At 69.3% G+C, this 113957-nt stretch carries 110 protein-coding genes, 1 tRNA gene and 2 pseudogenes (2 of these 113 only partly in view); 84 read left to right on the top strand and 29 right to left on the bottom strand.

Going from position 1 to position 113957, the window contains the following annotated elements:
- The 3 genes from smc to ftsY form a co-directional block, all read left to right on the top strand.
- On the top strand, positions 1-28 hold the end of the coding sequence (gene smc / locus FNH13_RS13150; protein ID WP_143783835.1) for a chromosome segregation protein SMC. 3548 nt of this gene lie to the left of the window's left edge; 28 of the gene's 3576 nt are visible here — the last part of the coding sequence; the start codon falls outside the window, past its left edge; it ends in the stop codon at positions 26-28.
- Between the two features lie 92 nt (positions 29-120).
- The gene (locus FNH13_RS13145) at positions 121-330 is read left to right on the top strand and encodes a hypothetical protein (RefSeq protein WP_143783834.1); all 210 of its coding nucleotides are present in this window, start codon (positions 121-123) and stop codon (positions 328-330) included.
- Positions 331-429: 99 nt separating this feature from the next.
- Positions 430-1629, top strand: coding sequence for a signal recognition particle-docking protein FtsY (ftsY, locus tag FNH13_RS13140; RefSeq protein ID WP_143783833.1), 1200 nt, complete (start codon positions 430-432; stop codon positions 1627-1629).
- Between the two features lie 134 nt (positions 1630-1763).
- Here ftsY and FNH13_RS13135 read toward each other — a convergent pair whose 3' ends face one another.
- The gene (locus FNH13_RS13135) at positions 1764-2669 is read right to left on the bottom strand and encodes an oxygenase MpaB family protein (protein ID WP_143783832.1); all 906 of its coding nucleotides are present in this window, start codon (positions 2667-2669) and stop codon (positions 1764-1766) included.
- A 140-nt stretch (positions 2670-2809) separates the two neighbouring features.
- Here FNH13_RS13135 and ffh point away from each other — a divergent pair, with 140 nt between their 5' ends.
- Positions 2810-4429, top strand: coding sequence for a signal recognition particle protein (ffh, locus tag FNH13_RS13130; RefSeq protein WP_143783831.1), 1620 nt, complete (start codon positions 2810-2812; stop codon positions 4427-4429).
- Between the two features lie 3 nt (positions 4430-4432).
- On the opposite strand, the gene FNH13_RS13125 is transcribed toward ffh, so the two are convergent.
- The 3 genes from FNH13_RS13125 to FNH13_RS13115 all read right to left on the bottom strand — a co-directional run bounded on the left by FNH13_RS13125 (position 4433) and on the right by FNH13_RS13115 (position 7301).
- Positions 4433-4987 (bottom strand): Uma2 family endonuclease, encoded by a 555-nt coding sequence (locus tag FNH13_RS13125; protein WP_228266395.1) that lies wholly within the window; start codon positions 4985-4987, stop codon positions 4433-4435.
- Positions 4988-5073: 86 nt separating this feature from the next.
- Positions 5074-6585 (bottom strand): phytoene desaturase family protein, encoded by a 1512-nt coding sequence (locus FNH13_RS13120; protein ID WP_143783829.1) that lies wholly within the window; start codon positions 6583-6585, stop codon positions 5074-5076.
- A gap of 35 nt (positions 6586-6620) precedes the next feature.
- On the bottom strand, positions 6621-7301 hold the full coding sequence (locus tag FNH13_RS13115) for a hypothetical protein (protein WP_143783828.1): 681 nt from the start codon (positions 7299-7301) through the stop codon (positions 6621-6623).
- A gap of 224 nt (positions 7302-7525) precedes the next feature.
- On the opposite strand from FNH13_RS13115, the gene istA reads away from it, so the two are divergent.
- From istA to FNH13_RS13055, 13 genes and pseudogenes are all read left to right on the top strand, one after another.
- The gene (gene istA / locus FNH13_RS13110; RefSeq protein WP_202878778.1) at positions 7526-9091 is read left to right on the top strand and encodes an IS21 family transposase; all 1566 of its coding nucleotides are present in this window, start codon (positions 7526-7528) and stop codon (positions 9089-9091) included.
- Complete coding sequence (istB, locus tag FNH13_RS13105) at positions 9088-9903, top strand: IS21-like element helper ATPase IstB (RefSeq protein WP_143783826.1); 816 nt, start codon at positions 9088-9090, stop codon at positions 9901-9903. Before istA ends, istB begins: the two co-directional genes overlap by 4 nt.
- A 222-nt stretch (positions 9904-10125) precedes the next feature.
- Positions 10126-11238: an amidohydrolase family protein gene (locus tag FNH13_RS13100; protein WP_143783825.1), complete on the top strand. Its 1113-nt coding sequence runs from the start codon at positions 10126-10128 to the stop codon at positions 11236-11238.
- 601 nt (positions 11239-11839) lie between these two features.
- Positions 11840-12370 (top strand): DUF559 domain-containing protein, encoded by a 531-nt coding sequence (locus tag FNH13_RS19105; protein WP_165700108.1) that lies wholly within the window; start codon positions 11840-11842, stop codon positions 12368-12370.
- A gap of 456 nt (positions 12371-12826) precedes the next feature.
- Positions 12827-13318, top strand: a pseudogene (gene rpsP, locus FNH13_RS19310) (30S ribosomal protein S16); the annotation flags it as partial.
- 144 nt (positions 13319-13462) lie between these two features.
- Complete coding sequence (locus FNH13_RS20060) at positions 13463-13723, top strand: sunset domain-containing protein (RefSeq protein WP_456093889.1); 261 nt, start codon at positions 13463-13465, stop codon at positions 13721-13723.
- Positions 13724-13728: 5 nt separating this feature from the next.
- The gene (locus FNH13_RS13085) at positions 13729-13971 is read left to right on the top strand and encodes an RNA-binding protein (protein WP_143783823.1); all 243 of its coding nucleotides are present in this window, start codon (positions 13729-13731) and stop codon (positions 13969-13971) included.
- Positions 13972-14127: 156 nt separating this feature from the next.
- Entirely contained in the window at positions 14128-14634 is a 507-nt protein-coding gene (gene rimM / locus FNH13_RS13080; RefSeq protein ID WP_143783822.1) for a ribosome maturation factor RimM, read from the top strand.
- Between the two features lies 1 nt (position 14635).
- Positions 14636-15337 (top strand): annotated as a pseudogene (gene trmD, locus FNH13_RS13075) (tRNA (guanosine(37)-N1)-methyltransferase TrmD); the annotation flags it as partial.
- A gap of 274 nt (positions 15338-15611) precedes the next feature.
- Positions 15612-15971, top strand: a complete 360-nt coding sequence (gene rplS, locus FNH13_RS13070) for a 50S ribosomal protein L19 (protein ID WP_143783820.1) — start codon at positions 15612-15614, stop codon at positions 15969-15971.
- Between the two features lie 221 nt (positions 15972-16192).
- Positions 16193-17023 (top strand): signal peptidase I, encoded by an 831-nt coding sequence (lepB, locus tag FNH13_RS13065; protein ID WP_228266394.1) that lies wholly within the window; start codon positions 16193-16195, stop codon positions 17021-17023.
- Entirely contained in the window at positions 17016-17792 is a 777-nt protein-coding gene (locus FNH13_RS13060; protein ID WP_143783818.1) for a ribonuclease HII, read from the top strand. Before lepB ends, FNH13_RS13060 begins: the two co-directional genes overlap by 8 nt.
- Positions 17793-17799: 7 nt before the next feature.
- The gene (locus tag FNH13_RS13055; RefSeq protein ID WP_143783817.1) at positions 17800-18120 is read left to right on the top strand and encodes a DUF2469 domain-containing protein; all 321 of its coding nucleotides are present in this window, start codon (positions 17800-17802) and stop codon (positions 18118-18120) included.
- 62 nt (positions 18121-18182) lie between these two features.
- Here the strand turns inward: FNH13_RS13055 and FNH13_RS13050 are convergent, their stop codons facing one another.
- Both FNH13_RS13050 and FNH13_RS13045 read right to left on the bottom strand, forming a co-directional pair.
- Positions 18183-18818, bottom strand: a complete 636-nt coding sequence (locus FNH13_RS13050; protein ID WP_143783816.1) for a hypothetical protein — start codon at positions 18816-18818, stop codon at positions 18183-18185.
- 165 nt (positions 18819-18983) lie between these two features.
- A complete protein-coding gene (locus FNH13_RS13045) occupies positions 18984-20498 on the bottom strand; it encodes a hypothetical protein (protein WP_143783815.1) in 1515 nt (504 codons plus the stop codon).
- A gap of 443 nt (positions 20499-20941) precedes the next feature.
- Between FNH13_RS13045 and FNH13_RS13040 the strand changes: the two genes are divergently transcribed.
- From FNH13_RS13040 to FNH13_RS13010, 7 genes are all read left to right on the top strand, one after another.
- The gene (locus FNH13_RS13040) at positions 20942-21310 is read left to right on the top strand and encodes a YraN family protein (RefSeq protein ID WP_202878777.1); all 369 of its coding nucleotides are present in this window, start codon (positions 20942-20944) and stop codon (positions 21308-21310) included.
- Positions 21310-22845 carry a YifB family Mg chelatase-like AAA ATPase gene (locus tag FNH13_RS13035; RefSeq protein ID WP_143783814.1) on the top strand — a complete coding sequence of 512 codons (1536 nt, stop codon included), beginning with the start codon at positions 21310-21312 and terminating at the stop codon, positions 22843-22845. The genes FNH13_RS13040 and FNH13_RS13035 overlap by 1 nt, the downstream gene beginning before the upstream one ends.
- 34 nt (positions 22846-22879) lie before the next feature.
- Positions 22880-23995, top strand: coding sequence for a DNA-processing protein DprA (gene dprA / locus FNH13_RS13030; protein ID WP_143783813.1), 1116 nt, complete (start codon positions 22880-22882; stop codon positions 23993-23995).
- Positions 23992-24669 carry a murein hydrolase activator EnvC family protein gene (locus FNH13_RS13025; RefSeq protein ID WP_143783812.1) on the top strand — a complete coding sequence of 226 codons (678 nt, stop codon included), beginning with the start codon at positions 23992-23994 and terminating at the stop codon, positions 24667-24669. Before dprA ends, FNH13_RS13025 begins: the two co-directional genes overlap by 4 nt.
- A gap of 50 nt (positions 24670-24719) precedes the next feature.
- Positions 24720-25691 (top strand): tyrosine recombinase XerC, encoded by a 972-nt coding sequence (locus FNH13_RS13020; RefSeq protein ID WP_407669897.1) that lies wholly within the window; start codon positions 24720-24722, stop codon positions 25689-25691.
- A 214-nt stretch (positions 25692-25905) separates the two neighbouring features.
- On the top strand, positions 25906-28146 hold the full coding sequence (locus FNH13_RS13015) for a carbon starvation CstA family protein (RefSeq protein WP_143783811.1): 2241 nt from the start codon (positions 25906-25908) through the stop codon (positions 28144-28146).
- Between the two features lie 11 nt (positions 28147-28157).
- Complete coding sequence (locus FNH13_RS13010; protein ID WP_228266393.1) at positions 28158-28454, top strand: YbdD/YjiX family protein; 297 nt, start codon at positions 28158-28160, stop codon at positions 28452-28454.
- A 73-nt stretch (positions 28455-28527) separates the two neighbouring features.
- On the opposite strand, the gene FNH13_RS13005 is transcribed toward FNH13_RS13010, so the two are convergent.
- A complete protein-coding gene (locus FNH13_RS13005) occupies positions 28528-29691 on the bottom strand; it encodes a pyridoxal phosphate-dependent aminotransferase (RefSeq protein WP_143783809.1) in 1164 nt (387 codons plus the stop codon).
- Between the two features lie 228 nt (positions 29692-29919).
- On the opposite strand from FNH13_RS13005, the gene rpsB reads away from it, so the two are divergent.
- The 9 genes from rpsB to rlmN all read left to right on the top strand — a co-directional run bounded on the left by rpsB (position 29920) and on the right by rlmN (position 37734).
- Entirely contained in the window at positions 29920-30867 is a 948-nt protein-coding gene (rpsB, locus tag FNH13_RS13000) for a 30S ribosomal protein S2 (RefSeq protein WP_143783808.1), read from the top strand.
- Between the two features lie 59 nt (positions 30868-30926).
- Entirely contained in the window at positions 30927-31754 is an 828-nt protein-coding gene (gene tsf, locus FNH13_RS12995) for a translation elongation factor Ts (RefSeq protein ID WP_143783807.1), read from the top strand.
- Positions 31747-31881, top strand: coding sequence for a hypothetical protein (locus FNH13_RS19755; RefSeq protein ID WP_267873001.1), 135 nt, complete (start codon positions 31747-31749; stop codon positions 31879-31881). Before tsf ends, FNH13_RS19755 begins: the two co-directional genes overlap by 8 nt.
- A complete protein-coding gene (locus FNH13_RS12990; protein ID WP_143783806.1) occupies positions 31874-32608 on the top strand; it encodes a CPBP family glutamic-type intramembrane protease in 735 nt (244 codons plus the stop codon). Before FNH13_RS19755 ends, FNH13_RS12990 begins: the two co-directional genes overlap by 8 nt.
- Positions 32609-32762: 154 nt before the next feature.
- On the top strand, positions 32763-33500 hold the full coding sequence (gene pyrH / locus FNH13_RS12985; protein WP_143785127.1) for a UMP kinase: 738 nt from the start codon (positions 32763-32765) through the stop codon (positions 33498-33500).
- Between the two features lie 146 nt (positions 33501-33646).
- Positions 33647-34213, top strand: coding sequence for a ribosome recycling factor (gene frr, locus FNH13_RS12980; protein WP_143783805.1), 567 nt, complete (start codon positions 33647-33649; stop codon positions 34211-34213).
- 28 nt (positions 34214-34241) lie between these two features.
- Entirely contained in the window at positions 34242-35120 is an 879-nt protein-coding gene (locus tag FNH13_RS12975; protein WP_143783804.1) for a phosphatidate cytidylyltransferase, read from the top strand.
- Between the two features lie 17 nt (positions 35121-35137).
- On the top strand, positions 35138-36493 hold the full coding sequence (locus tag FNH13_RS12970; protein ID WP_143783803.1) for an MFS transporter: 1356 nt from the start codon (positions 35138-35140) through the stop codon (positions 36491-36493).
- A gap of 74 nt (positions 36494-36567) precedes the next feature.
- Positions 36568-37734: a 23S rRNA (adenine(2503)-C(2))-methyltransferase RlmN gene (gene rlmN / locus FNH13_RS12965; RefSeq protein ID WP_143783802.1), complete on the top strand. Its 1167-nt coding sequence runs from the start codon at positions 36568-36570 to the stop codon at positions 37732-37734.
- Between the two features lie 54 nt (positions 37735-37788).
- On the opposite strand, the gene FNH13_RS12960 is transcribed toward rlmN, so the two are convergent.
- Complete coding sequence (locus FNH13_RS12960) at positions 37789-38952, bottom strand: LOG family protein (protein ID WP_143783801.1); 1164 nt, start codon at positions 38950-38952, stop codon at positions 37789-37791.
- 94 nt (positions 38953-39046) lie between these two features.
- On the opposite strand from FNH13_RS12960, the gene FNH13_RS12955 reads away from it, so the two are divergent.
- From FNH13_RS12955 to FNH13_RS12920, 8 genes are all read left to right on the top strand, one after another.
- On the top strand, positions 39047-40141 hold the full coding sequence (locus tag FNH13_RS12955) for an ATP-grasp fold amidoligase family protein (RefSeq protein WP_143783800.1): 1095 nt from the start codon (positions 39047-39049) through the stop codon (positions 40139-40141).
- 210 nt (positions 40142-40351) lie between these two features.
- Positions 40352-40657 carry a hypothetical protein gene (locus FNH13_RS12950; RefSeq protein ID WP_143783799.1) on the top strand — a complete coding sequence of 102 codons (306 nt, stop codon included), beginning with the start codon at positions 40352-40354 and terminating at the stop codon, positions 40655-40657.
- Positions 40654-41925: a hypothetical protein gene (locus tag FNH13_RS12945; RefSeq protein ID WP_143783798.1), complete on the top strand. Its 1272-nt coding sequence runs from the start codon at positions 40654-40656 to the stop codon at positions 41923-41925. The genes FNH13_RS12950 and FNH13_RS12945 overlap by 4 nt, the downstream gene beginning before the upstream one ends.
- Entirely contained in the window at positions 41925-42740 is an 816-nt protein-coding gene (locus FNH13_RS12940) for a hypothetical protein (RefSeq protein WP_143783797.1), read from the top strand. The genes FNH13_RS12945 and FNH13_RS12940 overlap by 1 nt, the downstream gene beginning before the upstream one ends.
- 97 nt (positions 42741-42837) lie before the next feature.
- Complete coding sequence (gene dxr, locus FNH13_RS12935) at positions 42838-44118, top strand: 1-deoxy-D-xylulose-5-phosphate reductoisomerase (protein ID WP_228266392.1); 1281 nt, start codon at positions 42838-42840, stop codon at positions 44116-44118.
- Positions 44115-45440: a M50 family metallopeptidase gene (locus tag FNH13_RS12930; protein ID WP_143783795.1), complete on the top strand. Its 1326-nt coding sequence runs from the start codon at positions 44115-44117 to the stop codon at positions 45438-45440. The genes dxr and FNH13_RS12930 overlap by 4 nt, the downstream gene beginning before the upstream one ends.
- A 35-nt stretch (positions 45441-45475) precedes the next feature.
- Complete coding sequence (gene ispG / locus FNH13_RS12925; protein ID WP_143783794.1) at positions 45476-46645, top strand: flavodoxin-dependent (E)-4-hydroxy-3-methylbut-2-enyl-diphosphate synthase; 1170 nt, start codon at positions 45476-45478, stop codon at positions 46643-46645.
- A 34-nt stretch (positions 46646-46679) separates the two neighbouring features.
- The gene (locus FNH13_RS12920) at positions 46680-47384 is read left to right on the top strand and encodes a nucleoside/nucleotide kinase family protein (protein WP_143783793.1); all 705 of its coding nucleotides are present in this window, start codon (positions 46680-46682) and stop codon (positions 47382-47384) included.
- Positions 47385-47517: 133 nt separating this feature from the next.
- Here the strand turns inward: FNH13_RS12920 and glpK are convergent, their stop codons facing one another.
- The 3 genes from glpK to FNH13_RS12905 all read right to left on the bottom strand — a co-directional run bounded on the left by glpK (position 47518) and on the right by FNH13_RS12905 (position 51775).
- Positions 47518-49068: a glycerol kinase GlpK gene (glpK, locus tag FNH13_RS12915; protein WP_143783792.1), complete on the bottom strand. Its 1551-nt coding sequence runs from the start codon at positions 49066-49068 to the stop codon at positions 47518-47520.
- Positions 49069-49199: 131 nt separating this feature from the next.
- Positions 49200-49931, bottom strand: coding sequence for an MIP/aquaporin family protein (locus FNH13_RS12910; RefSeq protein WP_143783791.1), 732 nt, complete (start codon positions 49929-49931; stop codon positions 49200-49202).
- An 89-nt stretch (positions 49932-50020) separates the two neighbouring features.
- A complete protein-coding gene (locus tag FNH13_RS12905) occupies positions 50021-51775 on the bottom strand; it encodes a glycerol-3-phosphate dehydrogenase/oxidase (RefSeq protein WP_143783790.1) in 1755 nt (584 codons plus the stop codon).
- 134 nt (positions 51776-51909) lie between these two features.
- Here FNH13_RS12905 and FNH13_RS12900 point away from each other — a divergent pair, with 134 nt between their 5' ends.
- The 6 genes from FNH13_RS12900 to FNH13_RS12875 all read left to right on the top strand — a co-directional run bounded on the left by FNH13_RS12900 (position 51910) and on the right by FNH13_RS12875 (position 58694).
- On the top strand, positions 51910-52752 hold the full coding sequence (locus FNH13_RS12900; protein WP_143783789.1) for a GNAT family N-acetyltransferase: 843 nt from the start codon (positions 51910-51912) through the stop codon (positions 52750-52752).
- A 134-nt stretch (positions 52753-52886) separates the two neighbouring features.
- Entirely contained in the window at positions 52887-54167 is a 1281-nt protein-coding gene (locus FNH13_RS12895; RefSeq protein WP_143783788.1) for an alpha-hydroxy acid oxidase, read from the top strand.
- A 25-nt stretch (positions 54168-54192) separates the two neighbouring features.
- Positions 54193-55368, top strand: coding sequence for an ABC transporter substrate-binding protein (locus tag FNH13_RS12890; RefSeq protein WP_143783787.1), 1176 nt, complete (start codon positions 54193-54195; stop codon positions 55366-55368).
- 54 nt (positions 55369-55422) lie between these two features.
- Positions 55423-56298, top strand: coding sequence for a branched-chain amino acid ABC transporter permease (locus tag FNH13_RS12885; RefSeq protein WP_143783786.1), 876 nt, complete (start codon positions 55423-55425; stop codon positions 56296-56298).
- Complete coding sequence (locus FNH13_RS12880) at positions 56299-57987, top strand: branched-chain amino acid ABC transporter ATP-binding protein/permease (RefSeq protein WP_143783785.1); 1689 nt, start codon at positions 56299-56301, stop codon at positions 57985-57987. It abuts the gene before it with no gap.
- A complete protein-coding gene (locus FNH13_RS12875; protein ID WP_143783784.1) occupies positions 57984-58694 on the top strand; it encodes an ABC transporter ATP-binding protein in 711 nt (236 codons plus the stop codon). The genes FNH13_RS12880 and FNH13_RS12875 overlap by 4 nt, the downstream gene beginning before the upstream one ends.
- A 57-nt stretch (positions 58695-58751) precedes the next feature.
- Here the strand turns inward: FNH13_RS12875 and FNH13_RS12870 are convergent, their stop codons facing one another.
- Positions 58752-59690 carry an alpha/beta hydrolase gene (locus FNH13_RS12870; RefSeq protein ID WP_143783783.1) on the bottom strand — a complete coding sequence of 313 codons (939 nt, stop codon included), beginning with the start codon at positions 59688-59690 and terminating at the stop codon, positions 58752-58754.
- Between the two features lie 127 nt (positions 59691-59817).
- Between FNH13_RS12870 and FNH13_RS12865 the strand changes: the two genes are divergently transcribed.
- The 3 genes from FNH13_RS12865 to FNH13_RS12855 all read left to right on the top strand — a co-directional run bounded on the left by FNH13_RS12865 (position 59818) and on the right by FNH13_RS12855 (position 63172).
- A complete protein-coding gene (locus tag FNH13_RS12865; RefSeq protein WP_202878776.1) occupies positions 59818-61596 on the top strand; it encodes a proline--tRNA ligase in 1779 nt (592 codons plus the stop codon).
- Positions 61597-61665: 69 nt separating this feature from the next.
- Entirely contained in the window at positions 61666-62394 is a 729-nt protein-coding gene (locus FNH13_RS12860; protein ID WP_143783782.1) for an HAD family hydrolase, read from the top strand.
- A gap of 25 nt (positions 62395-62419) precedes the next feature.
- Positions 62420-63172, top strand: coding sequence for a TSUP family transporter (locus FNH13_RS12855; protein ID WP_143785125.1), 753 nt, complete (start codon positions 62420-62422; stop codon positions 63170-63172).
- Positions 63173-63258: 86 nt separating this feature from the next.
- Here the strand turns inward: FNH13_RS12855 and FNH13_RS12850 are convergent, their stop codons facing one another.
- Both FNH13_RS12850 and FNH13_RS12845 read right to left on the bottom strand, forming a co-directional pair.
- On the bottom strand, positions 63259-64548 hold the full coding sequence (locus FNH13_RS12850; protein WP_143783781.1) for a CapA family protein: 1290 nt from the start codon (positions 64546-64548) through the stop codon (positions 63259-63261).
- A 60-nt stretch (positions 64549-64608) separates the two neighbouring features.
- Entirely contained in the window at positions 64609-66630 is a 2022-nt protein-coding gene (locus FNH13_RS12845) for a thioredoxin domain-containing protein (RefSeq protein WP_143783780.1), read from the bottom strand.
- Positions 66631-66710: 80 nt separating this feature from the next.
- Between FNH13_RS12845 and FNH13_RS12840 the strand changes: the two genes are divergently transcribed.
- Positions 66711-67532 carry a DUF1206 domain-containing protein gene (locus tag FNH13_RS12840; protein ID WP_143783779.1) on the top strand — a complete coding sequence of 274 codons (822 nt, stop codon included), beginning with the start codon at positions 66711-66713 and terminating at the stop codon, positions 67530-67532.
- Here FNH13_RS12840 and FNH13_RS12835 read toward each other — a convergent pair.
- Positions 67529-68497 carry an aminoglycoside phosphotransferase family protein gene (locus FNH13_RS12835; protein ID WP_143783778.1) on the bottom strand — a complete coding sequence of 323 codons (969 nt, stop codon included), beginning with the start codon at positions 68495-68497 and terminating at the stop codon, positions 67529-67531. The two genes, FNH13_RS12840 and FNH13_RS12835, sit on opposite strands and share 4 nt — an antisense overlap.
- The gene (locus FNH13_RS12830; protein ID WP_143783777.1) at positions 68490-69596 is read right to left on the bottom strand and encodes a DUF4439 domain-containing protein; all 1107 of its coding nucleotides are present in this window, start codon (positions 69594-69596) and stop codon (positions 68490-68492) included. Before FNH13_RS12830 ends, FNH13_RS12835 begins: the two co-directional genes overlap by 8 nt.
- Before the next feature lie 105 nt (positions 69597-69701).
- Between FNH13_RS12830 and FNH13_RS12825 the strand changes: the two genes are divergently transcribed.
- The 9 genes from FNH13_RS12825 to FNH13_RS12785 all read left to right on the top strand — a co-directional run bounded on the left by FNH13_RS12825 (position 69702) and on the right by FNH13_RS12785 (position 80394).
- Entirely contained in the window at positions 69702-70265 is a 564-nt protein-coding gene (locus tag FNH13_RS12825; protein WP_143783776.1) for a ribosome maturation factor RimP, read from the top strand.
- Entirely contained in the window at positions 70265-71299 is a 1035-nt protein-coding gene (nusA, locus tag FNH13_RS12820; RefSeq protein ID WP_143783775.1) for a transcription termination factor NusA, read from the top strand. The genes FNH13_RS12825 and nusA overlap by 1 nt, the downstream gene beginning before the upstream one ends.
- Positions 71300-71308: 9 nt before the next feature.
- Positions 71309-71620 carry a YlxR family protein gene (locus FNH13_RS12815; RefSeq protein WP_143783774.1) on the top strand — a complete coding sequence of 104 codons (312 nt, stop codon included), beginning with the start codon at positions 71309-71311 and terminating at the stop codon, positions 71618-71620.
- A gap of 227 nt (positions 71621-71847) precedes the next feature.
- Positions 71848-74802 carry a translation initiation factor IF-2 gene (gene infB / locus FNH13_RS12810; RefSeq protein WP_143783773.1) on the top strand — a complete coding sequence of 985 codons (2955 nt, stop codon included), beginning with the start codon at positions 71848-71850 and terminating at the stop codon, positions 74800-74802.
- A gap of 114 nt (positions 74803-74916) precedes the next feature.
- On the top strand, positions 74917-75387 hold the full coding sequence (rbfA, locus tag FNH13_RS12805) for a 30S ribosome-binding factor RbfA (protein ID WP_143783772.1): 471 nt from the start codon (positions 74917-74919) through the stop codon (positions 75385-75387).
- Positions 75368-76339 carry a tRNA pseudouridine(55) synthase TruB gene (gene truB / locus FNH13_RS12800; protein WP_143783771.1) on the top strand — a complete coding sequence of 324 codons (972 nt, stop codon included), beginning with the start codon at positions 75368-75370 and terminating at the stop codon, positions 76337-76339. Before rbfA ends, truB begins: the two co-directional genes overlap by 20 nt.
- A 10-nt stretch (positions 76340-76349) precedes the next feature.
- Positions 76350-77312, top strand: coding sequence for a bifunctional riboflavin kinase/FAD synthetase (locus tag FNH13_RS12795; RefSeq protein ID WP_143783770.1), 963 nt, complete (start codon positions 76350-76352; stop codon positions 77310-77312).
- Positions 77313-77314: 2 nt separating this feature from the next.
- Complete coding sequence (gene rodA / locus FNH13_RS12790; RefSeq protein WP_321169195.1) at positions 77315-78448, top strand: rod shape-determining protein RodA; 1134 nt, start codon at positions 77315-77317, stop codon at positions 78446-78448.
- 101 nt (positions 78449-78549) lie between these two features.
- On the top strand, positions 78550-80394 hold the full coding sequence (locus tag FNH13_RS12785; RefSeq protein WP_143783769.1) for an AMP-dependent synthetase/ligase: 1845 nt from the start codon (positions 78550-78552) through the stop codon (positions 80392-80394).
- Positions 80395-80459: 65 nt separating this feature from the next.
- Here the strand turns inward: FNH13_RS12785 and FNH13_RS12780 are convergent, their stop codons facing one another.
- Positions 80460-81131 (bottom strand): Pr6Pr family membrane protein, encoded by a 672-nt coding sequence (locus FNH13_RS12780; protein WP_143783768.1) that lies wholly within the window; start codon positions 81129-81131, stop codon positions 80460-80462.
- A 230-nt stretch (positions 81132-81361) separates the two neighbouring features.
- On the opposite strand from FNH13_RS12780, the gene FNH13_RS12775 reads away from it, so the two are divergent.
- The 5 genes from FNH13_RS12775 (at position 81362) to FNH13_RS12755 (ending at position 87379) form a co-directional block, all read left to right on the top strand.
- Entirely contained in the window at positions 81362-81973 is a 612-nt protein-coding gene (locus tag FNH13_RS12775; RefSeq protein WP_143783767.1) for a hypothetical protein, read from the top strand.
- Entirely contained in the window at positions 81970-82314 is a 345-nt protein-coding gene (locus FNH13_RS12770) for a hypothetical protein (RefSeq protein WP_228266390.1), read from the top strand. Before FNH13_RS12775 ends, FNH13_RS12770 begins: the two co-directional genes overlap by 4 nt.
- A gap of 25 nt (positions 82315-82339) precedes the next feature.
- A complete protein-coding gene (locus FNH13_RS12765) occupies positions 82340-84319 on the top strand; it encodes a TIGR03960 family B12-binding radical SAM protein (protein WP_143783765.1) in 1980 nt (659 codons plus the stop codon).
- Between the two features lie 2 nt (positions 84320-84321).
- Entirely contained in the window at positions 84322-86361 is a 2040-nt protein-coding gene (locus FNH13_RS12760; protein ID WP_165700105.1) for an acyltransferase family protein, read from the top strand.
- A 466-nt stretch (positions 86362-86827) separates the two neighbouring features.
- Entirely contained in the window at positions 86828-87379 is a 552-nt protein-coding gene (locus tag FNH13_RS12755; RefSeq protein ID WP_143783763.1) for a hypothetical protein, read from the top strand.
- 459 nt (positions 87380-87838) lie between these two features.
- Here FNH13_RS12755 and FNH13_RS12745 read toward each other — a convergent pair whose 3' ends face one another.
- Together FNH13_RS12745 and serC are read right to left on the bottom strand one after the other, a co-directional pair.
- Entirely contained in the window at positions 87839-89032 is a 1194-nt protein-coding gene (locus FNH13_RS12745; protein WP_143783762.1) for a phosphoglycerate dehydrogenase, read from the bottom strand.
- Positions 89025-90104, bottom strand: coding sequence for a 3-phosphoserine/phosphohydroxythreonine transaminase (gene serC / locus FNH13_RS12740; RefSeq protein WP_143783761.1), 1080 nt, complete (start codon positions 90102-90104; stop codon positions 89025-89027). Before serC ends, FNH13_RS12745 begins: the two co-directional genes overlap by 8 nt.
- Positions 90105-90318: 214 nt before the next feature.
- Between serC and FNH13_RS12735 the strand changes: the two genes are divergently transcribed.
- Complete coding sequence (locus FNH13_RS12735) at positions 90319-91038, top strand: TIGR03936 family radical SAM-associated protein (RefSeq protein WP_143783760.1); 720 nt, start codon at positions 90319-90321, stop codon at positions 91036-91038.
- 429 nt (positions 91039-91467) lie between these two features.
- Here the strand turns inward: FNH13_RS12735 and FNH13_RS19605 are convergent, their stop codons facing one another.
- Positions 91468-91779 (bottom strand): hypothetical protein, encoded by a 312-nt coding sequence (locus FNH13_RS19605; protein ID WP_228266389.1) that lies wholly within the window; start codon positions 91777-91779, stop codon positions 91468-91470.
- Here FNH13_RS19605 and FNH13_RS12730 point away from each other — a divergent pair.
- The 10 genes from FNH13_RS12730 (at position 91760) to FNH13_RS12685 (ending at position 103342) form a co-directional block, all read left to right on the top strand.
- Positions 91760-94957, top strand: coding sequence for an Rne/Rng family ribonuclease (locus tag FNH13_RS12730; protein WP_321169194.1), 3198 nt, complete (start codon positions 91760-91762; stop codon positions 94955-94957). The genes FNH13_RS19605 and FNH13_RS12730 overlap by 20 nt on opposite strands.
- A gap of 136 nt (positions 94958-95093) precedes the next feature.
- A complete protein-coding gene (gene rplU / locus FNH13_RS12725; protein WP_143783759.1) occupies positions 95094-95402 on the top strand; it encodes a 50S ribosomal protein L21 in 309 nt (102 codons plus the stop codon).
- A 36-nt stretch (positions 95403-95438) separates the two neighbouring features.
- Positions 95439-95711 carry a 50S ribosomal protein L27 gene (gene rpmA, locus FNH13_RS12720; protein WP_143783758.1) on the top strand — a complete coding sequence of 91 codons (273 nt, stop codon included), beginning with the start codon at positions 95439-95441 and terminating at the stop codon, positions 95709-95711.
- 124 nt (positions 95712-95835) lie between these two features.
- A complete protein-coding gene (gene obgE / locus FNH13_RS12715) occupies positions 95836-97347 on the top strand; it encodes a GTPase ObgE (RefSeq protein WP_143783757.1) in 1512 nt (503 codons plus the stop codon).
- Between the two features lie 55 nt (positions 97348-97402).
- Positions 97403-98533 carry a glutamate 5-kinase gene (gene proB / locus FNH13_RS12710; RefSeq protein WP_143783756.1) on the top strand — a complete coding sequence of 377 codons (1131 nt, stop codon included), beginning with the start codon at positions 97403-97405 and terminating at the stop codon, positions 98531-98533.
- A gap of 73 nt (positions 98534-98606) precedes the next feature.
- Complete coding sequence (locus tag FNH13_RS12705; RefSeq protein ID WP_143783755.1) at positions 98607-99887, top strand: glutamate-5-semialdehyde dehydrogenase; 1281 nt, start codon at positions 98607-98609, stop codon at positions 99885-99887.
- 153 nt (positions 99888-100040) lie between these two features.
- Complete coding sequence (locus tag FNH13_RS12700) at positions 100041-100574, top strand: hypothetical protein (RefSeq protein WP_143783754.1); 534 nt, start codon at positions 100041-100043, stop codon at positions 100572-100574.
- 84 nt (positions 100575-100658) lie between these two features.
- Entirely contained in the window at positions 100659-101753 is a 1095-nt protein-coding gene (locus FNH13_RS12695) for an SGNH/GDSL hydrolase family protein (protein ID WP_165700103.1), read from the top strand.
- Between the two features lie 25 nt (positions 101754-101778).
- Positions 101779-102690, top strand: a complete 912-nt coding sequence (locus FNH13_RS12690) for a DUF3626 domain-containing protein (protein ID WP_143783752.1) — start codon at positions 101779-101781, stop codon at positions 102688-102690.
- Positions 102647-103342, top strand: a complete 696-nt coding sequence (locus tag FNH13_RS12685; protein ID WP_143783751.1) for a class I SAM-dependent methyltransferase — start codon at positions 102647-102649, stop codon at positions 103340-103342. Before FNH13_RS12690 ends, FNH13_RS12685 begins: the two co-directional genes overlap by 44 nt.
- Here the strand turns inward: FNH13_RS12685 and FNH13_RS12680 are convergent.
- Complete coding sequence (locus FNH13_RS12680) at positions 103290-104303, bottom strand: glycosyltransferase family 2 protein (RefSeq protein WP_143783750.1); 1014 nt, start codon at positions 104301-104303, stop codon at positions 103290-103292. The genes FNH13_RS12685 and FNH13_RS12680 overlap by 53 nt on opposite strands.
- Before the next feature lie 35 nt (positions 104304-104338).
- Between FNH13_RS12680 and FNH13_RS12675 the strand changes: the two genes are divergently transcribed.
- The 5 genes from FNH13_RS12675 (at position 104339) to FNH13_RS12655 (ending at position 106426) form a co-directional block, all read left to right on the top strand.
- A complete protein-coding gene (locus tag FNH13_RS12675) occupies positions 104339-104572 on the top strand; it encodes a hypothetical protein (protein ID WP_143783749.1) in 234 nt (77 codons plus the stop codon).
- Complete coding sequence (gene nadD, locus FNH13_RS12670; RefSeq protein ID WP_267873000.1) at positions 104572-105153, top strand: nicotinate-nucleotide adenylyltransferase; 582 nt, start codon at positions 104572-104574, stop codon at positions 105151-105153. The genes FNH13_RS12675 and nadD overlap by 1 nt, the downstream gene beginning before the upstream one ends.
- Complete coding sequence (gene rsfS / locus FNH13_RS12665; RefSeq protein ID WP_143783748.1) at positions 105154-105513, top strand: ribosome silencing factor; 360 nt, start codon at positions 105154-105156, stop codon at positions 105511-105513.
- A gap of 4 nt (positions 105514-105517) precedes the next feature.
- Positions 105518-106168, top strand: a complete 651-nt coding sequence (locus FNH13_RS12660; protein ID WP_228266388.1) for a histidine phosphatase family protein — start codon at positions 105518-105520, stop codon at positions 106166-106168.
- Positions 106169-106353: 185 nt separating this feature from the next.
- Positions 106354-106426 (top strand) — tRNA-Ala (locus FNH13_RS12655).
- 131 nt (positions 106427-106557) lie between these two features.
- On the opposite strand, the gene mgtE is transcribed toward FNH13_RS12655, so the two are convergent.
- The 7 genes from mgtE to FNH13_RS12620 form a co-directional block, all read right to left on the bottom strand.
- Positions 106558-107898: a magnesium transporter gene (mgtE, locus tag FNH13_RS12650; RefSeq protein WP_143783746.1), complete on the bottom strand. Its 1341-nt coding sequence runs from the start codon at positions 107896-107898 to the stop codon at positions 106558-106560.
- Positions 107899-107992: 94 nt separating this feature from the next.
- Positions 107993-108595, bottom strand: a complete 603-nt coding sequence (locus FNH13_RS12645; RefSeq protein ID WP_143785121.1) for a DNA-3-methyladenine glycosylase I — start codon at positions 108593-108595, stop codon at positions 107993-107995.
- Between the two features lie 136 nt (positions 108596-108731).
- Positions 108732-109379, bottom strand: coding sequence for a methylated-DNA--[protein]-cysteine S-methyltransferase (locus FNH13_RS12640; RefSeq protein ID WP_143783745.1), 648 nt, complete (start codon positions 109377-109379; stop codon positions 108732-108734).
- A complete protein-coding gene (locus tag FNH13_RS12635) occupies positions 109376-109861 on the bottom strand; it encodes an RNA polymerase sigma factor (RefSeq protein WP_202878775.1) in 486 nt (161 codons plus the stop codon). The genes FNH13_RS12640 and FNH13_RS12635 overlap by 4 nt, the downstream gene beginning before the upstream one ends.
- A gap of 55 nt (positions 109862-109916) precedes the next feature.
- On the bottom strand, positions 109917-110336 hold the full coding sequence (locus tag FNH13_RS12630; protein WP_143783743.1) for a type II toxin-antitoxin system VapC family toxin: 420 nt from the start codon (positions 110334-110336) through the stop codon (positions 109917-109919).
- Entirely contained in the window at positions 110333-110596 is a 264-nt protein-coding gene (locus FNH13_RS12625; RefSeq protein ID WP_143783742.1) for a type II toxin-antitoxin system Phd/YefM family antitoxin, read from the bottom strand. The genes FNH13_RS12630 and FNH13_RS12625 overlap by 4 nt, the downstream gene beginning before the upstream one ends.
- Before the next feature lie 40 nt (positions 110597-110636).
- On the bottom strand, positions 110637-110837 hold the full coding sequence (locus FNH13_RS12620; RefSeq protein WP_143783741.1) for a hypothetical protein: 201 nt from the start codon (positions 110835-110837) through the stop codon (positions 110637-110639).
- Between the two features lie 37 nt (positions 110838-110874).
- Between FNH13_RS12620 and FNH13_RS12615 the strand changes: the two genes are divergently transcribed.
- Both FNH13_RS12615 and FNH13_RS12610 read left to right on the top strand, forming a co-directional pair.
- The gene (locus FNH13_RS12615) at positions 110875-112068 is read left to right on the top strand and encodes an MFS transporter (RefSeq protein WP_228266387.1); all 1194 of its coding nucleotides are present in this window, start codon (positions 110875-110877) and stop codon (positions 112066-112068) included.
- A 6-nt stretch (positions 112069-112074) separates the two neighbouring features.
- Positions 112075-112629: a hypothetical protein gene (locus FNH13_RS12610; protein ID WP_143783739.1), complete on the top strand. Its 555-nt coding sequence runs from the start codon at positions 112075-112077 to the stop codon at positions 112627-112629.
- Positions 112630-112652: 23 nt separating this feature from the next.
- Here FNH13_RS12610 and FNH13_RS12605 read toward each other — a convergent pair whose 3' ends face one another.
- Positions 112653-113207: a type II toxin-antitoxin system PemK/MazF family toxin gene (locus tag FNH13_RS12605; protein WP_143783738.1), complete on the bottom strand. Its 555-nt coding sequence runs from the start codon at positions 113205-113207 to the stop codon at positions 112653-112655.
- Positions 113208-113307: 100 nt separating this feature from the next.
- Between FNH13_RS12605 and lepA the strand changes: the two genes are divergently transcribed.
- On the top strand, positions 113308-113957 hold the start of the coding sequence (lepA, locus tag FNH13_RS12600) for a translation elongation factor 4 (protein ID WP_143783737.1). The gene runs 1207 nt beyond the window's last position; only the first 650 of its 1857 coding nucleotides appear in the window; its start codon is at positions 113308-113310; its stop codon lies off the right edge, out of view.

Raw genomic sequence — 113957 nt, 5'->3', positions numbered from 1 at the left:
CCGGGACGTGCAGCCCCAGACCGCCTGACGACGTGAGAGTCGTCACTTCTGTCACACCAGTTGCTCCGTCGACGGCGCGGTGATTTTGCAGCCGTTGAAAATCGTTGCAGCATTGTGACCATGATCGCGATTGTGTTGGCCATGCTTGTGTGCGTGGCACTGGGGGGACTCGTCGTCGGATACGTGGCTGTGGAGGCCCGACGAGACGGTCGTGAACTGTTCACCCCCGAAGGTGAGGAGATGCTGGCGAGCGCACGACGCCGCCAGCAGGAGCTCAGGGGACGTGGCGAGCGCCTGGCCCGCAAGACCGTGCACTCTGTCCGCAAGTAGCAGCACGTGCACTCTGTCCGCAGGTAGCAGCACTGGTGGTCTAGCGCGACAGTCGCTGAGGGCCACCGCCGGTCGGCGCCGTCACCGGAGTCTGTGACAATGTCCGGCGTGGACAGTCTGTGGGAGATCCTGGTCGTAGCGACCGTTGTCGCACTGGCAGGGCTGGCGGTGATCGTCGGCCTGGTGCGCGGGGGCGGCAAGCGTGGTGGCAAGAGCGACACCACGACCATCGAGCGACCCCCGACCACGCCGGTCGAGGTCGAGCCGGACGGTGACCGGCCGCAGCCACCCCCAGGTGAGGGGGTCGAGGACATCGGCGGGGGCGTGGCCGTCGAGGTCGAGCCCGAGCCGACCACTCCCACCCTGGAGCGGCCTGCCTCGGCACGTGGGCGCCTGGCTCGGCTGCGTGCCCGGCTGGCGCGCTCCAACAACGCCATCGGCAACGCCCTGCTGGCGCTGCTGTCCAGCGGCGGTCTGGACGAGCAGTCCTGGGAAGACGTCGAGGACACTCTGCTGCAGGCCGACCTCGGCGTGGAGGCCACCGACGAGCTGGTGGGCAAGCTGCGCACCCGGGTGCAGGTCGACGGTGCCACCGACCCGGAGGTCGTCAAGGGCTGGCTGCGCGAGGAGCTGCTGGCCCTGGTCGACCCGAGCATGGACCGTCGTGTGGCGGCCAGCCGGGTCGGGGACCGTCCCGCGGTGATCCTCGTCGTCGGTGTCAACGGCACCGGCAAGACCACTACCGTCGGCAAGCTCGCGCGCGTGCTCGTGGCCGAGGACAAGGATGTCGTCCTCGGCGCTGCGGACACCTTCCGCGCCGCCGCGGCCGACCAGCTGCAGACCTGGGGCGAGCGTGTCGGGGTGCCGACGGTGCGCTCAGACCGCGAGGGGGCCGACCCTGCCTCGGTCGCCTTCGACGCGGTGAAGTCCGCGACGGAGTACGAAGCAGACGTCGTCATCGTCGACACCGCCGGCCGGCTGCACAACAAGGCTGGCCTCATGGACGAGCTGTCCAAGGTCAAGCGGGTCATCGAGAAGCAGAGCCCGATCGACGAGGTGCTGCTCGTCCTGGATGCCACCACCGGTCAGAACGGCATGCGGCAGGCCGAAGTTTTCGGCGAGGCGGTCAACATCACCGGCATCGTGCTGAGCAAGCTGGACGGCACGGCCAAGGGCGGCATCGTCGTCAACGTGCAGCGCCGTCTCGGCGTCCCGGTCAAGCTGGTCGGCCTCGGCGAGGGGCCGGACGACCTTGCGCCCTTCGACCCAGAAGCGTTCGTCGACGCGATCATCGGCTGACAGGCCTGCGAGGACACGAGCTTGCGAGGCCCGGAGCAGGTCGCGGAAGCCGATGCAGGGGGTCTATCGGCTGACAGGCCCGCGAGGAGACGAGTTCGCAGGGCCCGGGGCGGGTCGCGGAAGCCGACTCGACATCATGGGCTGGCTTCCTCATTGGCGACGGCGGAGCTCTCCGGCGAGTTGCGCGGATCGTTCGGCTCCGACAGGGCCCAGCCGACCGCGGCGGTGCCGACCCGACCCGCTGGTCGCAGCAGCAGCCGCTCGGCCACCGGGTCGAGCCGCTTGCCCACACGCAGGCCGAGCATGTCCCGCGCATAGTCCGGCAGCATCGAGACCGCCCCGGCAGTCAACATCCAGTAGCCCGGACGGGCTGCCCACGGCAGCGGTGGTTCGCGCAACAGAAAGGCCGCGGCGTCCCGCGCGCCATCGGTGACCTGCAGCTCCGGACGGTATGCCGCCAGCTGGCTCTGCAGGTCGGCCACCGTCTGGGGCGGGTCGGTCACGCCGAGCTCGCTGGCCGCCCAGCCAGTCTGAGCCACATAGGTGTCTGCGTCGGACGGCGTGAGTGGCGTGCGCGAGTAGCGCTGGTAGGACGTGAGGAACGAGTCGATCTCCCCGATGTGGACCCAGCTCAGCAGGTGTGGGTCGCGGGCGTCGTAGGGACGCCCGTCCGGTGCCGTCCCCGAGACGGTGTCGTGCACCCGGTTGATGTGGTCGACCATGCGCTGCGCCCCGTCGACCGGACCGAACGTGGTCATCGCGATGAACTCGCTGGTGCGTTGCAGCCGTCCCCACGGGTCGCCCCGATAGCCGGAGTGCTCGCCGACGCCCGCCATGGCCAGCGGGTGCAGTGACTGGAGGAGCAGGGCCCGCAACCCACCGGCATACATCGCGGCGTGGTTGTGCACCCGGCAGATCGGGTCGGTCGGGGCAAAACGGCGCTCGCCGGGAGACAGCCAGATCGCGGCGGCTCTGCGATCGGCGTCGGGCCCGGCGACCCGGTGGCGGAGGGAGGCGGACAGTCGGCGACGGATCGGCATACACACCATCTTGGTCCCTGGGCACGGTTGTCGCACCGGTGCGACGGATATAGGTGTCTCACCGGACGATGAGCCGTGCCCAGACTCGGGGACGAGACGGCGAGGACGGTCTGACTGGCGCCAACAGCTAACCTGTGGGGGTGTTCAACAGCCTCTCCGACCGTCTGACAGAGACCTTCCGCAACCTCAAGCGCAAGGGTGCCCTGTCTGAGACCGACGTCAACAAGACCGTCCGTGACATCCGGATGGCGCTGCTCGACGCCGATGTCGCGCTGCCGGTAGTGAAGCAGTTCACCGGGCAGGTGCGGGACCGGGCGCTCGGGGCAGAGGTGTCCAAGGCCCTCAACCCGGGGCAGCAGGTCGTCAAGATCGTCAACGAGGAGCTCGTCAGCATCCTCGGCGGTCAGACGCGGCGCCTCAACCTGGCCAAGAACCCGCCGACCGTGATCATGCTCGCGGGTCTGCAGGGCTCGGGCAAGACGACCCTGGCGGGCAAGCTCGGCTTCTGGCTCAAGGAGCAGGGTCACACCCCGCTCCTGGTCGCCGCCGACCTGCAGCGACCCAACGCTGTCACCCAGCTCGAGGTCGTCGGTGAGCGTGCCGGGGTGCCGGTCTTCGCACCGGAGCGTGGCAACGTGTTCGGCCACGATGCCGCCCTGGAGTCGGGGGAGGGGACCCGCTCCTTCGGCGACCCGATCGACGTCGCGGTCGACGGTGTCGCGCACGCCCGGGACAAGAACCACGACGTGGTCATCATCGACACCGCCGGCCGCCTGGCCGTCGACGTGGACCTGATGCGCCAGGCGCACGACATCCGGATGGAGACCCACGCCGACGAGGTCCTCTTCGTCATCGACGCGATGATCGGTCAGGCCGCGGTGGACACCGCCAAGGCCTTCGCCGATGGCGTCGGGATCACCGGCACGGTGCTGACCAAGCTGGACGGTGACGCCCGTGGTGGTGCGGCGCTGTCGGTGGCCACGGTGACGGGCGAGCCGATCCTGTTTGCCTCCACCGGCGAGGGCGTGAAGGACTTCGAGATCTTCCACCCCGACCGGATGGCCGGGCGGATCCTCGACATGGGTGACGTGCTAACCCTGATCGAGCAGGCCGAGAAGGCCTTTGACCAGGCGCAGCAGCGCGAGATGGCGCGCAAGTTCATGGCCGAGGAGGACTTCACCTTCGTCGACTTCCTCGAGCAGATGCAGGCCATCAAGAAGATGGGCTCGCTGAAGCAGATGCTCGGCATGATGCCGGGCATGCAGCAGATGCGGGCCCAGCTGGACTCGCTGGACGACAAGGAGTTCGACCGGGTCGAGGCGATGGTGCGCTCGATGACCCCGTTCGAGCGGATGCACCCCAAGCAGATCAATGGCTCGCGGCGGGCCCGCATCGCCAAGGGTTCGGGTGTCTCGCCGTCCGAGGTCAACCAGTTGCTCGAGCGGTTCGGTCAGGCGCAGAAGATGATGCGCCAGATGCGCAAGGGCGGCGGCATGCCCGGGATGCCGGGGATGCCCGGCATGGGCGGCGGCGCGGCCAAGGGCAAGGCGAAGGGGCCGCAGAGCAAGAAGGGCAAGAGCGGCAACCCCGCAAAGCGCGCCGAGCAGGAGCGGCTGGCCGCGCAGAAGGCGGAGGAGTCGCGCGGCAACGCCATGGGCAGCGCCTTCGGTCTGCCGGGCGGTGGCGAGGATGCCGCGGAGCAGGACCTGTCCAGCCTCAAACTGCCTGCCGGGTTCGACAAGTTCCTCAAGGACCAGTAGCGCTCAGCGCAGGTCGTCCACCAGGTGGCTGGGGGCGATCTCGATGGGCCACGGCAGGGAGAGCCTCGCGACCTCGTCGCCGGTGACGTGGGCAACTTCGACGTAGACGTCGTCGCGCAGTTCCCAGACGCGCAGCGAGGGCTCATCCGGATCGATGACCCAGTAGGCCGGTGTGCCGGCCCGCTGATAACGCAGCAGTTTGGCGCCCAGATCGAAGGTGCGGGTGCTGGGAGAGAGCACCTCGACCGCCAGCAGTGGGTCGCCCTCGATGCGCCGCCCACCAACTGCGGACCTGGGCACCACCAGCACGTCAGGCTGTAGGACCGTGTCGCCTGCAAACCTGATGTCCAGTGGCGCGACGAAGACCCGTATGTCAGCTGGTTTTGTGTCGTGCAGTCGCAAGAACAGCTCCTGCACCGCGTTCTGGTGTGCGGGCACGGGTGACGGTGTCACGACGAGCGTCCCGTCGATGAGTTCGTAACGGTGCCCGTCGTCGACGTCACGGATCGCCTCGAAGTCCTCGAGGGTCAGTGGGCCGCTCCGCGGCAGCGTCGGCATAAGTCCCATGATGCCCCTCTCTTTCATGTGGTCCAGCGACACATGGTCGGGGGACTGGCTCAGAACTTGTCCACAGGCCGGCGCGATCAGCGGCTGAGCTCGTCCTCACCCAGGGCGGCAGCCACCGCGGCACGGCCGGGGATCCCGCTGACGCCGCCACCGCGCCGCGCCCCGGCCCCGCACAGGAAGACGTTGGCGTGCCGGGTCTCGGTGCCCCACCGGCCCACGTCGTCCGCCGACTCGGCGAAGGGCCACTGCAGGTCGCCGTGGAAGATGTGGCCTCCGGGCATCGCGACCGAGGCCTCGACGTCGAGCGGGCTGCGCACTTCGATCGTGTCAGGAGCGAGCAGACAGTCCTCGATCGGCTCAGCGAGGACCGAGTTGATCGACGCCATCGTCAGCTCCGCGGCACGCTCCCGGGCACCGACCGGGTCCTCGCGGAACAATCGGGCCGGCATGTGCAACCCGAAGAGTGTCAGAGTGTGAGCGCCGGACGCGACCAGGTCGGGCCCGAGGATCGAGTCGTCGGACAGGCTGTGGCAGTAGACCTCGCACGGCGGCACGTCCGGGATCTGCCCGGCCGCGGCCTGCGCATAGGCGGTCGCGATCTGGTCGTAGCCCTCGTTGATGTGCAACGTCCCGGCGAAGGCCTGCTCCGGCGTCGTGCGCTCGTCCTTGAGAGCAGGCAGGCGGGAGAGCAGCATGTTGATCTTGAGCTGGGCACCCTCTGGCTCCGGCCGACTCGGCGTCTCACCCAGCAGTCGGTCCAGCACGTTCGGAGCGCAGTTGGCGAAGACCTGTCCCGCGCGCACCTCCAGCCCGTCTGCAGTGGTGACCACCGCCTCGCGCCCGTTCGTGGAGACCGAGGTAACGGTGGTGGAGGTCCGCAGCTGCGCGCCATACTCCTGGGCAGTGCGCAGCAGGCCGTCGGTGACCGCACCCATGCCGCCGACCGGCACATCCCAGTCCCCGGTGCCGCGGCCGATCACGTGATAGAGGAAGCACCGGTTGATCAGGCGCTCGGCGTCGCCCGGCTGGCCGAAGGTGCCGATCAGCCCATCGGTGAGCACGATGCCGCGCACGATGTCGGACGTGAAGCGGGTCTCGATCGCCTCGCCCAGCGGCCGCTCGAAGATGTCCCGCCACGCCTCGTCGCCCACGAGTGAGCGGACGTCGTCCCGCGACCGCAGCGGCTCGGTGACCGTGGGGAAGAGCCGCTGGGCGAGCTCGCCCGTCATGCCGTAGAAGTCGTCCCAGGCCTGCGCGTCGGGCCCGAGGTCGCGTGCGGTGCGGACCGCGTCGCCGTTGTCGACCAGAATGCCGCCGTCGCCGACCGGTGTGTAGGAACTGATCCGGCGGCGGACCAACTGCAGGTCCAGGCCGAGTTCGTCGATGATCTGGTCAGGCAGCAGGCTGACCAGATAGGAGTATGCCGACAGGCGGGCATCGTGGGCGGGAAACACTTGGTCAGAGCGCGCGGCCCCGCCGGCGTGCTCGGAGCGCTCCAGGATCAGGACTGAACGGCCGGCCTTGGCCAGGTAGGCGGCGGCGGTCAGGCCGTTGTGGCCGGCTCCGATGACGACGGCGTCAACTCTCATGGAGTCACGGTATCGGTCGGGCAGCGCCGTCACCGCTATTCCCCGTAGAGCACCTCCTGCGGCGGTAGCCGCGGGCACACCAACTCCAGTGCTTCCTGCTCCTCGAACGTGATGGGGTCCATCCCGTCCTTCGGCAGCCACCAGGTCTGGGTTGTGCGGTAGTGCTCCAGGAAGGACTCGAGGGTGGGCATGCCGCTCACGTGGTGACCCTGCTCGGCATAACAGGGGATGGTCTCCTCCGCGACCCAGTTGTAGATGAGGGTCATCTGCTCATCGGTGTAGGGCTGTGAGTAGGCGAGGAGCCGCGGGTACTGCGCCGCACAACGGTAGTCCGCAAGGGTAAAGGCCTCTGACTGTGCCGCCGGGACCTCCCAGGTGTAGGAGTCGCCACTGACCTCAGGTGGGAACCCGACGGCGGTGAGGCACTCCGCCTGGACCGGCATGTACTCCGTATCGGAGACCTCGCGGATGAGGTCAACCTGCTCGGGCGGCCCCTCCAGCCCTCGCTCGTCCCACCAGATCTGCAGCATGTCCTGGCGGGTGACCTCCGGCAGCGACTGGTCCTGTCCTGGTGGGTTTGCCGCTTCGGTAGTGGGCGCATCCTGACCGGGTGGGCCGCTCGTCGAGTCCTCGGGGCCAACTGGCGTGTCGGAGCACGCGGTCACGGCGGCGAGCACGAGAAGGAGCACTCCTGCGCGCACACGCATGCCCGACATGGATCTCCTCCGGTCTCGTTCGCATCCTGCGAGGAACCAGAGTGTACGGCGTGCTAGCGGACATGCCAACCTCCCTGTAGGCGGACACGGACTTCCCTGTTGACGGACAGCTGATCTCCCTGCCCGTGGCTGTGGGACCGGGCCGTGTCGGTCCCGACGAAAGCGTCCCTCCGGGGATGTGCTCGTGGTCTTCGACCACCAACGAGCACCCCACGGAGGGACGTATGAAGAAGTCTGACAGGGAGATCATGCAAATTTTGGAAGCGTTTGATACGACAGAGTGTGCGCACTCGGCCGGTGAGCTGGCTGGGGTGGACCCCAAGACGGTGCGGCGGTACGTCGCGGCCCGCGACAGCGGGGCACCGGTGACCGGTCCTGGTAGGCGGCCAAGGATCATCGATGAGCACCTTCCCAAGGTCGAGGAGTGGGTCGACCGCTCGGAAGGTAAGGCCCGCGCGGACGTGATCCACGCCCGCCTCGTGGGCCTGGGATTCAGCGGGACCGAGCGGACCACCCGCCGCGCGGTCGCCGACGCCAAAGCGGCTTGGCGGGCGGGGAACCGGCGCACCTACCGGCCCTGGATCAGCGAGCCCGGGTTGTGGTTGCAGTTCGACTGGGGCGCCGGCCCGCAGGTGCCCGGCCCGGACGGGGTGCTGCGTCCTACGTTGTTGTTCTGTGCCTGGGTTGCCTGGTCGCGGTTCCGGGTCGTCATCCCGACGTGGGACCAGACGTTGCCGACGTTGGTGGCGTGCCTGGATGCCACGTTGCGCACGATCGGCGGGGTCCCGGCGTACGTGCTGACCGACAACGCCAAGACCGTCACGATCGATCACGTCGCCGGTGTCCCGGTGCGCCACCCTGAGCTGGTCAAGGTCGCCCGGCGCTACGGCACGACCGTGCACACCTGTGTCCCGTTCGACCCCGAGTCCAAGGGCGGTACCGAGGCCACCGTCAAGATCGCCAAGGCCGACCTGGTCCCCACGCAGGCCAACCTGCTCGAAGCGTACGCCTCCTTCGCCGCGCTGGAAGCACCCTGCGCGGCGTTCATGGCCAAGGTCAACGGGCGCACGCACCGCGAGTCCGCCCGCATCCCGGCCGACGCGCTGGCCCTGGAGCGGGCCAGGCTGCACACCCTGCCCTCGGGCCCGCACACGATGGCCCTCGGCCTGGCACGCACGGTCAGCACCGACCAAACCATCCGGTACAACTCGGTGCGCTACTCCACCCCACCCGGGCTGCTCGGAACCCAGGTATGGGCCCGGGTCGCCGGCACTGAGCTCGTCATCGTCGCCGACCTGGACGCGTTACCGGTCGAACCGTCGTGGGCGCATGGGCGGGCCGGGCTGGTCGAGGTCGCCCGGCACGCCACGTCCACCCCGGGCAACCCGCGGATCGAACCAGCTCACTACCCCGACCACCCCCAGGAACCCGACGGGGCACCGCGGGTGCCCAAGCCGAAGGCGCGTACCGATGCCGAGGCGGCGTTCCTGGACCTCGGGGACGGAGCCAGCACCTGGCTGGTGGAGGCCTCCGCGGCCGGGACGGTGCGGATCCGGGCGAAGATGGCCGACGCGCTCCAGCTCGCTGCGCTGATCGGTACCGAACGGGTCGACGCCGCCCTCGGGGTGGCCGCGGCCGCCGGCCGGTTCGGGCAGACTGACCTGGCCAGTATCGCCGACCACCTCGCCGCTGGGACCAGCACCGCCGGCCTCGTCGTCGCCGACGAGGACGCCACGACCCAACCGGGCACCACCGGCTGGGCCGGGTTCGCCACCGGGAGCACCCGATGAGCCCTGCGAACACGCCCAAGGCGACCACCAGGACGAGTGGGCCGGGGGCCTCCCCGCCGCTGCCGGCCGATCTTGAGCAGCTCTTGCGTCGGATGCGGCTGCCCTACCTGCGCGAGGCAGCACCCGGGGTGCTGGCCACCGCCAAGGCCCAACGGTGGGACCCCGGCGAGGTCCTGAAGGTCCTGCTCGATGAGGAGGTCCGCGGCCGCGACGAGGCCACCAAGGCGATGCGCCGCAAAGCCGCAGGGCTGCCGGCCGGGAAGACGCTGGACTCCTGGCGCGAGGCCGACTCTTCCATCCCGGTGCCGACCCAGTCGGGGCTGGCCACCCTGGAATGGGTCGGGCGAGGCGAGAACCTTGCGATTAGTGGCCCCTCGGGTACCGGCAAGACCCACTTCGTCGAGGCCCTGGCCCACAAGGTCATCGACGAAGGCATGCGCGTGTCCTGGTTCACCCTGGAATCGTTGACGAACACCATCGGACGCGCCGCGGTCGACGGGTCGATCAGCAAGGTCCTGGCCCGCATCACCCGAGCCGAGCTCGTCGTCGTCGATGACATCGGGATGCTGCCCTCCGGGCAAGCAGCAGCCGAAGCGTTCTACCGCCTCGTCGATGCCACCTACGAACGTCGATCACTGGCGGTCACGAGCAACATCCACCCCTCCGGATACGACACGATCATGCCCAAGACACTGGCCACCGCCGCTGTCGACCGGCTCCTGCACCACGCCCACGTCATCATCACCGAGGGCACCTCACTACGCCTGAGCGAGGCCACCACGGGACGCGGGGTGATCCCCTTGACGACCTAACAACCCGGGAGATCAGCTGACCGCAGACAGGGAGATAACCTGTCCGCCCACCAGGAGATCTACTGTCCGCCTACAGGGAAGTCCCACTGTCCCTTAACACGGCGAGACCGGGACCTGGGAAGGGCCTCAGGTGCACGTGCTGGCGAGCGTCGACGTACCCAGCAGCAGACGTCTGAGACCGCTAGCCTGCGGTGACTGGAACCTGCGAGGAGGCCGGAGTCGATGAGTCAGCCCGTGTTGCACGTGCGAGGTCAGGTGCTGGTGGGCCCTGAGGAGACGCGTGATGAGATCTGGGTGGTGGATGGTCGGATCAGTCTGACGGCACCCACGGGGCACGCCGGAGACGTTGAGACGGTCGAGGGCTGGGCGTTGCCGGGACTGGTGGATGCCCACTGCCACGTGGGGCTGGAGGCGACGGGTGCAGTCCCTCCCGAGCGCGCTGAGGAACACGCGTTGGCTAACCGGGACGCCGGAGCGCTGTTGTTGCGGGATGCGGGGAGCCCGGCGGACACCTCGTGGGTCCAGGACCGGGAGGATCTGCCTCGGTTGATCCGCGCGGGCCGGCACATTGCCAGGACCCGACGTTATATCCGCAACTTCGCTCACGAGATCGAGCCGGAGGATCTGGTCGAGTTCGTCCGCCAGGAAGCGCGACGTGGTGACGGTTGGGTCAAGCTCGTGGGGGACTGGATCGACCGGGAAACAGGGGACCTGAACACCTGCTGGCCGGTCGAGGCCCTGACCGCAGCGATCGCCGCAGCTCACGAGGAGGGTGCCAGGGTCACGGCGCACTGCTTCGGTGAGCAATCGCTGCGTGACTTCGCGGCGGCTGGCACCGACTGCATCGAGCACGCGACCGGGTTGCTCGACGACACGATCGACGCCTTCGCCGAGCAGCAGATCGCGATCGTGCCGACGCTGGTCAACATCGACAACTTCCCGAAGTTCGCCGAAGCGGGACGTGGGAAGTTTCCGACCTATGCCGATCACATGATGGATCTGTATGAGCGGCGCTACGAGACGGTCGCCAAGTCGCGGGAGGCTGGGGTGCCGGTCTATGTCGGCACCGACGCCGGAGGGCAGCTGCCGCACGGGCTGGTCGCGCGCGAGATCGAGGCGCTGACGATGACCGGCATGAGCAACGTCGAGGCGATCGGCGCCGCCACGTGGGCTGCGCGGGAGTGGCTGGGCCGGCCCGGCATCGCCGAGGGGGAGTCTGCGGACCTGGTGGTCTACCGCGACGACCCCCGTGAGGACTTGAGGACGATGGCTGACCCGCACCGCGTCATACTCCGAGGTCATGCCCACGAGTCTCAGGGCCGCCACCACCACTGAGCCGGCACTGACCTGGGCACGCGGACGGGCCCTCGGGTCGCACTACCCCTGAGCTCGGCACCGACCTGGGCACGCGAAGAAGGTCTGTGTCACGGATATAGCCGTGACACAGACGCCGCAAGCGTGCCCAGGTGTGTAGCAGGAGTGGGCCTGTGGACTATTTCCTGCAGCCGCGCGCCAACTTGGGCACGGTGGGGCTATGGATGCTGAGATCAGCGCATGGCTGGCAGTGCACGACGGGGTGGCATCAGCGGGACGGATGGCAAGGGCCGGGATCTCCGCCGCTGCGACAGCTCAGGCTGTGCGCTCGGGTCACCTGATCCGGCTGCGGCGTGACGTCCTGGTCGATGCGGTGCGGTGGGCAGCTGCACCAGTCTGGGAGCGGCACCGACTACGCGCGCGAGCAATCATGCACGGTCGGGAGGATGACACGGGTTTGGCACTGAGCCATCACAGCGCCCTGTCGGTCCTTGGTGTCCCACTCTATGGTGTCGACGACCGGGTGCACGCCGTCCGCATCGACGGGCGGCGAGGGCACAGCGGCAGTCTGCTGCGGGTCCACGCACCTCTTGATGCGCGGTGGGTGACGGAGCAGCACGGCGTGAGGGTCGTAAAGCCTGCGCGAGCAGCCCTCCAGGTGGCGGCAGCCTTCGGGGTCCAGGCAGGTCTGGTCAGCGCAGACGGATGCCTGCGAATGAACCTGTGCACGCGTGAGGACCTTGCCGCGGCCCTGTCGGCCGGGGGCTACGGGCACGGCCTAGAACGCGCTCGGAGGGTGACCGAACACGCCCGGGATAACTCGGAGTCCGCGGGGGAGTCGCGCTGTCGCTGGATCTTCCACCTGATGGGCCTGCCGGAACCCGAGCTCCAGGCGGGCATCACCGACAGCGGCCAGTTCGTCGGCAGGGTGGACTTCCTCTTCCGTGAGCAGCGGACCGTCGTGGAGTTCGACGGCCTCGGCAAGTACGACGCCCGTGAGGACCTGATAAAGGAGAAGAAGCGTGAGGACTGGCTGCGCTCTCTCGGCTACACCGTCGTGCGGCTCACCTGGGCGGATCTGGCGCACCCGGAGCGCGTGCGTGCCAAGGTGCTCGCCGGGTTCGCGCTCGCTCAGCGGCAACCCGCGAGCTGATCCCGTCGCCTGGGCACGGTTGTGGGGTCGGTGTCACGGTTATAGCCGTGTCCCAGCCGGGCTAAGCGTGCCCAGGTGGGTTGGCGGGAGGCTGGGCACGGTTGTGGGGTCGGTGTCACGGTTATAGCCGTGTCCCAGCCGGGCTAAGCGTGCCCAGGTTGGTTGGGGTGAGGCTGGGCACGCTTGTTTGGTCGGTGTCACGGTTATAGCCGTGTCCCAGCCGGGATAAGCGTGCCCAGGTTGGAGATGGGGCGGCTGGGCGCGGGGTGCACGCTGCGGTGGAGTGGCGGCGGTTCGTCGGGGGTCGCGTGATCTGGCACAATGATCCGGTACCCGTCTGCGGTCCGGCCCCTCTCTCCGGCCCCAGCGTGTTCCCGAGCATCCGCCCCGCGCGTGTTTCCCCACGTGGGCAAGCGGGCGTTCACCCTGACCAAGAATGAGGAGACACCCGAACTCGTGGCTGTCAAGATTCGTCTGAAGCGCATGGGCAAGATCCGTGCACCGTTCTACCGCGTCGTCGTCATGGACGGCCGCAAGAAGCGCGATGGTCGTGCGATCGAGGAAATCGGTCGCTACGTCCCCTCCGAGGAGCCCTCGCTCATCGAGGTCGACTCCGAGCGTGCGCAGTACTGGCTCTCCGTCGGCGCTCAGCCGACCGAGCAGGTCGCCGCACTGCTAAAGGTCACCGGCGACTGGCAGAAGTTCAAGGGCGAGGAGGGCGCCGAGGGCACCCTCAAGGTCGCCGAGCCGCGCCCGGACAAGAAGGCGCTCTACGAGGCCGCTCTCGCTGCCGCCGAGGGCAAGGAGGCCAGCACGGCCGACACGCCGCGCAAGGCCAAGAAGGACGAGGCCAAGGCCGACGACACCAAGGCTGAGCCGAAGGCCAAGAAGGACGAGGCCAAGGCCGACGACACCAAGGCTGAGCCGAAGGCCAAGAAGGACGAGGCCAAGAAGGACGAGGCCAAGAAGGACGACGCTCCCAAGGTCGAGAAGGCCGACGAGGCTGCTGCGACCGAGGCTCCGGCCGAGGAGGCCAAGGCTGACGACGCGAAGGCCGAGGAGACCGCTCCCGAGGCGACCGCTCCGGCCGCGCTGGTTGACGGTGGCTTCGGCGCCGACTCCGCCGCCGCGACCGAGGACGGCTCGGCCCCCGAGGGCTTCACCGTCAAGGGCAACAAGGACTCGATGAAGTATCACGTCGAGGGCTCGCAGTGGTATGACGCCACCGCCGCCGAGGTGTGGTTCCGCTCCGCTGAGGCCGCCAAGGCTGCTGGCTTCGAGCCGGCCGGTGGCGCTGCCAAGCAGTCCGCCGACGCCGGTGCCGAGATCGGCACCGACAAGGCCGAGGGCTGAGTCCGATGCTCGAAGAGGCCCTGGAGCACCTCGTCAAAGGGATCGTCGACCACGACGGCGACGTGACCGTGCGCACCAAGAACGTTCGCCACGGCGACGTCCTTGAGGTGCGCGTGCACCCCGAGGACCTCGGCCGGGTGATCGGCCGTCGCGGCCGGACCGCCAGCGCGCTGCGCACCGTCATGGGTGCGCTCGCCGGTGGCGACAAGGTCCGCGTCGACATCGTCGACACCGACCGGGCTCGCTGAGCCCGACCACGCAACACCCGGGAGGGGTATGACGAGGCCACAGCCCGTCATACCCCTCCCGTGCGTGTGGCACCAGCCAGTCGGGAACGCCACGGTCACCCCAGGTGCACAGCTGCGTCCCATCCCTGAGTCCCCACCGTCAGAACAGGAGCCCGCGTGTTCGTCGTCGCCCGTATCGGCAAGGCCCATGGCCTCAAGGGTGAAGTGACCGTCCAGGTCCACACCGATGCACCGGAGCAGCGGTTCACCCCCGGCACCGAGTTCAGCACCGAGCCAGACCGCGGCCCGCTGACCCTGCGCTCCGTGCGACTGCACCAGCAGACCTATCTGCTCGGCTTCGAGGGCGTCACCGACCGCACCGGGGCTGAGGCCCTGCGCAACACCCGGATCCTGCTCGAGGACGAGGACGAGGCAACCGAGGAGGACGACGCCTGGCGTGAGGACGACCTGCTCGGTCTCATTGTCGTGCTGACCGACGGGACGGTCGTGGGGGAGGTGAGCGCACTGCATACGCGCGAGGTCCAGGACCTGCTCGAGGTGCGCCGCACCGATGGAGGTGAGCTGCTCGTGCCCTTCGTCGAGGAGCTCGTGCCCGAGGTTGACGAGGAGGCCGGACGCGTCGTCATCGACCCGCCCGAGGGGTTGTTGGAGCTGGGGGACTGACGTGCGCCTCGACGTCATCACGATCTTCCCGGACTACCTCGCGCCGCTGGACCTGAGCCTGATCGGGAAAGCCCGCCGCGAGGGGCTGATCGACCTGCGTGTCCACGACCTGCGCGAGCACGCGCACGACCGGCACCGCACCGTCGACGACACCCCGTATGGCGGGGGCGCCGGCATGGTGATGAAGCCCGAACCGTGGGGGGAGGCCTTGGACGAGTTGGTCGGGGGTCACCACGAGGAGGGTGCCGAGACCGGCGCGGTCCCGCACCTGATCATCCCCGGACCCGGTGGCATCCCGTTCACCCAGCAGACCGCACGCGACCTGGCGACCGAGCCGTGGCTCGCGTTCGCATGCGGACGCTATGAGGGCATCGACGAACGGGTCTACGAGGAGGCCGCCGAGCGCATGCCGGTCTCGGTGATCTCCCTCGGCGACTACGTGCTCAACGGGGGAGAGGTCGCCGTGCTGTCGATGGTCGAGGCGATCGCCCGGCTCATCCCCGGCGTCATCGGCAACGAGCAGTCCCTCGTCGAGGAGTCGCACGAGGACGGGCTGCTGGAGTATCCGGTCTACACCAAGCCGGCCTCCTGGCGCGGCCGCGAGGTCCCCGAGATCCTCCTGTCCGGCAACCACGGGGCGATCGCGGACTGGCGCCATGAGCAGCGTCTCCGACGCACCGCAGCGCGCCGTCCGGACCTGCTCTCTGACTGACCTGCCCACGACGGCCGGGCACCTGCGACCCGCTGCTGAGCGGGCCGGCCACGCAGGGCGTTCCAGACGGAACCGCGGATTGGCTCCAGCGGCCCTGCATGTGGCAAACTTGTCCCTTGCGTCCGCCCGGACGACGACACCGCGCCCCTGCCACAGGGGGAAGAGTGCGGTCAGGACGGGCAGACACACCCCTTGACCACCACCGTCCACTGCGACGGCACACCGCCGTGGGTGACCTGTGGCACCGACGAGAAAGCGACACACCATGCACAAGCTCGACGACCTGGACGCAGCCAGCCTGCGCACCGACATCCCGGCCTTCCGCGCCGGCGACAACATCAAGGTCCACGTGAAGGTCATCGAGGGCAGCCGCTCCCGTGTCCAGATCTTCCAGGGCGTGGTCATCCGCCGTCACGGCGGCGGCATCGGCGAGACCTACACGGTCCGCAAGATGAGCTTCGGCGTCGGTGTCGAGCGCACCTTCCCGCTGCACTCCCCGAACGTCGACAAGATCGAGGTCGTCAGCCGTGGTGACGTGCGTCGCGCCAAGCTCTACTACCTGCGCGAACTGCGCGGCAAGGCCGCCAAGATCCGCGAGAAGCGCGAGAACGCCCCCTCCAACTGAGGCGCGTCACGGCATACTCCTAGAACCGCCCCGAGGCCCAAGGCACGGGGCGGTTCTGCTGTCCGCACTTCCTTGCCGACAGCTGACTGCCGGGCCATCGGCGGGCACCGAATCGCCGACCTGCGCGTACTAGGGTTCGGCATGACCGCATACTGAGAGCAATGACTTCGGCAGACAGGACACACCCCGTGACGCACGACCCACGACCAGAGCAGGAGAGCGTGGGCACAGGTGTGAGCGACCCGGCCAGCCAGGCGGTCGAGGGGGAGCGCACTGCTGCCCGGCGGGCGGCCCTTGGGGAGACGGTAGGCACCCCGGTTGGCGGTGGCGCGACGGCGCTCGCCCGCTCGCGTCCGACGCGCCATCCGGTGCTGCACTTCGTCCGCGAGGTGCTGATCATCGGAGTCACGGCCCTGCTGATCTCCTTCCTCATCAAGACCTTCCTCGTCCAAGCCTTCTGGATCCCATCGGGCTCCATGGAGTCCACCCTCGTCTATGGCGACCGGGTGCTGGTGAGCAAGATCCAGGCGGGCCCGATGGCGGTCGACCGTGGAGACATCATCGTCTTTGAGGACCCCGGCGGCTGGCTGCCCCAGGCACCGCCCAGTGACCGCGGACCGGTGATGGAGGTCCTGCACGACGTGGCGAAGTTTGTCGGCGTGGCACCCGAGGGCGAGAGCAACCACCTGATCAAACGGGTCATCGGCGTCGGCGGGGACCACGTGGTGTGCTGCGACGACAACCTGCGCATCACCGTCAACGGTGCGCCTCTGGACGAGACCTACCTCTATGCCGGCGACGAGGCGAGCCTGGAGAACTTCGACATCGTCGTGCCGCCGGACCACTACTGGATGATGGGCGACCACCGATCTTTCTCCCGGGACTCCCGGGCGCACGACGACGGCTCCGGCACCGCTGGCTCGGTCCCTGCGGACAACGTCGTCGGACAGGCCTTTGCCCTGGTGTGGCCGCTGGACCGGTTCCATGCCTTCACCAACCCTGGCGACGTGTTCGGCGAAGTGCCCGACCAGGAGTCACCGTCCGATGACTGAGCACGCCGTGACGGTGGTCCGTCGGCGGACCCCGCCGCGGACCACCCGACCGAGCCTGCGGCTGGAGCGTGCCCTGATGCGCGAGGGTCACTCCGTGCTGGTCGGCATGGACGAGGTCGGCCGCGGCGCCCTCGCCGGACCGGTGTCGGTCGGCGTGGTCGCCATCGACGAGACTTGCCGCAGCGCGCCGCAGGGCGTCAAGGACTCCAAGTTGCTCACCGCGCAGGCACGCGAGCGTCTGGTCCCCCGGATCCAGCAATGGGCACGTGCGTGGGGAGTCGGCCACGCCTGGCCCGAGGAGATCGACGCCATCGGGATCATGGCTGCACTGCGCCTTGCAGGCGAGCGGGCGCTGGCCCAGCTCGAGGTGACTCCCGACCTCATCGTGCTGGACGGCAACCACGACTGGCTCACCGACCCGAGCCGTGAGGGACTGCTCGCGCTGGCCGACCCGACCGGACCACCACAGGTGCCGGTGCGGACCATGATCAAGGCGGACCTGAAGTGCTCCTCGGTCGCTGCCGCCAGTGTCCTGGCCAAGGTGACCCGCGACGACCACATGGTGCAGCTCGCCCCCGAGCACCCGGCATACTCCTGGGAACTGAACAAGGGTTATGCCGCTCCGGAGCACCAAGCCGCCCTGCGCACCCTGGGGCCGTGCGCGCACCACCGCCGGTCGTGGAATATCACCGGCAGGAATATCACCGGCATGAACATCACCGGCAACACGCTGCGGGACGACGCGTCCCGCCCGAGGCGAGGGAGATGAACCAAGCATGAGCGCTGAGGATCTTGAGAAGTACGAGACCGACATGGAGCTGCAGCTCTACCGCGAGTACCGCGATGTCGTGAGCCTGTTCAGCCATGTTGTGGAGACCGAGCGGCGGTTCTACCTGGCCAACGAGGTGGACGTGCAGGTGCGCACCGGCGGCGGGGAGACCTGGTTCGAGGTGACGATGACCGACGCCTGGGTGTGGGACGTCTATCGCCCGGCGCGCTTCGTCAAGAAGGTGCGTGTCATCACCTTCAAGGACGTCAACGTCGAGGAGCTGGCCAAGTCCGACCTCGATCAAACACTGTTCAAAGACCAGCGCTGAGCCTCAAACGCGCCTCGGCAGCGCCGGGCTGGCGCCGTTCCCCATCGCGCGGCGTCTAGGCCTCAAGGTATTGGGATGGGGCACTGCTCGGTTGCGGCGACTGACTGGATGTCGTCGTAGGGGTTCCACGGTAGGTCCATGGCCCGGTTGTCTCCCGGCTTTGCCTCCTGGAGTGCGTCCTGCACCAGCAGAGCGGACGCGATCCAGGTCTCACGTGATGGTGGATCGCTGACGGGATGTCCGGCGGTCACCAGGCAGTCGCGCACCCCCAAGAGTGCGTCGTACTGCTCGCCCAGCTCCTCTTCGGTCAAGACCGCTGCAGCGGGGTCAGGACCAAGTTGAGCGTCGACGTGCTGAGTGCACTGCTGGCTCGCCTCCATGAATGCTTCGTCCTGATCCTCAGCAACCTCAGTCATCACCCCGTCTGGGCCCGCGACCGAGGTGAAACCCTTATCTGTGAGACAGGCTGCCTGCGCCTCGAATCGCTGTTGCCGGTCCATCGCAGCGTCGCGCGGGGTCTCCCCAACGGCAGTCGTGCCTTGAGCCGTGGCGTTGAGCGAGGACTCGGTGGCAACTGGGTCCGCAGTCGACTGGTCCTCAGCCTCGAGTCCACCACAGCCTGCCAGCACAAAGACCAGCCCACAGCCCACGGCGAGGGCGGGTGTACGCCGCCTTGCTCTCCCTATGCGCCGTCGCATGTCCAGACAGTACACTGCACGTACGGGAGTATCTCCCCGCAAGTAGATACATCAAGCGGGGCCACGTTCGAAGTCGACTGCAGCGCCAAGTCCGACCTCGATCTGACCAAGCTGGACCGCGGCTGACGGCCCGCTCAACGGCATCCGCCAACGGGTGGTGTGGCCCTATGGTCGATACGGTGCGGTGAACTTTGTCGGTAGCACGTTGCGGATCTCGAACTTGCGCATGGGGTGCCCGGACTTCGTCAGCGGAGTCGTTACTGTCACTCCATCGGAGTAAGTGGCCGAACACTCGATGCCGCCGGGGATGACCGCGTTTTCCGCTTCCCAGAGCGTCGCGTTGTCGAGGAGCAGGGAAGCGGCAGCTGACGGTGATTTCAGATGCCCAGTTCCGATTGCCGCCAGAAGGTGTTTGCCGATGCCGTCCAGTGATGCATCCGCGGTCTCAATCGCATCACGGACTTCACCCGTCGTGAGGGAACTGTTCGCTGGTAGTTTCGCGGCGGCGTCGAACGCGTGGGCGTACTTCCGCACGAGCTGCGTGTTCGTGACCCGGGTTGCATCGGGATCGGGTGCTAGAGAATCAACGCGATATTTCAGAGTCTCTTTGATCTGGGTCTTCCCCGTCAAGAGTTTCTTGATCGGCTCTTCGATTTGCTTGTTGTGTTCCCCGTTCGCGTCGTTGCTGCCCGTCTTGTTCTTGGCGCCACGTTGCTTGTCGGCCGTGAGCGGCACGAGGTTGTGGGCCAGCCCGCCTCCGCCGAGGTGATCGTTGAGCAAGTGACCCTTGATGTAGAGCGCCGAGCCGCTGCTTCCTTTGCGAGCGCTCAGTGTGGGCTCACCCCAGTACAAGTCGTGGGTACCACTCCTGTTCGAGCCCACCATAAGATTCTTCGCACCAGGTTGCAGCGCTGCGCGCATGCTCCGACGCGTGAATCCTGTCGGCGCCTTGTGCTGGAACCAGCGCACCCGTTCCTTGGTGACGTTCATGCGGTCCAGGTACTTGTACATCTTGGTCGCGTGGACCAAGATGTTCCAGGTCGGGTGGACCGCCCCCGTTTTCTTCGCGGTGTACGCCTGGTACATTAATTGCGATGCGGAGCGGTTCTTGTCGAGTTTCCGTGCGTACGCTTTCGCCTTGCGCCGAGCTTTCCTGAAATCGGCGTACTCGGCGCCGCCGATCACCAGTTTACTCTTCTCCAGTTTCGCCGACAGTTTCCTTGTGCGCTTGAAGTAGTTTCTGTCATGCTTTGTGGTCTTGACCCGCTGAATTGATGGCGTGGCCGTCTGTGCCCCGAGGGGATTCCACTGAGCAGAAGCCCCGACGTGCCTTGTGTGAGCGGGTGAGGTGCCGGTGAAATGGGTTGGCGCGGCGACCAGTTGCTGCACGTCGGCCGCGATGCGCGCATACTGCGCGTCAACCTCCGCCAGCAATCCCGGCAACTGCGCGACGGTCTCTTCGGACGCGAGCTCAGGTGCGGCTTCATCCTCATCGGTCTGACCCACCGTCCGCTCGACCTTCTCTTCCAGCATCGCTACGGCGGCACCATGCTGGTCGACGATCGCGTCAGCCGCCACGGGCTCGGGGGGCGGGGCCTGGGGTGTGTCACGTGATTCGTGTTGGACGGGTCGCTCCAGCATGTCGGTCACGGCGCGATTGCCCGCCAGCCGCTGCAGCACGCCGGCCGGCGGCAGCGCCGTGCCACTGCCTGGTGCGGGACCGGCGACACGCGGAGCGCACGTGGCGGTCTGTGGAGTCCTGGCTCGCGGGGTGGGCGAGTTCGGTCGTCTGGAGCGCTCGCTGGACCGGGGTGTGGCGTGCTGGCCTGTGCTCGTCATCGTCACCCTCACTGCCGCGATCGTATGACCGACGCTAGGTACCTGGAGGCCGCGCAGCAAGGGTCCATCGGGATCGGCATCGTGCACGAAAAGGCAGGACCGTTGACGCGGGACCGGACAGGCGGAGCTCTCCCGCGGGGTGACCGGAAGACCCAGATCCGGGACACTGCGGCCGAAGATCGTTCTCCACAGCCACTTTTGGGAGCCGCCGTCACCCACAGATTGTGATCGCCACCCCCACGCTCCGTCCGCCGAGTCGGACAGTGGGGGCGGAGGTGGTGGAGATGGGAATGTCCCACCGGGTCGCGAGCGCGATCGGGGAGTATGGCGAACGGCTGGCAGGCGAGTACCTCACCGGGCTGGGGTATGAGTTGCTCGATCGCAACTGGCGTTGTGCCCAGGGGGAGCTGGATATCGTGGCGCGGGACGGCGCGTGCCTGGTGTTCTGCGAGGTCAAGACACGACGATCGACGGCCTTTGGGTCACCGGTGGAGGCCGTGACACCGGCCAAAGCAGCGCGGTTGCGGCGCCTGGCCATCAGCTGGCTGCGCGCGCACGACACACACGCACCCGAGCTGCGGGTCGACGTCATCGGTGTCCTGCGACCGGCCCGTGGCCCGGCCCAGGTCGAGCACCTCAAGGGTGTGGCCTGATGGGCCTGGGACGCACCCACGCCGTGGCGCTGAGCGGCGTGGAGGGCCAGCTGGTGCAGGTGGAGGCTCACATGGCCCAGGGCCTGCCGGCCATGGCCATGAGCGGGCTGCCCGACGCGGCCTGCTCCCGGGCGCCAAACCGGGTCAGGGCAGCGGCAGAGGGCTGTGGTCTGTCCATCCCGCAACGGCGCTGGACGATCAACCTGACCCCTGCCTGGCTGCCCAAGACCGGCAGCGGCTTTGACCTGGGCATCGCGGTCGCCCAGCTGGTCGCCAGCGACCTGCTTCCACCGCGGGTGGCCGAGGGAGTGGTCCACATCGGCGAGCTCGGGCTGGACGGCGCGGTGCGTCCCGTCGCCGGCGTCCTGCCGATGGTTGCCGCAGCGGCCGCCGGAGGCCGCACGGCCATCATCGTCCCGGCGGCCAACGCCGCCGAGGCGGCGCTCGTGCCGGGCGTCACGGTCTATGGCGTGGCCAGCCTGCGTGAGGCGATCGACCTGCACCTGTCAGTCCACGCGGGCGCGCGCCCGCGGGCGGTGCCTGTCCCTGAGCCCCAGGACAGTGGAGGCGGTGCACCAGACCTGTGCGATGTTGTGGGCCAGCCGGAGGCACGTGCGGCCCTGGAGGTCGCGGCTGCCGGCCGACATCACATGCTCATGGTCGGCACCCCCGGTGCGGGCAAGACGATGCTGGCCGAGCGGCTTCCCGGACTGCTCCCCGCGCTGGACCGGTCCGAGGCACTGGAGGTCACCGCGGTGCACTCCGTGCTCGGGGCGCTGGAGGACCGGCACTCACTGGTGGTCCGCGCCCCGTTCGTCGCTCCGCACCACAGCGCGTCGATGGCCGCCGTGATCGGTGGCGGCAGCGCGCGGGTGCGGCCCGGGGCCGTGTCGCAGGCCCATCGCGGGGTGCTCTTTTTGGACGAGACCCCGGAGTTTCGCCGTGACGTGCTCGATGGACTCCGGCAACCGTTGGAGAGCGGCGAGGTCGTCATCGCCCGCGCCGACCGGCAGACCCGGTTGCCAGCGCGCTTCCAGCTGGTGGCCGCTGCCAACCCCTGCCCATGCGGTCGCGCGGTCGGCAAGGGGGAGCGGTGTGAGTGCACCTCACTGGCCCGGCGGACCTACTTCAACAAACTCAGCGGGCCTCTGCTCGACCGCATCGACGTGCGGGTGAGCCTGCTGCCGGTGACGCTAGCCGCGCTCGGTGGACCACCGGGTGAGCCGACGTCGGTGGTGGCCCGCCGGGTTCTGGTTGCGAGGCAAGCCCAGCGGCAGCGCTGGGCGGACACGGGGTGGACCGTCAACGCCGATGTGCCCGGCAGCCTGCTCCGCGACAGCGTGTGGCGCCTGCCTCGGTCGGTCACCACGCCCCTGGACCGAGCGATGGATCGTGGGGAGTTGACCCTGCGCGGCTATGACCGCTGTCTGCGGGTTGCCTGGACGGTCGCGGACCTGGCGGGTGCCGACCGGCCGGGTCGGGAGCACCTCGGTCAGGCCTTGGCGCTGCGCACCAGCTCGGAGGTGGCGGCATGAGAGCGCCGAACAGGGCGGCCGTGGAGGTGGCGGCATGAGGACTCTGCCCGGTGTGACGGATGAGCGCACGGCCCGACTGGCCTGGGCCCGTCTCGCCGAGCCCCTCGACTCGGTGGCCACGGCGCTGATCGACAGCTTCGGCTTCCTGGGTGCCCTTGACATCGTCCGGCGCGGAGGCGTCGGCCCCTCCGGCAAGGTGGTGGACCGGTTCACTGCTCGCCTCGACACACTGAGCATCGAGCGTGACGCCGAGATCCTGGACCGCCTCGGAGCCCGCGTGCTGGTGCCGGGTGAACCCGAGTGGCCGACAGCCCTGGACGACCTCGAGGTGCCGCCGTGGGCGCTGTGGGTGCGGGGCCCTCTCGAGGTGACCGACCTGGCCGACCGCAGCGTGGCCATCGTCGGAGCCCGGGCCAGCACGGCCTACGGCAATCACGTGTCCGCTGAGATCGCGGCAGGGACGGCCGCTCGTGGGTTCACCGTCGTCTCGGGGGCGGCGTTCGGCATCGATGCAGCGGCGCACCGCGCGGCCCTGGCTGTCGAGGCGTCCACGGTCGCGGTGCTGGCTGGAGGGGTGGACCGGCCCTATCCGAGCGCGCACTCGGAGCTGCTGCGCGAGATTGCCCGAGCCGGTGCCGTCATCAGCGAGGTGCCCCCAGGGTCGGCCCCCACGCGCAGCAGGTTCCTGGCACGCAACAGGCTCATCGCCGCGCTCGCGACCGGCACCGTGGTGATCGAGGCCGGACTGCGCTCCGGTGCCCGCCACACGCTCAACGCGGCTGTTCGTCTGGGACGTCCCGTGGCGGCCGTCCCCGGACCTGTGACCTCCATGGTCTCGGCCGGCTGCCACCAGGCGATCCGGGAGCAGCTGGCGGTCCTGGTGACCGATGCCGCCGAGGTGATCGACCTGCTTGGTCAGATCGGGACCGAGGACCTCGCCCCGGCCAAGAGGGGACCGACGCGCGTGGAGGACGATCTCGATCCGGTGACGCGGCAGGTCTGGGGCACGCTCGCCCCGTTCCGGTCCAAGTCCGTGGAAGAAGTCACCGTGCAGGCGGGACTGTCGGCGGGTGAGGTCCTCGGGGCCCTCGGCGAGCTCCAAGGGCGCGGTCTGGCTGAGTTGCGGCTCGACGGGTGGGGGCGGGCATGAGTGGCCAGCTGCAGGGTGTGCTCGCGGGAGCCGTGGCCGCCGTGATCGCCCTCAGCGGTGCCGTGTCGCCGGGGATTTCTCACCCTGGTGAGCGGGAGGTGCAGGAGCAGGACCCTGGCGTCGAGGACGTCGAGGACGTCGAGGAGATCGCGGACATCGTGGTCACCGTCGCCAACGTGGGCGGAGCGCTGGGTGTCACCGCCTCGGCAGGTCTTGCCACGGCATACGACACAGCCGTTGCGGACGTGCGACCCCGGGGGAGTTGGCAGTGGCCGCTGCCGGGCCAGCCGGAGGTCGTCAAGGCCTTCGACCCACCGGACCGGCCTTGGCTGCCTGGCCACCGAGGCATCGATCTGGTCGGCACCCAGGCTGCGCCGGTGCTGGCCGTGGACGACGGGACAGTGAGCTATAGCGGGCGCATTGCCGGCATCGGCATCGTGTCGGTCACGCACCCGAACGGGATCCGCAGCACCTACCAGCCGGTGACCGACCGGATCGCCGAGGGACGGGACGTGCGCGCCGGTGATCAGATCGGCCACCTGGGTGACATCGGCAGCCACTGCCTCGTGAGGCTGTGCCTGCACCTGGGAGCGGTCCGGGGTGAGCGGACCTACCTGGATCCGCTGCAGTTTATCCAACCACGTGAGCTGACCCTGCTCCCGCACGGTGACTGATGCGCGCGTCGCGGACCCACCGACGGACCGAGTCGTGACACCGTGGAGGCGTGCCGACCTCGCCTCGCCCCGCCTCGGGACAGCGCCAGCAGGAGTCCACAGCGACCGCCGCCCCGGTGGTCCCTGAGGATGTGCTGGCTGACTTCCGGCGGCACCTGGAGGCAGAACGCAATCGCTCAGAGCACACCGTCCGCGCCTATCTCGGTGACATCACCGCGATGTCTGAGGCACTTGCCGCGGCGGGAGTCACCGGCCTGCCCGACACCACCCTTGCCGACCTGCGTTCCTGGCTCGGTGACCAGGCTGAGGGCGGGGCGTCGGCCTCGACCATCGCCCGCCGGTCCGCGGCGGCTCGCACCTTCTTCCGGTGGGCCAAGCGCACTGGCCTGGTGGAGACCGACCCCGCCCTGCGACTGGGAGCACCGCGCAAGGGCCGGACGCTGCCCGGTGTCCTGAAGCAGAGTGAGGCCAGCGACCTGATGGAGATCGCTGCCGTCGCAGCAGACGATGACGACCCCATCCACCTGCGCAACCGGGCCATCCTTGAGCTCCTCTATGCCAGCGGCGTCCGAGTCGGTGAGCTCACCGGGCTAGACGTCGATGACGTCGACCTTGCCGGTCAGGTGGCCCGCGTGCTGGGCAAGGGCAACAAGGAACGCACCGTGCCGTTCGGTGCCCCGGCCGGCGAGGCCCTGCGCACCTGGCTGGACCGAGGCAGGACCGCCCTGGTGACCGGCGAGTCCGGCCCGGCGCTGTTTCTCGGACGGCGCGGCCGCCGCGTCGACCAACGACAGGTGCGCACCGTGGTCCATGACCTGCTGACCCACGTCCCCGACGCTGCGGACCTTGGTCCGCACGGGCTGCGGCACAGCGCGGCGACCCACCTGCTCGAGGGCGGCGCGGACCTGCGCACCGTCCAGGAACTGCTGGGGCACTCGAGCCTGGCGACCACCCAGATCTACACGCACGTGTCGGTCGACCGGCTTCGAGCGGCCTACCGTCAGGCCCACCCGCGCGCCTGACCGTCGACCGGCTCGGGCGGCCGCCGTCACGCACATCCGCGCGCCCGACGACCCACCTTCCTCCGCACCTGGTCTGGCTCCGGTCATGGCCTGGTCAAAGACCCTGCCCTCGTCGCCCCGGCCCACCCTGCTGGCGGTAGTCTCACGCGCGGGCGCGGGTGCCGCGCCCAGCAACTGCCCACCGTGGTGGGCTCGAGTCGGCAAGGAGTAGCACATGAGTGTGGACTCGACGGAAATGCCCCCCGTCAGCCTCACCGACGAGCAGGTGGAGGCCGAACAGCGGCGCTGGACTCCGATGCGCATCGCGGTCTGGGCCGCGATCGCCGTCCTGGGAGGCGTTGCCTGGGTCATGCTCGCGGTGGTGCGCGGCGAGACCATCAACGCGATCTGGTTCGTCTTCGCGGCGGTCTGTACCTACCTGATCGCCTATCGGTTCTACGCGACCTACATCGAGAAGAAGATCACCCAACCCGACGACAACCGGGCCACACCGGCGGAGTACAAGGAGAACGGGCAGGACTACATGCCCACCGACCGCCGGGTGCTCTACGGGCACCACTTCGCGGCGATCGCCGGTGCAGGTCCGCTCGTCGGCCCCGTGCTGGCTGCGCAGCTCGGATATCTGCCCGGCACCATCTGGATCATCCTCGGTGTCGTGCTCGCGGGGGCCGTGCAGGACTACCTCGTCCTGTTCTTCTCGATGCGACGTGGTGGTCGCTCCCTGGGCCAGATGGCCCGCGACGAGCTCGGCCGGGTCGGCGGCACCGCTGCCCTGCTGGCAACGCTCATGATCATGATCATCATCGTGGCCATCCTGGCCCTGGTGGTCGTCAACGCCCTCGGCGAGAGCCCCTGGGGTGTCTTCTCTGTCGGTATGACGATCCCGATCGCCCTGTTCATGGGCGTCTACCTGCGCTACCTGCGTCCGGGCAAGGTCTCTGAGGTCTCGATCATCGGGTTTGTGCTGCTCATCCTGGTCATCGTCGCCGGCGGATGGGTGGCCGACACCAGCTGGGGTGTCGACTGGTTCACCCTGGACCGCACCACCATCTCGTGGGGCATCATCATCTACGGTTTCATCGCCGCGGTACTACCGGTGTGGCTGTTGCTCGCGCCGCGCGACTACCTGTCGACCTTCATGAAGGTCGGCACCATCGTGATGCTCGCCGTCGCCATCATCCTGGTGCGCCCCGAGATCACCGTGCCCGCGCTCAGTGAGTTCGCCGGTCGCTCCGATGCGCCCGTGGTCGCCGGGCCGTTGTTCCCGTTCCTGTTCGTGACCATCGCCTGTGGTGCACTCTCAGGTTTCCACGCGCTGATCGCCTCGGGCACCACGCCGAAACTGATCGAGAAGGAGCGCCAGACCAAGTTCATCGGCTACGGCGGCATGCTCATGGAGTCCTTCGTGGCGATCATGGCGCTCGTCGCGGCGATCTCGATCGACCGCGGCATCTACTTCGCGATGAACGTCTCGGCCGCTGCCACGCAGGGCACGGTCGAGGGCGCCGTCGCCTATGTCAACGGCCTCGGGCTCACCGGCGTGAACCTGACCGCCGAGATGTTGGAGACCGCAGCGGCCAACGTGGGCGAGGAGAGCATCGTCTCGCGCACGGGCGGTGCTCCGACGCTGGCCCTGGGGCTGTCGCACATCATGCAGCAGCTCATCGGCGGCACCAGCATGATGAGCTTTTGGTATCACTTCGCAATCATGTTTGAAGCGCTGTTCATCCTCACCGCAGTCGACGCCGGCACCCGGGTGGCGCGGTTCATGCTGCAGGACAGCCTCGGCAACTTCTGGCCCCGCTTCAAGGACACCTCATGGCGCACCGGAGCCTGGGTCTGCACAGCGGTGATGGTGGCCGGGTGGGGAGCGATCCTCATCATGGGAGTGACAGATCCCCTCGGAGGGATCAATACGTTGTTCCCGTTGTTTGGCATCGCCAACCAGTTGCTCGCTGCACTGGCACTGTCGATCTGTCTCGCCATCGCGGCCCGGCAGAACCGCAAGGCACTGTGGATCATCGCCCTGCCGCTGGCCTTCGCCACCGTGGTGACCACCGTGGCCTCGCTGCACAAGATCTTCAGCTCTGTGCCCGCGGTGGGCTACTGGGCCCAGCACCAGGCTTTCAAGGACGCGCTGGACCGAGGCGAGACCAGCTTTGGCACCGCCGGATCCGTCGAGGCCATGGAGGCGGTGGTCCGCAACACCTTCATCCAGGGCACGCTGTCAATCGTGTTCGTCGTGCTGACACTCATCGTCATCGCGGCGGCGCTCATCGCCACCGTCAAGTCCGTCCGCAGTGGAGGTGCCCCCACCACCGAGGATGAGTTCACCCAGTCCAGGATCTACGCCCCGGCCGGCTTCCTGGCCACCGAGGCGGAGAAGGATCTGGAGGCACAGTGGGCCACCTTCCTCTCGGAGCACCCGGTCGAGCGCGTGCGGGGGCACCACTAATGTCCCCGTCGGTGCCCAGTCCCGCCGTGGAGAGCAAGGTCCAGGCAGCCGGAGACGGTCAGGCACCGGCGCCGCTCGAGACAGCAACACCGCGCCGCTCGGCGAGGCTCTCGGTCGGACCGTCCGGCGACAGCTGGTGGGCCCGTGCCCGCTGGCTGGTGAAGGGCGTGCTGGGCGAGAACGCCTACCAGGCCTACCTCGCACACCACGAGCGCTCCGGGTGTGCCGCCCCCGCCCTGTCCGAGCGTGACTACTGGCGCTCGCGGACTGACTGGCAGGAACGCAATCCTCAGGGGCGATGCTGCTAGGCCCGATCTGATCACTGGCGGTGGTCTGTCCCAGACCGGGACCGACCACCGCCGGTGTCAGGTCCGGCTCCCGTCAGGGCGTGTGCAGGCGGGACAGCCGTGCCGCGCCCTCGCGCAGCACCTCTTCGCGCTTGCAGAATGCAAACCGGACCAGGGTGCGGACCGGCTCGGTGTCGTCGCAGAAGGCCGACACCGGCACCCCGACGACACCGACCTCCTGCGGCATCCGCCGGCAGAAGTCGACCGCATCGGTGACGCCGAGCGGCGCCGTGTCAGCGATCACGAAATAGGTGCCCTGGCAGGGCATCACGGGTAGCCCCACGCCGGTCAGGGCCTCCACCAGGATGTCTCGCTTGCCCTGCAGCTCGGCAGCGAACCCCGTGAAGAACTCCCTGGGCATCCCGAGCCCGTGGGCGATCGCCGGCTGGAACGGACCCGAGCCGACAAAGGTGAGGAACTGTTTCACGGCCCGGACCGCGTCGACCAGTTCTGCCGGCCCGTGCACCCAACCGACCTTCCAACCGGTCAGTGAGAAGGTCTTCCCGCCCGAGCTGATCGTCAGGGTCCGCTCCGCCATGCCCGGCAGCGTCGCGATCGGGATGTGGGTGAGTCCGTCAAAGGTCAGGTGCTCATAGACCTCGTCGGAGATCACCACCACGTCGTGCTCCCGGGCCAGGGCGGCCACCAGCTCGAGCTCGGCGCGGGTGAACACCTTGCCCGTCGGGTTGTGCGGCGTATTGAGCAGCACCGCCCGGGTCTTCGGACCGAAAGCGGCACGCAGCGCGGCCTCGTCGACGGCGAGGTCAGGAAAGCGCAGGGGCACGGTCCGGCGCACCCCACCGGCCAGGGCGATCGAGGCGGCATACGAGTCATAGAACGGCTCGAAGGTGACGACCTCCTCTCCGGGCTCGACGAGGGCGAGGATGGCGGCCGCGATGGCCTCGGTCGCGCCGACGGTGACCAGCACCTCGGTCTCGGGATCAACCGTCAGGTCGTAGAACCGTCCCTGGTGCGCGGCGATGGCCTCACGCAGCACCGGCATACCGATCCCGGGGGAGTACTGGTTGAGCCCGGACGCGATCGACTCCTGGGCGATCTGCAGCAACTCGCCCGGTCCGTCCGTGTCCGGGAAGCCCTGCCCGAGGTTCACGGCGTCATAGCGCAGGGCCGCCTGGGTCATCTCGGCGAAGATCGTGGTGCCGAAGCCGGTCATCCGCGTGACGAGTGGATTTCGCATGTCCTGCACGGTAGCCGTAAGATGAGCCCCACGTGTGGTGTGCCCGCAGATGGGTGCGCCGGACGAATTCGCGCACGAGCTCACCGGCATGTCACCGCGACCTCTCGGTCGCGGACCAGGTATGCCGGGACGCGCCTCCGCGGTCCCGCCCCCGAAGTTGGGGTCGGGTGGAGGTCGTCGCCCGTGCCAGGAGACAACTGCACCCCTACCAGAAAGCGAGACCTCGGCATGGCCGTCGTCACCATGCGCCAGCTCCTCGAGAGCGGCGTTCACTTCGGGCACCAGACCCGTCGTTGGAACCCCAAGATGAAGCGCTTCATCATGACCGAGCGCAATGGCATCTACATCATTGACCTGCAGCAGTCGCTGACCTACCTCAACGAGGCCTACGACTTCGTCAAGCAGACGGTTGCCCACGGCGGCACCATCCTGTTCGTCGGCACCAAGAAGCAGGCCCAGGAGGCCATCGCCGAGCAGGCCACCCGCGTGGGCATGCCCTACGTGAACCACCGCTGGCTGGGCGGCATGCTCACCAACTTCCAGACCGTCTCCAAGCGGCTGAGCCGCCTCAAGGAGCTCGAGGAGATCGACTTCGACGCTGTGGCCGGATCCGGGCACACCAAGAAGGAACTCCTCATGATGCGCCGCGAGCACCAGAAGCTCGACCGCACCCTGGGCGGCATCCGCGACATGGGCAAGGTCCCCTCGGCCATCTGGGTCGTCGACACCAAGAAGGAGCACCTGGCCGTCACCGAGGCCCGCAAGCTCGGCGTGCCGGTCATCGCGATCCTGGACACCAACTGCGACCCGGACGAGGTCGACTACAAGGTGCCCGGCAACGACGACGCCATCCGCTCGGTCGCGCTGCTGACCCGGGTCATGGCTGACGCGGTTGCTGACGGACTCATGTCCCGCGCCGGTGGTGGCTCCTCCGAGGAGGGCGCCCCCGCCGCAGAGCCGATGGCCGAGTGGGAGCGCGAGCTCCTCGCCGGGTCCGAGGAGACCCCGGCTGCTGAGGCTGCTACCGCTGAGTCCACCGAGGCTCCTGCCGCTGACGCCACCGAGGCCGCCGCGACCGAGGCTCCTGCCGCTGAGGCCACCGAGGCCCCCGCGACCGAGGCTCCCGCTGAGGCCCCCGCGACCGAGGTAGAGGCCGCGCCGGCCGACCAGGCCTGAGCCCACGGCATACGCACCGCAATCCACGAAGTTCCACCAAGAAGGAGCGAACCCGATCCATGGCGAACTACACCGCCGCTGACATCAAGGCCCTGCGCGAGGCAACTGGCGCCGGCATGATGGACGTCAAGAAGGCCCTCGACGAGTCCGACGGCGACACTGCCAAGGCCACCGAGATCCTTCGGGTCAAGGGCCTGAAGGGCGTCACCAAGCGCGAGGGCCGCTCGGCCTCCAACGGCATGGTTGTCGCGCACGTCGACGGCACCACCGGCACCCTCGTCGAGATCAACTGCGAGACGGACTTCGTCGCCAAGGGCGAGAAGTTCGGCGAGCTGGCCGACAAGGTGCTGGCCCAGGCCGTCGCCACCGGCGCGACCGACGCCGAGACGCTGCTGGCCAGCGAGCTCGACGGCCAGACCGTGCAGGACGTGCTCAACGACGCCAACGCGACCATCGGCGAGAAGATCGAGATCCGTCGCGTCGCGCGTATCGAGGGTGACCAGGTCGCGTCCTACCTGCACAAGACCAGCCCCGACCTGCCCGCGCAGATCGGTGTCCTCGTGGCCACCACGGGCGGCGACGCCCAGCTGGGTCGCGACGTCGCGATGCACGTCGCGGCGTTCAGCCCGACCGTGCTGACCCGTGACGAGGTCGCCGAGGAGACCGTCGCTGCAGAGCGCCGGATCGCCGAGGAGACCGCTCGTGAGGAGGGCAAGCCCGAGCAGGCGCTGCCCAAGATCGTCGAGGGTCGCGTCAACGGCTACTTCAAGGAGAACGTCCTGCTCGACCAGGCGTTCGCCAAGGACCCCAAGAAGTCGGTCGCCCAGATCGTCAAGGAGGGCGGCGGGGAGGTCACCTCCTTCGCGCGCTTCAAGGTCGGTGTCTGAGTCGCACCCGCTGAGTGCTGTATGCCGTGAGGCCGGGTTCCCGTTCTGGGGACCCGGCCTCACGGCATACCTGCTCGTGGTGCCGCTCCGGCAGGCCGGTGCGCGTAGTCTGCACCCTGATGAGTGATGTGAGCGCCGTGCCTGCTGCCCGCCAGCGGTTTGCTCCGGCTGCCACGATCACGGTGGTGCTCAGCCTGCTGGGTCTGAACCTCGGCAACCACCTCCTCGGCTGGAACTCCTTGTGGCTCGGACCGGTGGGGGCGGTGGGTCTCATCGTCTTCGCTCGAGCCTCCGGACTGACTTGGCATCAGCTGGGTCTGGCCAGGAGCACCCACGCCGCAGGGTTGCGCTGGGGCGGGATGTTCATCGGGGCCGTCGCCGCGGTCTATCTGGTGGGGGTCCTGCTGCCGGTCACCCGCACGGCCTTCCTCGATGTGCGCTACCACTTGCCACCAGCAAGCATCCTGTTCACCGCCTTCGTGCTGATCCCGTTGGGGACGGTCCTGCTCGAGGAGGTCGCCTTCCGTTCGGTGCTGTGGGGCATGCTGGCCCGGCACGCCCGGATGTGGCAGGTGCTGCTGGGGTCCTCGCTGCTGTTCGGGTTGTGGCACGTGATCCCGGCCACGGCTTCAGCGGATGGCAATGCGGCGATCGGATCGGTCTTCGGGGCCCTCGGCGGTTATGCCACGCTTGCTCTGATCGTCGGCACGGTGCTGTTCACGGCGGTGGGTGGGCTGGTGGCGGGCGAGTTGCGGCGCCGCAGCGGCAGCCTGCTCGCCAGCGTCGGGATGCACTGGGCCACCAACGGCCTGGGCGTGCTCTTCGGCTCCCTGGCTTGGCGCCTGGCCTTCTGAGCACCCCTTCGGCCCCCACTTGCCGAAGTGGGGCCCACCGGCTCCGGTGTGGCAGTATCGAGCGACCCCTCACCGCAGCAGCACATCAGGAGGCTTCGTGTCCGAGCGCCTATCCACCACCCACGAAGTGTTCGCCGCCACCGCTCCTGACCCGTTGGGCGACGACGCGCCAGAGGGGGCCGAGCCCGGGCGCCGAGTGCTGTTGAAGCTCTCTGGCGAGGCCTTCGGTGGTGGCAGTGTCGGGCTCGACCCGGACGTCGTGCGTGGCATTGCCCGGCAGATCGCCCGGGCTGCGCGCGAGGGCGTGCAGATCGCAGTGGTGATGGGCGGTGGCAACTTCTTCCGCGGTGCCCAGCTGCAGCAGCGCGGGATGGACCGTGCCCGGGCGGACTACATGGGCATGCTCGGCACCGTGATGAACTGCCTGGCGCTGCAGGACTACCTGGAGAAGGAGGGTGTGCCCACCCGCGTCCAGACAGCGATCACCATGGGGCAGGTCGCCGAGCCCTACATCCCGCGCCGGGCGATCCGACACATGGAGAAGGGGCGGGTCGTCATCTTCGGAGCGGGGGCGGGCATGCCCTACTTCTCCACCGACACCGTCTCGGCGCAGCGCGCCCTGGAGATCCACTGTGATGTGGTGCTCATGAGCAAGCACGGCGTGGATGGTGTCTACACCGCTGACCCGCGCACCCACCCCGACGCGGTCAAACTGGAGACGCTCACCTACTCTGATGCCCTGACGAGCAACCTGAAGGTCGTGGACGCTGCCGCGTTCAGCCTGTGCATGGAGAATGGCCTGGACATGCTGGTCTTCGGCATGGGCGGCGAGGACAGCATCACTCGCGCCCTGCGTGGTGAGAAGATCGGCACACTAGTCACGGCCGGGTGAGTCCGACGGTGACCACCGCAATTCGATAGGCAGCGCAGTTCGATGAGCACCGCAGTTCGATAGCACCGCAGTTCGATAAGCACCGCAGCCGAGCAGACCGACGCACACCGCGCCACCGGGCGCACCGACACAAGGAGCAAGAGCTGATGTCCGAAGCGATCGAGATGGCCATCATGGAGGCCGAGGACAAGATGGGCAAGGCCCTGGAGGTCGCCCGCGAGGACATGGCTTCGATCCGCACCGGCCGTGCGCACCCGGCCATGTTCAGCAAGTTGCTGGTCGACTACTACGGCGCCGCGACCCCGATGCAGCAGCTCGCTTCGTTCCAGGTGCACGATGCACGCACCGTGCTCATCACGCCGTTCGACAAGGGCGCGATGAGCGGCATCGAGAAGGCGCTTCGCGAGAGCGACCTCGGACTGAACCCGAGCAACGATGGCCACGCCATCCGCATCGTGATGCCTCAATTGACCGAGGACCGCCGCAAGGAGTACATCAAGCTGGCGCGCACCAAGGGCGAAGACGCCAAGGTGTCGGTGCGCAACGTGCGGCGCGCGACCATGGACACGATCTCCAAGGCGGTCAAGGACGGCGACATCGGTGAGGATGAGGGCACCCGCTCCGAGAAGGAGATCGAGGCGCTGACCAAGAAGTTCGTGGATCAGGTCGACGAGGTGCTCAAGCTCAAGGAAGCCGAACTGCTGGAGGTCTGAGCGACCCACACAGCTGAGGAGGAGGGCCATGGAGGCCTTGTCGCGGCGCGCGTATCGAGCCCGGCAGCGCACTGCTGAGCCCGTGGCTCCGGCTCGGTCATCACGCGCCGGTCGCAACCTTCCGGCCGCGATCGGGGTCGGAGTGTTCCTGGGTGGGCTGGTCATTGCCACGGCGCTGCTGTGGGCACCCTCGTTCGTGGTGCTGGTCACGGTCGCGATCCTGCTCGCCCTGATCGAGATGGTGTCCGCGCTGCGCGCCGGGCGGCTGCACCCGCCCCTGGTGCCCGTGGTGGCCGGGGCCGCGCTCATCCCGATCGCCTATGTGGGGGGCGTGCCCGCGCTGATGCTCGGGTATGGGCTGGTCTGCCTGGCGATCCTGCTGTGGCGCGCGGTGGGAGAGCCTGCCGGTGCGATCCGAGACATCGCCGGCGGCGTGTTCATCGTTACCTATGTGGCGCTGATGGCCGGGTTCGCTGCGCTGATGATCGCCGAGCCCGACGGCGGGCAGCGGATCATCGTCTTTGCCCTGGTGACGGTCATGAGTGACATCGGCGGCTACACGCTCGGCGTGCTCAAGGGCAAGCATCCGATGGCCCCGTCGATCAGTCCCAAGAAATCCTGGGAGGGGTTCGCCGGCTCGGTCCTGGCCAGCGTCCTGGCCGGTGCGATCAGCGTCCCGCTGCTCCTCGGCGGTGACTGGTGGGCCGGCCTCCTGCTCGGACTGGTCGCGGCCTGCTTCGCCACGATCGGTGATCTGTCCGAGTCCACCATCAAGCGTGACCTGGGCATCAAGGACATGGGCAGCCTGTTGCCCGGGCACGGCGGGGTCATGGACCGCCTCGACTCGCTCCTGGTCACCGCACCGCTGTCCTGGCTTCTCCTCGGGGTGTTCGTTCCCGTGGCATAGTTTGCTAGCATTCCGGCATGTCTCCTGGCCTGACGACAAGCGCGAGCAGCCAGGTCCGTCGCCGGTCCGCCGCGATCCTTGCGGTGGCGCTGCTGCTGGTCGAGCTGGTCGCGGCCTGCCAGTCCTATCTGACGTCGACCATCACGCCGTTGATGGCCAGCGACCTGGACGCCAAGGATGGCTACGGCGTCCTCATGGCCGCGACCCAGGCTGCGATGTTCCTGACCATGCCACTTGGCGCAGGCCTGCTGTCCCGGTGGCCGGCGGCGCGGATGCTGGCCTGGCTCACCCCCGTGGTCGTCCTCGGCGGCGTGGTGAGTGCGCTCGCCCCAACCTTCACCGTCTTCCTGGCGGGGCGGGTCCTGGCTTCGCTGGCAGCCGGTGCCCTGATGACGGTCTCCCTCTCCGCGCTGGCCACAGCCCTGCCGCCGCACTGGCGGCGGATGACCCTGGCCGGCTACGCCCTCGTCTGGCTGGTCGCCTCCCTGGTGGGACCGGTGTATGCCGGGTGGGCCAGCGCCGTGATCGGGTGGCGGTGGGCGCTGGTCGTGTACCTCCCGCTCTTCCTGGTGGCGCGGGCCGTGGTGATCGTGCGCCTTCGTGAGCTGGACCAGGCGGAGCAGACGAGCCCGCAGCGGCTTGCCCTGGCGCCCGCGACGGTGTTGGCCGCCGGCATCACCCTGGTGTCCCTGGCCGGCAGTTCCTGGGGGCGCAACCTGCTGGCCGTGGCAGGGGCGGTCGCGGTGCTGGCTGCGGCCGCACGGATCCTGCCCACTGGCACGCAGGGACGTCGTGCTCTGGTTCTCATCATCGGGGTCCTGTCTGGCGCCTACTTTGGGGCGCACGCCATCGTGGCCATCACGGCCCACGACCTGCTGGGGCGCGACGCCGGCTCGCTCGCCGTGCTCCTGGGCGCCGGTGGGGTCGGCTGGGCCGTGCTCGGGATGATCTGCGGCCGGTGGCCGGCTCGGAGCAGGCGCGCCTACGTCCGACGGGTCACCGGGGGAGCGCTGCTGTTGGCGGTGGGAGCCGCCACCATGGGCACGGCCACCCTGCCAGGTTTTCCGGGAGCCTGGCCGCTGCTCGTCCTGGGATGGACGGTCAGCGGCGTGGGGATGGGGCTGTGTTATGTGGACACCCTCAACCGCGGTCTGGACACCCCACAGGTGCCCGACGGGATCGACACCCACCAGGCGGCCCAGGCGCTGGTGATGTCAGAGGTGATCGCCACCGCCCTGGCGGGGACCCTGACCGCCTCGGCCCTCGCCTGGATCATGGGCGCTCCGGCAGACCGGGCCGGCTACGCCATGGTGGTCTACGGCATCCTCGCCCTGCTGTCGCTGACGCTGGTGCCCCTGTCCCGCCGAGGATGAGGGAGTGGCTCCGACACCGGGGCCGCATCCACGGAAGTGGGCTTTCGGGCCCAGGGCTGGGAGACTGGGTGGCGATGACCACCGAACTGCCGATCCCCAGCACGCGCCCCGCCCCCGGGACGCTGACCTTCAGCGCCCCCCGACGGGGCAAGGCGCTCCAGCACCTCGCCGACCTCGACATGGCCGGGCGGCGTGCCTGGCTGACCGAGCTCGGACACAAACCCTTCCGGGCCGACCAGATCTCCCGTCACTACTTTGAGCGGCTGATCACCGACCCGGAGCAGATGACCGACCTGCCCAAGGAGGGCCGGGAGGAGTTGGTCACCGGCGTCCTGCCCCAGCTGTTCACGCCGGTCCGCACCCTGTCCACCGACGACGGCGCCACCGTCAAGCAGGTGCACCGCCTGCACGACGGAGCGATGGTCGAGTCGGTGCTCATGCGCTATCCGGGCCGGGTCACGATGTGCATCTCGAGCCAGGCCGGCTGCGGCATGAACTGTCCGTTCTGCGCGACCGGTCAGGCTGGCCTGACCCGCAACCTGTCGACCGCCGAGATCGTCGAGCAGGTCGTGGCAGCTGCGCGTTATCTGCGGCACGGCGACCTGGCCGGCGGCGACGCCGGTGCCGGGTCCACCGAGGAGGCCCTGCGGGTCAGCAACGTGGTCTTCATGGGGATGGGGGAGGCGCTGGCCAACTACCGCAAGGCCGTGGACGCGATCCGACGCCTCGTGGACCCCTCGCCCGAGGGGTTGGGCATGTCTGCCCGCGGCATCACGATGTCGACGGTCGGGCTGGTCCCGGCGATCGACAAGCTGGGCCGGGAGGGCATCCCGGTCACCCTCGCCCTGTCGCTGCACGCCCCTGACGACGAGCTGCGTGACGAACTGGTGCCGATCAACACGCGGTGGAAGGTGGATGAAGCGCTGGATGCTGCCTACCGCTACTACGAGACGACCGGTCGCCGGGTCAGCATCGAGTATGCGTTGATCAAGGACATCAACGATCACGCCTGGCGTGCCGACCTGCTGGGGGAGAAGCTCAACGCGCGCGGTCGCGGCTGGGTGCACGTCAACCCGATCCCGTTGAACCCGACGCCGGGCTCGAAGTGGACCGCCTCCCGTCCGGGTGTGGAGCAGCAGTTCGTCGAGCGACTACGCGCCCACGGCATCCCGACCACCGTGCGCGACACGCGCGGCTCGGAGATCGACGGCGCCTGCGGCCAGCTGGCTGCCACCGTCTGAGAGGGCGCCTGCGGCCAGTTTGCCGCCACCGTCTGACCTGACCGGGCGTGCGACTCAGCCGAGGAGCGCAGCGGCCTCCTCGACGGTGTCGACCAGGTGCACCTGGGCAGCCATCGGTCGATCGCGCCCCAGTGCCTGCAGCAGCGGGTGGACTGGCAGGTGTGCGGTCCAGTGCTCCCGCCCGACCAGCACCACCGAGGGCACCCGGCCGTCGACCTCGTAGTACTGCCGGGTCGCCATCTGGAAGATCTCCTGGACCGTCCCGGCAGCGCCGGGCAGCACGACCAGCCCGGCGGTGCTGTGGTGCAGCAGCAGGTCCTCACGCAGCGCATTGCTGAAGAATTTGGCGATCAGGTCACCGAAGACGTTGGGCGGCTCGTGGCCGTAGTGCCACGTCGGGATGCCGAGGCTGCGCAGCGGCCCGGCCGGCGGCTGACCACCGGTGGCATCCTCCACGATGTCCAGGGCGACCTGCGCCCACGGACCGATTCCCTCGACAAAGTGCGGGACGGCCGAGAGCCGCTCCAGCGCGGGCGCGAGCTGTCCCTCCTCACGGCACCACGCGCCGAGGTTCGCCGCCTCCATGGCGCCAGGACCGCCCCCTGTTGCCACGACATACCCGGCCTCCGCCAGGGTATGACCAAGGTGCGCCGCCTCGGCGAACCCGGCGCTCCCGCGTGCCAGGGCGTGGCCTCCCATCACCCCGACGACCCGACGCTCGGAGACCACGTCCACCAAGGCATCAGCTATCGCATCGTCGTGGATCGCCCGCAGCACCGTGACATAGGCGTCGTGCCGGATGGCGGCGTCCTGCAACCAGGCGTAGGCACGCGCGTCGGTCGTGCGCCCATAGCCGTGCTGGGCCAGTCCGTCATACAACTCGGCGGCGGTGTAAAGCGAGCCACGGTAGGGCCGGACGGGCGCGCTGGGGTCGGTGGGAAAGATGATCGCCCCGTGGGTGCGCAGGTGGTGCTCCAGGGCCGGTGTCAGCACACCGCCCAGCACGACCACGCCGCTGAGGTCCTCCCGAGCCAGCAGCGCAGCCTCGTGGCCGCTGAGGTCCAGCCCCTGCAGCCGTGACCCCCGCAGCGACGCGCCCGCCTCCAGAAACGTGTCGAGAGACTGCAGGTCGGAGACCTCGTGGATCACGCCCGGCATCGGCGTGCGGAGGGCCCGGGAGTAGCGCACCTCGCGGTGCGGTGGCTCGGCGCGATGCATGTCCCGACCCTAACCGGGCCCGCAGCCCGCGGGGGATACCATCGGGCCAGACTGCTGCCGACCGGCGGGGGCACCCGGGCAGGATGGAGGACGCATGGGACTGCGTGCCAGGCTTCGTCAGTTTCCGCCGATCGCCTGGCGGGACGAGCGGTTGACTCAACTGCGGCAGAGCGAGAAGTCACTGCAGCGCCAACTGGACGAGAGCACGCAGCGGGTGAGCACTCTCGCAGCGCAGCTCGAGAAGGTCACGCAGGAGCGCGACCAGGTGCGCCGGCAGCAGCGCGAGGGCAAGTACTCACCCGTGCACCCGTCGTGGCACGTGCGCATCATGGAGCAGGCCCGGGTGGGGCGCTACACCGCTCCGCGGGACCCCGAGCGGGACATGCCCCGGCGTCGGCTCCTGGCCAAGCTGCACAACTACGAGCTGGCTCGCAGCTATGGCATTGCCACGCCGCGGGTGATTGGCTCCTGGCCGCGGATCGAGGACGTGCCGTGGGCCGAGCTGCCGGACACCTTCGTGGTCAAGAGCAACCGTGGCTACAGCGGCAACGGTGTGCTGCCGCTGCGTCGCCACGGTGACGGCTTCCGCTTCATCGACTCCGCCGACGAGATCGATCCGGAGGGCATCGTCCGGCACTACGAGAAGACGAAGGGTCTGGCCGGCCCCTACTTCGTCGAAGAGGTCCTGCCGGGCACCGGGGCGGTCCTGCCGGATGACGTGAAGATCTATGCCTTCCACGGCGAGGTCGTCTTCGCGATGCTGCGCCGCGTGACCAAGCACGCCGACCTGGGCTCCTTCAGCTATCGCTTCCTCGACCCTGCAGGCCAGGATCTCGGTCAGCTCCAGGAGGTGCACAGGCATGACCCCGACATCGCCGTGCCCCGCGACCTCGCGCAGATGGTCGAGGCCGCACGGGTGCTCTCCCTCGCCATGCCGGTCCCGTTCGTCCGGGTCGACCTCTACCAGGTGCCCGAGGGCATCATGCTCGGCGAGCTGACACCGCTTCCCGGGTCCTCCGCAGGCTTCACGCGGGAGTACGACCGCCTGCTCGGCGGGCTGTATGACGAGGCGGAGGGCCGTCTCAACCTCGAGTTCGCCCGGGGCCGGCCCTATGCCGTGGCCTTCGGTCCGCACGACCGAGACGTCACGGCACCAATGGCTGCCACCTCCTCGTTGCCGCATACCTGAGGGCTGAGCGACCTCGTCCTGACCGCGGGGCTGCGCGGGCCACCTCCCTTCCTGCCTGCGGGGCTACGCGGGCATCTCCCTTCCTGTCGCACGGGCGGATCGCCGTGGACCCTGTGGACAATTCCTGCGCGCCGGATCGCCGCTTCTCTAGCGTGTGCCGCACAACCCAGGGAGGCGTCAGCAGGGACGCCCGCGAGATGGGGGAGGGCGATGAGCAGGTTTGAGATCGATCCGTGGGCCCTGGAGACCGCGGCAACGACCGTCCGGACGGCGGTCGAGGAGCTGCGGGCCGCGTCCCAGCGCATCAGCGGCGCGCTGGTGCTGGTCGGCAGCGCGGGTGGCTCGGCAGTTCTGGCCGGGACCAGTTCGGTCGTCTCCCAGCGCTGGAGTCAGGGACTGGCCCAGTATGCCGAGGCAGGCCTCTCCCTGTCCGTCGCCACCCAGCGGGCCGCTGAGCTCTATGACCTGGTGGAGCGGCAGGCACGTGGTCGGTTCACCCCGGTGGGTCGTCCATGACCGCGCTCGCGACCCGACCCGATGATCTGCGGTTGGCCGCGCAGACGCTGGTGCGGGGCCGGGCCGAGCTGGAGGAGGTCGCTGCCCGGCTGACGCGCGCGGCGCAGGAGAGCACGAGCGGCTGGCAGGGGGTCGCAGCACTGGGACAGCGGACCGCAACCGCCCGGATGCACGCTGCTGTGGTCGCACGGTGTGCGCCCGTGAGTGAGGTCTCCAGCGCCCTCGCCGATCTGGCAGACCAGGCCGCGCACGCCCAGAGCGTGGTGCGGGCGGCGCAGCGGGACGCGCAGGAGGCAGGTGCCGAACGCTCTCGGCTGATCCGGTCGCTGAGCACAGTCACCGATCCCGTGGAGCTGGAGGTGCTGCGGCAGCGGATCACCGTGCTGGAGGTGATGATCCGGCGCTCCGGCGATGAGATCGCCTGGGCGGAGAACCAGCTCGAGCGCGGACGCCAGTGGGTGGACAGGGTGCTGCGTGACTCCTGGCTCGGGGTGGGGGTGGACGACCTCGCGGACCTGGTCCAGGCCGGTGAGGGTCTGGCTCCGCTGTGGCGCGGTGGCGGGCTGGTCGTCGTGGGCGGGCGGGTGCTGCTCAGCTCTGTCCGGCTCGCCCGCGCCTTCGACCCTTTCGCTCGGGCGGTCATCGAGGCGCGCCTCGACCGGCTGCTCAAGGTGGTGATGAAACGCCCGGTCCTAGCCCTCCTCACGATGGCCCCGGCCCGCGTCATCGTGCCGGTCGTGGTGATCTCCGGCGCCATCCCGGACGTCATCGACGGTGGCGGTTATGAGGGATGGCAGGGCTTCACCCTGCGGGTCACCGCGGCCCTGGCCATCCCCGGAGCCGTCGCCATGGTGATGCCGCACCCGGTCGTCGCGGGGATCGGTGCGGTGACCGTGGGCGGCTACTACCTGGCCAAGGGCGGATTCGCCCTGCACGACCACCGGATCCTCCTCGCTCAGGTCGGCGCCCAGATCTACCGGCGCCGTCACGAGATCGTGAAGATCGCCACCACGGTCCTGCGCCCGTCACCTGCCTTCCCCCTGGGCCCACTGGGTCCGATGGCTCCGTTGGTGCCGCGGCCGCGAGACCTGCTCGACGAGCTGCCGCGCCTGGAGGAGCTGCGCAGCCTGCTCCCCGGCATTGGCGGGCCCATCGGAGTCCCGCGGGTGCCGATTGAGCTCGGTCCCCGACTCCCGGCCATCCCGCTGCCGAGCCTGGGCGTGGTCGGTGCGGGACTGCTGCTGCCCCGGCTGGGCAGGCTGTTCTGATGGCGGGCGAGCGAGGCAGGGGAGGCGCGGATGCCGGGCAGACCGCTGCGGAGGCACCGCCCCTGCTGCCGGTCCTGACTCTGACCGAGGAGGAGTTGCTGGTGCTCACCGACGACGACCTGGGGGTCGTGCCGCCACGCCTGCGGCTGCCCGACACCACCGAGGGGGCCGAGCTGGTGCGCACCGTCGCACTGCGCGCCCTGATGGCCCGCGGTCTCGTCAGCCCGCTCCCGCGTGCCACGAGCATTCTTGGGGCAGAGGCAGCCGGGTCGGCTGACGGTGTCGGGTGGGAAGCCGCCGAGCCGCTGGGCCTGACCCTGTCCCTGCGGGCGCTGGCCACGGCGGTCCTCGGCCTCCAGCGGGTGCTGGGGCCACGGGTCGAGGAGGTGCCTGCCGGTCGAGCAGACGAGACGGAGTCCACGACGGCGACGCGCTATCTGCACCTGCACCCGCAGATCGCAGTCATCGAGGACGTCACCACTGACGGCATGCACAGCCTGCTCACCGTGCTTCCCGATCGTTTTGACGATGCCGTCTCGGACTTCATCCGACCGCCGGAGGCCGTGCCGGGCACGGGGAAGCCCCGCCGACTGGCGAGCACGGGGGACACAGCGGTGGCCGACCTGCTCACGTCCCTGGGGCACCCCACGGTGCTCGTCGAGGCAGCCGTCCTGAGTGGGCCGGAGCCGGTGAGCCAGATGCTGGCGCTAGGGCCCGGCGGGTGCTTCCGGTCAGCCGACTCGATCGTCTATCACCCAGTGGATCCCGATGCCGCGATCGCTGACCTGGTGCGCAGCGCGCTCGGCGGTTCGTAGGAGACGGCCGAGTGAGGCCACTGCTCATCAGCAACGGTCAGCGCCTCAGCAGACCCGCGCGTCCGCGACCACGGTGATCCCGGGCCACAATGGGGAGGTGACCGCACCGCGCACCGTGACCTTGCTGGGCTCCACCGGATCGATCGGCACCCAGGCCGAGCAGATCATCCTGGCCAACCCCGACCGGTTCACGGTCCGGGCGATCAGCGCTGCCGGGAGCGACCCGTCAGCTCTCGCTCGGCAGGCGCTCGCGCTGCAGGTCCAGCAGGTCGCCGTCGCGCGCGAGGACGCCGTGGACCCCCTGCACCGCGCGCTGATCGGGTCGGCGGCTCCGGGTGCACGCCGCCCCGACATCCTCGTCGGGGAGGAGGGCGTCGTGCAGGTCGCCGGCAACGGCGCTGACGTGGTGCTCAACGGCATCACGGGCAGCATCGGGCTGCGTCCCACCCTGGCCGCACTGGCGGCGGGCAGCACCCTCGCCCTGGCCAACAAGGAGTCGTTGATCGTGGGCGGGCCGGTCGTCACGGCCGCGGCCGCCCCCGGACAGATCGTGCCGGTCGACTCCGAGCACAGCGCGATCGCTCAGTCTCTGCGCTCGGGCCGTGCCGAGGAGGTCCGGCGCCTGGTGCTCACCGCCAGCGGCGGACCGTTTCGTGGCCGGCCCCGCGAGGACCTGGCCGCCGTCACCCCGGGGCAGGCGCTCAAGCACCCCAACTTCGCCATGGGTCGGGTGGTGACCACCAACTCGGCCACCCTGGTGAACAAGGGACTGGAGGTCATCGAGGCTCACCTGCTCTTCGGCATACCCTTTGAGCGGATCGATGTCGTCGTCCACCCCCAGCAGCAGATCCACTCCATGGTCGAGTTCCACGACGGCTCCACGATCGCGCAGGCCGGCCCGCCCCGCATGCTCGTGCCGATCGCCCTGGGCCTGTTCTGGCCCGACCGGCTCGCCGACGTCGACGAGCCGTGCGACTGGGGCACGCCCATGACCTGGGAGTTCCACCCGCTCGACGACGACGTCTTCCCCGCAGTGCAGCTGGCCCGGCGGGTGGGGACCGCCGGAGGCACGCACCCGGCCGTCTACAACGCCGCCAACGAGATCTGTGTCGACGCCTTCCACGACGGTGCGATCGGCTTCCTCGACATCGTCGACACCGTGGCCCGCGTCGTCGCGGCCCACGAGGCGGGGGAGGGGCCTGCGGTCGGCGCGGGCGCCGGAGACCATTCCGCACGCTCAGCGAGCGTAGAATCGGGGGCGCAGGGGAACGATTCCCCAGTGTTGTCGGTTGATGACGTGTTGGCCGCGGACCAGTGGGCCCGCGAGCGTGCACGCACGATGATCGGGATGTCGCCCCAGGAGGAGAGCCACGCATGATGTACCTGCTCGGGGTGCTGCTCATGGTGTTCGGTGTCGCGCTCTCCATCGCGCTGCACGAGATCGGGCACCTGGTGCCCGCCAAGAAGTTTGGTGTCAAGGTCACCCAGTACATGGTCGGCTTCGGCCCGACGATCTGGTCCCGTCGCAGGGGGGAGACCGAATACGGCGTCAAGGCCATCCCGCTGGGCGGATATGTCCGGATGATCGGCATGTTCCCTCCCCGGCCGCAGGACCAGGGCCGACTGCGGGCCTCCTCCACCGGTCGGTGGAGCCAGATGGCGGACCAGGCCCGGGCCGAGTCCATGGAGGAGATCGGTCCCGGCGACGAGGACCGGGTGTTCTACAGGTTGCCGGTCTGGAAGCGCATCGTCGTGATGTTCGGTGGCCCGCTGATGAACCTGGCCATCGCCGCGGTGCTGCTCACCGGCATCCTCGTCATCGCCGGTCTGCCGGCCAGCACCGCCAAGATCTCAGCGGTCAGCGAGTGTGCGCCCACCGAGGTGACCGCGACCGACTGCACGGGTGAGCCCGCGTCCCCGGCCGTGTCGGCGGGACTGCAGGTCGGCGATGTCATCACCCACGTCAACGGCGTGGCGGTCGGCTCCTGGAGCGAGGCGACCTACCAGATCCAGAACGCTCCCGAGCAGGCTGTCTTCACCGTCGACCGCGCGGGAGACTCCCTGGACCTCCAGGCGACCCTGGTCGAGCGCGACCGGCCGGTCTACAACGCGGACGGCACCCTCCAGCTGGATGCGGCGGGGGAGCCGGTCCTGGAGCCGCGTCGCTTCTTCGGGGCCAGCGGCTCCATCGAGTATGTCGCGCAGCCGATCGCCGAGGCTCCAGCCTTTGTCGGTGGTGCGGTCGTCGACACCGCCCGGATCTTCCTCAAGCTCCCCGAGAAGCTGGTCGGTGTCTATCAGGCCGCCTTCGGGGGTCAGGACCGCGACCTCGAGGGGCCCATGTCGGTCGTGGGCGTGGGGCGTGTCGCCGGCGAGGTGACCGACGGCTCGCTCGGGGCGCTGACCGAGTCGTTCGAGGGCAAGGCGGTCATGCTTTTGTCGCTGCTGGCCTCCCTCAACATCGCGCTCTTCGTCTTCAACATGGTGCCCCTGCTGCCGCTGGACGGCGGCCACATCGCTGGCGCCCTCTGGGAGGGTGTGAAGAAGACGTGGGCCCGGCTGCGCGGACTGCCGGAGCCGTTGCCGGTCGACATCGCCAAGGCCCTCCCGGTCGCCTACACCGTGGCCATCGCCCTGATCGGCATGACCCTGCTGCTGGTCTATGCCGACCTCGTCAACCCCATCCGGCTCGCCGGATGACCCGTCCCCCGGACGATCAAGGAGATACTGAATCCATGACTGCTGGCACCCCCATCTCCCTCGGCATGCCCGCCGCCCCGCCCCCGGTTCTCGCCCCCCGGCGCACGACCCGCAAGATCAGGGTCGGCAAGGTCGAGGTCGGCGGGGACGCACCCATCTCGGTGCAGTCCATGACCACCACCCCCACCACGGACATCAACGCGACGCTGCAGCAGATCGCGGAGTTGACCGCCACCGGGTGTGACATCGTGCGGGTCGCCTGCCCCAGCCAGGACGACGCGGAGGCGTTGCCCGCCATCGCCAGGAAGTCGCAGATCCCGGTCATCGCCGACATCCACTTCCAGCCGAAGTATGTCTTCGCCGCGATCGACGCCGGCTGCGCTGCGGTGCGGGTCAACCCTGGCAACATCCGCAAGTTCGACGACCAGGTCAAGGAGATCGCGCGCGCCGCCAAGGACGCGGGCGTCTCGATCCGCATCGGCGTCAACGCCGGCTCGTTGGACAAGCGGGTGATGGAGAAGTACGGCAAGGCGACTCCGGAGGCGCTGGTGGAGTCGGCCGTCTGGGAGGCCTCCCTGTTTGAGGAGCACGACTTCCACGACTTCAAGATCTCCGTCAAGCACAACGACCCGGTGGTCATGGTGCGCGCCTATGAACTGCTCTCCGAGCGTGGCGACTGGCCGCTGCACCTCGGGGTGACGGAGGCCGGACCGGCTTTCCAGGGCACCATCAAGTCCGCGACGGCCTTCGGGGCACTGCTGTCCCAGGGCATCGGCGACACGATCCGCGTCTCCCTCTCAGCGCCTCCCGTCGAGGAGGTCAAGGTCGGCAACCAGATCCTGCAGAGCCTCAACCTGCGGCCCCGCAAGTTGGAGATCGTCTCCTGCCCCTCCTGCGGTCGTGCCCAGGTCGACGTCTACACGCTGGCCGACGAGGTCACCGCCGGTCTCGAGGGTCTGGAGGTGCCGCTGCGCGTGGCCGTCATGGGCTGCGTCGTCAACGGACCCGGCGAGGCCCGCGAGGCCGATCTCGGCGTCGCCTCCGGCAATGGCAAGGGCCAGATCTTCGTCAAGGGCGAGGTCATCAAGACCGTGCCCGAGAGCCAGATCGTGGAGACCCTGATCGAGGAGGCCATGCGCATCGCCGAGGAGATGGGCGAACCTGTCGAGGGATCAACCGGATCCCCCTCGGTCACCGTCGGCTGACCTGCCCACCCGAGCACACGGCATACGTCTCCGCATGACCGGCCCCGGGTTCCTGCCTGTCCGACAACTGGTCCTGGTGGACCTGCTGTCGATGATGCTCGCCGTCGCGCCGGGGCAGCGGGCTGTCGTGGCGATCGACGGTGTGGACGGCGCCGGCAAGACCCGCCTGGCGCGCGAGCTGGTGGCCCTCGCCCCGCATGTTGCCGGCCGTGAGGTCCACAGTGTCTCCATCGACGGCTTCCACCACCCCCGGGCGGTCCGGCAGGCGCGGGGGAGCGGTCCGGAGAGCTTCTATCAGGACTCCTACGACTACGAGGCCTTCCGGACCGGTGTGCTGCGGCCCTTCCGGGCCGGCAAGGACTATGTGCCGGCCGTGCATGACGTCGGCACCGACCAGGCGCTCACACCAGCCCCGGTGACGGCCTCTGACGATGCCCTCCTGCTCGTCGACGGGATCTTCCTGCGGCGACCTGAGCTGGCTACCGAGTGGGACGCCACGCTCATGGTGTGGGTGCCGCTGGCAGTCTCAGTGCCGCGCGGGAATGCCCGCTTCCCCGGCCGTGCCGGGGCAGAGGATCCAGCACACGAGACCAACGCGCGCTATGTCGGCGGTCAGCAGCTCTATCTGCAGCAGGCCCGCCTGCGCCCGCCCACCTGGATCCTGGACAACACCGACCTGCAGCGGCCCGCCCTGATCGAGCCGGACCCCGAGGAACCACAGTGGCTGGAGTTGCCCTAACCATTGTGGGGGACCATTGTGGGGGACGTTCGGTCCGGCTGGAGAACATTGTGAGGGAGGTTCGGTCCGCCGGAAGGCGGTCCGAACCTCCCTCACAATCCGCATGGGGCGGTCCGATCTTCCCCAGAGTGGTTTAGCCCTCAGCCTCCTCCACAGCCTCTTCGGCGGCCTCGGCGTCCTCGTCCACCCAGCCGAACGTCTTGGTGACAGCCTTCTTCCACTGGCGGTAGAGGCGATCGCGCTCGGCGTCGGCCATCTTCGGGCTCCAGCGGGCACCCTCGGCCCAGTTGTCGATGACGTCCTGCTCGCCATTCCAGAAGCCGACCGCGATGCCAGCGGCATAGGCGGCTCCGAGCGCCGTGGTCTCGGCGACCTTCGGACGGACGACGTCGACGCCGAGGATGTCGGCCTGGAACTGCATCAGGGTCTCGTTGGCGATCATGCCGCCGTCCACGCGCAGCTCGGCCAGGTCGACCCCGGAGTCGGCGTTCATCGCGTCCAGCACCTCGCGGGTCTGGAAGGCCGTGGCCTCCAGGGAGGCCCGCGCGATGTGGTTCTTGTTGACATAGCGCGTCAGGCCGACGATCGCGCCGCGGGCGTCGTCCTTCCAGTAGGGCGCGAACAGGCCGGAGAAGGCGGGGACGATATAGCAGCCACCGTTGTCGTCGACCTGCTTGGCCAGCTCCTCGACCTCCGGGGCCTCCTTGATCAGACCCAGGTTGTCGCGCAGCCACTGCACCAGAGAACCGGTGACCGCGATCGAACCCTCCAGGGCATAGACCGCGTCCTGCTCACCGATCTTGTAGCAGACCGTGGTCAGCAGCCCGTTCTCCGAGGGGACGATCTCCGTGCCGGTGTTGAGCAGCATGAAGTTGCCCGTGCCGTAGGTGTTCTTGGACATGCCCTTCTCAAAGCACGCCTGGCCGAAGGTGGCGGCCTGCTGGTCACCCAGGATGCCCGCGATCGGCACGCCGAGCTTGTCGCTCTCGCCATAGACCTCGGACGAGGACTTGATCTCCGGCAGCATCGACAGCGGGATGCCCATGTCAGCGGCGATGCCCTCGTCCCAGGACAGCGTCTTGAGGTTCATCAGCATGGTGCGCGAGGCATTGGTGACGTCGGTGACGTGCACGCCGCCGTTGGTTCCGCCGGTGAGGTTCCACAGCGTCCAGGTGTCGGTGTTGCCGAACAGCAGGTCGCCGGCCTCGGCCTTGTCGCGGGCGCCTTCGACATTGTCGAGAATCCACTTCACCTTGGGCCCGGAGAAGTAGGTCGCCAACGGCAGACCGCAGACGGCCTTGTATTTGTCCGCGCCATCGTCGCCGCCCAGTTCAGCGACGATCTTGTCGGTGCGGGTGTCCTGCCACACGATGGCGTTGTAGACGGCCTCGCCGGTGTTCTTGTCCCACACCACGGCGGTCTCCCGCTGGTTGGTGATGCCGATCGCGGCCAGATCGGTGTTCGCAACATCTCCCTTGCCGAGGGCCTGGCCGATGACCTCGCGGGTGTTGTCCCAGATCTCTGCCGGGTTGTGCTCGACCCATCCCGCCTTCGGGAAGATCTGCTCGTGCTCCTTCTGACCCACCGAGTGGATCTCGCCGGACTTGGTGAACACGATGGCACGGGTGCTCGTGGTGCCCTGGTCGATCGCGAGCACGTAGTTAGAGGTTTCTGTGTCAGCCATTGCTGAGCGCTCCTTCACTTCGTTGTGTACGGGATGGGCTGTGCAGTTGAGATGAAACGTGCTGCTCGGGAAATGCTGCGTGCCGGGCGCTCACCCGGGCGGTGAGCACCCGGCACGATGGTGCAGGGGGATCAGGTGATGGCCATGTGCAGGAGACCTGCGATGACGGCACCGCCGATGGGGCCGACGACCGGGATCCAGGAGTAGCCCCAGTCGCTGCCACCCTTGCCCCTGATGGGCAGCACGGCGTGCGCGATGCGGGGTCCGAGGTCTCGGGCGGGGTTGATGGCGTACCCGGTGGGGCCACCGAGGCTGTTACCGATACCGACCACCAGCAGGGCGACGGCCAGCGGGCCGAGCCCGGACGGCGCGTTGGCGAACTGGAGGATCACGAAGACCAGCACGAACGTGCCGATGACCTCGGTGAGGGTGTTCCACAGCGGGTTGCGGATCTCGGCACCGGTCGAGAAGACGGCCAGCTTGGTGGCCGGCTCGGCGTCCTCATCGAAGTGCTGCTTGTGGGCCACCCACATGATGACGGCACCGATGAAGGCACCGATCATCTGCGCCACGATATAGGCGATGGTGTTGCCGAAGTTGACCGCGATGTTGGCGGCGTCCCCGTCATAGAACTCGGCACCGCTGGCCGCCAGTCCGAGGGTGACCGCGGGGTTGATGTGGGCGCCGGTCTTGAAGGCGACATAGACACCGGCGAAGACCGCAAGGCCCCAGCCGAAGTTGATCAGCAGCCAGCCGCCGCCGTTGCCCTTGGTCTTAGGCAGGATCGCGTTGGCGACCACGCCGCAACCGAGCAGGGTGAGCATGGCGGTGCCCATGATCTCGTAGAGAAAGATATCTCCCATGCGGGTACTCCAATCGTCGTTGAGTGGATCTGTCGGAGGCAGCGTGCCAGAAACTGACAATCACGGGGATCAGGCGCACGCTGTGACGGTCATTTCCCTTCTGCGCCAAGGGTGATCATCGGCGTCAGATCTGGTGCCTGGCTCCGGACCCGCTCGGCCGACTCGTCGTCCGTCTCCTGGGCCGCCTGCTCCTCGGCGGCCGCCTGGGCACGGTAGGACTCGACCTCCTTGTGGCGCCGCTCCTCGTCCCAGCCCAGCACCGCACCCGCCAGCTCGGCGATCTCCTCGACGGCGGCCAGTCCGCGGTCGGCGAACTCATAGTTGATGCGGGTGCGCAGATACATGATGTCCTCGAGGTGCAGGGCACCCTCGTGACTGGCGGCATAGACGATCTCGGCGCGCAGGTATGCCGGCGCACTCTCCACCGGACGGCCCAGTGAGTCGTCCTGCCGGATCAGCTCCACCAGCTCGGTGAGCAGCGAACCGTAGCGGTGCAGCAGGTGATCCACCATCATCGCCGACCATCCGAACTCGGTGCGCCAGTGCTCCGCCTGACGGCGCACGGCCTTCTCTCCCTCCGCGCCGACGAGTGGGATCTCGTGGGTGATGCTCGGGGTCTGCACGGCCTCGCCGCCGAGGGCGAAGTCGACGGCGTCCTTGGCCATCACCCGGTATGTCGTGAGCTTGCCTCCGGCGATGATGGTCAGGCCGGGCACGGGGCTGGCTACCGTGTGCTCTCGACTCACCTTGGCCGAGTCCGTCCCCTCCTTCGTGCCGGGCTGGAGCAGGGGGCGCAGCCCGGCATACGACCCGATGACGTCGTCGCGGGTGAGCGTGGTGGTCAGCACCTCGTTGGCGTGCTCCAGCACGTAGTCGATGTCGGCGGCGGTGGGCACCGGGTGCTGGGGGTCCAGCTTCCAGGGTGTGTCGGTGGTGCCCAGGATCCAGTAGCGCGACCAGGGGATGAAGAAGAGCACCGACTTCTCGGTTTGGACGAACAGGCCCGAGCTGCCCTTGATCCGGTCGCGCGGAATGGTCAGGTGGATCCCCTTGGAGGCCAGCACCCGCAGTCCTCCGCTCGTGTCGGCAAGCTCTTCGGTGTCCTCGGTCCACACGCCGGTCGCGTTGATGACATGACGAGCCCGGGCGGTCAGCTCGGTGCCGGACTCCAGGTCGCGCAGCACGGCGCCGTTGATCCGGCCCCGCTCGTCCTTGGTGAGCTTGACGACCTGGGTGCGAGTGGCTGCCTTGGCCCCGTAGGTGGTGGCGGTGCGGATCAGGGTGGCCACCAGGCGTGCGTCGTCGACCGTGGCGTCCCAATACTTCACGGCACCGATCGCCGTGTCGTGCTTGAGGTCCGGGAACTGCTCCTGCAGCCCCTTGCGCGTGGCGTGCTGGTGGATCGGCAGGGCTCGGCGGCCCGGCATGATGTTGGCCAGCACGTCATACAGGGTCACCCCGGCGCCGTAGTAGGCACGCTGCCAGATCCGGTGCTCCAGCGGGATCAGGAAGGACATCGGCTTGACCAGGTGAGGGGCGATCTTGCTCAGCAGCAGGCCTCGCTCGGTCAGAGCCTCGTGCACCAGCTTGAAGTCGAGCATCTGCAGATAACGCAGACCACCATGCACGAGCTTGGTCGACCGCGACGACGTGCCGGACGCCCAGTCCTGTGCCTCAACGACCACCGTGGACAGGCCCCGCGTCGCGGCGTCCAGGGCCGTCCCCGCGCCAGTCACGCCACCGCCGATGACCAGCACGTCGATCACCGGTCCGTCGGTGGCGCTCGCGGCGAGTGCGGAGAGGGCTGCCTGCCGACTTTCTGGGGTCAACGGGAGTGGCTGCACAAGGGTCTCCTGGCTCGGTGTGGGGATGGGTGTTCCGATCCTCGCCGCCGCCGGGGCGCTGCGCAACCCCTCACCCGCGCGGCCACGCCCGGAGATGCTGTCCGATCGCCCTGCCTGCTGGGTAGGCTGTGGCGATGCTGCGCATGCCGGCCCCCGTGCGTGGGCTCGGACTCTCCGACGCCCCCCGCGCCCTGGAGATCTGTGGTCGTGACCCGGTCTCCAACGTTTTTGTGGCTGCCCGCATCCTCGAAGGGGGCATGGCTGGTGGGCGAAACTCGGTCCTGGGCTATGACCGCGGGGGTCGCGCCGGGCTTTGCTGGACCTCAGCCAATGTCGTGCCGGTCGAAGTCAGTGACGACATGCTCGAGCCGCTCGCGGCCAAGGTCATCAAACGACGAGCCTGGGCCTCCTCGCTCTTCGGCCCGGTCGATCAGGTCCTCCCGCTGTGGGATCTGCTGGCGCCGCAGTGGGGTCCGGCGCGGGAGGTGCGTCGCCACCAACCGGTCATGACGATGAGCACCCCTCCCAGCCTCGTCGGAGTCGCATGCGACCCGATGGTGCGCCCGGCCACGGTGGAGGAGACCGACCTGGTGGTGCCGGCGGCGGCAGCAATGTTCACCGAGGAGATCGGCTATCCGCCCTATCGCGGGTCGGACCGGGCCTATCGCCTGTCCGTGGGGGCGCTGGTGCGTGCCGGGCGCTCGCTGGTGCGGATCGAGGACGGCGAGGTGGTCTTCAAGGCGGATGTGGGCAGTGTGGCGCTGGACGTCGCCCAGATCCAGGGCGTGTGGGTCAACCCGCGCTACCGCGGGCAGGGGCTCGCCGTGCCGGCCATGGCGGCCGTTGTCGAGCACGTGCTGACCCACATCGCGCCCACCGTGACGCTCTATGTCAACAACTTCAACGCCCCGGCGATCGCCACCTACCGCCACGTGGGGTTTGTCCAGACGGGCACCTTCGCCACCGTCCTGCTGTGATACCTGCCTGCCGTGATCGCTGGCTGCTGTGATCCCTGACTGAGATATCGGTCACGATATGGCCACAGTGGGCGGTCGTGGCCGGGCCTTGACCTGCGGGAGAGATATCCTCACGGGGATATACACGCCCCTGTATGCTTATTCATCCCGATCTGGAGGTGCCCGCCGTGACGGCACGGGTTTCCCGGCGGCTCCCGCGGGTCGAGGAGTTGCGGCCGCTGGTGAAGGTTGAGCGCCCCACGCTGCACCGCACGCGTCGCGCGCTGGAGCGGGCCAACACGATCGAGGACCTGCGGGCGATCGGCCGGCGGCGGACCCCGCGGTCCGCCTTTGACTATGTTGACGGCGCCGCCGAGAGCGAGGTCAGCCTGACGCGCGCCCGGGAGGCCTTCGGCAGGGTCGAGTTCCGGCCGCGGGTGCTGCGCGACGTCTCCCAGGTGACCAGCGCCGTGAGCGTGCTGGACGTCACCAGCCCCATCCCGCTGATCCTGGCGCCGACCGGCTTCACCCGGATGATGCAGCACGAGGGGGAGCGGGCCGTCGGTCGCGCAGCCGCCGCAGCAGGAGTTCCCTACACCCTGTCCACCATGGGGACGGTCTCTGTCGAGGACCTGGCCGCAGAGATCCCTGACCTGCAGCGGTGGTTCCAGCTCTATCTGTGGCAGGACCGGGACGCCTCGCTGGAGCTCATGGCACGGGCCCAGGCCTCCGGTTTTACGACGCTCGTCCTGACCGTTGACACCGCGGTCGCCGGCCAGCGGCTGCGTGACGTGCGCAATGGCATGACCATCCCGCCCCAGCTCACCCCCCGCACCCTGGCGGACATGGCCCTGCACCCGCGCTGGTGGGCCAACCTGCTCACCACCGACCCGCTCGAGTTCGCCTCGCTGCGTGAGTCCGGCGGCACCGTCGAGCAGTTGGTCAACCGGATGTTCGACCCCACCCTGAGCACTCGCGACCTGGTGTGGCTGCGGGAGAACTGGTCCGGTCCGATCGTGCTCAAGGGCATCCAGAACACCGAGGACGCCCGCGAGTTCGTCGACCTCGGCGCCGACGGACTGGTGGTCTCCAACCACGGCGGCCGCCAGCTGGACCGCTCGGTCACTCCGCTCGAGGTGCTGCCCGATGTCGTCGCAGCGGTCGACGGGCGAGTGCCCGTGCTGCTCGACACGGGCGTCATGCACGGGGGCGACATCGTCGCCGCCGTCGCCAACGGCGCCGACGCCGTGATGGTCGGCCGTGCCTACCTCTACGGCCTCATGGCCGGAGGTGAGGCCGGGGTGACCCGGGCACTCGACATCCTCATTTCTCAGGTCCACCGCACCCTGCGACTGCTCGGGGTCACCGCCGTGGACCAGTTGACCCCCGACCACGCGGTGCTGCTCCCAGCCCGCGTCCCCACACCCCCTGCCTAACCCGCACAACCCCTGGAGGAAGTTCATGCGCACCAACCTGTTTAAGCTCACCGCCGCCGCCGGAGTCCTGGCCCTGACGCTCACCGCCTGCGGATCCGACGATGGCGGCGACGGCGCGTCCGATGGTGCCCTCGCCGGCGAGGGCACCGGCGACGAGTGCGTCATCGACAGCGACGTCCCGGTCGGCGCTGCCGTGTCGCTGACCGGCGCAGCCGCGTCCTACGGCGAGTCGCAGAAGAACGGCCTGGAGCTCGCCGCGGAGGAGCTCAACGAGAAGGAGGGCGTCACCTATGCCCTCAAGGTCGAGGACGACCAGACCGACCCCAAGCAGGCGATCACCCTGTTCGAGGGTTTTGCCGGCGACGGGACCAGCATCATCATCGGCCCGACCCTGTCCAACACCGCCTTCCAGGCCCAGCCGATCGCACAGGAGGAGAGTGTGCCGGTGCTGGCCATCTCCAACACCGCGGCCGGGATCACCGAGCAGGGCGACTACATCTTCCGCAACTCGCTGACCGAGGCACAGGTCATCCCGCAGACCGTCGCCACGGCCGTGGAGACCTACGACCTGCAGAACGTCATCGTCATGTACTCCAACGACGACGCCTTCACCGAGTCTGGCTACGAGGTCATGGCCTCCTCCCTGGAGGAGGAGGGAGTGGACGTCGCCGAGACGATCACCTTCTCCAAGGCTGACACCGACTTCCGCGCGCTGCTGACCCAGGCCAAGGGCGCCAACCCGGACGCGATCTTCGTCTCCGGTCTGATCGAGGCCGCCATCCCGCTGGTCACGCAGGCCCGTGAGCTCGGCATCGACGTGCCGATCATCGGCGGCAACGGCTTCAACAACCCCCAGTTGATGGCCGACGCGGGCGACGCCGCCGAGGGCGTGGTCGTCGGAGCTGCCTGGAACTCCGCCTCCGACAACGCGGAGAACACCGCCTTCCTGGCGGCCTACGAGGAGAAGTTCGGCAGCCAGCCGGACCAGTTCGCGGCCCAGGCCTATGCGGCCATGCACATCATCGACGCAGCGGTCCGCAGCGACTGCTCCGCCGAGCGCGACGCCATCAAGGAGGGCCTGAGCGGGATCTCCGACATGCCGACCGTGCTGGGATCGATCAGCATCAACGCCGACCGCGACGCCGAGCACGACGCGGTCGTCCAGGTCATCAAGGGCGGCAAGTTCACCGTCCTGCCCTGACCCTGACGGTCCCATCCGACTCGATCCACCCCCACCCCTGACGGAGGCGGACACATGCAGCAACTGCTCAACGGCCTGTTCATCGGGTCCATCTATGCCCTCTTTGCGATCGGCTTCACGCTGGTCTTCGGCGTGCTGGACCGGCTGAACCTGGCCCACCCCGCGGTCTTTGCCGTGTCCGCCTTCGTCGGGATCGAGCTGGTCGAGGTGGCCGGGCTGTCGATCTGGCTGGCCCTGCCGATCATCTTTGTCGTCGGCGGGATATTAGGCATCATCATCGAACGGGTCGCGTTCCGGCCGCTGAAGAACAGACCCGATGCCCACTTTGCTGGGTTGATCTCCTCCATCGCCCTGGCGGGGATGTTCATCGCCCTGCTGCAGTGGCGCTACGGACCCAACACCAGGCGCTTCCCGGCGGACTCCTTCCCCAGCACCTCCTTCACGGTGTTCGGGGCCCACGTGACGCTGCTGCAGGTGGCCATCCTGGTGATCTCGATCGTGCTGATGGTGGCGCTCACGCTGCTGGTGGCCAAGTCGCGTCTCGGGCGCGGCATGCGAGCCATCGCCGAGAACCCCACGGCAGCGCGGGTCCTGGGCATCAACGTGGACCGGGTCACGGTCACCACCTTCGCGATCTCCTCGGCCCTCGGTGCGGTCGCGGGCGCCCTCTTCGCCATGAACGTCAACAGCGCACAGCTGGGGATGGGCACCGCGATCGAGCTCAAGGGGCTGGCGGTCATCATCGTCGGGGGCATGGGGTCGTTGCCCGGTGCCCTCGTGGGCGGCCTGCTGCTCGGCCTGGCGGAGGTCTTCGCCGTGGCCAACATCGGGTCCAGCTGGCGGGACCTGATCGCGTTCGGTCTGCTCTTCCTGATCCTGTTGGTGCGCCCGCAGGGTCTGTTCGGTGCCCGTAAGGTGCGTGAGGTCTGAGTGTTCACCGATTCGACTCTGGTCTTCATCGCGCTCGCCGCGATCTTCGCCTACTCCTTCTATGCCGTCCTGGTCGCCGGCCAGCTGAGCCTGGGCCAGGCTGGATTCGCCTCCCTGGCAGCCTTCACCGCGGCCAGCCTGGCGCCGAGCCCCAAGGATGTCGGTGATCTCCCGGCCCTGATGATCGCCATCGTCATCGGCATGGCGGTCGGTGCCGCGGCCGCTCTCGTCCTCGGCCTGCCGACCATGCGCCTGCGCGGTGTCTTCCTCGCGATCGCCACCCTGGCGTTCGCCGAGGCCGTGCGCATCCTGATCATCAACATGGAGTGGACCGGCGGCGCCCAGGGCATGACCGTGCCCAAGGTCCTCGAGCCGTGGATGGCCTGGGTGGTCCTGGCGCTGGTGGCCTACTGGTTCTGGCGGCAGGGACCCTCCCGCTACGGCCGGGCGCTCGAGGCGATCCGCGAGGACGAGCTGGCTGCCCGGGCGATGGGCATCGACGTCGGCACCCACCGCCTCTCCGCGTTCGTCGCGGCTGGCGCGATCGCCGGTCTCTACGGCGTGCTGTGGGCCTTCTTTGTCCGACTCATCGCCCCGGAGGACTTCGGCTTCGCCGCAGCGATCGATGGCCTGGTCACCGCCGTCGTGGGTGGCTCGACCGCCTTTATCGGACCGCTGCTGGGTGCCGGCTTCCTCACCATGGTCCCGGAGGTGCAGCGTGCCGTCGGCATCGAGGCCGGCTGGATCCGTCCGTTCCTGGCCAGTCTGCTGCTGCTCCTGGTGATCCTGTTCCTGCCCGGTGGGCTGGCCAGTCTGATCCCCCGCAGGGCAGCCCGGCTGGTCAGCGGCAGCGAGTCCGAGCGGGCTGAGGTCGAGAGCCGTCTCGCCCAGCGGGTCCACCCCGCCGCGGGGGAGACCGTGGTCGACCTCAAGGGCCTCGGCAAGGACTATGGCGGTGTCCACGCCAACAAGGACATCGACCTGCACATCACCGGCGGAGAAGTCATCGGTCTCATCGGCCCCAACGGTGCCGGCAAGACCACCCTGGTGAACATGATCAGCGGCCTGGCGAAGTCCACCTCGGGCACGGCACAGGTGCTGGGTCTGGACCCCGGCAAGGTCGCCGTCCACAAGGTGGCGGCCGCCGGTGTGAGTCGCACCTTCCAGCACTCCAAGCTGTTCGCCAGGCTCACCGCGCTGGAGAACGTCATGGTCGGGGGCCACCTGGTCGGCCGACCGACCTTCCTGCGCCGGCTGCTGTGGCTGCCCTCCGCCCGCCGCGACGAGCGACGCCTGGCGGTCCACTCTGCCCGGTGCCTCGAGCGCGTCGGGCTGCTGGACAAGGAGGGGGTCAAGGCCTCCGCGCTGTCCTACGGTGACCAGCGGCGCCTGGAGATCGCCCGGGCGCTGGCCTCGGACCCCTCCCTGCTCATCCTCGACGAGCCGGCGGCCGGCATGAACCACGTCGAGGCCGATGCGCTGTCCGATCTCATCGGGTCCCTGGCCCGGGACGGGCTGACCATCCTGCTGATCGAGCACAACGTCGGCATGGTTATGAAGACCTGCAGCCGCATCGTCGTGCTCAACTTCGGCCAGGTGATCGCCACGGGCACGCCTGAGGAGATCGCCAACAACCCTGCCGTGGTCGAGGCCTATCTCGGCAGTTCCGAGTCGGAGGACGTGTCATGAGCACAACCGAGCCGATCCTGAAGGTCGAGGACCTGGTCGTCACCTACGGCCGGGTCGAGGCGGTCCGCAAGGTCTCCTTCGAGGCCCTGCCCGGATCCCTGATCACCCTGGTCGGAGCCAACGGGGCCGGCAAGTCCTCGATCATCAACGCGGTCTCCGGCATTGTGCGGCCGAAGTCTGGACGCATCACCTTTGAGGGCCGTGACATCACCAGGACGCAGGCCCACACCCTGGTCGGCGAGGGCCTGGTCCAGGTGCCGGAGGGGCGGCAGATCCTCGGCACGCTGACCATCCACGAGAACCTCCAGCTGGGTGGCTGGCACACCAACGACGCGGCGGCGATCCAGGCGGTCTACGAGCGCTTCCCGGTGCTCGCGGAGCGACGTGACCTCCCCGCTGGTGCCCTGTCCGGTGGTGAGCAGCAGATGCTGGCCATCGGGCGTGCCCTGGTGGCCCGCCCCACGCTGATCCTGCTCGATGAGCCGTCCATGGGCCTGGCGCCCAAGATCGTCGACGAGGTCTTTCGGGTGATCGAGGAGATCCGCACCTCTGGCACCACGGTGGTGCTGGTCGAGCAGAACGCCCGGCGGGCGCTGCGAGCAGCCGACCACGGCTATGTGCTGGCCAGCGGTGAGATCGCCCACGAGGGGCGCGCCGCTGACCTCCTGGCCGACGAGCGCGTCGTGCAGGCCTACCTGGGCGTATGACGTCCGCCCGGGGCCGCATGAGCCGCGCCCGGGGCCACGTGGGCCCCCCCGAGTTGCCTAACCAGGCTCGGGGCGGCCCCGCAGGCGACGCAGGGCTGCCTGCGCGCTCCTGAGCAGGCTGGTGCGGCCCGTTTTGGGTGCCTGCACGGCATACCCCTGCAGGAGCCAGGCCAGCGCCGACGGGAGCCGCTCTGCCCAGGCGGTCTCAAAGTGGTAGGCCGCCGAGTCGTAGGTGTAGCGCACCGGGACCGAGGCCTCCTGCAGCGCCGTGACGATCCGCTCCGTGTCGCGCCGGTAGGAGCGCTGCAGGGCCGCCGATCCGGGGATCTCGCGACCTCCGACGTCGAGGTAGAACCGGGTGGGGGGACGCGGCGCGGCGATGGCCAACTCGATCTCACGCAGGTGCTGCTCGCCCGGCACCCAGAAGGCGGTGGAGAAGGCGCCGACACCGCCGAAGACGTCCGGGCGGCGCACCCAGGCGTGCATGCTGACCACTCCGCCCATCGAGGACCCCGCGATCAGGGTGTTCTCCCGGTCCGGGCGCGTGCGCAGGGCGCTGTCCACCCACGGCTTGAGATGGTCGGTGAGGAAGTCGACATAGGTGTCGGCCGCGGCCTCGCCCAGTCCGGGTCGCTGGGCCAGGACCCGGGTGTCCAGATACGGGGTGTACTCCTCGATGCGCCGGTCGGGCGAGCAGGGCACACCCACGGCGATCGCGTCCAGACCCTGGGTGTGCAACCAGGTGAGTGCCTCGTCCGCGCGCCAGGTCGCTCCGCCGAAGGAGGTCACGGGGTCGAACAGGTTGCCACCGTCGTGCAGATAGATCACCGGGTAGCGGCGCCGGCTGTGGTGATAGCCCGGAGGCAACCACACGGAGATGTCGGCGCTGCGGTCCAGCCCCGGCAGCCGGACGTCCTGCCAGTACCGCAGGTCACCGATGACCCGGCGGCGTCGAGGGTAGCGGCGCAGCGTGCCGGGCGAGGTCGTGGCGGTCACCCTCGGACGCTACCGGTCGCCACCCGGCGCGCGCGGTCGGGAGGCAGCGCCGCAGCGGATATCCTCGGTCGGTGAGCCCGACCGTCGAAGGTGGCGGTCGGCATACCCCCAAGACGAAGGAGCCCACGTGGCACTGCGGATGTCGACCCTGTTCCTGCGAACCCTGCGCGAGGACCCGGCGGACGCTGAGCTGCCGGGCCACAAGCTGCTGGTTCGCGCGGGCTACATCCGTCGGGCGGCACCGGGTGTCTACTCCTGGCTGCCACTGGGGCTGCGCGTGCTGCGCAACGTCGAGGCCATCGTCCGCGAGGAGATGGACGCCATGGGTGCCCAGGAGCTGAGCTTCCCCGCGCTGCTGCCCCGAGAGCCCTACGAGGCGACGAACCGGTGGACGGAGTACGGTCCCAACCTGTTCCGGCTGCAGGACCGCAAGGGCGTGGACATGCTGCTGGGCCCGACCCACGAGGAGATGTTCACCCTCACGGTCAAGGACCTGTTCTCCTCCTACAAGGATCTGCCGGTCAACCTCTACCAGATCCAGACCAAGTACCGCGACGAGGCACGTCCGCGCGCTGGGCTGCTGCGCGGCCGCGAGTTCATCATGAAGGACTCCTACTCCTTCGACGTGGACGATGCCGGGTTGGCGAGTGCCTACCAGGCGCACCGCGAGGCCTACATCAAGATCTTCGACCGGCTCGGTTTCGACTACGTCATCGTGCACGCCGACTCCGGTGCCATGGGTGGCTCGGCCAGCGAGGAGTTCCTGGCCATCAGCCCGCACGGCGAGGACACCTTCGTGCGCAGCACCACGGGGGAGTATGCCGCCAACGTCGAGGCCGTCTATGTGCCCACCCCCGCCGCGGTGGACGCGTCCACGGTGCCCGCCGCGGCGGTGCACGACACCCCCGACACTCCGACCATCGAGACGCTCGTCGCGTCCGCCAACGCCAACCACCCGCGTGAGGACGGTCGGGCCTGGACCGCTGCCGACACCCTCAAGAACGTGCTGGTGATGCTCACCCACCCCGACGGCACCCGTGAGCCGTTGGCCGTCGGCGTGCCCGGTGACCGCGAGGTCGACGCCAAGCGCCTCGAGGCGCAGGTCTCCCCGGCCGCACCGGGTGCCTTCGAGGACAAGGACTTTGCCGCCTATCCGATGCTGGCCAAGGGCTATATCGGCCCGGGTGTGCTGGGCTCGGACAAGGCGTCGGGCATCCGGTATCTGCTCGACGCCTCCATCGGGGAGGGCAGCGCCTGGGTCACCGGCGCCGACGAGCACGGCAAGCACGTCTTCAACCTGGTGCACGGTCGGGACTTCACGGCCGACGGCGTGATCCACGCGGCCGACATCCGGGAGGGGGACGCCAGCCCCGACGGCAACGGCACGCTGACGCTGGCCCGCGGCATCGAGATGGGGCACATCTTCCAGCTCGGGCGCAAGTATGCCGAGGCGCTGGGCCTGCAGGTCCTCGACCAGAACGGCAAGCTCACCACCGTGACGATGGGCTCCTACGGGATCGGTGTCAGCCGCGCCGTGGCTGCCATCGCCGAGGGCACCCTGGACGAGATTGGCCTGTGCTGGCCCCGTGAGATCAGCCCGGCGGACGTGCACCTGGTTGCCACCGGCAAGGACCAGGCGATCTTCGACTATGCCGACACCCTGGTCGGCGAGCTCGAGTCCCAGGGGCTCACCGTGCTCTATGACGACCGCCCCAAGGTCTCCCCGGGCGTGAAGTTCAAGGACGCCGAGCTGGTCGGTGTGCCCACGATCGTGGTGGTCGGCAGGGGCCTGGAGCAGGGCACCGTCGAGATCAAGGACCGGCGCACCGGCGAGCGGCGCGAGGTCGCGGTGGCCGAGGCCGTCCGCGAGGTCGTGGCCGAGGTGCGGCCCGAGGCGACGGCCTGATGGAGTCGGCCTGATGGAGTCACGCTGATGGAGTCACGCTGATGGAGCGACGGTGAGGGAGTCAGGCTGATGCGGCAGGTCCGGGCGGTCATCTTCGACTGGGGTGGCACCCTGACGCCCTGGCACCAGTTCGACTATGCCGCACAGTGGTTGGCTTTTGCCACCGAGGCGACCGCCTCCGAGCAGGAGGCGGCCGAGCTGTCGCAGCGCATCCTGGACGTCGAGGAGCGGGTCTGGCAGCTGGCGCGCGCCGAGCACGTCAGCGCCCGGGTCGAGGACCTGCTCGAGGAGGTGGGCTACGGGATCAGCCACCCGGCATACTCCCGGGCGCGCAGCGCCTATGACAGGTTCTGGGAGCCGCACACGCTCACCGATCCCCACGTGCGTCCACTGTGGGAGTCGTTGCGCGAGCAGCAGATCCGGGTCGGGGTGCTGTCCAACACGATCTGGTCGCGGGAGCACCACCGGGCGATCTTTGACCGGGACGGGGTGCTGTCCCTGATCGACGCTGATGTCTATAGCAGCGAGATCCCGTGGACCAAGCCGCATCCCGAGGCCTTCCGGGCGGCTGCCGCTGCCGTGGACACGGACCCGGCCGACTGTGTCTATGTCGGCGACCGGCTGTTCGAGGACATCCACGGCCCGCAACAGGTGGGTATGCGAGCAATCCTGGTGCCGCACAGCGTCATCCCGCTCGCGCAGCGCGTCGAGGTCGACTCCCGTCCAGACGCTGTCGCGCAGTCCCTGGCCGAGGTGGCCGGGATCGTCCACGGGTGGAATCGGCACGCTGGTGGATGACCCCTCGGTGTGGGTCCTCGTCCTCATGGGGCTGGCCGGCCTGACCGCCGGGTGGATCGACGCGGTGGTCGGGGGCGGCGGGCTGATCCAGCTGCCGGCGCTCCTGCTCGGGTTTCCCGGCGCCAGCCCGGTGCAGATCCTGGCGACCAACAAGCTGGGCTCGATCTGCGGGACGACGGCCAGTTCGCTGACCTATCTGCGCCGGGTGCGCCCCGACCTGTCCACAGCCCTGCCGCTTGCCGGTTTCGCCTTTGCGGGCTCGCTCGGCGGGGCGTTCATCGGCAGCCAGATCCCCAAGGAGGCGTTCAACCCGATCATCCTGGTGGTCCTCATCGCCGTGGGGGCCTACACCCTCGCCAAGCCGAGCATGGGACAGCTCTCCGAGCTGCGCTTCTCCGGTCGCCGGCACCACCTGGTCGCCGCCGGCATCGGGCTCGGCGTCGGGCTGTATGACGGAGCGCTGGGTCCGGGGACCGGCTCCTTCTTCGTCTTCGCGATGGTCGGACTGCTCGGCTACGGCTTCCTGCAGGCCAGCGCCAAGGCCAAGATCGCCAACTGGGCCACCAACCTGGCGGCGCTGTGTGTCTTCATCCCGATGGGTGCGGTGATGTGGAAGGTCGGTCTGCTGATGGGTGTGTGCAACATGCTGGGCGGCTATCTCGGGGCCCGCACGGCCGTCGCTCGCGGCAGTGGTTTCGTGCGGACCGTCTTCGTCGTGCTGCTGGTGGTCTTCATCCTCAAGATCGGCTACGACACGGTGGCCCAGTTCACCGGCTGAGGTTCCGCCCAGCCCGCTCGGTCCCCGGCGCGGCTCAACCGTGCGGCTCAACCGTGCGGCTCAACGGTGCGGCTCAACGGTGCGGCTCAGCTCATCGGCTGGGCGTCGCAGGCGTTGTCACCGAGCCGGTCCATCGTCTCGACCACGCGGTCGTAGGTCTCCGTGTGCTCATCCGGCGTGGCCAGCCGGATGACGTGGTTGTCGATCTGCACCCGGGTGGGCTGGAACTCCATCTGGGAGGTCACCACGCCGTCCTCGTCCTTGACCAGGTGGAAGCGCGCGATCATGCCTTCCTGGGTCTCCTTGCGCAGGTTGCCGCGCGTGGTGTCCGGGGACTGGTTGGACAGGAAGTTGCCCAGGCCATAGATGACGTACTTGTCGTTGATCTTCTCGCAGGGCTGGATGACGTGGACGTGCGTGCCCAGGATCAGGTCCACGGCGTCGGACTCGAGCAGCTCCTCAGCGATCTCCCGCTGCTGGTCGGTGGGGTCGGTCCAGTACTCGTTGCCCCAGTGCATGCTCACCACGACGAAGTCGGCGCCGTCCTCCTTGGCGGCCTCCGCATCCTCGATGATGCCCTCGGCGCCGATCACCGGCCAGAGGTAGTCGCCCAGCCACGGCGCGTCCGGGGGGATGTCCGTGGTCGGCTGCCCGGAGTTGTAGATCGTGTAGGTGTAGCCGAGCTGCGCGACGCTGACATCTCCGACCTGATAGCTCGCGTGGTGCCCGGCGTCCGCCTCGTCGGCGACCGGCCCGGCATACTCCAGGCCCGCGTCCTCGAGGACCTGCTGGGTCTCCGCCAGACCCGAAAGGCCCTGGTCCCAGGTGTGGTTGGAGGCAAAGTCGCAGCCGTCATAGCCCGCGTCGACGACGGCATCGACGATCTCGTGCGGGCTGTTGAAGACCAGCACGCGCGGCACCGTCAGGTTGGTGTTGTCCGCCGAGATCGGGGTCTCCATGTGACAGATGGTCACGTCGTTGTCGCTGAGCAGCTCGCGGACGTCGTCAAACATCGGCGTGAAGTCATAGCCCTCGCCGCCCGCGTTGGCCTGGGCGTTGCGGATCACCGGTGCGTGCAGCAGGAGGTCACCCGCCGCGCCGATCGTGACCTCCTTGGGCCCGGTCGCCTCCTGCGTGGTCTCCTGGGCCGCGTCCCCGGACTGCTGGCCCCGGTCGCCGCCGACGGCGCTGTCGAAGCCGTCCTTGGCCGGGTTGCTGGTGGTCTGTGCTGCCCCGTCCGGGGTGGCGGTGGTCGCCGGTGGCGGGGTGATCCCCGAGTCGTCATCCCCACCGCAGGCGGCGAGCAGCACCAGGGGAGCGGCGACGACAGCGACGAGGAGGCGGGAGCGCAGCGGCGGGTGGGCACGGGAGGACATGAGCACACTGTATGGCGCGCCGCTCACCTGACCCTCGCGGCACGGCGGCGACCAGTGACATCACCGCAGCAGGGCGGCCACCAGTTCCTCCGACTCGCTCACCGGCAGGTCGCACCGGGTGCCGCGACACACATAGGCCGCGGCCCTGCCGTTGACCGCGCCACGGTCGCGCAGCAGCGGGGGAGTGGCCTGACCCTGGTTGCTGGCCCCGGCGGCGACCACCGCCAGTGCCCCGGGGGGCAGCGCCTGCCGGACGGCGGCGACGAGCTCCGCCTGGCCGGTGCCATCACTGATCGCGACCTGCAACGGACCGTCGACGGTCGACTCGGCAACGGCCAGCGCCCACCCGGCGAAACGGGGATCGCGCGCCGCGATGGTGCCCATCGGCCCCAGAGCGCGCCCCGCACGTTCCAGGTGCTGGGCGGAGCCGACCGCGGCGCCGTAGCCCAGGAGTGCACCCGCGAGTGCGGACTGCCCGCACGGCTCGGCGTTGTCGCCCCGGGCGCGGGGACGCAGCACCAGCGGCTCGGCGTCGGAGGCGGTGTCGTGGATGAGCAGCCCCGCCTCGGTCTCCTCGCCGAAGCGTGCCACCGCGTCGTCGAGCAGCCTGCCGGCAGACTCCAGCCACCGGGTCTGGGCCGTGACCGCGTGGAGCACCACCAGTCCCTCGATCAGATCGCCGTGATCCTCGGCCACCCCCTCCGCGACACCCACCTGACCCTTGCGTGAGCTGCGGCGCAGCCGCCCGTCGACCACGTGAGACTCGACCACCAGGGTTGCGGCGTCGACGGCAGCCTGCACCCAGGCAGGCTCCTCCAGGAGCCAGCCGGCCTCGGCCAGCGCAGCGATCGCGAGGCCGTTCCACGCCGTGACGACCTTGTCGTCCAGGTCCGGCTGCGGACGCTGGTCACGCGCGGCCTTGAGCTTGGTGCGCACCCCGTCCCACCACGTCGGGTCGGAGGGCTCGACCGGGAGCTGCAGCGTGGAGGCGCCGTGCTCAAAGGTGCCACCCAGCGTGACGACCAGCAGCTCGGCGGCCCGAGCCCCGTCCTCGGCGCCGAGCACCGCGGTCAGCTGGGCCGGTGTCCAGACATAGGTGGCTCCCTCCACGCCCTCGGTGTCCGCGTCGAGCGAGGAGGCCAGGCCACCCTCGCTGGTCCGCAGCTCGCGCAGGAGGAACTCTGCGGTCTCCCGGACCACCCGACCGGCGAGGTGCCGGGTGGCGTCTGCACCCTCGACGCGGCCGGCTGCCTGCCACAGGTGCGCATAGAAGCGGAGCAGCTGGGCGTTGTCATAGAGCATCTTCTCGAAGTGGGGGAGCACCCAGGAGCGGTCGACGGCATACCGGGCGAACCCGCCCCCGATCTGGTCATAGAGGCCGCCGCGGGCCATCGCGGTGGCGGTCTCCTCGAGCATCCGCCAGGCGGAGGTGCTGCCTGTGCGCGCGTGGTGGCGCAACAGGAACTCCAGCACCATCGTGGGCGGAAACTTCGGCGCCGTGCCAAAACCGCCGGCCTCCTGGTCGAAGCTGCGGGTGAGCGTCGCGACGGCCGCGTCCAGCAGGTCCGGGTCGAGTGGCAGGGGCTCCTGGGCCGGGTCCTGCGAGCGCGTCAGGGCCTCCACCACGGCGGTGCCGCTGGCGCGCACCTGGGCCTCCTGCTCCGTCCAGGCGCCGCCGATCGCCGTCAGGAGCTGCAGCAGCTGGGGGCGCTGCAGATAGGTGCCGCACCAGAACGGCTCGCCCTCGGGTGTGAGCAGGCAGGTCATCGGCCACCCGCCCTGGCCGGTCATCGCGACCGTGGCGTCCATATAGACCGCGTCGACGTCCGGCCGTTCCTCACGGTCCACCTTGACCGGGACGAAGCCGGCGTTGAGCAGCTCGGCGACGGACTCGTCCTCGAACGACTCGTGTGCCATCACGTGGCACCAGTGGCAGGCCGCATAGCCCACGGACAAGAAGATCGGGCGGTTGGTGGCCTGCGCCTCGGCGAAGGCCTCCGGGCCCCACTCGTGCCAGTCCACGGGGTTGTCGACGTGCTGGAGCAGGTAGGGGGAGGTGCTGTCGGACAGCCGGTGTGCCATGGCCCCACCATGGCACCTTGCACCCGGCCCAGCACCCCCCCCGTCTCGCCGACCCGCTCCGCATCTGGTGAGATCACCAGGTGAGCAATGACCCCCAGGACCTCGCCGCGCGCGCCCGACGGAGCGACGCCCTCGAGATTCTTGCCCGGATCGGGTTCGCTGCGAGCGGGCTGGTGCACCTGCTGATCGCCTGCATTGCGGTGCAGGTGGCGATGGGCGGGTCCGGGGAGGCGGACGAGTCGGGCGCGCTGCACCAGCTCAGTGGCACGCCCATGGGCGGGGTCCTGCTGTGGCTGATCTCGGCCGCCTTCGTCGCGCTGGCGGTGTGGCACCTCGTCGAGGCCGTGCTGCCGCGACACGAGTCGGCCAAGGACCAGCTGCTCGGTCGGGGCAAGGCGGTGGCCAAGGCGGTCGTCTACGGAGCGATGGGCTGGACCGCCTTCCGGGTGGTCACCGGCTCAGGGGCGGACAGCGGGGAGACGTCGACCGAGGCGACCTCGACGCTGATGACGGCACCGGCTGGACGGATCCTGGTCGCGGTCCTCGCTCTGGTCGTCCTGGGGGTGGGCGTCTACCACGTCTATAAGGGCGCCACGCAAAAGTTCCTCGAGGACCTGCACGCCACGGGAGGGCGCGAGGTGACCCGGACGGTCACGGTGGTGGGCACGACCGGCTACATCGCCAAGGGGGTGGCGCTGGGCATCGTCGGGGTGCTCTTCGGGGTCGCCGCCATCACCGCCGACGCCGACCAGCAGACGGGCATGGACGCGGCCCTGAAGGCGTTGCGGGACCAGCCGTTCGGAGTGGTGCTGCTGCTCCTCGTCGCGGCGGGGCTGGCCACCTATGGTCTCTACTCCTTCGCCCGGGCGCGCTACTCGACCATGGCGGAGTCGATGAGCTAAGCGGGCTGGAAGGCCTTGATCAGGGTCACGTGACGGGTCAGGCCCGCGGCCGTGGCGGTGCCCTCCTGGATCTCCCAGACCGCGTTGCGCAGCATCCGGATCTCGGCGAAGGCGCGGCCACGGTCCGGATCAAGATCAGCGGCCTCGCACAGAACCTCCAGCCGCAGGCGCAGGTGGACCCGGGTGTCGTGGGCGGCGGCCGACTCCGGCCACCGGTTCCACAGCGCCGGGGCCACCACCCAGGCCGGGTCGGCGGCGATCGTCTGCGGATCGATGGCCACCCACTCGCCGGGGTCGGGGCGCCAGAGGACGTTCTCCTGGTGCAGGTCGCTGTGCACCAGCCGGGCGTCGATGCCCGGCTCCGTGGCCAGGTCGGTGGCCAGCGACCGGCCGCGCTCGAGCAGCGCGCGCGGCAGCGACCGCGCCCGGTCCCCCGCGCGGAGAGCGTCGAGGTCGGCGACCAGGGTCGCGAGGTGGTCGCTGGCGCTCAGGCTCGTCCACGGCGGCGCCGGGCGGTCCAGCAGGGCCGCCAGCCGCCCGATCTGCTCGCAGGAGTCGAGGACTGAGACCGGGGGACCGTTGAGGTCACGAGGGTCGAGACGCTCCAGCAGCAGGGCCCAGCGCGAGGGGTCCGCTGCGAGCAACCGGACGGCTCCGTGTCCGCCCCATAGGCCCAGGGTGCGGTGCTCGTCCCTCCCCTCGGGGTGCGGCCAGGCGATCTTGAGCACGGCGGGGCCCCCGGGAGTCTCGACGGGCAGCACGAGGGCCGCGTAGCCGTGGGTCGCTGGTCCGGTCACCTCCAGGCGCCACTGCTCCACCAGCTCCGCCACCAACCGCGGGACGGTGGGGAGCCAGGCCAGACCACCGGCATACCCCTCGGCCGGGACGTGGCCCAACACCTGAGTGATCAGGCCCTGCGGGACCAGATCGGTCACGGCGCGGGGCAGGTCGGGACGCTCAGGCACCCGGCACCTGCAGACCGGGGAAGCCGGTCATCGGGGTCCACGGCCGGGCCAGCTGCACCGCCTGGGCGAGCAGGCGCACCGTCCCGGTGACGGCGTCGAGGTCGCCGGTGAAGGTCTGGGTGGCAGCCATGATGGTGGGAGCCAGCGTCGCCGTCAGGTCCCCGGCGATGCGGGCCCGTCCCTCCGCGCTGTCGGTGCCCTCCGGCATCCCATAGCCCAGGGGTGGCGGGGCGGCTGCGTCGCCGGCCAGGGCGGTGATCTGGCGGGTCGCCTGTCGCAGGGGGTCCAGCACCCGCTCGTATGCCGCGCGCTCGTCCCCGCGTGACCGGGCCGCCAGCACCTCGAATCCGTAGACCGCGGGGTGGTAGGCCGAGAGCAAGCCGGCCGCAGCCGCGTCGGTGGGACCGGTCAGGTCGGGCCAGTCCGGCTCCGCGCCGAACAGTGCCGCGGTGGCGCCGCGCTGCCCGGCGATGGCGATCAGCACCGGCAGGTTGGGAGCCGAGACCGCGGTGAGCGCCCCCAGCACCTCCGGCGTGACGTCCAGCAGGCAGCTGCGGCTCAGGTCGCCGAGCTGGGCGGTGGCCCGATCAGCGGGAGAGACCGTAGTCGCACTGCCGTCACCCGTCGACCGTGCCCGGTCCCCGGGGCCCCCTCCGGTGGTCGGCGCGCCGTCTCCGGTGGCTGAGGCGGCCCCGTCGGGACCGGTGGCCGTGGCCGCATCCCCGTCGTTGGTGGTGGGCGGGCTGAGCGTCGGCACCGGCACGTTGCCGGCGCGCAGCAGCTCCTCCAGCACCTGGACCTGCTCATCGAGCGAGGCCTGCACCTGCTGGTGGGCGGTGCGCCGCCATCCCGCGGCACCGGTGATCGCCCGGCTGGTCGCCGCAAGGTGCTGGGCACGGGCCAGGGCCAGCAACAGCTCTGCCGAGTCGGGCGCGGAGACCGGCGAGGGCTCGGGGTCAGCGGTCAGGTCCGGTTGGCGGGGTCCTGGTGCGGCGGTGCTCTCCTCAGGTGTCCGGGCGGTGTCGCAACCCGCCAGTGCCGCGCCGAGCCCCACCCCGAGAGCGGCCAGCGCAGAACGACGGGAGATCGCAGCGGCCATGACGGCGATCCTGACACACCAGTGGGGCTAGAGTGGCCCTTCCGGGCACTACCCGGCACGATCGGACCGACAAGATCGCGACAGCAGAAGAGGGAGGCGCCCACCATGGGACAGGCCGAGCAGATCCGCGAGGTGGCATCCGCCGCGGTGGCGGGCAGCGGGGTCGTCGTCGAGGACGTGGCCGTGCACCCTGCCGGCAAGCGTCGCCTGGTCCGCGTCGGTGTCGCCCGAGACGTGGCTGACCTGCCCTCCGACGACCTGACCAGCACCGTGGAGCCGCTGACCCTCGATGAGGTCGCCGAGGCGAGTCGCGCCGTGGGGGCCGCGATGGACGAGGTCGACCCGCTGGGCAACTTGGCCTACACCCTGGAGGTCAGCTCCCTGGGAGTCGACCACCCGCTGACCACACCCGCCCAGTTCCGCCGCAACGTCGGCCGCCTCGTCAAGCTCGAGGTGAGCGCACCCCCCGCCAGCGGCGCGGAGGCCACCCAGCCGGCGCCCACGCGGGCCAGTGGCATCACCGCAGGCCCCATCGAGGGCCGCCTGATCGAGGTCGGGCCCGACGGCATACGGCTTGACGAGGCCCCCGACGATCTCCTGCCCTATGACCGCGTCTCCGCGGCCAAGGTGCAGGTGGAGTTCACCCGCCCGGGTGGGAAGGACGACTGATGGACATCGACATCGCCGTGCTGCGGCAGCTGGAGCGGGAGCGGGAGATCCCGCTCGAGACCATCGTGGAGGCCATTGAGCAGGCGCTGCTCATGGCCTACGAGCGGGCCGAGGGGCACTATCCGCACGCCCGCGTCGAGCTGGACCGCAAGAGCGGCCACGTGACGGTCTGGGCCCGAGAGGCTGGCGAGGTCGATGAGGAGACCGGGCTGCGCGGTGAGCCCGGTCCCGAGTTCGTCGACACCCCCGAGGGCTTCGGCCGGGTCGCCGCGGCGACCGCCAGGCAGGTCATCGTGCAGCGGATGCGCGAGCTCGAGGACGACGCGATCCTCGGTGACTTCCGGGCCCGCGAGGGTGACATCGTCTCCGGGGTCATCCAGCAGTCCAACGACCCGCGGCACGTGCTGGTCGACTTCGGCTCGGTCGAGGGTGAGCTGCCGACCTCGGAGCAGGTGCCGGGGGAGGCCTACGAGCACGGGCAGCGCCTGCGCTGCTTCGTCGTCGGGGTGAAACGCGGCCCCCGCGGCCCACAGATCACCCTCTCGCGGACCCACCCCAACCTGGTGCGGCGCCTGTTTGCCCTCGAGGTGCCCGAGATCGCCGACGGCACTGTCAAGATCGAGGCGCTCGCCCGCGAGGCGGGCCACCGCACCAAGATCGCGGTGCGCGCCATGGTGTCCGGCGTCAACGCCAAGGGCGCCTGCATCGGCCCGATGGGTCAGCGGGTGCGCGCCGTGATGGCCGAGCTGCAGGGCGAGAAGATCGACATCGTCGACTACAGCGACGACCCGGCGGAGTTCGTGGCCTCAGCGCTGTCGCCCTCCCGGGTGGAGTCCGTCACGATCGTCGACGACCGGGCTCGACAGGCCCGCGTCGTGGTCCCTGACTATCAACTCTCCCTCGCGATCGGTCGTGAGGGCCAGAATGCGCGCCTGGCGCACAAGCTGACCGGCTGGCGAATCGATATCCGACCGGACACCGCCGCCGATGACCGTGCGGGCGAACACCCGTCTGGCGTGGCCCAGGGCGAGTGACCCTGTAGAGTGGTGCAGGTTGTTCCGTCGTCCGACGACCCGGTGGGGCGCACTCCGGTGCGCATCTGCGTGGGATGTCGGCGCCGCACGGAGCAGACCGCACTGTTGCGCGTCGTCGCCGCGGACCACACAGAAGCCCCACCGGGGTGGAGCGTGGTCCCGGACCCACGGCGGCGCCAGCCGGGGCGGGGTGCGTCAGTGCACCTCACACCGGAGTGCGTGACGGCTGCCATCCAGCGTGGTGCGTTCGGCCGGGCCCTGAAACGGTCCGGCCGGCCAGACACTACCGCGCTGGAGGCGTTGCTGGGTCAGCAGGACTGACCCAGCACGAGGGACCGTCCGGTCCGCAGGAGGATCGGACGACAGACGGGCGGACCACCAGGTCCGTCCGCAGCAGGCGGGGCCGAGTGGCCCTGTCATCGAGGAACCGGAAGCGGGTTTGACGCTGATGAGCACCCGATGAGTACTCAGCAATGAGCACCCACCAGCACTAGTCCCGGTCACGTGCCCGAAGAGGCTCGGACCGAGACGCCCAACGAAGGAGAATTGTGGCTAAGGTTCGGGTCTATGAGCTCGCGAAAGAGCTCGGGGTTGAGAGCAAGCAGCTGCTCGCCCACCTGAAGGAGCAGGGAGAGTTCGTCCGGTCGGCATCGTCGACCATCGAGCCTCCCGTGGTCCGCAAGATCAGAGAAAATCCTCCGGCCGCGGCGAAGACTGCCGAGGCCCCCAAGAGCGCTGCCCCCAAGGCAGCAGAGAAGACGACCGCGGCCAAGCCCGGTGGCACCCCGGCAGCCAAGCCCGGCGGGACGCCGGCCAAGCCCGGTGGCACCCCGGCAGCCAAGCCCGGCGGGACCGAAGCGGCCAAGCCTGGCGTGAAGCCCGGTCCGGGCACCGCCGCGGCGACCCCCTCGGAGCCGGCGGCGCAGGCGCCCGCCGCCGCGGACACGCAGCCGGCGACACCGTCGGCACCGACCCCGACCCCGACCCCGGCCGCCGCTGACGCCGGACCGGATAGTGCCGCGGAGCCGGCTGCCAAGGCAGCCCCCACCCCCGGCGCACGCCCCGGGCCGCGTCCGACACCGGAGCGTCCGGCTGCGTCCGAGCGACCTGCCGGTCGCGAGGGCTCCGGCCCGCGTCCCGGCGGCAAGCCGGGTCCCCGTCCGGGCAACAACCCGTTCGCTCCGTCGCAGGGCATGGGTCGAGAGCGTCCCCGCACCGAGCGCCCCGACCGGGGTGAGCGCGGTGAGCGTGGTGGTGCTCCCCGTCCGGGCAACAACCCGTTCGCTCCCTCGCAGGGGATGCCCCGTCCCGGCGGGACCCGTGGCGGTCAGGCTGGTCCTGGCGGTCCCCGTCCCGGCGGTCCGCGTCCGGGCGGTCCCCGCCCGAACCCGGGCATGATGCCCGACCGTGCCGCTGTGCCGCGTCCGGGCGAGCGCCCGGCCCGTGGTCCTGGTGGTCGCGGTCGTCCCGGTGCTCCCGGTGGTGGCCCCGGTGCTCCCGGTGGTGGCCCCGGCGGCTACCGCGGTGGTGGCGGAGGTCGCCCGGGTGGTGGCGGTCCGCGTGGTCGCGGTGGCACCCAGGGTGCGTTCGGTCGAGGCGGCGGAAAGGTCCGCGGGCGCAAGTCCAAGAGGGCCAAGCGCGCTGAGTTCGAGCAGATGCAGGCACCCGCCATCGGCGGTGTCAGCGTCCCCCGCGGCAACGGCATGACGATCACGGTGCGCCGTGGCGCCTCGCTGAGCGACTTCGCCGACAAGATCAACGTCGACCCGGCATCGCTGGTGACCGTGCTGTTCCACCTCGGTGAGATGGCGACGGCGACCCAGTCCCTGGACGAGGACGCGTTCGGCGTGCTCGGCTCGGAGCTGGGCTATGACATCCGGGTTGTCTCGCCGGAGGAGGAGGAGCGCGAGCTCTTCAGCTCCTTCAACATCGACCTCGATGCCGAGACCGAGGCCGAGACCGACGAGGACCTGGAGGCACGTCCCCCGGTCGTGACCGTCATGGGTCACGTTGACCACGGCAAGACCCGACTGCTCGACGCGATCCGTCAGGCCGACGTCGGTGCCAGCGAGACCGGTGGCATCACCCAGCACATCGGTGCCTACCAGGTGCACACCAACCACGAGGGCGATGACCGCCCGATCACCTTCATCGACACCCCGGGTCACGAGGCGTTCACCGCCATGCGTGCCCGTGGTGCCAAGGTGACCGACATCGCGATCCTGGTGGTCGCGGCCAACGACGGTGTCATGCCGCAGACGATCGAGGCGCTCAACCACGCCCAGGCTGCGGACGTGCCGATCGTGGTGGCGGTCAACAAGATCGATGTTGACGGCGCCAACCCCGCCAAGGTGCGCCAGCAGCTGACCGAATACAACCTGATCGCCGAGGAGTATGGCGGCGAGACGATGTTCGTGGACGTGTCCGCCAAGAACAACGAGAACATCGACACGCTGCTCGAGGCGGTCCTGCTGACCGCGGACGCGGCCCTGGACCTGCGGGCCAACCCCAACAAGGACGCTCGTGGTGTGGCCATCGAGGCCAACCTGGACCGCGGTCGTGGCCCGGTGGCCACGGTGCTGGTCCAGCAGGGCACCCTGCGGGTCGGGGACGCCATCGTGGCGGGCTCGGCTCACGGCCGCGTGCGCGCCATGCTCGACGAGCACGGCACCAACGTGCAGGAGGCGACCCCGTCGCGTCCGGTGCAGGTGCTGGGTCTGGCCTCGGTGCCGCGGGCGGGTGACACCTTCTTGGTGGCTCCCGACGACCGCACCGCGCGGCAGATCGCCGAGAAGCGCGAGAGCGCCGACCGGCAGGCCTCGCTGGCCAAGGCCCGCAAGCGGATCAGCCTGGAGAGCCTCAACGAGGCTCTGGCTGCCGGCAAGGTCGACACGCTCAACCTGATCCTGAAGGGCGACGTGTCCGGCTCGGTCGAGGCGCTCGAGGACGCGCTGCTGCAGATCGACGTCGGCGACGAGGTCGACCTGCGGATCATCGACCGTGGTGTCGGCGCGATCACCCTCAACAACATCAACCTGGCCGCGGCCTCGGATGCCATCATCCTGGGCTACAACGTCCGGGCCGAGGGGCAGAACGCCGAGGTTGCCGAGCGTGAGGGTGTGGAGATCCGCTACTACGGCGTGATCTACCAGGCCATCGAGGACATCGAGAGCGCGCTGAAGGGCATGCTCAAGCCGGAGTACGAGGAGATCGAGACGGGCACCGCGGAGATCCGCGAGATCTTCCGCTCCTCCAAGTTCGGCAACGTGGCGGGCTCCCTGGTCCGCAGCGGCGAGATCCGCCGCGGCGCCAAGGCCCGGATCACCCGCAACGGCGTGGTCATCACCGAGGGTCTGGAGATCGCCGGCCTGCGGCGGTTCAAGGACGACGTCACCGAGGTCCGCGAGGGCTTCGAGTGCGGCATCAACCTGGGCTCGTTCAACGACGTCCAGACGGATGACCTCATCACCACCTACGAGATGCGCGAGATCCCGCGCGCCTGATCGTGACGACTCGCCGGAGCCCGGGCACACCTGCTGTGTCCGGGCTCCGGCATGTCAGCAACCGGGTCTGCGCACACTTAGACTGGCTCGTTGCAACCCGACCCAGGAGGAGACATGGCTGATCCCGCACGCGCCCGCAAGGTCGCCGAGCGCATCAAGGTCCTGATGGCTCAGGGGCTGAGCACGCTGGTGAAGGACCCACGGCTCGGCTTCGTCACGATCACGGACGTCCGAGTGACCGGAGACCTGCAGCAGGCCACCGTCTTCTACACCGTCCTCGGTGGTGAGCAGGAGCGTGCCGACGCGGCTGAGGTCCTGCAGACCTACCGTGGACGACTGCGCTCGCACATGGGCAAGGGCCTGGGCATCCGACTCACGCCGACCCTGGAGTTCGTGCCGGACGCGCTCCCCGAGGACGCCGCTCACCTCGAGGACGTCTTCCGCCAGGTGCACGAGCGGGACGCCGAGCTGGCCGCGACCCGCAGCCCCGGTGGCTATGCCGGCGACGAGGATCCCTACCGCAAGCCGCGGGAGGACGAGGAGCCGGACGAGCCGACAGGCGAGTATGCCGACGGACGGGACTGAGGCGAGCCGTCCGGCTGCGGAGGTGACCGGCACGTCGGCCACCCGCCGTGACCAGGTCGGGGACGGACTGCTGATCGTCGACAAGCCCGCCGGCTGGACCAGTCACGACGTGGTCGGGCGCTCCCGTCGGTTGTGCGCGACCCGGCGGGTCGGGCACGCAGGCACCCTGGATCCGATGGCCACCGGGGTCCTGGTGCTCGGGGTCAACCGGGCCACCAAGCTGCTCACCTTCCTGGTGGGGGCCGACAAGGTCTACACCGCCACGATCCGGCTCGGCGTCACCACGACAACCGACGACGCCGAGGGCGAGACCGTGACGATCAGCGGCGCCGCCCACCTCACGCAGGACGAGGTGCTCGCGGGGCTGGCCGACCTGACCGGCGCGATCCAGCAGGTGCCGAGTGCCGTCAGTGCCATCAAGATCGACGGCAAGCGTGCCTATGCCCGGGTGCGGGCCGGTGAGGACGTGCAGATCCCGGCCCGCCCCGTGACCGTGCACCGCTGTGACCTGCTCGGTCTGCACCGGGTCGAGGCCGGTGAGTTCACCCACCTCGACCTGGACGTCGAGGTCCACGTGAGCTCGGGCACCTACGTGCGGGCCCTGGCCCGGGACCTGGGCAGCGCCCTCGGTGTCGGGGGGCACCTGACGGCACTGCGTCGCACCGCGGTCGGCGATTTCGACCTGGGGCGAGCCGTCACCCTCGAGCAGCTCGAGGCTGACGGAGCGGGCGCGCACCTCATCCCGCTGGCGGACGCCGCCGCGCAGGTCTTCCCCGTCCGGCACCTCAGCGATCAGGAGACCATCGACCTCGGCCACGGCAAACGGCTGCCCGCCGCCCAGCCCGGCCGACCCGAGCCGGTGGCGGCGATCGGCCCCGACGGCCGGCTGGTGGCGATGCTCGACGAGACCCGGCAGGAGGCACGCAGTCATGTCGTCTTCCCCGCACCCTAGAGTGGGGCCCGTGCTGCGCTGGAACACCCTCGAGGAGGTCCCGTCCGGGTATGGGCCGAGCGTGGTCACCCTCGGCAACTTCGACGGGGTCCACCGCGGGCACCGGGCGCTCCTGAGCACCGTGACGGACGAGGCGCAGGCTCGCGGTGTCCGGGCGGTGGCCGTGACCTTCGACCCCCCGCCGCTGGCCGTGCTGCACCCCGAGCGCGCCAAGGTCCAGATCGCCGGCCTGGAGCACCGCCTGGAGCTGATGGCGGGCACCGACCTCGATGCGGTGCTCGTCCTGGAGTTCACCCGCGAGCTTGCGGCGATGACTCCCGAGGAGTTCGTCCACGACGTCTTCGTCGAGGCGCTGGGCGCAACTGCCGTCGTGCTCGGGACGGACTCCCGCTTCGGGGTCCACAACTCCGGCGACATCAACACCATGCGCGAGCTCGGTCAGAATTACCGCTTCGACGTCGTGGAGATGGCAGTGGTGGGACAGGCCACCTCTGGCCTGCGCAACTGGTCCTCCACCCACCTGCGTCAGCTCCTGGCCGCCGGTGAGGTGGACGAGGCGGCGGACATCCTGGCCCGACCGCACCGGGTCAGTGGCGAGGTCGTGCACGGACACCACCGCGGCCGCGAGTTTGGTTTCCCGACGGCAAATCTCGGCCCGGACATGACCGGGCTGATCCCCGCCGACGGGGTGTATGCCGGGTGGCTGGAACGTCTGGACCTGCCCCGTGGGGACCCCGAGCGGAGACTGCCGTCCGCGATCTCGGTCGGCACCAACCCGACCTTCGACGACGTGCCCGTCCGCCTCTTGGAGGCCCACGTGCTGGACCGCACCGACCTCGACCTCTATCACGAGCAGGTCGGCGTCGACTTCGTCGCCAGGCTGCGCGGCAATGTGCGCTTCGAGTCCGTCGAGGAGCTGCTCACCCAGATCGGCCGCGACGTCGACGCCAGCCGGTCCATCCTGCTGGGCTGACGGTGGCCTGGCTGCGCATCGACTGGGGGCTGTATGTCGCCGCCCTGGGTCTGAGCCTGATCGGGGCGCTGCTGGTCTGGTCGGGCACCCACACCGACGTCGGTGTCGCACTGGCGGTCCGGCACCTGATCAACACCGGCATCGGCGTGACCCTGGCGATCACGCTGCTGGCGGTCGATGTGCGGTGGATCCGAGCCACCGCGCCGTGGCTCTATCTGGGCGGACTGGTGGGCCTGCTGGCGGTGCTCAGCCCGCTCGGTGTCACCGTCAACGGCTCCCGGTCGTGGATCCACCTGCCCGGGGGCTTCTCCCTGCAGCCGGCGGAACTGTCCAAGATCGCCCTGTGTATCGGTCTGGCGATGATCCTGGCCGAGGGGCGGGACACCACCCGGCCCCCCACCTGGCGGGAGGTGCTCACCGCCTGGGTGCTCGCCGGCATACCGATCGGCATGATCCTGCTGCAGCCGGACCTGGGCACCGCCCTGGTCCTGGGGGCCATCACGGTGGGCGTCGTGGCTGCCTCCGGTGCGGCCATGCGCTGGACCATCGCGGCCGTGGCTGGCGCTGTCGCGGCGATCATCGCCGCGATCCGGGTGCCGCTGCTCGACACCTATCAACTCAACCGGCTGCTGGCCTTTGCCGATCCCTCACGCGACCCGCAGGGCATCGGCTACCAGACCCGGCAGGCCCGCCTGGCCATCGGATCGGGCGGCTGGAATGGTGCTGGGCTGGGGGAGGGTCCGCAGACGCAGGGCGGGTTCATCCCGTTCCAGCACACGGACTTCGTGTTCTCGATCGCCGGTGAGGAGCTCGGCCTGGTCGGGGCGCTGGGGATCCTTGGCCTGTTGATGTTCCTGGTGGTGCGTGCCCTGTGGGTCGCGGTGCGCACCGAGGATCCGTTCGCCCGGCTCGTCGCGGTGGGCGTCGCCGCGTGGCTGATGTTCCAGACCTTTGAGAATGTGGGGATGAATCTGGGCCTGATGCCGGTGACCGGGCTGCCGCTGCCGTTCGTGTCCTACGGCGGTTCCTCGATGTTCGCCTGTTGGCTCGGGATCGGCCTGGTCGCGGCCTGCCAGCGGCCACGCTCGGGGGCCGATGCCTCACCGACACGGGTCCGCCAGCCTACTCGTGCGTAACAGTCTGATAGCAACTCTCGCCGACGCTAGGGATCTGCGGAGCAACCTGACAGGATCAGTGCTCAACACCCGCCCGACACCCGCCCAACGAAGGACGAGGAATGGCACTGAACGCCCGTGACGAAGTTTTTGACCAGGCCACCATCGACAACCGGGCCGCCAGCGTGGGACACCTGTTCCGCGACCGGGTGGCCAAGACGCCGACCGCAGAGGCCTTCCGCTATCCCGTGGGGGAGTCCTGGGAGAGCCTGACGTGGTCAGAGGCCGCAGTGCGGGCCAACGCGATCGCGGCTGGTCTGGTCGATCTCGGGGTGCAGCTGGAGGACCGTGTGGCGCTAGCGGCGGCCACCCGGCTGGAGTGGGTGCTTGTCGACCTGGCGGTGATGTCCGCCGGTGCCGCGACCACCACTATCTATCCGACGACCCTGGCCAGTGACGTCGCCTACATCGTGTCCGACTCCGGCAGCAAGGTGGTCATCGCCGAGGACGCGACCCAGGTGGAGAAGCTGCGCTCCCACCGCCACGACCTGGGCGACCTGGCCCACATCGTGGTGATCGACGGTGAGGGGGACGGCGACTGGGTGATCACCCTCTCCGAGCTCGAGGAGCGCGGCCAGGCCCGGCTCGAGGCCGAGCCGGAGCTGGTCAACGAGCGCATCGACCAGCTCACCCCGGAGCACCTGGCCACGGTGATCTACACCTCCGGCACCACCGGCCGCCCCAAGGGAGTGCGACTGCCGCACTCGGCATGGACCTACGAGGCGGCAGCCGTTGACTCGATCGGCATCCTCGACGGCTCCGACCTGCAGTACCTCTGGCTGCCGCTGTCGCACGTCTTCGGCAAGGTGCTGCTGGTCCTGCCCCTGCAGATCGGCTTCCCCACGGCGGTGGACGGCCGAGTCGACAAGATCGTCGAGAACGTCGCCGTCGTCCAGCCGACCTTCATGGGCGCGGCGCCGCGGATCTTCGAGAAGGCCTATGGCCGCATCACGATGATGATGGCCGACGAGGGGGGTGTGAAGGAGAAGCTCTTCCACTGGGCCACCGGGGTCGGGCGCAAGGTCAGCGAGCTGCGCCAGGAGGGCACGGAGCCCAGCGGGGTGCTCGCCCTGCAGCACTCCCTGGCCGACAAGCTGGTGCTCAAGAAGGTCCAGGCCCGCTTCGGCGGCCGGGTGCGCTTCTTCATCTCCGGCTCCGCGGCCCTCAACCGGGACGTGGCCGAGTGGTTCGACGCGGTCGGGCTGCGGATCATCGAGGGCTACGGGCTCACCGAGAGCAGCGCCGCCTCGTTTGTCAACCGGCCGCACACCGGGGGCTACAAGTTCGGCAGCGTCGGCTGGGCCCTGCCGGGCACCGAGGTCAAGATCGCCGAGGATGGCGAGATCCTGCTGCGTGGACCGGGCGTCACCGCCGGCTACCACCAGAACGAGGAGGCGACGTCCGAGGCGCTGGACTCCGAGAGCTGGCTGCACACCGGCGACATCGGCGAGCTCGACGACCGCGGCTTCCTGAGCATCACCGACCGCAAGAAGGACCTCTTCAAGACCTCGGTCGGCAAGTATGTCGCGCCCTCGGTGATCGAGTCGATGTTCAAGGGCATCTGCCCCTACGCCAGCCAGCTGGTCATCGAGGGCGACGGACGCAAGTTCGTCTCCGCCATCGTCACCCTGGACCCCGAAGCCATCGAGGGTTGGGCGGCGCAGAACGGCATGGCGGGCAAGGAGTATGCCGAGATCGTCTCCTCGCCGGCCTGCCGCGAGATGGTCGAGGGCTACATCGACGAGCTCAACTCCCAGCTCAACCGCTGGGAGCAGGTCAAGCAGTTCGTCATCCTCGACCACGACCTGACCGTGGAGGAGGGCGACCTGACCCCGAGCATGAAGCTCAAGCGCCGGGTCGTGACCAAGAAGTATGCCGAGGAGCTGGACGCGCTCTACACCGACTGACCCCTGTCCCACCCTGGGCACGGCTAGGGACGCTGTGAGACGGATATATCCGTGCTGCAGCGTCCCTAGCCGTGCACAGGTTCAGAGGGCGGGGCTGTCCCGCGCGGTGTGGCTGGCAGGAACCTCTCGGCCAACCACATCGCGGCGAGCAGCACCAGAAACAGTGCGGTGACCCCGGCACACGTCAGCAGCACGGTGCCCAGCCCGTGCTGGGCCACGTCGAGGAATGGATAGGGATACCAGTCCCGCATGGCGCCGAGGAGCAGGGTCACCACCAGCCACCCGATCGGCCAGACCAGAGACCAGCACGCGGTCCGCGCGTCCAACCGCGGGCGCGGGCCAAAGAGCACCCACCCGACCACCGCCAGGAGTGGCGCCGCCACGTGCAGCAATGTGTCGGCCACCGCGTTCGCTCCGTGCAGGTCCAACAGGGGACGCAACAGCGTGAAGTGGACGAGCCCGGTCAGGGTGATGCCGAGGACAGCGTCGGTCTGGAGCACCCGCCACAGCAGCCCGTCCCGGTGGGGATCGATGACTAGCCCGGCGGCCATCACCGCGACGAGCAGGTTGGACTGGATCGTGAAGTAGCAGACCAGCTGGAACAGTCGGGTGCTCAGCGGTGGGACCTGCGTCTCGTCCAGGACGGAGGCGCCGTCGATAACCAGCGCAGTCTGCAGCACCAGCGCGACAAGGACGACGACGAGAGTGAGCAGGTGCCACGCGCGCGCTGCAGTCATCCGCACAGCGTAGGGCCACCGACGCGGCCCCGAGCCGGGACTGGCTCAACTTTGTCAAGAGTCCCCGGGCGTCATGCCGACCGACCGACTGCCAGGGTCCGGGAGGAGTGCACAGTTCGGGAGGTGCTCGTCGGTCTGGGAGAATGGGGTCCATGGGGAACCAACCGTCTGATCCTGCACACAACTCTGCCCACAATCCGGCACCCGTGCCCGGGGCGCATCCGGCACCCGTGCCCGAGCCGCATCCCGCCCTGGGGCTGCCGGACGAGATCGTGGTGCGTCCTGACCGGGCGCGCAACCAGCGACGCTTCCTGATCACCGGGGGAGCCCTGGGGCTGGTGGCCGTAGCCTGCATGGTCCTGGCGGTCGTCACCGACGACCCCGGCTACCGGATCGGTGCCGTGATCGGTGGGCTGCTGGTGGTCGTCCTGGGCGGGCTGAGCCTGAAGTGGCAGCGCGACACCTACCTGGACCCCGAGCCGGCCCTGGTCCTCCAGCGCGAGCGCTTCCGGGTGCTGCACAAGGGAGAGCACCTGTGGGTGCCGTGGACCGATGTCACCGACCTGAGCGTGCTGACCCGGGGGGCGGGCCTGGGCCGCTCCGAGATTCTCCGCTTCGACCTGCGCCCCGAGCTGGCGGGCAAGTTGCCGCAGGGCAAGGCACCGCTGATGGACCGGATGTTCAGCTGGGCCACCAACGACCTCACCTATTCCCGGCCCGCCGACAGCCCACGCTTCCAGGAGGTCGCCGCCGCTGCGATGCAGCTGCACGACCACGCCACCGGCGGGCACCGCTTCCGTGCCGCGCACCAGGCGGCCAGCGAGTCCGGCTGGGGGCGTTGACCGGAGCCTGGCAGCAGGATGCCGCGGTTGTCGTGCAACCCGACAGCCGCCGCTACCGGCGGATCACCATCACCCGCAGGCTGCACGAGATCAAGCTCGTGGAGTTCGACCTGCGGCCCGAGACACGCTGGAAGCTGCCTCCGGAGCCGGCGCCGTTGGTCGATCGCCTGATGACCTGGCGCACCAACGACCTGGTCTACTCGCGACCGTGCGACACGCCGCGGTTCACCGAGGTGTTGCAGGTCGCCCAGCGGCTGCACGCGCAGGCGACCAGCGGCCGCCAGCTCGGCGTCGCACAGCGTGCTCACCTGCCCGAGGACCCTCGGGGCGGACACTTTTAGATGCCCCACGGCATACCCTTGGGGCATGACTGGCACCGACGAGGACCGCCGCCGCACCCGGGGCGAGAGCATCTTTGGCGACCTGGAGCCGCTGCTCGAGCAGGTGAGCAAACCGGTGCAGTATGTCGGGGGTGAGTTGAACTCTCAGGTCAAGGACTGGGACGTGGCCGGATTCGGCCCGGACGGGCAGGAGCTCACCGTGCGGTGGGCGCTGATGTATCCCGACGCGTATGAGATCGGGCTGCCCAACCAGGGCGTCATGATCCTCTATGAGGTCCTCAACGAGCAGCCAGTGGCCCTGGCCGAGCGCACCTACTCGGCGTGGCCGGACCTGGAGGAGCTGATGCGGGAGCAGGGGGTGCCGCAGTTCACCGTGGACGGACACCGCGCCGTGGGTGACTTCGATGTCTTCGGCATCTCGTTCTCGACCGAGCTCGGCTACACCAACATGCTGACGGCCCTGGATCTGGCCGGCATCCCGCTGCGCGCGGCGGACCGCACGGACGAGCACCCGATCGTCATCGCCGGTGGGCACGCGGCGTTCAACCCGGAGCCGGTCGCGGACTTCCTCGACGCGGCGATCGTCGGCGACGGGGAGGAGGCCGTGCTCGCGGCGACCTCGATCATCGGCGGGTGGAAGGCCGAGGGCAGTCCTGGGGGACGTGACGAGGTGCTGCTGCGCCTGGCGCGCACCGGTGGTGTCTATGTGCCGGCCTTCTACGACCTGGACTACCTGCCCGACGGGCGGATCCAGCGGGTCGTGCCCAACCGGTCCGGCATCCCGTGGCGGGTGTCCAAGCACACCGTGATGGACCTGGACTCCTGGCCCTATCCCAAGACGCCGCTGGTGCCGGTGACCGAGTCGGTGCACGAGCGGATGAGCGTGGAGATCTTCCGCGGCTGCACCCGAGGCTGCCGGTTCTGCCAGGCCGGCATGATCACCCGCCCGGTGCGGGAGCGCTCGATCGAGGGGATCGGGGCGATGGTGCAGCAGGGGCTGCAGTCGACCGGCTACGAGGAGGTCGGGCTGCTGTCGCTGTCCTCGGCCGACCACAGCGAGATCGCCGACGTCGCCAAGGGCCTGGCCGACCGCTATGAGGGCACCAACACCTCGCTGTCCCTGCCCTCCACCCGGGTCGACGCCTTCAACATCGACCTGGCCAACGAGCTGACCCGCAACGGCCGCCGCTCCGGGCTGACGTTCGCGCCGGAGGGCGGCAGCGAGCGGATGCGCCGCGTCATCAACAAGATGGTCAGCGAGGAGGACCTGATCCGCACCGTCGCGGCGGCGTATGGCGCGGGCTGGCGCCAGGTCAAGCTCTACTTCATGTGCGGACTGCCCACCGAGACCGACGAGGACGTCCTGCAGATCGCCGAGCTGGCCAAGAAGGTCATCGACACCGGACGGGAGGTCAGCGGCCGCAAGGACATCCGCTGCACGGTGTCCATCGGGGGCTTCGTGCCCAAGGCGCACACGCCGTTCCAGTGGGCTGCCCAGCTCGGCGCGGAGGAGACCGATGCCCGCCTGACCAAGCTCCGGGAGGCCATCCGTGCCGACCGGCGCTATGGCTCTGCCATCGGCTTCCGCTATCACGACGGACAGCCGGGCATCGTCGAGGGACTGCTGTCCCGTGGCGACCGCCGGGTTGGTGGCGTCATCGAGGCCGTCTGGCGCGCCGGCGCACGGTTCGACGGGTGGAGCGAGCACTTCGACTACGAGCGGTGGATGGCTGCGGGGGAGACGGCACTGGTGCCGCACGGCCTCGACGTCGCCTGGTTCACCACCCGCGAGCGCGGCGAGACCGAGGTGCTCCCGTGGGACCACATCGACTCCGGGCTCGACAAGGAGTGGCTCTGGGACGACTGGCAGGACGCCCTGGACGGCCGTGAGGTCGACGACTGCCGGTGGACCCCCTGCTTCGACTGCGGCGTCTGCCCGCAGATGAACACCGAGATCCAGATCGGCCCGACCGGCAAGAAGCTCCTGCCGCTGACGGTGGTCTGACCTTGGCGCAGACTCCTTCCCCCACCACGGGGGCGCTGCCCCAGCCTGTCGCCGGGTCGCGCAGCGGACTCCGCCGCGACCTGCAGGCCCTGCGCGCACTCGCCGTCGCGCTCGTCGTGCTGTGGCACGCCGAGATCCCCGGCCTGTCGGGTGGCTTCATCGGCGTCGACGTCTTCTTTGTCATCTCCGGCTTCCTCATGGTGCGGCTGCTGGTGGGCGAGCTCGACCGCAGCGGTGGCATCCGGGTGGGACGCTTCCTGCACCGCCGTGCTCGCCGACTGCTCCCCGCAGCCCTCCTGGTTCTGGCGGTGACGGCCCTCGGTTCGTGGTGGCTCCTGCCGGTGACCGCGCTGCGGTCGGTGGGCTGGGACATCGTGGCCAGCGTGGCCTATGTCGCGAACTGGCGCTTCGCGGCGACCGAGGTGGACTACCTGGCTGCCGAGGCACTGCCCAGCCCGGTCCAGCACTACTGGTCGCTCTCGATCGAGGAGCAGTTCTACTTCGTCCTGCCACTGGCGCTGCTCCTCGTGGCACTCCTGACGCGACGGTGGGCACGTGGTCCCGGAAGGGCGATGCGCGTGGGCACGGTGACCCTCCTGGCGATCGGGGTCCCGTCCCTGCTCTATTCGGTGGTGCACAGCAGCAGTCCGGACCCGGGCGACTACTTCAACTCGCTGGGGCGCGTGTGGCAGTTGTGTGTCGGTGGCGCTGTGGCACTGCTGGCGCTGCGAGGGTCGGCGCGCTCCGTGCCAGGCGGCCTGCGGAGCGCTGCGGTGCTGGTCGGCATGGTCGGCATCGTCGCCAGCGCGGTCCTGATCACCCCGGAGTCGATCTATCCAGGATGGCTCGCGCTGATGCCGACGGTGGCGACAGCACTGATCGTCTGGGCTGATGGCGACGATCTGGCGGTGTCGCGTCCCGGTGCGGCCCCCTGGGTGCAGTGGCTGGGAGACCGGTCCTACTCCATCTATCTCTGGCACTGGCCGTTGCTGCTCCTCGTGATGGTGCAGTTCGACGGATCGGTGCTGGCGCGCGCCGGCGCCGTGCTCGCCTCCCTGGTGCTCGCGGATGTGTCGTGGCGCCTGGTCGAGGAGCGGTTCCGGCTGCGGGGGAGCATCTCTGCCCCTGCTCGAGCCCCCGGTCTGTCCCGGTCGGCCGGCCTGATGGTGACGCCCGCGGCACGTCGCTCGGTGCTGGTGCTGGCTGTGGCCAGCACGCTCACCGCGGCGGGGGGTCTGGCCATCACGACGGACCGCGATGCCGGCGACCTCACCCCATCGTTGGCTGACGCGACCGCGGACAAGTTCACCGAGTTCTATGAGGGCGACTGTCGGCCGAAGGTGTCCTCTCCTGACCCGCTGACCTGCACCTTCGGTGTGCCCTCCAGCGCGACCCGGGTCCTGGTCGTCGGCGACTCCCACGCGGTGATGTGGATGCCAGGTCTGCGTGCAGTCGCCGAGGAGAACGGGTGGCGCCTTGACCTGCAGGCCAAGCTCGCCTGCGCCCCGGTGGACGCGACGAACATGCTCGACAGTCAGCCCTACACGGCCTGTCGTGACTGGGGCCGCAACGTCGTGCAGGGCATCGTCGACGATCCGCCCGACCTGGTGATCCTCGCCACGAGCACGGGCTACAGCATCGTGTCGCCGGAGGCGGAGGCGGGCGGCGGTCTTCAGGACGCGTTGGGCAGGACCCTCGAGCAGATCCGAGCAGCTGGCCCGGAGGTGGCCCTGATGGCGGTGACCCCCAGGTTTGCGGAACCGGTCCCGATCTGTCTGGCTGAGCATCCGGACGATCCGCAGGCCTGTCAGGCTCACCTGCCCTCTGCCATACCGGACAATCAGTGGGCCGAGGTGGCGGCGAGTGTTCCGGGGGTCCACACGGTCGACCTCGCCGACGAGCTCTGCCCGGATGGCACGTGCCTGACGGATGCGGACGGGATCCTGCGCTGGATGGACAGTCACCACCTGACCGGCACGTATGCCGAGTCTCTCGCCCCACTCCTGGCCAAGCAGCTGCTACCGCTCGTCGCCGCTCGCTGAGTGCCGCGGGTGGCCAGAAGGCCGCCCTTGGGCGAGGGAGGTCTCCGTCCCAATGCTGGAGACACGTCCCGCACAGTCCTGCGTAGTCTGTGGACATGCGACAGGCCCATGCCCGCTGGACCTCCACGCCGACGACCCTGACGACGCGATCCAACGAGCCGGCCGAGGACCCACCAGCAAGGCGCGCCGGGTGGTCCCATAACTGGCAATCCAGGTGGTCCCATGAACCTGGCAGAAAACCGCTTAGAGCGGTCCCATGCTCATGGCAGGCGACACTCATTCTAGGTTGTCAGGCCTCTGATGACACCACTAGTGTGATATATGCAGGGGCGATCGGGTCACTTGCGACTACCTCGGGAGGCACCAGTGAAACATCGATTAGTAGCAGCGGTGGGCAGCGGAATGTACTTCGCAGGAACGTACGCGTACTGCACGGCATAGAGCCACTGTGACCAACATTTCGTGTGTGAGGACCACCCTGCTTGGAGTTGCGTCGATTGCGGCGTCACTCCTTGCGGGGTGTTCCTCTAGTGACACACCCACTGACGTGGAGTCCTTGCAGGCGCAGGTTGAGGTCCGCCAAGCAGAGGCAGAGGCTGCCGCTCAGGCACAAGAGCGCCAGGTCGACTGTCTAGAAGCCGCCGGGGTCAAAGTTGAGGCGCATCCAGACGGCTCCATGACAGTGCACGACCTCGCAGGAGACGACGGGGGTGAAAGGGCCATGGAACTCTCGGACGCGTGCGAGGAGTCGGCAAACTTCCCTGAGTACCAGCCCGTGACCGATGTTGAGTACTCCTACATGTATGACCTCAACATCGAAGCCAAATCCTGCCTGGAGGGCCTGGGATATGAGATCAGTGACCCGCCTAGCCGTGAGAGTTGGATTGCTCTCGCGCAGTCCGAGCAGGCAGGAAATGAGACACTCTGGAGCCCTTACCTGGAGATCCCGCCAAACGAGTTAGATCTGGTGGAGCGGGACTGTCCGCAACGCACCATCCTCGATTTCGACGGGTCCTAAAAGGGGTTCACCACCGGCATCTCGGCTGCCTCGACGGGTGCGGTGTCTCGACTAGCAACCGTGAAACCGCGGGCCACGATAGCGGCAATGAGTGCGTCAAAGTCCCCAATCGCACGTCCAGCACGCCGCGCGGTTGCGCGCAGGTCTTCGTGGGCAGTAGCCGCCTCCTGGTCGAAGTCCAGGACCCTTCCGGCGAACAACTGACAAAGTCCTGCTCAAACCGGTTACCCAGTCGGCTCCGACAAGCGCCTTCTGAGAGGGCTGCAATGCCGTAGCGAATCTCGGCGAGCGTGATCGTGGTGACGCAGAGGGTCGACGGAGCCTGGTCATCCAACCACTCGATGACTTTCGCATCGGGTGCCGGACGTAGTGACTCGCTGATGACGTTGATGTCGAGAATGATCACCGCGGCACCTCCCAGGTGATATCACTTCATAAAAGTGATAGCGCCGTGGGCGGTTAGCCTTCGATCTTGCGGGCGCGGATGACGCCGTCGATCGCCAGGATCTGCTCCTTGAGCTCGTCGGCGACCTCGCCCTCGACGTCCACCAGGGTGTAGGCGTAGTCGCCGCGTGCCTTGTTGGTGAACTCGGTGACGTTCAGGCCCGCCTCGGCCAGCACCGTGGTGATCTGCCCGATCATGTTGGGCTTGTTCTCGTTAAAGATGCCCAACCGGGTGGTGTTCGGTGAACGGGCCATCGCGACCTCGGGGAAGTTGACCGAGTTGCGGATATTGCCGTGCAGCAGGAAGTCCGAGAGCTGGTCGACCGCCATGACGGCACAGTTGTCCTCGGCCTCGGAGGTGGAGGCGCCCAGGTGGGGCAGGGTGATCACCTTGGGGTGCACCGCCCCGACCTCGGTCGGGAAGTCGTTGACGTAGGCGTGCAGCTGGCCGGAGTCCAGCGCCGCGAGGACGGCCTCCTCATCGACCACGCCGCCGCGCGCGAAGTTCAGCACCACGGAGCCCGCCGGCATCGAGGCGATCCGCTCAGCGCTGACCAGGCCCTGAGTGGCCTCGATGAGGGGCACGTGCAGGGTGATGAAGTCGGAGCGGGCGAACAGCTCCTCCACGCTGGTGACCTGTTCGACGGAGGGGGAGAGCTGCCAGGCGCGCTCGATGGTGATGGCGGGGTCGTAACCCAGCACCTTCATGCCCATCGCCTGGGCGGCGTTGGCGACCAGGACGCCGATGGCGCCCAGCCCGATGACGCCGAGCGTGCGACCCGGCAGCTCGAAGCCTGCGAACTGCTTCTTGCCCGCCTCGACCTGCTTGTCCAGGTCCTTGCCGGAGAGCTGCTGCTCGGCGACGAGATCCTTGGTGTAGTCAGCCGCGTGGTAGAGGTTGCGCGCCGCCAGGAGCAGGCCGGCGATCACCAGCTCCTTGACGGCGTTGGCGTTGGCGCCCGGGGTGTTGAAGACCGGGATGCCGAGCGAGGCCAGCTTCTCGACCGGGATGTTGTTGGTGCCAGCACCCGCGCGCGCCACGGCATACAGGCTGTGCGGCACGTCATAGGAGTGCAGGTCGGCCGAGCGCAGCAGGATCGCCCGCGGGTCGGTGAACTCGGTGCCCAGGTCGAAGCGCTCGCGGTCGAGCCGGTTCAGGCCCAGCGGGGAGATGGCATTGAGGGTCTGGATGCGGAAGGTCTCAGGCATGGGTGCGCTCAAACTCCTTGAGGAAGCTGACCAGGGCGTCGACGGACTCCTGTGAGGTTGCGTTGTAGATGCTGGCGCGCATGCCGCCCACGGAGCGGTGGCCGGACAGGTTGGTCAGCCCGGCGGCTCCGGCCTGGGCCAGGAACTCCTTGTCGAGGGAGTCGTCGGCCAGCAGGAAGGGCACGTTCATCCAGGACCGGGAGGCCGGCTCGACCGGGTTGGAGTAGAAGTCCAGCGTGTCGATGGCGTCATAGAGCGTGCGAGCTTTGCGCTCATTGCGCTGCTCCATCCCGGGCAGGCCGCCGTTGTCGCGGATCCACTGCAGGTTCAGGCCCAGCAGATACCACCCGAAGGTCGGCGGGGTGTTGAGCATCGAGTCGGCGCCGGCCATCGCGGCATAGTCGAGCACCGACGGGGTCTCCGGGCGGGCGTGGCCGACCAGGTCGTCGCGGACGATCACCACGGTGATCCCGGAGGGGCCCAGGTTCTTCTGCGCCCCGGCATAGATGAGACCGAATGCCGAGACGTCCACCGGCCGGGACATGATCGTGGAGGAGAAGTCCGCCACGAGCGGCACGTCGCCGCTGTCGGGGACGTAGGGGAACTCGACGCCACCGATGGTCTCGTTGGCGGTGTAGTGCAGGTAGGCCGCTCCCTCGGTCAGCACGAGGGACTCAGCGGCAGGGGTGGTCGAGTAGTTCGAGTCCTTCTCGTCCGCGATCACGCGCACGTCGGCATACTTCTTCGCCTCGGCGATCGCCTTCTTGGACCAGGAGCCGGTGTTGACGTAGTCCACCGTCGCGCCGGGGGAGGTGAGGTTCATCGGGATCGCCGCGAACTGGCCGGTGGCACCGCCCTGCAGGAAGAGGACGGTGTAACCCTCGGGCACTCCGAGCAGCTCACGCAGCAGCGCCTCAGACTCGGAGGCCACGGCCACGAAGTTCTTGCTGCGGTGGCTGATCTCCATGACGGACATGCCGAGTCCGTTGAAGTCGGTGAGCTCGGACTGGGCCCGCTCGAGCACCTCGATGGGGAGCGCGGCGGGGCCGGCGGCAAAGTTGTGGACACGCACTGAAGGACCTCCGGGTGGGGTGGGGTCAGTCGCAGAACGGTCGCAACGCCTCGTTGAGTGCGGCCTGCAGCAACAAAGTCTTTGGTGGCGACTGTACGACCCTGCCCCCGCCGCGCCCAAGAGCGGGAGACGTGGAGTTCGCCACACCCGGGGTGAGTCTCGAGACGGTGAGACCCACCGAGGGATTCAGCGCGCCGCTGGATAGTCTCCAGGCATGGCAACAGCGCGGCGCGTTCCCCAGGGCCCGACACCCGAACCCGCCGTGCAGAAGCTGCGGGTGCGCTATGCGAAGCGGGGACGGATGCGGTTCACCTCCAGCCGGGACTTCCAACGGGCCCTGGAGCGGGCCGTGCGGCTGGCCGAGGTGCCCATGGCCTACTCCGCGGGCTTCCACCCGCATCCCAAGATCAGCTATGCCAATGCAGCCCCGACCGGAGTGGCCTCGGAGGCGGAGTATGTCGAGCTGTCCGTGACCCGCTTCGTGGACCCTGCGCAGCTCTCCAGCGCGCTCAGTGCGGCGCTGCCCGAGGGGCTGGACATCGTGGAGGTGGTCGAGGCTGCTCCCGGCGCTCTGGCGGACCGCCTGGAGGCCAGCCGGTGGCAGCTGGTCTTTCCCGAGCTGGCCGTCGGCCAGCTCCGCGTCGTGGTGGAGGCCTTCCTGGCGCGGGACTCGGTCGAGGTCACCCGGGTGATGAAGCAGGGACCTCGGGCGATCGACGTGCGCCAACCGGTAGTGGCTGCCGAGGTGCAGGAGAGCGAGGCGGGGGCGATGCTCCTGCTCACCGTGCGGCATACGACTCCGACGGTCCGTCCGGCGGAGCTCTGGAGTGCCCTGGCCGAGGTCAGCGGTGCTGATCTGCCGCGGCCGGCGAGCACCCGTCTGGCGCAGGGTCTGCTCGGCGAGGGGGACACCGTCCTCGATCCGCTCGCCTGATCAGAGAAAAGGTCCACCTGTGAGATAGTGGCCGTGGTTGAGCGACCCACCACACCAGCCGCCCAACCCGACACGATCTCCCGCAGTGCGGCCTGAAGGGCTGGCACGCGAGTGAGCGGCCGCAGAACGTATCCGGGCCGCGCATGGATCTGGTCGGCGCCGCCACGGTGACGCGCGAAGTGCGCGAGCCGCCCGGCGTAACCGGACGACTTCCGTCCGATCGGCGCCCTGCCGGTCCGACGACGCACCCCGCGACTCGCGGGAGTGGGCCCACGGGTCCGGGTGTGGGCTCCTGGCGAGCCACGAGAGGAAGCCCATGGACACCATGGACCAGCAGCCCGACACGCCCTCGGAAGCAACCGAGACACCCTCACAGTCCAACGACTCAGCCAGTTCCTTGGGAGGGCTCTTCTCACACGACCAGAGCGGTCAGCCCGTGACGGCCCCGACCAAGAAGGCGCCGGCCAAGCGCGCGCGCAAGTCGGCCGCGAAGACGGTCGATCCGGCCGCCGCTGACCAGGCTGTCGGCGCTGCACAGGACGCTGCGCAGGAGGCGGGAGTCGAGGGCGCCACCGAGGAGGCCGCTGCCGAGTCGGCCACTGCGAAGAAGACCACCGCGAGGAAGGCGCCTGCGAAGAAGGCGACTGCCACGAAGGCCGCCGCGAAGAAGACGACTGCCACGAAGGCGACCGTGAAGAAGACGACTGCCACGAAGGCGACCGTGAAGAAGGCGTCTGCCACGAAGGCGACCACGAAGAAGGCGACCCCGGGGGAGACGACCTCAGAGACGGCTGCAAAGGCCCTCTCCGCAGGGGACGACGAAGCTGCCGCAGAAACTGCGGACGCCGCTCTCGACACGCAGGGGACCGACGCGGCTACGCCTGCGGTCGGTGGAGCCGACCCGGCCCAGGACGCCCCAACGGATGACCCTGCCGACGCCGCAGACGCGAAGGATGGCGACGAGGAGCCGGAGACTGCGGCTGCGGCCTCACCCTTCGGGTTGCTGTTCCAGGCCCCCGACCTCTCGGCGGTGCCAGCTCGCCAGCCTCGCAGCCGTCGTGCTGAGCCCACTCAGGCCGACGCGCCCAGCGCGACAGCACCGGAGGCCGACTCCACCGACTCGGCCACTGACGCATCAGGTGCGACCCCCGCACCGACCGGATCCCCGCGGGGGCGTGGGACCCGCCGGGGCGGCCAGAGCGAGACCCAGGGCCGCGGCCAGTCGACGCAGGGCGGGACTCAGCAGGGCGGTCCTCAGCAGGGCGGTCCTCAGCAAGGCGAGACTCAGCAGGGCGGTGCACAGCAAGGCAGCGTTCAGCAGGGCGGGGCTCAGCAGGGACCGGACGACTCCGACAGTGACGGTCGCGGTGCTGACCGCGGCCCCCAGGGTGGGTGGCAGGGCGAGGACGACAGCGACGACTCCGAGAGCGCCAACGCCCGGCGCCGTCGCCGCCGCGGCGGGAAGGGCCGCCGCGGGCGTGGCGGCAGCCTCGACGACAGCGGCGAGGGCCAGGACGAGCAGACCGAGACCACCGGCGAGGCGGACGACACCAGCGGCGAGACCACCGTGCCGGGGGAGGGCACCTCGAGCAACGTCCGTCGCCGTCGGCGCAGCAACCGCCGCGGAGAGGACACCGAGGCCGGTGAGTCCCGGCGCGCACGCGAGGAGGTCACCGGGGTGCGTGGCTCGACCCGCCTCGAGGCCAAGCGCCAGCGCCGCCGTGAGGGCCGGGAGGCAGGTCGTCGCCGCTCGATCATCACCGAGGCCGAGTTCCTGGCGCGCCGCGAGAGCGTCGAGCGCACCATGGTGGTCCGCGGGCTCAAGGACCGCACGCAGATCGGCGTCCTGGAGGACGGTGTGCTGGTCGAGCACTACGTCTCGCGCGAGACCCAGACCACCGCTGTCGGCAACGTCTATCTCGGCCGTGTCCAGAACGTCCTGCCCAGCATGGAGGCCGCGTTCGTCGACATCGGCAAGGGCCGCAACGCGGTGCTGTATGCCGGCGAGGTCAACTGGGACGCAGCCGGCCTGGACAACAACCAGCCCAAGCGCATCGAGAATGCCCTCAAGTCCGGGGACTCGGTCCTGGTGCAGGTCACCAAGGACCCCATCGGTCACAAGGGCGCCCGGCTGACCTCGCAGGTCTCCCTGCCGGGGCGTTATCTGGTGCTCGTGCCGGGCAACTCGATGACCGGTATCTCACGCAAGCTGCCCGACACCGAGCGTGCCCGCCTGAAGAAGATCCTCAAGGAGGTCGTGCCCGAGGGGGCTGGCGTGATCGTGCGCACCGCGGCCGAGGGGGCCAGTGAGGAGGAGCTGCGCGCTGACGTCGAGCGGCTGACCGGCATGTGGCAGCGCATCGAGTCCAAGCAGAAGAGCGCGAATGCCCCCGCGCTGGTGCACGGTGAGCCGGACATGACCGTCCGGGTCATCCGCGACGTTTTCAACGAGGACTTCGCCAAGGTCATCGTCTCCGGAGAGCAGGCCTGGACCGAGGTCAGCGACTACATCAGCTCCGTGGCCCCGGACCTGGCTGAGCGGCTGGAGAAGTGGACCGGCACCCAGGACGTGTTCACCCACTACCGCGTCACCGAGGCGCTGTCGAAGGCGATGGACCGCAAGGTGTGGCTGCCCTCGGGCGGCTCGCTGGTCATCGACCGCACCGAGGCCATGACGGTCGTGGACGTCAACACCGGCAAGTTCGTCGGCTCGGGTGGCAACCTCGAGGAGACGGTCACCAAGAACAACATCGAGGCGGCCGAGGAGATCGTCCGCCAGCTGCGGCTGCGCGACATCGGCGGCATCATCGTCATCGACTTCATCGACATGGTGCTGGAGAGCAACCGTGACCTCGTCGTCCGACGGCTGCTGGAGTGCCTGGGGCGCGACCGCACCAAGCACCAGGTTGCTGAGGTGACGTCGCTGGGCCTGGTCCAGATGACGCGCAAGCGTGTCGGTGCGGGCCTGATCGAGGTCTTCTCGGAGCCCTGTGTGCACTGCAGCGGGCGCGGCATCGTCGTCCACTCTGAGCCGATCGAGAAGTCTGACGGCGGGGGACACCACGCCAGCTCCTCCTCTGGTGGAGGCAGGCGGGGTCGCGGGCGCACAGGTACCTCGGGCAACGACAGCGCGGCGCCGAGCCGCCCCACTCCGGCACCGGGTGGTCCCACCCCGGCCCAGATCGCTGCGGCGGCGCACGCGGCAGCGGTCGCGAGCTCGGCCCAGGCCAGCGCCAAGGTGGCTGACGACCCGGTCGCAGACTCCGCGGCTGTCGCTGGCACATCGGCAGCCGCTGATGGGACGCCGGAGAGCACCGACGCGCCGAAGAGCACCGGCACACGCAAGAGCACCGGCACGCCTCGTCGCTCCGGTGGCGCGACCGTGTGGCGTCCGCCGAGCGCAGCGACCCCCGCTGACTCGCCGGAGCTCTCGACGAGTGCGGCAGATCCCTCCGTCGACTCTTCCGGCGCCGCACCTGCAGCGGCACCATCTCCGGTGGCGACGACGCCGGACCCGGCGGCCAGCAGCGAGCCACCTGCCCCGCGTGTGCGGGGTGCCCGCCGAGCGTCGCGACGTGCCCAGTCAGCGCCGAAGGCTCCGCCCGCCGCGGAGACGGCTGCCGCACCCGCGCCCCAGACCCGCGTGGCGGGGACGACCGGCGGCGACGCGGCACCTGTCGTCACCGCAGGCACCGGCCGGCCGGAGGCGGTCCACGTCGACGCTGACACGGGCCCGGCACAGGAGTCTCCGGCAGCACCGACCCAGGCTCCGACGCGGCGTCGCGGCCGCGGTCGGGTGGTCGCTCCGGCAGGTCCGCCGACCGGCGCTCCGACCGACGCCACAGGTTCTCCCGACGGACAGACACCGGGCACCAGCGCCGGCTCGCCGGGCGAGTCCGGACCCGAGAGCAGCCACTGAGTTTGTCCCAGGGCCCAGGAGCGAGGTAGGCTAGACCCTCGGTGCGTCGCGTCGGCGCCATCGGGGTGTGTCACCCCGCTCCCGGGTCCGGATCTCATCCACCCCCACACCAGGAACTGCAGGAAGTGAGTTGAACGTGTACGCGATCGTCCGCGCTGGCGGCCGCCAGGAGAAGGTCTCCGTTGGCGACGTCCTCATCATCGACAAGGTGAGCGGCGAGGCCGGCGATGCCGTCGAGCTCACTCCGCTCATGGTTGTCGACGGCACCACGGTGACCACCGATGGTGACGCCCTGGCCAAGGTCAAGGTCACCGCTGAGGTGGTCCAGGCCGCCAAGGGTCCCAAGATCGTCATCCAGAAGTACAAGAACAAGACCGGTTACAAGAAGCGGCAGGGCCACCGCCAGCCGCTGACCCAGGTCAAGATCACCGCGATCGACGCCTGAGCGGCGACGACTAGCTTCCCTCAGGAGGAATGACAGATGGCAACCAAGAAGGGTGCGTCCTCGACCAAGAACGGTCGCGACTCGAATGCACAGTTCCTCGGCGTCAAGCGCTTCGGCGGCCAGATCGTCGGCGCCGGTGAGATCATCGTCCGCCAGCGTGGCACCCGCTTCCACCCGGGTGTCGGTGTCGGCCGTGGCAAGGACGACACGCTGTTCGCGCTGACCGCGGGCGCCGTCGAGTTCGGCGCCAAGGGCGGCCGTCGCGTCGTCAACATCGTCGCGGCACAGACAGCGGACCAGCCCGCCTGAGGCGAGCAGGTCCCGTTCGCCTCAGGCGAGCACACGACATACAACACAACGCCGGTGGTTGCCTGAGGGCAACCACCGGCGTCGTTGTCTATCCAGCAACACAGTGACTTTGAGAGGATCAACCATGGCCACGTTCGTCGACCGCGTCGTGCTCAATCTGCAGGCGGGCAACGGCGGCCACGGAGTGGCCTCCATCCACCGGGAGAAGTTCAAGCCGCTGGGCGGCCCCGATGGCGGCAACGGAGGGCGTGGGGGAGACATCACGCTGCGGGTCGACCCGCAGATCACCACGTTGCTGGAGTATCACCACGGACCCCACCGCAAGGCCCAGAGTGGGCGCCCCGGCGAGGGCGATGAGCGCAACGGCGCCCAGGGTGAGGACCTGGTGCTGGCGGTCCCGGACGGCACCGTCGTCACCACCCGCGACGGTGAGATCCTCGCCGACCTGGTCGGGGCCGGGGCGGAGTATGCCGCCGCCAAGGGTGGGCGTGGCGGCCTGGGCAACAAGGCGCTGGCCAGCCGCCGGCGCAAGGCGCCCGGCTTTGCCCTCAAGGGTGAGCCGGGGGAGTCCCGGGAGGTCATCCTCGAGCTCAAGACCCTGGCTGACGTCGCGCTGATCGGTTTCCCCTCCGCGGGCAAGTCCAGCCTGGTCTCGGTGCTGTCCGCGGCCCGGCCCAAGATCGCCGACTACCCGTTCACGACCCTGGTGCCCAACCTGGGTGTGGTCACCGCCGGTGGCGAGCGGTTCACCGTCGCCGACGTGCCGGGGCTGATCCCCGGGGCGTCTGAGGGCAAGGGGTTGGGTCTGCAGTTCCTGCGGCACGTCGAGCGCTGTCACGTGCTGGTGCACGTCATCGACTGCGCGACCCTGGAGCCGGGACGGGACCCGTTGACCGACCTGGATGTTATCGAGCACGAGCTTGCGGAGTACGTGCCGGACGCCTCGCTCGGCGGCATCCCGCTGGCCGACCGAGTCCGGATGGTCGTGCTCAACAAGGCGGACGTGCCCGAGGCTCGCGAACTGGCCGAGATGGTCAAGCCCGACCTGGAGGCCCGCGGGCTGGAGGTGCACATCGTCTCCGCGGTGGCGCACACGGGGCTCAAGGAGCTGACTTTTGCGCTGGCGGGTGCCGTGTCGCGGGCTCGGGCCGAGCAGATCGTCATCGAGCCCGCCCGGGCCGTGGTGCGGCCCAAGGCGATCGACGACTCCCAGTTCCACATCCGCCGCGAGAACACCGCGGAGGGACCCCTCTTCCGGGTGATCGGCGACCGCCCCACCCGCTGGGTGCGCCAGACCGACTTCGGCAACGACGAGGCGGTGGGCTATCTCGCCGAGCGCCTCAACCGCCTCGGTGTCGAGGAGGAGCTGCTCAAGGCCGGCGCGGTCGCCGGGTCCACGGTGCTCATCGGTCCCGAGGACGACGCGGTCGTCTTCGACTGGCAGCCGACGATCTCAGCCGGCGCCGAGCTGCTGGGGCAGCGCGGCACCGACATCCGGTTGGAGGACCGCCACCGACCCACCCGCGGCGAGAAGCGGGAGGCCTTCCACGGCAAGATGGATGCTGCGGCAGCGGCACGCCAGGAGCTGGAGAAGGACCGGCGCGCCGGCGTCTGGACGGACCCGGAGGACACCTAACGGCTCAGCCCGAGCCGATGCATGAACATACGGTGCGATGGAATAGTATGCCGTCATGACGGAGCCCCGGGACGCGATCAGGACTGCGCGACGCGTTGTTGTCAAGATCGGCTCGTCCTCCATCACCGCACCGCAGGGCGGGGTGGATCTCTATCGGCTCCAGGCTCTGACCGGGGTGATCGCCAAGCGCTCGCTGCAGGGTGACCAGGTGCTGCTGGTCTCCAGTGGCGCGATCGCGGCCGGAATGACGTCCCTGGGGCTGACCAAGCGGCCCAAGGACCTGGCGACCCAGCAGGCGGCGGCCAGTGCCGGGCAGGGCGGGCTGATGGCGGCCTACACCAACGCCCTGAAGCTGCACGGCCTCAACGCCGGCCAGGTCTTGCTGACCGCCGACGACATGCACCGCCGGTCGCACTATGTCAACGCCAGCCGGACCCTGGAGAAGCTGCTCGAGCTGGAGATCGTGCCGATCATCAACGAGAACGACACGGTCGCCACCGACGAGATCCGGTTCGGGGACAACGACCGCCTCGCCGCGCTCGTCGCGCACCTGGTCAATGCCGATGCCCTGATCCTGCTGACCGATGTCGATGCCCTGTATGACGGCCACCCGCGCACGCCGGGCACCACCCGGATCCCCGTGGTCAGCTCGATGGAGGAGATCACCGGTGTCGACATCTCGGCCACCGGGTCCGCGGTCGGGACCGGCGGGATGGTGACCAAGGTGGCTGCCGCCCAGCTGGCCACTGCCGAGGGGATCGCGGTGCTGCTGACCTCCGCCGAGCAGGCGGTCCAGGCCCTGGCCGGCGAGGACGTCGGGACCCTGTTCCTGCCCACCGGGCGCAAACGCCGGGCCCGCAGCCGGTGGCTGGCCCACGCCAGCAGCGTCAACGGCCGCCTGGTGCTGGACGCCGGCGCCGTCGAGGCTGTCGTTCAGCGGCAGACCTCGCTGCTGCCCGTCGGGGTGACACGCGTCGAGGGGATGTTCCGCAGCGGTGACACGGTGGACCTGTGTGACCCCAGCGGGGCGGTGATCGCCCGCGGGCTGGTCAGTTACGACTCGACCGAGCTCACCCGGGTTGTCGGCCGACGCCTGGACACCGCGACCGCCAGCGCCCGCAGCCGCGGCGGATCTGCGGTGGCCGCACGCACCGTCATCCGCCGCGACGACCTCGTCGTCCTGTAGGGCGGCCCGACAAAACCTCTCTCAAAATACGTGCAGCGCCTACGAAACGTCTCTCAAAATTGGAGTGAGCAGCATGACCTCGATTGACCCCCAGGTCGTGGACTACGTCCACGACGTCGCCCGCCGCGCCCGGGTCGCTTCCCGTGAGTTGGCGCTGCTCACCCGCGCTCAGAAGGACGCAGCGCTGCACGCGCTGGCCGACGCGCTGGAGGTCGGCTCGGCGGCCGTGGTCAGCGCCAACCAGGAGGACGTGGAGCGCGAACGAGCCGGTGGGATGGTCGAGGGGCTGGTGGACCGCCTCACCCTGACCACGGAGCGGGTCAGGGCGGTGGCCCAGGCGCTGCGTGACGTCGCGGCACTGCCCGACCCGGTGGGCGAGGTCGTGCGCGGCTCCACGCTCGCCAACGGTCTGACGATCCGGCAGGTGCGCGTGCCGATGGGGGTGGTCGGCATGATCTATGAGGCCCGCCCGAATGTCACGGTCGACGCTGCGGGGTTGGGCCTGAAGTCCGGCAACGCGGTCATCCTGCGCGGTGGCTCGGCGGCCGGCCGGACCAACGAGGCGCTCGTCGGCATCCTGCGTGAGGCATTGACCGCACAGGGCCTGCCGGCCGACGCGATCAACCTGCTCACCCAGGGCGGGCGGGACGCCGGACGTGCTCTTATGACGGCCCGCGGGCTAGTCGACCTGGTCATCCCGCGTGGTGGCGCCAGCCTCATCCAGACCGTGGTGCTGGAGTCCACCGTGCCGGTGATCGAGACGGGCGTCGGCAACTGCCACGTCTATGTCGACGCCGGTGCCGACCTGTCCACCGCCCTGGCGATCACGATCAACTCCAAGACGCACCGCCCCAGCGTCTGCAACGCGGCCGAGTCGCTACTGGTCCACACCAGTGTCGCCGCGGACTTCCTGCCCAAGGCGCTGGCCGAGCTGGCCGGTGCCGGGGTGGTCCTGCACACGGACGCGCGGTCGGGGGAGTATGCCGACACGGCCGGGGTCGCGCACGACGCCGTCACGGACGAGCACTTCGCGACGGAGTTCCTCACGCTGGAGATGAGCGTGGCCGTCGTCGATGACCTGGACGCGGCGCTGGCGCACGTCCAGCAGTTCACCTCTGGGCACACCGAGGCGATCGTCACCGAGGACCGGGCAGCGGCCCGCCGCTGGGTCAACGAGGTCGACGCCGCAGCGGTCATGGTCAACGCCTCGACCCGGTTCACCGACGGCGGAGAGTTCGGCTTCGGTGCCGAGATCGGCATCTCCACGCAGAAGCTGCACGCCCGCGGCCCGATGGCGCTTCCCGAGCTGACCACCACCAAGTGGGTCGTGGAGGGCGACGGGCAGATTCGCTGACAGCCCCCGCCCCCGCTGCGTCGGTCGCCGCCGGGATCCTCTCCGGTGGCAGCCCGGCCACGAGGCAAGCATGATCGAGGGGTGGCTCTGCGCCCAAGTCGGCATGCCGACCCCGCGGACCACGGTGACCCGACCGGACGACTCAGGAGCGACATGCACCCCACCCACATCCCACTCCGCACCGTGACCGGTGCCTACATCCTCAACTCCGGGATGAGCAAGCTCGGCGCCGACCAGCAGACGGCCGAGGGCCTGCACGGGATGGCCTCGGGCGCCTATCCCTTCCTGAGCAGCATGGACCCCAAGAGCTTCACCGAGCTGCTCGCCTACGGCGAGATCGCCCTGGGTGGCGCTCTGCTGGCGCCGATGGTGCCCTCGGCCGTCGCCGGCACCGCCCTGGCCGGCTTCGGTGCTGGCCTGGTGGGGATGTATCTGCGCACTCCCGGCATGACGCGTGAGGACGGGATCCGTCCCACCCAGGAGGGCACCCCGCTGGCCAAGGACGCCTGGCTACTGGGTGCCGGTCTGACGCTGGCGACCCAGTCCTTCCTCTCAGGCACCAAGGCGGTGGCCAAGCACGCCGGTCGCAGCGCCCGCGATGCGGCAGGCAATCTCACCGAGAGTGCCCGCGACGCCGCAGGCAGCCTCGCCGAGAGCGCGCGCGAGGCAGTGCCCTTCACCAGCTGAGACAGGTAAAGACTTGGTGCTGGTCTGGCCAAGGTTGCCGCTGATCCGTTGAGTCCGGCGCGACACCGCGCCATGCTCACGGGGGTGAAGACACCACGACGCAGCCCGCTGACCACCCTCCTCGCCGCGCCCGCGGGCCTCGCGCTCGCGCTGACCGCAGGGCTCTCCGCCCAGGCTGACCCGCCTTCCCCGGATGGTGCGGCGAGCGCCCAGGCCAACGACACGTCCTACGTTGCCCTCGGGGACTCGTTCTCCGCCGGGACGGGCACCCGCGCCTCGACCGATGACTGCTATCGCTCGCCCTATGGCTATCCCGCGCTGATCGCCAACGCCCAGGGGCTCGACCTGGACTACCAGGCCTGCAGCGGTGCAACCACCGCCGACGTGCTCAACAACCAGGTCGGTGCCCTGAGCCCGCAGACCGACCTGGTGACCATGACGATCGGCGGCAATGACCTCGGGTTTGCCGACGTGATCACCGAGTGTGCGCTGCCTGGCTGGCTGTCCAACTGCACCGGCGCGATCAATGGCGGACTGTCGGTCCTGCGCACTCAGCTCCCGGCGCGGTATGACGCGGTGCTGGGTGCCATCGACAGCGGCGCGCCCAGCGCAGACGTGCGGATCGGCGGTTACCCCCTGCTGTTTAACGGGAAGGACTGCAACCTGCTCACCTTCTTCAGCGGCTCGGAGATGACCCGGCTCAATGCCGCCACCCACGAGCTCAACACCCTCGTGCAGCAGAAGACCACCGGGGCCGGGCACACCTTCGTCGACCCGCGCGGTGCCTTCGCCGGTCACGCGGTCTGCGACAACGTCGAGTGGATCAATGGGCTGAGCTGGCCGATCGTGGAGTCCTTCCACCCCAACCGGGCCGGCAACGTCGGCTACGCCGAGGTCTTCTGGCCGGGCACCGCGGGAGCAGCCACCTCGAGCATGCCCGCTGACGCTGCAACCAGCCGCGCGGCGCGGGTGCAGGCCGAGGCCGACGCGGTCCTGGCGATGGACCTGGACAGCCGCGCCAATCTGCGGGCTGCCGCTGGGGCCGGCATCTCCCCCGCCACGATCACCGACCTGGTCCAGCGGCTCGACTCCGCGGATGCTGAGGTGGTGACCGCGGCCCTGGAGGAGCTGTCGGTGCTGGACGAGCGCTACGAGGCCCGGCACGGAGCCCGCGGCTGACCCGCGCAGCGCCTACCGTGGGCGGGTGCACCGGCCAACCGCAGTGGAGTGGGTCGAGCAGGCTGCCTCCGGGCCGCCGCTGGACCGCAGCCTGCGCATCGACGTGCACTTCCATCCGGACGTCGAGCTCCGCGGACGGACCGTGCTCGAGTTCCTCCGGGACGAGCGCACCTACCGCACCCAGTTCGAGACCGGCACCAGCAACGGTGGCCTCACGGCATACCCCGGTGGCGACCGGTGGCGGTGGGAGCACCGGCTCTTCCGGGGGATGTATAACGCGGCCCCGGCCAGTGACCGTCCTCGCTACGGCGCGCTGAACCACCGGCGGCGGGCGGTGGGTGCCTCGCCGCGCTTCGGCTCCGCGCACCTGCGGCTCACCGAGCCGGTCCTGGACCGCGCGAGGTTCTGCTTCCCGGACTCGGTCTTCGAGTCGACGTCGGTCGCCACGGCGCGGTGCTTCGGCCTGTGGCCGGCAGTCGCGGCGTTCGAGGCCGTGGAGCGCGACGACCTGACCGAACGGACCGAGGGCGGGTGGCTCGACGACTATGTCGAGGCGCAGATCCACGGCGGACTGGACCTGGACCACGACGTGGAGGCGCTGGTCCTCGACCCCTCCTTCCGGGGGAGCCCGACCGAGCAGGTCGCGCAGAAGCTCGGCGTGCCGGTCGAGTGGCACCCCGGCTTCCGGGTGCACGTCGACACGATCGTCGAGCACCCGCACTTCCGCGGTGCCGAGGTCGTGGCCCTGGCCACGCAGCTGGCCCGGGGCGGCTGGCTCGACCCCGCCCTGCTCGGCCAGGCACGCCGTGCGGGCGGTCACGACCCCCAGGCGCTCAAACTGGTCTGGCACTACGTGGCGCGGTATGGCACGGCCCGTGCGAGGATGACTCCTCGTGGAGGGGACCGAGATCCGCAAACTCGTCGCGCTCGAGGATGACCACTGGTGGTATCGCGAGCGCCGGCACCTGCTGCGCCGCCGGGTCCGTGACCTCCCGCCGGGGCAGGCCCTCGACATCGGTGCCGCAGGGGGCGGCAACACCCGGGTCCTGGAGAGCCTCGGGTGGGACGTGCTCGCCCTGGAGTTCACCGCCGAGGGTGCAGCGGTGGCCCGCGGACGCGGGCTGCAGGTGCTCCGTGCCGATGCCCAGCACCTCCCGGTGGCAGACCGGTCGCTGGACCTGGTCACCGCCCTGGACGTCCTGGAGCACCTGCCCGACCATGAGCGCGCGGCCGCAGAGATCCACCGCGTCCTGCGCCCGGGCGGAGTCCTGGTTGCCGCGGTGCCGGTCGACCAGCGGTTGTGGTCAGAGCATGACGTCGCGGTCGGGCACCACCGGCGCTATGCGCCGGCTGAGTTCCTGTGGCTGCTGCGGGGTGCCGGGCTGGAGATCCTCGAGGCCCGCTCCTGGATGGTGCTGCTGCGTCCAGCGGTGGCCCTGCACCGCAGGCGGTCGCAGGGCAGTGACCTGGCCGAGCCGCACCCGCTGGTCAACGTCGCGCTGACCGGTGTGGTCGCCCTCGAGCGGCACCTGCCAGTCAGTCGCGCGCCGGGGGTGTCGGTGTTCGTGACAGCTCGCCGGCCCGGTTGACGGCGCCGCCAGCGGCGGTGCGGGAGTCCTGCCCGGTCAGCGAGTCGTGGGCGACGTAGTAGGTCGGGCGACGCTGCAGGGTGGTGTAGATGCGCCCGACATACTCGCCCATGATGCCCAGACAGAGCAGCTGGACGGCGCCGACGGCAGCGACGATGACCACGGTCGAGGTCCAACCGGCGACGGTCAGGCCGGTGAGCTTGGCCACGAGCGCATAGAGCAACAACCCCACGGCGGCGAGGAAGCCGCCGAGCCCGAACCAGGTCGCCAGGCGCAGCGGCGTCAGGGAGAAGCCGGTGAGGCTGTCGACCGAGAGCCGCACCATCTTGGCGATCGGATACTTCGACCGTCCGGCCGCCCGGACCTCGCGGACATAGCCGACGCTCGCGGAGGGGAATCCCAGGGACGGGATGACCAGGCGCAGGACCCGATGGTGCTCGGGCAGGGCGTTGACGGCGTCCACGGTGGCCCGTGACATCAACCGGTAGTCACCGGCGTTGTCCGGCAGGTCCGTCGCCCCGGCCCGGCGCATCCCGGCATAGAACACCTTGGCGCTGAGCCGCTTGAAGACCGAGTCACTGCTCCGGTCGGTCCGCACGCCGTAGACGACGTCGACGCTCTCCGCGCGCGCCAGGGCAAGCATCTGCGCGATCACCTCGGGTGGGTCCTGCAGGTCGGCGTCGAGGGTGACGACCCAGTCGCCGCGGGCTCCCATCAGCCCGGCCGAGATTGCCGCCTGGTGGCCGGAGTTGGCACGCAGGCGCAGGATCCGCAGCTCGGGCCACTCCCGGCGGTAGCGCTGCAACAGCACGGGGGTCTGGTCCCGGGAGCCATCATCGACCGCCACGACCTCGTAGGGAGTGGCCAAACCGTCCAACACCGGGCGCAGCCGTTCGACGAACAGGGGCAGGACCTCCTGCTCCTGATACATCGGCACGACGACGGACAGCTGCGGGTGCATGAAACCACTGTAGGTGGCGCGGTAGTCTGCTCCCTATGACGCATGTGCTGCTGCAGGCTGCCGAGACGGTTCACCATGGCAAGGAACTGCCGTTCGCCCCGATCTGGTATGGCGTGATCACCCTGGCGATCGGACTCTCCCTGCTGGGGCTGCTGTGGTCCTTCCGCAGCAGCCTGGCGCTCGACCCGGTCGAGCACCACCATGACGACATTGCAGGTGACGACATTGCAGGTGAGCGCCCGCACGGGACGAAGGGCAGCCACCACTAATGCGCCTGGGCGTGATGGGTGGCACCTTCGATCCCATCCACCACGGCCACCTCGTGGCTGCCAGTGAGGCGGCCGCTCTCCTCGACCTCGACGAGGTCGTCTTCGTGCCGACCGGGCAGCCCTACCGCAAGGACGACCGCAGGGTCAGCCCGGCTGAGCACCGCTATCTCATGACGGTCATCGCGACCGCGTCCAACCCGCGCTTCACCGTCTCGCGTGTCGACATCGACCGCGACGGTCCGACATACACCTATGACACCCTGCGGGACCTGCGCGACCAACGACCGGACGACGCACTCTTCTTCATCACCGGCGCGGATGCCCTGGCCCAGATCCTGTCCTGGAAGGACGCGGACAAGATGTTCGACCTGGCGCACTTTGTGGGCGTCACCCGGCCAGGGCACGAGCTCAGCAACCACGGGCTGCCACAGGACCGGGTGACCCTGCTCAACGTCCCCGCGATGGCGATCAGCTCGACCGACTGCCGCGAGCGCACCCAGCAGGGCGAGCCGGTCTGGTATCTCGTGCCCGACGGCGTCGTGCAGTACATCGGCAAGTACAACCTCTACAAGGAGCAGTGAGTGGCTGCGACACAACGCGCCCTGGACCTAGCACGAGCCGCGGCCCATGCCGCGCAGGACAAGCTGGCCGAGGAGGTGATCGGCCTCGACGTCAGCGGTCAGCTGGCCCTCACCGACATCTTTGTCATCGCCTCCGCCCCCAACGAGCGCCAGGTCGCCTCGATCGTCGACGCGATCGAGGAGCGGCTGCTGGAGCTCGGCGCCAAGACGCTGCGCCGGGAGGGGCAGCGCGAGGGCCGGTGGGTGCTGATGGACTTCAGCGACATCGTGGTCCACGTGATGCACACCGAGGACCGCGAGTTCTATGACCTGGAGCGGTTGTGGAAGGACTGCCCGGTCGTCATCGCCCCTGAGGGCTGAACCGGTGCGGACTGAGCCCGTGCGGCGGCTGATCGTCTGGCGGCACGGCGAGACCGAGCACAACGTCGGCGGCATCTGGCAGGGACAGCTCGACACCGACCTCTCCGCGCGGGGGGAGCAGCAGGCTGCCGCGGCAGCCGCTGCCCTGAGTGGGCTCGGCCCCACCCGCATCGTCTCCAGCGACCTGCGCCGCGCCGCGCACACGGCACGGGTCCTCGGTGAGGTCACCGGACTGCCGATGGAGTATGACGAACGCTTCCGGGAGATCCATGTCGGCACCTGGCAGGGGATGACCCAGGGCGACGTGGCGGCGCAGTATCCCGATGCCGTCGATGCCTTGTCCCGGGGCGAGGACATCGTGCGCGGCGACGATGGGGAGTCGGTAGCCCACGTGGAGGAGCGGGTGCTCGCCGCGGCCCAGGAGCTCATCACTGACCTGCCCGACGACGGTGCCCTCGTGGTCGCCACCCACGGGGTGGCTGGCCGGGCCCTGGTGGCAGCCTTGATCGGTCTGCCGCAGCGTCAGGCCTGGTTGTCCATGGGTGGGTTGCGCAACTGTCACTGGGCCGAGCTGGCCGAGCACCGGACCGGGTGGCGGATGCTCACCTGGAACGTCGGTGTGACCGACTCGGTGATCTCCACCAGCGACCGCTGACGCGTCTGAGGTCGGCAGCCCGACCCGCCTGAGGTCGGCAGCCCGACCCGCCTGAGGTCGGCAGCCCGACCCGCCTGAGGGGGGCAGCCGGACCAGCCTGAGAGCGGCAGCCGGACCAGCCTCACCGGGCTCAGACGATTTGGTGGAACAGGGGGCCGTATGGGTAAACTCTCCTGGTTCCGTAAGGGGCTGTGGCGCAGCTGGTAGCGCACCTCCATGGCATGGAGGGGGTCAGGGGTTCGAGTCCCCTCAGCTCCACCGCAAGGTGACGAAGGGCCCGGGTCTGGTGACCCGGGCCCTTCATGCTGTCCCGGGCAGGGCAGCGTGTTGCTGTGGGTGGCTGACCTGCGTGTTGTCGCTGATCAGACTGCTCCCTCACCACCGAGTGCCTAGAGCTGGAGGACCGCCCGGGCGATCAAGAAATAGACGACCAGCCCCGTCGCATCCGTGAACGTGGAGATGAAGGGGTTGGAGAAGACGGCCGGGTCGGCCCGCAGCTTCTGGGCGATGATCGGCATCGCCCCACCCACCGTCGCGGCGATGGTGCACACCGACAACAGGGTCAGGCCGATGACCAGACCGATCTGCACGCCATAGACGGCCCCGGCGACCAGGAACGCGAGGGAGCCCAGCAGGGCACCCAGGAGCGCGCCGACCCGGGCCTCACGCAGCAGCACGCGGGAGATGTCGCGCGGTGTGACGTCGCCCAGGGCCAGGGCGCGGGTGATGGTAGTCGCCGCCTGGTTGCCCGTGTTGCCGCCGGTGCCGGTGAGCAGGGGGATGAACAGTGCGAGGACGACCACCTCGGTCAGCGTGGCCTCGAAGATCTCCAGCACCTGGACGGTCAGGGCGGCCGAGACGGCCAGCACCAGCAACCAGACGATCCTGGAGCGGACCAGGTCGCCCACCGCTGTCGACAGGTAGGGCCGGCCCAGGGCCTCGGTGCCTCCCTGGCGGGCATGGTCCTGCGAGTCTGCCTCCTCGGTGATCACCAGGGCGTCGTCGACCGTGACGATCCCCACCAGGCGGTGGTCCGCGTCGACGATGGGCATCCCCAGGAGCTTGCGGTCCAGGAACCGGCGGGCGGTGCGCTCGGCGTCCTCGGTGACGACGGCGGACTCCACCGGGCGCATGATCTCGGCCACGGGGGTGTCCGGGTCGGTGGCCAGCAGCCTGCGCAGTCCCAGGACCCCGACGAGGACACGGCCTTCGTCCACGACCGGCAGGGTGTAGACCGTCTCGGCGTCCTGGAGCCGCAGGCGGACCCGGGCCAGTGCCTCGTCCACGCTGTCCGTCATCGGCACCGACACCACCTCGGGCGACATCCGCCGGCCGATGGACTGGCGCGGATAGGCGCGCACCAACGAGGTCAGTGCACGCGCGCGAGGATCGAGCTGGGCCAGGAAGTGTTCGGCCAGGTCGGGGGAGAGCTCGTCCAGCAGGCTGACCTGGTCGTCGGGGTCCATCGCGACAAAGAGGCCGACGGCATAGCTCTCCTGGAGTGCGTCGACCAGGACTGCCTGGTGCGGCGCATCGAGGGAGGCGAAGACCGCCAGTGCTCGTCCCTCGTCCAGCGTCTGGAGGAGCACGCTGGCCCGGGCTGCAGGCAGACGCTCGACCAGGCCGACGAGGTCACCGTCGCTGAGACCGGCGGCGAGTTGAGCTGCCTCCTCGAGCGCGGTCGGGGTCATCTCGCGACCGAGCAGGTCGGCAAGCGTGTCCACGGGCATGGGAACTCCTTGGGTCGAGGGGTCGGTCACCCGACCCGACCCATCGTCTCCCACCCCCCACCCCGCTCGCACCGCCAGGCGGCGGCCGAGGATCTCAGCGCGGCCAGACCCCCGAACTGCCCCGGCGGTGCGAGCCCATCAGGTGGGTGTCCACGATCCCAATGGCCTCCATGAGGGCGAACATCGTGGTCGGCCCGACGAAGGAGAAGCCCTCCCGACGCAGAGTCTTGGCCAGGGCCACCGACTCCGGCGAGGTCGTGGGGATCTCCTCGTAGGAGGTCGGCTCCGGGGTGGTGGCCGGTTGGAAGGACCACACGAACTCAGCTAGTCCACCCTGCTCGCGCAGCCGCACGGTCGCGGCCGCGTTGCCGATCGTCGCCCGGATCTTGGCGAGGTTGCGCACGATGCCCGAGTCGGCCATGAGCCGCTCGACGTCAGCCTCGCCATAGTCCGCCACGGCGTCCGGGTCGAAGTCGTCGAACGCCGCGCGGAAGGCAGGCCGCTTGCGCAGGATCGTGGCCCAGGAGAGGCCGGACTGGAAGGCCTCCAGGCTCAACCGCTCGAAGACGCCCCGCTCGTCGCGCACGGGCATGCCCCACTCGGTGTCGTAGTAGGCGCGCAGCATCGGGTCGACAGAGGCCCAGGTGGGGCGTGCTAGGCCGTCGTCCCCGACGACCAGCGGGGCATCGATCGCCATCATGGTCGCCAGTGTTGCGGTGGCCACTGACAGTGGTCAGTGCTGGGTTGGGTCAGGCGGTGCGCTCCCGGGTGTGCAGCATGGGTGTGCCGAGTCATGCGGCGTGCTCCCGGGCGTGCAGCACGGGTGTGCCGAGTCACGCGGCGTGCTCCAGGGCCAGCAGGGTGGTCTTGGCCTCGGGCCCGCCGAGGTAGCCGCCGAGACTCCCGTCGCTGCGCAGCACCCGGTGGCAGGGCACGACGACCGGGAGCGGGTTGGTCGCACAGGCGCTGCCGACCGCCCGCACCGCACGCGGGCTGCCCACCGCGGCCGCGACCTCGCCGTAGGAGGCCGTGTGACCGTAGGCGATCTGCGGCAGGTAGGTGTGCACCTGTCCACGGAAGCCCTGTGAGAGGGCACGGTCCAGGGGCAGGTCGAACGCGGTGCGTGAGCCCGCGAAGTACTCCTCCAGTTGCCGCGCGGCCGCGTCGAGTCGCTGCGGAGTCTGCAGGACGCGGGGGCTCAGGTCACTGGCCAAGGTCTCGAGGACCGCGTCGAGGCCCTCCCGCTCAAAGGCGACCCGCACCAGGCCGCGCTCGGTGGCGGCCAGGAGCAGCGTGCCGACGGGGGAGTCGACCGTGCGGTAGGCGACGTCGACCAGGTTGTCCTGCTCGGCGCGCAGCTCCAGCAGTCGATGCAGCCCGGCCAGGTCGGTCGGGGGAGCCAACCGGTCCAGCAGGCCGGTGTCGAGGGAGGCGTCGTTGTCGTGCCTGTCCTTGCCGTGGGTGTCGGTCGGGGTGTTCATCGTGGTGCTCCTTCCGGGGCGTAGGCGCGGCGCAGGGCGCGGATCCCGTCGGCGGCAGCTCTGCGCACCGCCTCAGGTGTGCCGCCGATCAGCGCCGCCGTCTCGGTGTGGCGCAGGCCGCCGAGGTAGTGGTAGGCGAGCGACAGCCGCTGCCTCTCGGGCAGCGCCGCCACCGCGGCCCACAGGTCAGGGTGTGCGTCGTCGGGGAGACCCGTGCCAGACGACCGCTCAGGGAGTATGTCGGTCGGCACCGGTCGCCGGGCGCCCGCCCGGGCGACGTCAATCGCCTTGCGGTGGGCCACCGTCACCAGCCAGGCCTGCACATTGGTGTCCTCCGCCAGGTCCGGCCAGGCACGCAGCGCCGCCAGGAAGGTCTCGGACCAGGCGTCGTCTGCGTCGGGGCCAGGCCCGAGCACGGCCCGGACGACCCGTAGGACCGTGGGCCCGTGCTCGGTGACGGCCGTCTCAAACGGCTTCTTCACGTTCATCACCAGGTAGACGCGCGGGCGGCGCGAAACGTGAGGTTCTTGCTGTCGCTCACTCTGGCGATCGCGGCTGAGTCGATGGCGCTGGGGCCTCGACGCGGATCCCTGCTCGTCGAGCGGTCCGCGCCAACTCGACGTCATAGGTGAGCATCGTGTCGACGTCAAGGCGAAGAGCTGCGGCGAGGTGGATTGCGTCCGCGCTACGCAGTCCCCATGCAGAAGTCGCCGCCCGGGTCAGGTCGGCACGATCCAGGTCCACGAGCGCAACGACGTCGAGAACGGAGTTGACGGCGTCCTCGCTGATCCCCCCGCGGCGGGCCGCTGCGCAATGCAGTTCCGTGAAGAGCAGCATCGATGACACGATGTCGCGCCCTGCATCCAGAGCCCGATTCAGGTGGTCGGCGATCGACGTCGACTCGACCTCCTCAATGAGGAGTTTGAGGGCTGCCGACGTGTCGAGGTAGCTGATCACCGGTCTCCACGCAGATCTGCGAGGACCTCCGCGGATGACTCGTTCAAGCGGGCGCGTCGGATGGTCGTGAGGTCGACCCGTCGTCGGGGCTCTCGCACTCGTCCGGCCCTGCGTGCCTGTTCTAAGGGGCTGGAGGTCGGAGGACTGATGATGGCAGCCAGCTGACCGTGGTTGGTCACGGCAATTGATTCGCCGGCGCTGACACGCGCCAAGATTTCGCTGCTGTGGTTGCGGAGATCACGGTGTGGGATCGTTTCCATCTCGGCCCTCTCGCTTGACGGTGTAGCAATCGTAGCAGTGTCAGTCTGTGAGACCTTCGGAACTTGGGTGGGCCGCCAGCCAGGACACGAGGTCCGGGTCCTCCGTGGTCAGGCGCTGGACCTCCTCGCCCCCGTCGCACCGGCACATCGAGACCGTGGCGGCCTGGTCGTGTGAGGCGAGCACCCGCCATACGCCCCCGAAGTCCTCCCAGCGCTGCAGTGTCTCCCGGTCCTTGCTCATCTGCCCATGGTGGCAGACAGGTGACAGGATGCGGCGGGTGACGACTCCCGAGTTCCGGCTGCGCGAGGTTGCGCTGAGTGCCTACGGGCCGTCGGTGGTCAGCGCGATCGGGCACGGTGCCGTCCTGCCCATGCTGGCGCTGCGGGCTCGCGAGCTCGGCGCGGACCTGGGGACCGCTGCCTTCGTCGTGGCGCTGCTCGGCATCGGCCAACTCCTCGCCTCGCTGCCCGCCGGTGCGCTGGTGGCCCGCATCGGGGAGCGCTGGGCCCTCGTGGGGGCAGGGCTGCTCGACGCGGTCGCCCTGGTCGGTGCCGGGTTCTCCGGGTCGGTGCTGTGGCTCAGCGTGGCGGTGCTGTGCAGCGGCATGATGTGGACCGTCTTCCTGCTGGCGAGGCAGCAGTTCATGATCGAGGTGGTGCCCGACTACTACCGTGCGCGGGCGCTGTCCATGCTCGGCGGGTCCCACCGGGTCGGACTCTTCATCGGGCCGTTGCTGGGTGCGCTCGCCGTCCACCAGTGGGGGATCCGGGGGGTCTTCTGGCTGGCCGCCGTCACAGCGGTCATCGCGGCCGGCATCGCGCTGGTCATGCCCGACCCGGGTGCGGAGAGTCGGCACGAGCAGGCGGCGAGCGGGCACCTGTCGGTGTGGTCGGTCATGAAGGAGCACCGGCGCGTGCTCGTCGTCCTCGGCAGCGTCGTGGTGGTGATCTCCGCGTCCCGGGCTGTGCGCACCACGCTCCTGCCGCTGTGGGCCGAGCACGTGCACCTGACGCCGGCCGAGACGTCGCTGGTGTTCGGCATCGCGGCGGCGCTGGACATGGTGCTCTTCTATCCGGCCGGGTGGCTGATGGACCACCGGGGACGACAGTTCGTGGCCGTGCCAGTGGTGCTGGCGGTGGCCGTCGGGACACTCCTGCTGCCCCTGGCCGGCGGGATCGTGGGGGTCACGGTCGTGGCGTTGCTCATGGCGTTCGGCAACGGGTTGGGCGCCGGCATCGTGATGACCCTCGGGGCGGATGCGTCTCCCCGGTTGGGTCGAGCCCAGTTCCTGGGCGCGTGGCGGTTTGCCGGGGACGTCGGGGTGACGGGTGGGCCGGTCGGTCTGGCTGCTCTCCTGGCTCTCGCGCCGTTGACGGTGGCGTGCCTGGTGACCGGAGCGATCGGGCTGCTGGGCACGGCCTGGGTGGGATACTGGACGGGCCGGGTGGACCGGTTGCGACGGACGGGGTAGGAGCCGATGGCACATAGACACGGACTGGGCGCCCTGGCCGCCAGTGGGCTGGTCCTGGCACTGGCCGGCTGCGGTGCACCGGCGGACCCAGTCGAGTCGCGTGCTCAGGCTCGGGTGGCGCAGGCCGAGGAGCTGCACAGTTTCTACAGCCGGCTGAGTGACTGCATGAACGACAAGGGTCTAGCGGTGACGGTGAATGCCCAGGGCGACGGGATCCACATCGACACCACCAATTCGTCTGCTGGTGCGGCAGATCTTGAGCTGATCTACGACACGTGCGCCGAGTTCGTGGGCGGGGCACCGCCTCGGCCGGAGCCGCCGAGCACCGAGGAGATCAGGGCGCTCTACGGGCTCTACGCAGAGACCTACGAGTGCCTGGTCGCACATGGTCACCCCGCGGTCGAGCCGCCCTCGCAGGACGTCTACGTCTCGACCTACGAGGCGAGCCTGGCGGGGGTCGGTTCTGCCCCGTGGATGGCCTACGACCTCCAGAATGATGATGCCCTGGAGGCCACGAGGCAGGACTGTCCCGAGCCGACGCTGGCGGACATCGGGGCGTAGTCAGAGTCAGGTCGTCATCAGAGTCAGCGGGCGTGCTGGCGCACGCCTGCGGCGACCTCGTCGAAACGCTGCCGGTCCAGCACGGCGCCGATGCGCCGGACCGACTCCGGGTCGATCCGCAGGATGCGGTCGACCCGAGCCTCGCTGGGGCGGCGCTCGCGGTCCCAGGCCCCAGAGCCGACATCGACCCAGTAGCGGCCCCACCGGGCCTCGTCGGCGGCGTCCTTGTCGTGGTCCTGACTGCTCATCTGCAGGGCGAGCAGCAGGTCGCCATCTCGGCCGATGACCAGGACGGGGCGGTCCTTGCCCTGCGTGTGGTCCTCCTCATAGGGCACCCACGCCCACACGACCTCGCCCGGGTCGGGCAGGTCGTCCTGCACGGGCTCGTAGCTGATCCGCGGTGTGCCCGCGAAGTCGCCGGGGTAGCCCCCCAGGTCTGCTGGCGCTCCGCCCTGCGGTGCTCCGCCTCTCTGTCCTCGGCCGGTCCGTCCGCGGCCGGCGCCACCCCGTTGTGATCCTCGGGTGGCCGTCCGGACGGCCTTGAGGACGGACTCAAGAAGGCGGTGCATCGTCGACATGGGGTCACCCTAGGGGCCGGTGGACGGCAGAGGGACGGGACGGGGCCGTGACCATGGGAGACTAGGGGAACTGTCCCGACGACCCCGAGGTTCTCCCAGCGTGTCACCGATCGCCCACTCCGCGCCGCAGCCCAATGCGACGCCGCCGGAGCTGATCCGCAACTTCTGCATCATCGCGCACATCGACCACGGCAAGTCGACCCTGGCAGACCGCATGCTGCAGGAGACCGGCGTGGTCGAGCAGCGGCAGATGCGGGCGCAATATCTCGACCGGATGGATATCGAGCGCGAGCGCGGGATCACCATCAAGTCCCAGGCGGTGCGACTGCCCTGGGCGGTGGACCACAAGACCCACATCCTCAACATGATCGACACGCCCGGCCACGTCGACTTCACCTATGAGGTGAGTCGTTCGCTGGCCGCGTGCGAGGGCGCGGTCCTGCTGGTCGATGCGGCACAGGGGATCGAGGCGCAGACCCTGGCCAACCTCTACCTGGCCATGGAGAATGACCTGACGATCATCCCGGTGCTCAACAAGATCGACCTGCCCGCCGCCCAGCCGGAGAAGTATGCCGAGGAGCTGGCCGGGCTGATCGGCTGCGAGCCCGAGGATGTCATGCGGGTCTCGGGCAAGACCGGTGTGGGCGTCACCGACCTGCTCGACACGATCGTGCGGGAGCTGCCGGCACCGGTCGGGAACGCCGACGCTCCGGCCCGGGCGATGATCTTCGACTCGGTCTACGACACCTA

Source organism: Ornithinimicrobium ciconiae (assembly GCF_007197575.1).
Classification (GTDB): Bacteria; Actinomycetota; Actinomycetes; order Actinomycetales; family Dermatophilaceae; genus Ornithinicoccus; species Ornithinicoccus ciconiae.
Note: the sequence above shows the minus strand (reverse complement) of the source record. Positions and strands in the feature narration are given on the sequence as shown.

Coding starts and splice junctions, on each gene's coding strand:
- FNH13_RS12620 (WP_143783741.1), bottom strand. CDS start 110,837: ATGAGCAAGGACCGGGAGACACTGCAGCGCTGGGAGGACTTCGGGGGC.
- FNH13_RS13085 (WP_143783823.1), top strand. CDS start 13,729: ATGCTCGAAGAGGCCCTGGAGCACCTCGTCAAAGGGATCGTCGACCAC.
- rlmN (WP_143783802.1), top strand. CDS start 36,568: ATGACCACCGAACTGCCGATCCCCAGCACGCGCCCCGCCCCCGGGACG.
- FNH13_RS12970 (WP_143783803.1), top strand. CDS start 35,138: ATGTCTCCTGGCCTGACGACAAGCGCGAGCAGCCAGGTCCGTCGCCGG.
- FNH13_RS12765 (WP_143783765.1), top strand. CDS start 82,340: ATGACTGGCACCGACGAGGACCGCCGCCGCACCCGGGGCGAGAGCATC.
- FNH13_RS12955 (WP_143783800.1), top strand. CDS start 39,047: ATGGGACTGCGTGCCAGGCTTCGTCAGTTTCCGCCGATCGCCTGGCGG.
- FNH13_RS12975 (WP_143783804.1), top strand. CDS start 34,242: ATGGAGGCCTTGTCGCGGCGCGCGTATCGAGCCCGGCAGCGCACTGCT.
- FNH13_RS12930 (WP_143783795.1), top strand. CDS start 44,115: ATGATGTACCTGCTCGGGGTGCTGCTCATGGTGTTCGGTGTCGCGCTC.
- mgtE (WP_143783746.1), bottom strand. CDS start 107,898: ATGCCCGTGGACACGCTTGCCGACCTGCTCGGTCGCGAGATGACCCCG.
- FNH13_RS12940 (WP_143783797.1), top strand. CDS start 41,925: ATGGCGGGCGAGCGAGGCAGGGGAGGCGCGGATGCCGGGCAGACCGCT.
- FNH13_RS12680 (WP_143783750.1), bottom strand. CDS start 104,303: ATGCACCCGCAGCTGTCCGTCGTCGTGCCGATGTATCAGGAGCAGGAG.
- FNH13_RS12950 (WP_143783799.1), top strand. CDS start 40,352: ATGAGCAGGTTTGAGATCGATCCGTGGGCCCTGGAGACCGCGGCAACG.
- FNH13_RS12960 (WP_143783801.1), bottom strand. CDS start 38,952: ATGCATCGCGCCGAGCCACCGCACCGCGAGGTGCGCTACTCCCGGGCC.
- FNH13_RS13025 (WP_143783812.1), top strand. CDS start 23,992: ATGAGTGGCCAGCTGCAGGGTGTGCTCGCGGGAGCCGTGGCCGCCGTG.
- FNH13_RS13035 (WP_143783814.1), top strand. CDS start 21,310: ATGGGCCTGGGACGCACCCACGCCGTGGCGCTGAGCGGCGTGGAGGGC.
- FNH13_RS12845 (WP_143783780.1), bottom strand. CDS start 66,630: ATGGCACACCGGCTGTCCGACAGCACCTCCCCCTACCTGCTCCAGCAC.
- FNH13_RS13115 (WP_143783828.1), bottom strand. CDS start 7,301: ATGTCGGGCATGCGTGTGCGCGCAGGAGTGCTCCTTCTCGTGCTCGCC.
- proB (WP_143783756.1), top strand. CDS start 97,403: ATGACGGAGCCCCGGGACGCGATCAGGACTGCGCGACGCGTTGTTGTC.
- FNH13_RS12945 (WP_143783798.1), top strand. CDS start 40,654: ATGACCGCGCTCGCGACCCGACCCGATGATCTGCGGTTGGCCGCGCAG.
- FNH13_RS12990 (WP_143783806.1), top strand. CDS start 31,874: ATGAGTGATGTGAGCGCCGTGCCTGCTGCCCGCCAGCGGTTTGCTCCG.
- FNH13_RS12910 (WP_143783791.1), bottom strand. CDS start 49,931: ATGGGAGATATCTTTCTCTACGAGATCATGGGCACCGCCATGCTCACC.
- obgE (WP_143783757.1), top strand. CDS start 95,836: ATGGCCACGTTCGTCGACCGCGTCGTGCTCAATCTGCAGGCGGGCAAC.
- nadD (WP_267873000.1), top strand. CDS start 104,572: ATGCGCCTGGGCGTGATGGGTGGCACCTTCGATCCCATCCACCACGGC.
- frr (WP_143783805.1), top strand. CDS start 33,647: ATGTCCGAAGCGATCGAGATGGCCATCATGGAGGCCGAGGACAAGATG.
- FNH13_RS12920 (WP_143783793.1), top strand. CDS start 46,680: ATGACCGGCCCCGGGTTCCTGCCTGTCCGACAACTGGTCCTGGTGGAC.
- FNH13_RS12850 (WP_143783781.1), bottom strand. CDS start 64,548: ATGTCCTCCCGTGCCCACCCGCCGCTGCGCTCCCGCCTCCTCGTCGCT.
- dprA (WP_143783813.1), top strand. CDS start 22,880: ATGAGGACTCTGCCCGGTGTGACGGATGAGCGCACGGCCCGACTGGCC.
- rbfA (WP_143783772.1), top strand. CDS start 74,917: ATGGCTGATCCCGCACGCGCCCGCAAGGTCGCCGAGCGCATCAAGGTC.
- FNH13_RS12745 (WP_143783762.1), bottom strand. CDS start 89,032: ATGCCTGAGACCTTCCGCATCCAGACCCTCAATGCCATCTCCCCGCTG.
- FNH13_RS13015 (WP_143783811.1), top strand. CDS start 25,906: ATGAGTGTGGACTCGACGGAAATGCCCCCCGTCAGCCTCACCGACGAG.
- FNH13_RS13135 (WP_143783832.1), bottom strand. CDS start 2,669: ATGCCGATCCGTCGCCGACTGTCCGCCTCCCTCCGCCACCGGGTCGCC.
- truB (WP_143783771.1), top strand. CDS start 75,368: ATGCCGACGGACGGGACTGAGGCGAGCCGTCCGGCTGCGGAGGTGACC.
- FNH13_RS12855 (WP_143785125.1), top strand. CDS start 62,420: ATGGGGCTGGCCGGCCTGACCGCCGGGTGGATCGACGCGGTGGTCGGG.
- FNH13_RS12885 (WP_143783786.1), top strand. CDS start 55,423: ATGCAGCAACTGCTCAACGGCCTGTTCATCGGGTCCATCTATGCCCTC.
- FNH13_RS13145 (WP_143783834.1), top strand. CDS start 121: ATGATCGCGATTGTGTTGGCCATGCTTGTGTGCGTGGCACTGGGGGGA.
- nusA (WP_143783775.1), top strand. CDS start 70,265: ATGGACATCGACATCGCCGTGCTGCGGCAGCTGGAGCGGGAGCGGGAG.
- FNH13_RS13125 (WP_228266395.1), bottom strand. CDS start 4,987: ATGCCGACGCTGCCGCGGAGCGGCCCACTGACCCTCGAGGACTTCGAG.
- FNH13_RS12825 (WP_143783776.1), top strand. CDS start 69,702: ATGGGACAGGCCGAGCAGATCCGCGAGGTGGCATCCGCCGCGGTGGCG.
- FNH13_RS12860 (WP_143783782.1), top strand. CDS start 61,666: ATGCGGCAGGTCCGGGCGGTCATCTTCGACTGGGGTGGCACCCTGACG.
- tsf (WP_143783807.1), top strand. CDS start 30,927: ATGGCGAACTACACCGCCGCTGACATCAAGGCCCTGCGCGAGGCAACT.
- FNH13_RS12610 (WP_143783739.1), top strand. CDS start 112,075: ATGGCACATAGACACGGACTGGGCGCCCTGGCCGCCAGTGGGCTGGTC.
- FNH13_RS13005 (WP_143783809.1), bottom strand. CDS start 29,691: ATGCGAAATCCACTCGTCACGCGGATGACCGGCTTCGGCACCACGATC.
- FNH13_RS13120 (WP_143783829.1), bottom strand. CDS start 6,585: ATGAGAGTTGACGCCGTCGTCATCGGAGCCGGCCACAACGGCCTGACC.
- ftsY (WP_143783833.1), top strand. CDS start 430: ATGTCCGGCGTGGACAGTCTGTGGGAGATCCTGGTCGTAGCGACCGTT.
- istB (WP_143783826.1), top strand. CDS start 9,088: ATGAGCCCTGCGAACACGCCCAAGGCGACCACCAGGACGAGTGGGCCG.
- FNH13_RS13055 (WP_143783817.1), top strand. CDS start 17,800: ATGAGCGCTGAGGATCTTGAGAAGTACGAGACCGACATGGAGCTGCAG.
- rplS (WP_143783820.1), top strand. CDS start 15,612: ATGCACAAGCTCGACGACCTGGACGCAGCCAGCCTGCGCACCGACATC.
- FNH13_RS12640 (WP_143783745.1), bottom strand. CDS start 109,379: ATGAACACCCCGACCGACACCCACGGCAAGGACAGGCACGACAACGAC.
- FNH13_RS12625 (WP_143783742.1), bottom strand. CDS start 110,596: ATGGAAACGATCCCACACCGTGATCTCCGCAACCACAGCAGCGAAATC.
- ispG (WP_143783794.1), top strand. CDS start 45,476: ATGACTGCTGGCACCCCCATCTCCCTCGGCATGCCCGCCGCCCCGCCC.
- FNH13_RS12900 (WP_143783789.1), top strand. CDS start 51,910: ATGCTGCGCATGCCGGCCCCCGTGCGTGGGCTCGGACTCTCCGACGCC.
- FNH13_RS12705 (WP_143783755.1), top strand. CDS start 98,607: ATGACCTCGATTGACCCCCAGGTCGTGGACTACGTCCACGACGTCGCC.
- FNH13_RS12875 (WP_143783784.1), top strand. CDS start 57,984: ATGAGCACAACCGAGCCGATCCTGAAGGTCGAGGACCTGGTCGTCACC.
- istA (WP_202878778.1), top strand. CDS start 7,526: ATGAAGAAGTCTGACAGGGAGATCATGCAAATTTTGGAAGCGTTTGAT.
- FNH13_RS13060 (WP_143783818.1), top strand. CDS start 17,016: ATGACTGAGCACGCCGTGACGGTGGTCCGTCGGCGGACCCCGCCGCGG.
- FNH13_RS12735 (WP_143783760.1), top strand. CDS start 90,319: ATGGCAACAGCGCGGCGCGTTCCCCAGGGCCCGACACCCGAACCCGCC.
- FNH13_RS12830 (WP_143783777.1), bottom strand. CDS start 69,596: ATGGCCGCTGCGATCTCCCGTCGTTCTGCGCTGGCCGCTCTCGGGGTG.
- FNH13_RS12645 (WP_143785121.1), bottom strand. CDS start 108,595: ATGGCGATCGATGCCCCGCTGGTCGTCGGGGACGACGGCCTAGCACGC.
- FNH13_RS13100 (WP_143783825.1), top strand. CDS start 10,126: ATGAGTCAGCCCGTGTTGCACGTGCGAGGTCAGGTGCTGGTGGGCCCT.
- rpmA (WP_143783758.1), top strand. CDS start 95,439: ATGGCAACCAAGAAGGGTGCGTCCTCGACCAAGAACGGTCGCGACTCG.
- FNH13_RS13050 (WP_143783816.1), bottom strand. CDS start 18,818: ATGCGACGGCGCATAGGGAGAGCAAGGCGGCGTACACCCGCCCTCGCC.
- FNH13_RS12890 (WP_143783787.1), top strand. CDS start 54,193: ATGCGCACCAACCTGTTTAAGCTCACCGCCGCCGCCGGAGTCCTGGCC.
- FNH13_RS12605 (WP_143783738.1), bottom strand. CDS start 113,207: ATGTCGACGATGCACCGCCTTCTTGAGTCCGTCCTCAAGGCCGTCCGG.
- FNH13_RS12780 (WP_143783768.1), bottom strand. CDS start 81,131: ATGACTGCAGCGCGCGCGTGGCACCTGCTCACTCTCGTCGTCGTCCTT.
- FNH13_RS12675 (WP_143783749.1), top strand. CDS start 104,339: ATGACGCATGTGCTGCTGCAGGCTGCCGAGACGGTTCACCATGGCAAG.
- FNH13_RS12895 (WP_143783788.1), top strand. CDS start 52,887: ATGCTTATTCATCCCGATCTGGAGGTGCCCGCCGTGACGGCACGGGTT.
- FNH13_RS13040 (WP_202878777.1), top strand. CDS start 20,942: ATGGGAATGTCCCACCGGGTCGCGAGCGCGATCGGGGAGTATGGCGAA.
- rpsB (WP_143783808.1), top strand. CDS start 29,920: ATGGCCGTCGTCACCATGCGCCAGCTCCTCGAGAGCGGCGTTCACTTC.
- FNH13_RS12700 (WP_143783754.1), top strand. CDS start 100,041: ATGCACCCCACCCACATCCCACTCCGCACCGTGACCGGTGCCTACATC.
- glpK (WP_143783792.1), bottom strand. CDS start 49,068: ATGGCTGACACAGAAACCTCTAACTACGTGCTCGCGATCGACCAGGGC.
- FNH13_RS12785 (WP_143783769.1), top strand. CDS start 78,550: ATGGCACTGAACGCCCGTGACGAAGTTTTTGACCAGGCCACCATCGAC.